The sequence below is a fragment of the Acidocella sp. KAb 2-4 genome (genome assembly GCF_020567705.1).
Taxonomy (GTDB): Bacteria; Pseudomonadota; Alphaproteobacteria; order Acetobacterales; family Acetobacteraceae; genus Acidocella.
The window spans coordinates 1-92,422 of sequence record NZ_JAJDJU010000012.1; the positions used below are offsets into that span (position 1 = coordinate 1).

At 64.8% G+C, this 92,422-nt stretch carries 85 protein-coding genes, 2 pseudogenes and 1 other annotated feature; of the genes and pseudogenes, 42 read left to right on the top strand and 45 right to left on the bottom strand.

The window, feature by feature from the left end; genetic code table 11:
- Positions 1 to 211: 211 nt before the first annotated feature.
- The gene (locus LI953_RS09340) at positions 212 to 919 is read right to left on the bottom strand and encodes a response regulator transcription factor (protein WP_227075806.1); all 708 of its coding nucleotides are present in this window, start codon (positions 917 to 919) and stop codon (positions 212 to 214) included.
- Positions 916 to 1,278 carry an ATP-binding protein gene (locus tag LI953_RS09345; protein WP_227075807.1) on the bottom strand — a complete coding sequence of 121 codons (363 nt, stop codon included), beginning with the start codon at positions 1,276 to 1,278 and terminating at the stop codon, positions 916 to 918. The genes LI953_RS09340 and LI953_RS09345 overlap by 4 nt, the downstream gene beginning before the upstream one ends.
- Positions 1,279 to 1,417: 139 nt before the next feature.
- On the opposite strand from LI953_RS09345, the gene LI953_RS09350 reads away from it, so the two are divergent.
- Positions 1,418 to 1,606 (top strand): hypothetical protein, encoded by a 189-nt coding sequence (locus LI953_RS09350; RefSeq protein ID WP_227075808.1) that lies wholly within the window; start codon positions 1,418 to 1,420, stop codon positions 1,604 to 1,606.
- Complete coding sequence (locus tag LI953_RS09355; protein WP_227075809.1) at positions 1,596 to 4,148, top strand: cation-translocating P-type ATPase; 2,553 nt, start codon at positions 1,596 to 1,598, stop codon at positions 4,146 to 4,148. Before LI953_RS09350 ends, LI953_RS09355 begins: the two co-directional genes overlap by 11 nt.
- A 266-nt stretch (positions 4,149 to 4,414) precedes the next feature.
- On the opposite strand, the gene LI953_RS09360 is transcribed toward LI953_RS09355, so the two are convergent.
- Genes LI953_RS09360 through kdpF form a run of 6 tightly spaced genes read right to left on the bottom strand, consistent with a single transcriptional unit; the run spans position 4,415 to position 12,117 of the window.
- On the bottom strand, positions 4,415 to 5,092 hold the full coding sequence (locus tag LI953_RS09360; protein ID WP_227075810.1) for a response regulator: 678 nt from the start codon (positions 5,090 to 5,092) through the stop codon (positions 4,415 to 4,417).
- Positions 5,089 to 7,704: a sensor histidine kinase KdpD gene (locus LI953_RS09365; protein ID WP_227075811.1), complete on the bottom strand. Its 2,616-nt coding sequence runs from the start codon at positions 7,702 to 7,704 to the stop codon at positions 5,089 to 5,091. The genes LI953_RS09360 and LI953_RS09365 overlap by 4 nt, the downstream gene beginning before the upstream one ends.
- A 6-nt stretch (positions 7,705 to 7,710) precedes the next feature.
- Positions 7,711 to 8,286, bottom strand: a complete 576-nt coding sequence (kdpC, locus tag LI953_RS09370; protein ID WP_255643133.1) for a potassium-transporting ATPase subunit KdpC — start codon at positions 8,284 to 8,286, stop codon at positions 7,711 to 7,713.
- A 10-nt stretch (positions 8,287 to 8,296) separates the two neighbouring features.
- A complete protein-coding gene (kdpB, locus tag LI953_RS09375) occupies positions 8,297 to 10,330 on the bottom strand; it encodes a potassium-transporting ATPase subunit KdpB (RefSeq protein ID WP_227075812.1) in 2,034 nt (677 codons plus the stop codon).
- 1 nt (position 10,331) lies between these two features.
- Positions 10,332 to 12,026 carry a potassium-transporting ATPase subunit KdpA gene (gene kdpA / locus LI953_RS09380; RefSeq protein ID WP_227075813.1) on the bottom strand — a complete coding sequence of 565 codons (1,695 nt, stop codon included), beginning with the start codon at positions 12,024 to 12,026 and terminating at the stop codon, positions 10,332 to 10,334.
- A 4-nt stretch (positions 12,027 to 12,030) separates the two neighbouring features.
- A complete protein-coding gene (gene kdpF, locus LI953_RS15590; protein ID WP_227075883.1) occupies positions 12,031 to 12,117 on the bottom strand; it encodes a K(+)-transporting ATPase subunit F in 87 nt (28 codons plus the stop codon).
- Positions 12,118 to 13,408: 1,291 nt separating this feature from the next.
- Between kdpF and LI953_RS09390 the strand changes: the two genes are divergently transcribed.
- The 3 genes and pseudogenes from LI953_RS09390 to LI953_RS09400 form a co-directional block, all read left to right on the top strand.
- The gene (locus LI953_RS09390; protein WP_227075814.1) at positions 13,409 to 14,578 is read left to right on the top strand and encodes an acyltransferase; all 1,170 of its coding nucleotides are present in this window, start codon (positions 13,409 to 13,411) and stop codon (positions 14,576 to 14,578) included.
- Positions 14,579 to 14,887: 309 nt separating this feature from the next.
- The gene (locus LI953_RS09395) at positions 14,888 to 16,486 is read left to right on the top strand and encodes a glycosyltransferase family 39 protein (protein WP_227075815.1); all 1,599 of its coding nucleotides are present in this window, start codon (positions 14,888 to 14,890) and stop codon (positions 16,484 to 16,486) included.
- A 63-nt stretch (positions 16,487 to 16,549) separates the two neighbouring features.
- Positions 16,550 to 16,792, top strand: a pseudogene (locus LI953_RS09400) (ISNCY family transposase); the annotation flags it as partial.
- A 124-nt stretch (positions 16,793 to 16,916) separates the two neighbouring features.
- Here the strand turns inward: LI953_RS09400 and LI953_RS09405 are convergent.
- The 8 genes from LI953_RS09405 to gtdA all read right to left on the bottom strand — a co-directional run bounded on the left by LI953_RS09405 (position 16,917) and on the right by gtdA (position 24,829).
- Entirely contained in the window at positions 16,917 to 17,471 is a 555-nt protein-coding gene (locus LI953_RS09405; RefSeq protein ID WP_227075816.1) for an SCO family protein, read from the bottom strand.
- Positions 17,471 to 19,096 (bottom strand): methyl-accepting chemotaxis protein, encoded by a 1,626-nt coding sequence (locus tag LI953_RS15535; RefSeq protein ID WP_304505187.1) that lies wholly within the window; start codon positions 19,094 to 19,096, stop codon positions 17,471 to 17,473. Before LI953_RS15535 ends, LI953_RS09405 begins: the two co-directional genes overlap by 1 nt.
- Entirely contained in the window at positions 19,089 to 19,427 is a 339-nt protein-coding gene (locus LI953_RS09415; protein ID WP_227075817.1) for a hypothetical protein, read from the bottom strand. The genes LI953_RS15535 and LI953_RS09415 overlap by 8 nt, the downstream gene beginning before the upstream one ends.
- A gap of 264 nt (positions 19,428 to 19,691) precedes the next feature.
- Complete coding sequence (locus LI953_RS09420) at positions 19,692 to 21,008, bottom strand: MFS transporter (protein WP_227075818.1); 1,317 nt, start codon at positions 21,006 to 21,008, stop codon at positions 19,692 to 19,694.
- Positions 21,009 to 21,147: 139 nt separating this feature from the next.
- Complete coding sequence (locus LI953_RS09425; RefSeq protein WP_227075819.1) at positions 21,148 to 22,353, bottom strand: 3-hydroxybenzoate 6-monooxygenase; 1,206 nt, start codon at positions 22,351 to 22,353, stop codon at positions 21,148 to 21,150.
- Between the two features lie 14 nt (positions 22,354 to 22,367).
- The gene (gene maiA, locus LI953_RS09430; protein ID WP_227075820.1) at positions 22,368 to 23,045 is read right to left on the bottom strand and encodes a maleylacetoacetate isomerase; all 678 of its coding nucleotides are present in this window, start codon (positions 23,043 to 23,045) and stop codon (positions 22,368 to 22,370) included.
- 24 nt (positions 23,046 to 23,069) lie between these two features.
- Entirely contained in the window at positions 23,070 to 23,768 is a 699-nt protein-coding gene (locus tag LI953_RS09435; protein WP_227075821.1) for a fumarylacetoacetate hydrolase family protein, read from the bottom strand.
- Positions 23,769 to 23,791: 23 nt separating this feature from the next.
- Entirely contained in the window at positions 23,792 to 24,829 is a 1,038-nt protein-coding gene (gtdA, locus tag LI953_RS09440) for a gentisate 1,2-dioxygenase (protein ID WP_227075822.1), read from the bottom strand.
- Positions 24,830 to 24,970: 141 nt separating this feature from the next.
- Between gtdA and LI953_RS09445 the strand changes: the two genes are divergently transcribed.
- Entirely contained in the window at positions 24,971 to 25,879 is a 909-nt protein-coding gene (locus tag LI953_RS09445; protein WP_227075823.1) for a LysR substrate-binding domain-containing protein, read from the top strand.
- 102 nt (positions 25,880 to 25,981) lie between these two features.
- Here LI953_RS09445 and LI953_RS09450 read toward each other — a convergent pair whose 3' ends face one another.
- The 8 genes from LI953_RS09450 to LI953_RS09485 all read right to left on the bottom strand — a co-directional run bounded on the left by LI953_RS09450 (position 25,982) and on the right by LI953_RS09485 (position 35,764).
- On the bottom strand, positions 25,982 to 27,250 hold the full coding sequence (locus tag LI953_RS09450) for a DUF4010 domain-containing protein (RefSeq protein ID WP_227075824.1): 1,269 nt from the start codon (positions 27,248 to 27,250) through the stop codon (positions 25,982 to 25,984).
- Between the two features lie 455 nt (positions 27,251 to 27,705).
- Positions 27,706 to 28,329 carry a histidine phosphatase family protein gene (locus LI953_RS09455; RefSeq protein ID WP_227075825.1) on the bottom strand — a complete coding sequence of 208 codons (624 nt, stop codon included), beginning with the start codon at positions 28,327 to 28,329 and terminating at the stop codon, positions 27,706 to 27,708.
- Complete coding sequence (locus tag LI953_RS09460; protein WP_227075826.1) at positions 28,330 to 29,145, bottom strand: hypothetical protein; 816 nt, start codon at positions 29,143 to 29,145, stop codon at positions 28,330 to 28,332.
- Complete coding sequence (locus LI953_RS09465) at positions 29,142 to 30,953, bottom strand: ABC transporter ATP-binding protein (RefSeq protein ID WP_227075827.1); 1,812 nt, start codon at positions 30,951 to 30,953, stop codon at positions 29,142 to 29,144. Before LI953_RS09465 ends, LI953_RS09460 begins: the two co-directional genes overlap by 4 nt.
- Positions 30,950 to 32,158 carry a glycosyltransferase family 4 protein gene (locus LI953_RS09470; RefSeq protein ID WP_227075828.1) on the bottom strand — a complete coding sequence of 403 codons (1,209 nt, stop codon included), beginning with the start codon at positions 32,156 to 32,158 and terminating at the stop codon, positions 30,950 to 30,952. Before LI953_RS09470 ends, LI953_RS09465 begins: the two co-directional genes overlap by 4 nt.
- Positions 32,155 to 33,465, bottom strand: a complete 1,311-nt coding sequence (locus tag LI953_RS09475) for a glycosyltransferase family 4 protein (protein ID WP_227075829.1) — start codon at positions 33,463 to 33,465, stop codon at positions 32,155 to 32,157. Before LI953_RS09475 ends, LI953_RS09470 begins: the two co-directional genes overlap by 4 nt.
- Positions 33,462 to 34,601: a glycosyltransferase family protein gene (locus LI953_RS09480; protein WP_227075830.1), complete on the bottom strand. Its 1,140-nt coding sequence runs from the start codon at positions 34,599 to 34,601 to the stop codon at positions 33,462 to 33,464. Before LI953_RS09480 ends, LI953_RS09475 begins: the two co-directional genes overlap by 4 nt.
- Positions 34,602 to 35,032: 431 nt before the next feature.
- Positions 35,033 to 35,764 carry a hypothetical protein gene (locus LI953_RS09485; RefSeq protein WP_227075831.1) on the bottom strand — a complete coding sequence of 244 codons (732 nt, stop codon included), beginning with the start codon at positions 35,762 to 35,764 and terminating at the stop codon, positions 35,033 to 35,035.
- Between the two features lie 161 nt (positions 35,765 to 35,925).
- Between LI953_RS09485 and LI953_RS09490 the strand changes: the two genes are divergently transcribed.
- Together LI953_RS09490 and LI953_RS09495 are read left to right on the top strand one after the other, a co-directional pair.
- Positions 35,926 to 36,720: a DUF6502 family protein gene (locus LI953_RS09490; protein ID WP_227075885.1), complete on the top strand. Its 795-nt coding sequence runs from the start codon at positions 35,926 to 35,928 to the stop codon at positions 36,718 to 36,720.
- On the top strand, positions 36,707 to 37,807 hold the full coding sequence (locus LI953_RS09495; RefSeq protein WP_227075832.1) for a DUF5666 domain-containing protein: 1,101 nt from the start codon (positions 36,707 to 36,709) through the stop codon (positions 37,805 to 37,807). Before LI953_RS09490 ends, LI953_RS09495 begins: the two co-directional genes overlap by 14 nt.
- 168 nt (positions 37,808 to 37,975) lie before the next feature.
- On the opposite strand, the gene LI953_RS09500 is transcribed toward LI953_RS09495, so the two are convergent.
- A complete protein-coding gene (locus tag LI953_RS09500; protein WP_227075833.1) occupies positions 37,976 to 39,553 on the bottom strand; it encodes an outer membrane beta-barrel protein in 1,578 nt (525 codons plus the stop codon).
- A 225-nt stretch (positions 39,554 to 39,778) separates the two neighbouring features.
- On the opposite strand from LI953_RS09500, the gene LI953_RS09505 reads away from it, so the two are divergent.
- Together LI953_RS09505 and LI953_RS09510 are read left to right on the top strand one after the other, a co-directional pair.
- Positions 39,779 to 40,303 (top strand): hypothetical protein, encoded by a 525-nt coding sequence (locus tag LI953_RS09505; protein WP_227075834.1) that lies wholly within the window; start codon positions 39,779 to 39,781, stop codon positions 40,301 to 40,303.
- 108 nt (positions 40,304 to 40,411) lie between these two features.
- Positions 40,412 to 40,603: a hypothetical protein gene (locus tag LI953_RS09510; RefSeq protein ID WP_227075889.1), complete on the top strand. Its 192-nt coding sequence runs from the start codon at positions 40,412 to 40,414 to the stop codon at positions 40,601 to 40,603.
- Positions 40,604 to 40,614: 11 nt separating this feature from the next.
- Here the strand turns inward: LI953_RS09510 and LI953_RS15455 are convergent, their stop codons facing one another.
- Entirely contained in the window at positions 40,615 to 40,743 is a 129-nt protein-coding gene (locus LI953_RS15455; RefSeq protein ID WP_255643139.1) for a hypothetical protein, read from the bottom strand.
- 99 nt (positions 40,744 to 40,842) lie between these two features.
- On the opposite strand from LI953_RS15455, the gene LI953_RS09515 reads away from it, so the two are divergent.
- The 3 genes from LI953_RS09515 (at position 40,843) to LI953_RS09530 (ending at position 44,645) form a co-directional block, all read left to right on the top strand.
- Positions 40,843 to 41,730, top strand: a complete 888-nt coding sequence (locus tag LI953_RS09515) for a hypothetical protein (RefSeq protein WP_227075835.1) — start codon at positions 40,843 to 40,845, stop codon at positions 41,728 to 41,730.
- Between the two features lie 80 nt (positions 41,731 to 41,810).
- Entirely contained in the window at positions 41,811 to 42,422 is a 612-nt protein-coding gene (locus LI953_RS09520; protein ID WP_227075836.1) for a glycine zipper family protein, read from the top strand.
- A gap of 601 nt (positions 42,423 to 43,023) precedes the next feature.
- Positions 43,024 to 43,079: a sequence feature (sul1 is cis-regulatory element that is thought to sense ions involved in sulfur or methionine metabolism; They are found in Alphaproteobacteria), on the top strand.
- A gap of 75 nt (positions 43,080 to 43,154) precedes the next feature.
- Positions 43,155 to 44,645 (top strand): SulP family inorganic anion transporter, encoded by a 1,491-nt coding sequence (locus LI953_RS09530; protein WP_227075886.1) that lies wholly within the window; start codon positions 43,155 to 43,157, stop codon positions 44,643 to 44,645.
- A 77-nt stretch (positions 44,646 to 44,722) separates the two neighbouring features.
- Here the strand turns inward: LI953_RS09530 and LI953_RS09535 are convergent, their stop codons facing one another.
- Positions 44,723 to 45,760, bottom strand: a complete 1,038-nt coding sequence (locus LI953_RS09535) for an aldo/keto reductase (RefSeq protein WP_227075837.1) — start codon at positions 45,758 to 45,760, stop codon at positions 44,723 to 44,725.
- Between the two features lie 280 nt (positions 45,761 to 46,040).
- A pseudogene (locus LI953_RS09540) lies at positions 46,041 to 47,140 on the bottom strand (IS3 family transposase); the annotation flags it as partial.
- A 182-nt stretch (positions 47,141 to 47,322) separates the two neighbouring features.
- Between LI953_RS09540 and LI953_RS09545 the strand changes: the two are divergent.
- From LI953_RS09545 to LI953_RS09575, 7 genes are all read left to right on the top strand, one after another.
- A complete protein-coding gene (locus tag LI953_RS09545; RefSeq protein WP_227075838.1) occupies positions 47,323 to 48,252 on the top strand; it encodes a glycerophosphodiester phosphodiesterase family protein in 930 nt (309 codons plus the stop codon).
- A gap of 200 nt (positions 48,253 to 48,452) precedes the next feature.
- Positions 48,453 to 49,820: a glutathione-disulfide reductase gene (gorA, locus tag LI953_RS09550; RefSeq protein WP_227075839.1), complete on the top strand. Its 1,368-nt coding sequence runs from the start codon at positions 48,453 to 48,455 to the stop codon at positions 49,818 to 49,820.
- A 60-nt stretch (positions 49,821 to 49,880) separates the two neighbouring features.
- On the top strand, positions 49,881 to 51,272 hold the full coding sequence (locus tag LI953_RS09555; RefSeq protein WP_227075840.1) for a class II 3-deoxy-7-phosphoheptulonate synthase: 1,392 nt from the start codon (positions 49,881 to 49,883) through the stop codon (positions 51,270 to 51,272).
- The gene (locus LI953_RS09560; RefSeq protein WP_227075841.1) at positions 51,269 to 52,402 is read left to right on the top strand and encodes a nicotinate phosphoribosyltransferase; all 1,134 of its coding nucleotides are present in this window, start codon (positions 51,269 to 51,271) and stop codon (positions 52,400 to 52,402) included. The genes LI953_RS09555 and LI953_RS09560 overlap by 4 nt, the downstream gene beginning before the upstream one ends.
- The gene (locus LI953_RS09565; protein ID WP_227075842.1) at positions 52,395 to 54,059 is read left to right on the top strand and encodes an NAD+ synthase; all 1,665 of its coding nucleotides are present in this window, start codon (positions 52,395 to 52,397) and stop codon (positions 54,057 to 54,059) included. The genes LI953_RS09560 and LI953_RS09565 overlap by 8 nt, the downstream gene beginning before the upstream one ends.
- A gap of 97 nt (positions 54,060 to 54,156) precedes the next feature.
- The gene (locus LI953_RS09570; RefSeq protein ID WP_227075843.1) at positions 54,157 to 56,874 is read left to right on the top strand and encodes a DEAD/DEAH box helicase; all 2,718 of its coding nucleotides are present in this window, start codon (positions 54,157 to 54,159) and stop codon (positions 56,872 to 56,874) included.
- Positions 56,874 to 57,677, top strand: a complete 804-nt coding sequence (locus LI953_RS09575; protein WP_227075844.1) for a sulfotransferase domain-containing protein — start codon at positions 56,874 to 56,876, stop codon at positions 57,675 to 57,677. The genes LI953_RS09570 and LI953_RS09575 overlap by 1 nt, the downstream gene beginning before the upstream one ends.
- Here the strand turns inward: LI953_RS09575 and trpS are convergent.
- The 3 genes from trpS to LI953_RS09590 are packed head-to-tail and all read right to left on the bottom strand — an operon-like array spanning position 57,674 to position 60,731.
- Positions 57,674 to 58,675 carry a tryptophan--tRNA ligase gene (gene trpS, locus LI953_RS09580; protein ID WP_227075845.1) on the bottom strand — a complete coding sequence of 334 codons (1,002 nt, stop codon included), beginning with the start codon at positions 58,673 to 58,675 and terminating at the stop codon, positions 57,674 to 57,676. The two genes, LI953_RS09575 and trpS, sit on opposite strands and share 4 nt — an antisense overlap.
- A gap of 32 nt (positions 58,676 to 58,707) precedes the next feature.
- The gene (murJ, locus tag LI953_RS09585) at positions 58,708 to 60,249 is read right to left on the bottom strand and encodes a murein biosynthesis integral membrane protein MurJ (protein ID WP_227075846.1); all 1,542 of its coding nucleotides are present in this window, start codon (positions 60,247 to 60,249) and stop codon (positions 58,708 to 58,710) included.
- A complete protein-coding gene (locus tag LI953_RS09590; RefSeq protein ID WP_227075847.1) occupies positions 60,246 to 60,731 on the bottom strand; it encodes a CHAP domain-containing protein in 486 nt (161 codons plus the stop codon). The genes murJ and LI953_RS09590 overlap by 4 nt, the downstream gene beginning before the upstream one ends.
- Before the next feature lie 80 nt (positions 60,732 to 60,811).
- Here LI953_RS09590 and LI953_RS09595 point away from each other — a divergent pair, with 80 nt between their 5' ends.
- From LI953_RS09595 to LI953_RS09605, 3 genes are all read left to right on the top strand, one after another.
- The gene (locus LI953_RS09595) at positions 60,812 to 61,273 is read left to right on the top strand and encodes a methylated-DNA--[protein]-cysteine S-methyltransferase (RefSeq protein ID WP_227075848.1); all 462 of its coding nucleotides are present in this window, start codon (positions 60,812 to 60,814) and stop codon (positions 61,271 to 61,273) included.
- Positions 61,270 to 62,241 (top strand): quinone oxidoreductase, encoded by a 972-nt coding sequence (locus LI953_RS09600; RefSeq protein ID WP_227075849.1) that lies wholly within the window; start codon positions 61,270 to 61,272, stop codon positions 62,239 to 62,241. Before LI953_RS09595 ends, LI953_RS09600 begins: the two co-directional genes overlap by 4 nt.
- Positions 62,242 to 62,315: 74 nt before the next feature.
- Entirely contained in the window at positions 62,316 to 62,843 is a 528-nt protein-coding gene (locus LI953_RS09605) for a phosphatase PAP2 family protein (protein WP_227075850.1), read from the top strand.
- Here the strand turns inward: LI953_RS09605 and rnhA are convergent.
- The gene (gene rnhA / locus LI953_RS09610; protein WP_227075851.1) at positions 62,840 to 63,301 is read right to left on the bottom strand and encodes a ribonuclease HI; all 462 of its coding nucleotides are present in this window, start codon (positions 63,299 to 63,301) and stop codon (positions 62,840 to 62,842) included. The genes LI953_RS09605 and rnhA overlap by 4 nt on opposite strands.
- Entirely contained in the window at positions 63,291 to 64,250 is a 960-nt protein-coding gene (locus tag LI953_RS09615; RefSeq protein WP_227075852.1) for a homoserine kinase, read from the bottom strand. Before LI953_RS09615 ends, rnhA begins: the two co-directional genes overlap by 11 nt.
- A 44-nt stretch (positions 64,251 to 64,294) precedes the next feature.
- Between LI953_RS09615 and LI953_RS09620 the strand changes: the two genes are divergently transcribed.
- The 3 genes from LI953_RS09620 to LI953_RS09630 all read left to right on the top strand — a co-directional run bounded on the left by LI953_RS09620 (position 64,295) and on the right by LI953_RS09630 (position 67,432).
- On the top strand, positions 64,295 to 64,873 hold the full coding sequence (locus LI953_RS09620) for a hypothetical protein (RefSeq protein WP_227075853.1): 579 nt from the start codon (positions 64,295 to 64,297) through the stop codon (positions 64,871 to 64,873).
- Positions 64,874 to 64,903: 30 nt separating this feature from the next.
- A complete protein-coding gene (locus LI953_RS09625; protein WP_227075854.1) occupies positions 64,904 to 66,826 on the top strand; it encodes a bifunctional 2',3'-cyclic-nucleotide 2'-phosphodiesterase/3'-nucleotidase in 1,923 nt (640 codons plus the stop codon).
- A 144-nt stretch (positions 66,827 to 66,970) separates the two neighbouring features.
- A complete protein-coding gene (locus tag LI953_RS09630; RefSeq protein ID WP_227075855.1) occupies positions 66,971 to 67,432 on the top strand; it encodes a DUF2147 domain-containing protein in 462 nt (153 codons plus the stop codon).
- On the opposite strand, the gene LI953_RS09635 is transcribed toward LI953_RS09630, so the two are convergent.
- From LI953_RS09635 to thiS, 3 genes are read right to left on the bottom strand one after another with little or no spacing between them, the layout of a single operon-like run.
- Positions 67,433 to 68,047, bottom strand: a complete 615-nt coding sequence (locus tag LI953_RS09635; RefSeq protein ID WP_227075856.1) for a VC0807 family protein — start codon at positions 68,045 to 68,047, stop codon at positions 67,433 to 67,435.
- A 5-nt stretch (positions 68,048 to 68,052) separates the two neighbouring features.
- Entirely contained in the window at positions 68,053 to 68,859 is an 807-nt protein-coding gene (locus LI953_RS09640; protein ID WP_227075857.1) for a thiazole synthase, read from the bottom strand.
- A 2-nt stretch (positions 68,860 to 68,861) separates the two neighbouring features.
- Positions 68,862 to 69,083 (bottom strand): sulfur carrier protein ThiS, encoded by a 222-nt coding sequence (gene thiS / locus LI953_RS15595; protein ID WP_227075858.1) that lies wholly within the window; start codon positions 69,081 to 69,083, stop codon positions 68,862 to 68,864.
- A gap of 92 nt (positions 69,084 to 69,175) precedes the next feature.
- Here thiS and aroQ point away from each other — a divergent pair, with 92 nt between their 5' ends.
- From aroQ to accC, 3 genes are read left to right on the top strand one after another with little or no spacing between them, the layout of a single operon-like run.
- Positions 69,176 to 69,631, top strand: coding sequence for a type II 3-dehydroquinate dehydratase (gene aroQ, locus LI953_RS09650; protein ID WP_227075859.1), 456 nt, complete (start codon positions 69,176 to 69,178; stop codon positions 69,629 to 69,631).
- Positions 69,628 to 70,092 carry an acetyl-CoA carboxylase biotin carboxyl carrier protein gene (gene accB / locus LI953_RS09655; protein WP_227075860.1) on the top strand — a complete coding sequence of 155 codons (465 nt, stop codon included), beginning with the start codon at positions 69,628 to 69,630 and terminating at the stop codon, positions 70,090 to 70,092. The genes aroQ and accB overlap by 4 nt, the downstream gene beginning before the upstream one ends.
- A gap of 1 nt (position 70,093) precedes the next feature.
- Entirely contained in the window at positions 70,094 to 71,431 is a 1,338-nt protein-coding gene (gene accC, locus LI953_RS09660; protein ID WP_227075861.1) for an acetyl-CoA carboxylase biotin carboxylase subunit, read from the top strand.
- Between the two features lie 67 nt (positions 71,432 to 71,498).
- On the opposite strand, the gene LI953_RS09665 is transcribed toward accC, so the two are convergent.
- The 3 genes from LI953_RS09665 to LI953_RS09675 are packed head-to-tail and all read right to left on the bottom strand — an operon-like array spanning position 71,499 to position 74,093.
- Positions 71,499 to 72,821, bottom strand: a complete 1,323-nt coding sequence (locus tag LI953_RS09665; protein ID WP_227075862.1) for an ATP-binding protein — start codon at positions 72,819 to 72,821, stop codon at positions 71,499 to 71,501.
- Positions 72,818 to 73,516, bottom strand: coding sequence for a response regulator transcription factor (locus LI953_RS09670; protein WP_227075863.1), 699 nt, complete (start codon positions 73,514 to 73,516; stop codon positions 72,818 to 72,820). Before LI953_RS09670 ends, LI953_RS09665 begins: the two co-directional genes overlap by 4 nt.
- Positions 73,517 to 73,520: 4 nt before the next feature.
- Positions 73,521 to 74,093 (bottom strand): MarR family winged helix-turn-helix transcriptional regulator, encoded by a 573-nt coding sequence (locus LI953_RS09675; RefSeq protein WP_227075864.1) that lies wholly within the window; start codon positions 74,091 to 74,093, stop codon positions 73,521 to 73,523.
- A 113-nt stretch (positions 74,094 to 74,206) separates the two neighbouring features.
- On the opposite strand from LI953_RS09675, the gene LI953_RS09680 reads away from it, so the two are divergent.
- Both LI953_RS09680 and LI953_RS09685 read left to right on the top strand, forming a co-directional pair.
- On the top strand, positions 74,207 to 75,109 hold the full coding sequence (locus LI953_RS09680) for a branched-chain amino acid aminotransferase (RefSeq protein WP_227075865.1): 903 nt from the start codon (positions 74,207 to 74,209) through the stop codon (positions 75,107 to 75,109).
- A 7-nt stretch (positions 75,110 to 75,116) separates the two neighbouring features.
- Positions 75,117 to 75,671, top strand: coding sequence for an acyltransferase family protein (locus LI953_RS09685; protein WP_227075866.1), 555 nt, complete (start codon positions 75,117 to 75,119; stop codon positions 75,669 to 75,671).
- 4 nt (positions 75,672 to 75,675) lie between these two features.
- On the opposite strand, the gene LI953_RS09690 is transcribed toward LI953_RS09685, so the two are convergent.
- The 3 genes from LI953_RS09690 to LI953_RS09700 are packed head-to-tail and all read right to left on the bottom strand — an operon-like array spanning position 75,676 to position 78,630.
- A complete protein-coding gene (locus tag LI953_RS09690; RefSeq protein WP_227075867.1) occupies positions 75,676 to 77,061 on the bottom strand; it encodes a glycosyltransferase family 39 protein in 1,386 nt (461 codons plus the stop codon).
- The gene (locus LI953_RS09695; protein WP_227075868.1) at positions 77,062 to 78,144 is read right to left on the bottom strand and encodes a glycosyltransferase family 2 protein; all 1,083 of its coding nucleotides are present in this window, start codon (positions 78,142 to 78,144) and stop codon (positions 77,062 to 77,064) included.
- Positions 78,145 to 78,150: 6 nt separating this feature from the next.
- Complete coding sequence (locus LI953_RS09700; protein WP_227075869.1) at positions 78,151 to 78,630, bottom strand: peroxiredoxin; 480 nt, start codon at positions 78,628 to 78,630, stop codon at positions 78,151 to 78,153.
- A gap of 115 nt (positions 78,631 to 78,745) precedes the next feature.
- Between LI953_RS09700 and LI953_RS09705 the strand changes: the two genes are divergently transcribed.
- Both LI953_RS09705 and rdgB read left to right on the top strand, forming a co-directional pair.
- The gene (locus LI953_RS09705) at positions 78,746 to 79,333 is read left to right on the top strand and encodes a YqgE/AlgH family protein (RefSeq protein ID WP_227075870.1); all 588 of its coding nucleotides are present in this window, start codon (positions 78,746 to 78,748) and stop codon (positions 79,331 to 79,333) included.
- A complete protein-coding gene (gene rdgB, locus LI953_RS09710; protein ID WP_227075871.1) occupies positions 79,330 to 79,905 on the top strand; it encodes an RdgB/HAM1 family non-canonical purine NTP pyrophosphatase in 576 nt (191 codons plus the stop codon). Before LI953_RS09705 ends, rdgB begins: the two co-directional genes overlap by 4 nt.
- 26 nt (positions 79,906 to 79,931) lie before the next feature.
- Here the strand turns inward: rdgB and gloB are convergent, their stop codons facing one another.
- Positions 79,932 to 80,657 (bottom strand): hydroxyacylglutathione hydrolase, encoded by a 726-nt coding sequence (gloB, locus tag LI953_RS09715; RefSeq protein WP_227075872.1) that lies wholly within the window; start codon positions 80,655 to 80,657, stop codon positions 79,932 to 79,934.
- A 40-nt stretch (positions 80,658 to 80,697) separates the two neighbouring features.
- On the opposite strand from gloB, the gene LI953_RS09720 reads away from it, so the two are divergent.
- The 9 genes from LI953_RS09720 (at position 80,698) to LI953_RS09760 (ending at position 89,900) form a co-directional block, all read left to right on the top strand.
- A complete protein-coding gene (locus LI953_RS09720; protein ID WP_227075873.1) occupies positions 80,698 to 81,411 on the top strand; it encodes a class I SAM-dependent methyltransferase in 714 nt (237 codons plus the stop codon).
- On the top strand, positions 81,408 to 82,169 hold the full coding sequence (locus LI953_RS09725) for an SDR family oxidoreductase (protein ID WP_370635783.1): 762 nt from the start codon (positions 81,408 to 81,410) through the stop codon (positions 82,167 to 82,169). The genes LI953_RS09720 and LI953_RS09725 overlap by 4 nt, the downstream gene beginning before the upstream one ends.
- Before the next feature lies 1 nt (position 82,170).
- Complete coding sequence (locus LI953_RS09730) at positions 82,171 to 82,941, top strand: hydroxypyruvate isomerase family protein (RefSeq protein ID WP_227075874.1); 771 nt, start codon at positions 82,171 to 82,173, stop codon at positions 82,939 to 82,941.
- Between the two features lie 129 nt (positions 82,942 to 83,070).
- A complete protein-coding gene (locus LI953_RS09735) occupies positions 83,071 to 83,256 on the top strand; it encodes a hypothetical protein (RefSeq protein WP_227075875.1) in 186 nt (61 codons plus the stop codon).
- A 126-nt stretch (positions 83,257 to 83,382) separates the two neighbouring features.
- On the top strand, positions 83,383 to 85,122 hold the full coding sequence (gene cydD, locus LI953_RS09740) for a thiol reductant ABC exporter subunit CydD (protein ID WP_227075876.1): 1,740 nt from the start codon (positions 83,383 to 83,385) through the stop codon (positions 85,120 to 85,122).
- Positions 85,110 to 86,783: a thiol reductant ABC exporter subunit CydC gene (cydC, locus tag LI953_RS09745; RefSeq protein ID WP_227075877.1), complete on the top strand. Its 1,674-nt coding sequence runs from the start codon at positions 85,110 to 85,112 to the stop codon at positions 86,781 to 86,783. The genes cydD and cydC overlap by 13 nt, the downstream gene beginning before the upstream one ends.
- A 123-nt stretch (positions 86,784 to 86,906) precedes the next feature.
- Positions 86,907 to 88,532, top strand: coding sequence for a cytochrome ubiquinol oxidase subunit I (locus tag LI953_RS09750; protein ID WP_227075878.1), 1,626 nt, complete (start codon positions 86,907 to 86,909; stop codon positions 88,530 to 88,532).
- Positions 88,533 to 88,558: 26 nt separating this feature from the next.
- The gene (cydB, locus tag LI953_RS09755; protein ID WP_227075879.1) at positions 88,559 to 89,695 is read left to right on the top strand and encodes a cytochrome d ubiquinol oxidase subunit II; all 1,137 of its coding nucleotides are present in this window, start codon (positions 88,559 to 88,561) and stop codon (positions 89,693 to 89,695) included.
- A gap of 13 nt (positions 89,696 to 89,708) precedes the next feature.
- Positions 89,709 to 89,900 (top strand): hypothetical protein, encoded by a 192-nt coding sequence (locus LI953_RS09760; protein ID WP_227075880.1) that lies wholly within the window; start codon positions 89,709 to 89,711, stop codon positions 89,898 to 89,900.
- A gap of 170 nt (positions 89,901 to 90,070) precedes the next feature.
- Here LI953_RS09760 and LI953_RS09765 read toward each other — a convergent pair whose 3' ends face one another.
- Both LI953_RS09765 and LI953_RS09770 read right to left on the bottom strand, forming a co-directional pair.
- Positions 90,071 to 91,771 (bottom strand): adenosylcobalamin-dependent ribonucleoside-diphosphate reductase, encoded by a 1,701-nt coding sequence (locus tag LI953_RS09765; protein ID WP_227075881.1) that lies wholly within the window; start codon positions 91,769 to 91,771, stop codon positions 90,071 to 90,073.
- Positions 91,768 to 92,422: hypothetical protein (locus LI953_RS09770; RefSeq protein ID WP_255643134.1), on the bottom strand; the 655-nt coding region annotated here is incomplete at its 5' end. The genes LI953_RS09770 and LI953_RS09765, both read right to left, overlap by 4 nt.

A 92,422-nucleotide genomic window follows, 5' to 3' on the forward strand; every position in this document is an offset into this window, starting at 1 on the left:
AGTTTGTCGACCGCGTCAAATACCGGTTCCCAGGCGCCACGGGGATCACCCTAAAAAATATTTCATCTTCGCCAATTAGCCTATCGGCTGTGACCATTTGACCAAGGGAAATTCCGGGAGGGGAGCGGTTCGGACAGTGCCGGCACCAAGAAAGCCGACGAAGGCCACGCCATTGGACAATCGCACGGCGGATTGAACGCCAAAATCCAGATCAGGCGTGCCGGTATGTCCTCTTCATTCGCGCGCTCTGCAATCTCCCATCCAGCCAAAACCATATTTCCCAAATTTGCTGTGGCCTCAGGGCGCGTTTAGCCCCCAGCTTACGATCCGCGTTCCATGCCCGGCGAGCCTTGAAGCCCAGATCAAACTCTGGTCCCCATAGGGCGGTCAGAAGCTGTCGGTGGGTCAGCACGCGGCCGCGGTTACGTGCCAGCAGAAGCAGGAGGGCGTGCTCTCTCTTTGTAAGCGGCAACACGATATTGCCGCGATGCGTGGCATTAGCCATGATGGTGAGGTTGGCCACGTGCAGTGTTTCGGATGGCGGTGCGGTAGCACCCGTGCGGCGCAAGGCTGTGCGGATACGCGCCAGCAGCTCGCCTAAGGCAAAGGGTTTTTCGACATAATCATCGGCACCGTTATCAAGCGCCGCAATCTTCTCGGCTTCACGGTCGCGGGCCGAGAGGATAATGACGGGCACAGGCGAGAAGGCGCGCAGACGGCGCAACACGTCTTGCCCGTCCATATCGGGCAGGCCAAGGTCCAACAACACTAAATCGGGGGCTTGGGCAGCGGCCTGGCGCAGCGCTTCGGCGGCATTATCCGCACGCAAAGGCTCGTAGCCCGCAGCGGTGAGGGCGGGAGCGAGGAAGCGGTGGATTTGCGGCTCATCGTCCACAACCAGGATACGGCCAGAGATCATGCGGCGGGAAGCTCCAAGATGATGATGGTGCCGGGCAGACCATCCGCCGGTAAATCCGGGCGCGGGCTTCGCGCCGAGATGCGCCCGCCCATGGCCTCTGTGAACGCCTTGGCGATGGCAAGGCCAAGCCCCGTGCCGGGCGCCACGCGGTCTCCCCGGCTGGCGCGGAAGAAGCTGTCGAACACCGCTTCCAACTCAGCCGGCGGTATGCCCACCCCCTCATCCGCCACACACAGCCGCACATTATTGCCCTGGCGTTGGGCGGAGATGCTGATGCGGCTGCCAGGCGGAGCATATTTTACCGCATTCTCCAGGAGATTCACCAACACCTGTTCCAGCAGCATGGGGTCGGCGCGCACATGGGTGGCATCGGCCGCGATGTTAAGGGCGGTGGAAAATGCCCCCGGCGTGCGGGCGATGGCGGAACAGTGAGATACGCCACAGAGCCTCCACCCTGCCGGGGTACATTTTATGGCGGGCAATTGCGCTATACCTATCGTGCAGGCCGACGCGACATCCCTGCCGCTGGTTCTGTCACTGCTATCGACCGTCGCGCTTAGTATCCTGTTTGGCCTATCTGCCGTGCTGCTGGCCACGCCGCTCGCCCTCTTCCTTCTGGTGGCGGTGGACCTGCTATACGTTGGTGGCGCAGCAAAAAGTGCGGAGGACTTGGTGAATGCCCGTTGATGCTTCAGAGCAAACCATACGACGTCAAGGTGTTTCAACCGCCGAAGCCGCGGCGCGGCTGGGGCGAGACGGCCCGAACGAGTTGCCCCAGGACCAGCGGCGGCGCCTGCCGCGTATCACTTGGGATGCGGTGCGTGAGCCGATGCTGCAGTTATTGCTGGCGGCGGGCTTCATCTACCTGCTTCTCGGCAACCTCGCCGAGGCGCTGATTCTGCTCGGTTTCGCCGTGCTCAATGTCGTCATGGTCGTGGTTCAGGAGACGCGCACGGAATCGGCGCTGGCGGCCTTGCGCGAATTGGCCAGCCCACAAGCCTTGGTCTGGCGTGACGGGAGCCAAAGGCGGATCGCCGCGCGGGACTTGGTGGTCGGTGATATTGTCTGCCTCGCCGAAGGCGAGCGTGTGCCGGCGGATTCCATGCTACTTGAGGCGACGAACCTGCAAGCGGATGAGGCGCTGCTGACCGGCGAATCCGTCCCGGTGCGCAAGCGGCCTGGCGCTGGACAAGCGGCGGAAGACCTGCCGGGCGGTGAGGATTCTCCCTTCGTCTGGGCGGGCAGCTTGATAACCAGCGGCACCGGCACCGCGAGGGTTACCGCCACGGGGCCGCGCACCGCCATCGGGCGGATCGGCAAGTCGCTGGGCAGCGTGGAAGCCGCGCCACCACCATTGCAAGTGCAGATGCGGAGTCTGGTCTGGCTGTTCGCAACTGCCGGCATCGGCTCTTCCTTGCTGCTGGCCGTGAGCTACGGCCTGCTACATGGCCAATGGCTGCAGGCGGTGCTGGCCGGCATCACCCTGGCCATGGCTACGCTGCCGGAGGAGTTTCCCCTCGTCCTCACCATCTTTCTGGTGCTTGGTGCTTGGCGCATGTCTCGTCAGCACGTGTTGGCCCGTCGCGCAGCCGCCATCGAGGCGCTGGGCACGGCCACACTGCTCTGCACCGACAAGACCGGCACGTTGACACAGAACCGCATGTCCGTGGCCCGGCTGGCGGTGGCGGGTGAAAGCTTGGCGGTAACGGAAACGACTGGTACGATACCGGAAGTATTCCATGAACTGGCCGAATTCTCGATCTTGGCCAGCCGTCCGGACCCGTTCGACCCAATGGAGCAGGCGTTCCACCGGCTGGGTAAGCAGGGGCTGGCCAACACGGAACACCTGCATGCAGACTGGGTATTGGAGCACGACTACCCGCTGACGCCGGACATGTTGGCCATGTCGCAGGTGTGGCGTGGGAGCGCAGGCGGTATTTATGTCATCGCGGCCAAAGGCGCGCCGGAGGCCGTTGCGGATCTTTGCCATCTGGATGATGCGGCGCTGGCAGCGCTCCGGCGAGACGTAATGGAAATGGCGTCGGCGGGCCTGCGCGTGCTGGCCGTGGCCAAGGGTGTCCATGCCGGGCCAGGCTGGCCCGAAAACCAGCACGATTTCAACTTTATTTTTCTGGGTTTGACCGGCCTTGCCGACCCATTGCGTCCCGGTGTGCCAGAGGCCGTCGCCGCCTGCCGTGGTGCGGGTATCGGCGTTGCCATGATCACCGGCGACCACCCCGTGACCGCACTGGCCATTGCTCGGCAGGCCGGCATTGATGCGGAACGCGTGCTGAGTGGGCAAGACATGGCCGCGATGGACGATCCCGGCTTGCAAAAAGTTATCTCAGACACGCGAGTCTTTGCGCGCATCATGCCAGAGCAGAAGCTGCGGCTGGTGCAGGCGTTCGCCGCCAATGGTGAGGTGGTGGCGATGACTGGCGACGGCGTCAACGATGCGCCCTCGCTCAAGGCGGCGCATATTGGCGTGGCCATGGGCGGGCGAGGTACGGACGTGGCGCGAGAGGCCGCCTCGCTGGTGCTGCTCGATGATGATTTCACCAGCCTCGTCGCGGCGATTCGGTTGGGGCGGCGGATCGACGCAAATCTGCGCAAGGCGTTTTCTTATATCCTCGCGGTGCATGTCCCTATTGCGGGCATGTCGCTGATCCCCGTGCTGCTTGGCTGGCCGCTTTTGCTGGGGCCGGTGCATGTCGTGTTCCTGGAGATGATCATCGATCCCGCCTCCTCGATCGTATTCGAGGCTGACGAGGCGAGTGTGGATATCATGTCGCGTCCACCGCGGTCACCCGGGATGCCTTTGTTCAGTCTCGGTCTGCTAGCGGGGGGGCTTTCGCAAGGCGTCACCGTGCTGGCCGCTTCTCTGCTGGTGTTCCTGCTGGGCACGCACACCGCCGGAGGCGAGAGCACGGGCCGCGCCATGGCGTTCATCGCGCTGGTGGTCGGAAATCTCGGGCTGGTGCTCAGCAATAAGATGTTGGATGGCCAGACTTTGGCCGCCTTAAGGCGGCCAAACAGGACGCTAATCGTCGTGAGCGTAGGGGCTGTTGGCGCACTCAGTCTCGCCCTCGCCGTGCCGGAACTGCGCCATTTGTTCGGCTTCTCGCCATTACCTTTGGGCGGTGTGGTCACTGCGATCATCGCCGGCTTGGCGAGTCTGGCAGTTAACGCGGCGGCCATTCGCGTGCAGCGACGCTTGTCCCGGTCCTGATCTGCCGCGGCTTCAACTTCTATTCGTCGTCCGCTTTGTCTGATGATTCCGGAGCAAGCCGCCCGCTGATTCCGAGATGATGTCACCCGGGGGAGCGGGAGGTGTGATGGCCTCTTCGCTGGCTGCATTCGGTTCGCCTCTTTGGCTTTTGCTGAGGAGGAGATTGATCCCAGCCCTCGCCTCGCTGGGCTGGCTGACCATGATCGGGATTGGCGGTCCTATTGCGGCCATCAAGGAGGGGTACTGGTCTCGTAGGGGATGAGGGGTCAGGCGTCGTCGAGAAGACGGTAGCCCACACCCGGCTCGGTGGTGATAAGTTTTGCGGCCTCCTCACCCAAATGCTTCCGGAGCTGACCGATATAGACACGCAAATATGCGACATCCTCGGTATGGGCCGGTCCCCATAGGGCGGTCAGAAGCTGTCGGTGGGTCAGCACGCGGCCGCGGTTACGTGCCAGCAGAAGCAGGAGGGCGTGCTCTCTCTTTGTAAGCGGCAACACGATATTGCCGCGATGCGTGGCATTAGCCATGATGGTGAGGTTGGCCACGTGCAGTGTTTCGGATGGCGGTGCGGTAGCACCCGTGCGGCGCAAGGCTGTGCGGATACGCGCCAGCAGCTCGCCTAAGGCAAAGGGTTTTTCGACATAATCATCGGCACCGTTATCAAGCGCCGCAATCTTCTCGGCTTCACGGTCGCGGGCCGAGAGGATAATGACGGGCACAGGCGAGAAGGCGCGCAGACGGCGCAACACGTCTTGCCCGTCCATATCGGGCAGGCCAAGGTCCAACAACACTAAATCGGGGGCTTGGGCAGCGGCCTGGCGCAGCGCTTCGGCGGCATTATCCGCACGCAAAGGCTCGTAGCCCGCAGCGGTGAGGGCGGGAGCGAGGAAGCGGTGGATTTGCGGCTCATCGTCCACAACCAGGATACGGCCAGAGATCATGCGGCGGGAAGCTCCAAGATGATGATGGTGCCGGGCAGACCATCCGCCGGTAAATCCGGGCGCGGGCTTCGCGCCGAGATGCGCCCGCCCATGGCCTCTGTGAACGCCTTGGCGATGGCAAGGCCAAGCCCCGTGCCGGGCGCCACGCGGTCTCCCCGGCTGGCGCGGAAGAAGCTGTCGAACACCGCTTCCAACTCAGCCGGCGGTATGCCCACCCCCTCATCCGCCACACACAGCCGCACATTATTGCCCTGGCGTTGGGCGGAGATGCTGATGCGGCTGCCGGGCGGAGCATATTTTACCGCATTCTCCAGGAGATTCACCAACACCTGTTCCAGCAGCATGGGGTCGGCACGCACATGGGTGGCATCGGGCGCGATGTTAAGGGCGGTGGAAAATGCCCCCGGCGTGCGGGCGATGGCGGCCTCGGTTAAGGCTTCCAGCGCCAGCCGCTCTCGCTTGATGTCCAGCGCGCCGGCTTCAACCCGCGCCATGTCGGTAATATTGGCGAGGAACTTGCCCATGCGGGCGGTGTCTTGCGTGATGGCGGCGAGCAGATCAGCGCGCGTGGCGGGGTCAAGCTGCTCGCCCATTGTAGAAAGCGTTTCGGCGGCGCCGCGTATGGCGGTGAGCGGGGTGCGCAGATCGTGGCTGAGTGAAGAGAGCAGGGCATTGCGAAGTTTTTGACTGTCCTCATGTGCTTCCGTGCGGGCCGTTTGCATGGCAAGCCGGGCCCGCTCCAAAGCCAGAGCGGTTTGGTCGGCCAATGTCGCCAGGGTTTGCACAATGGGCGCGGGCGGCGGCGCGGTGGCGCGGGCGCCGAGCACACCAGCCACAAGGCCATGGCTGTGGAGCGGCAAGAAGCGCCAGGGCACGGAAGGCAGGGTGGCGGTGCCTGTGCCGGTTTCCACATCGTGCGTAAGGCACCATTCGGCGGCGGCTTCGGCGGCTTCATCCAGTGCGGTGCCGGCGGGGCGGCTTGCTTCGGGCGTGAGCCGCCCGCTCTGGGCCAGTAATACGATACCCGCGCCGGTGATCGCGGCAGCCTCCTCGACGGCGGTGGCCATGACATCTGACAGCGTCACGGCGCGCGAGAGGCGCTGGCCGAATAGCGAGATACGCCGCAGTGCCTCCACCCGCGAGGCCGCGGTGGCGGCCTCCTGCCTGACGCGCCCAGCCAGCGTGCCCGTAACCAGCCCCACCAACAGGAATACGATAAGTGCCACCACATCACGCGGATCAGCCACGGAAAATGTATAAAGCGGCGGCAGGAAGAAGAAATTCCACAGAAAGAAGCCAATGATCGCGGTGAACAGGCCCGGGCCGCGCCCCTCGCGGCTGGCCGTGGCGGCGATAAGGCCGGTGAAGATAAGTCCCATGGCTTCCTGTGGCAGCACGCCCTTAAGCGCGGCGCCGCCGGTGGTGACGGCAGCCAGCAGGATCGCGGCCCAGAGATAAGGGCTCCAGTTGCGCCGTTGCGGAGTGGCAGGGCGAAGCGGGGCGGCGGCGGGCACGGGCACAAAATGCAGAGTAAAAGCCTGAGCCTGGCGGGTAAGCGCTTCGGAAAACCGCCGCCCTAGCCCGCGTCCGCGCCCGGTCCTGCCGACGACAATATGGGTGATGTTTTGCTCTGATGCGTAATCCAGCACGGCGCGGACCATGTCTGCGGCCGATTGCGTAACGACGCTGCCGCCAAGCTGAACAGTAAGGTCAAGCGCGGCCTGGACCTTGGCATTGTCCTCCGTGCGCTCGATATGGAAGCTGGTGAGCGGGGCGTGCAGGGCCTCGGCCAAGCGCGCAGCGTGGCGCACCACGTTGGCGGCGGCGTCATCCGCGCCGATGAGGGCCAGCACCTTTTCCGCCACGGGCCAGGGGCCGGGAATGGCGGAGGAGCGCATATAGCGGGTCACGTCCTTATCGATCCGCTGTGCCGCGCGGCGCAGCGCGATTTCACGCAAGGCGCCGAGATTGCCCTCGCGGAAGAACCCTTCCAGCGCGCGGGCGGCGACATCAGGGCGGTATACAAACCCTTCCTGCAACCGGGCGCGCAATTCGGCCGGCGGCAGGTCGATCAGCTCGATCTCATCCGCCATGTCCAGCACCGTGTCCGGCACTGTTTCCCCCACACGCACACCGGTTATGCGGGCAATCTGGTCGTTGAGGCTTTCCAGATGCTGGACATTCACGGTGGTCCATACATCGATGCCCGCCTCCAGAACATCCTGCACATCCTGCCAGCGTTTGGCGTGGCGCAAGCCTGGGGCATTGGTGTGGGCCAGCTCATCCACCAGCAGCAAGGCCGGGCGGCGCTTCAGCGCGGCCTCAAGGTCAAACTCCTCCAGCACCTGACCACGATAGGGCACGGTTAGGCGGGGGAGCTGCTCCAGCTCTCCAATGGCCTCCCGCGTGCCCGCGCGGCCATGGGTCTCTATCAGCCCCGCGACCACATCCATGCCTTTCTGGCGCTTGGCATGGGCGGCGGTGAGCATCTCCCAGGTTTTGCCAACGCCGGGAGCCGCGCCGAGGAAAATTTTCAGATGGCCGCGCCCGCTGCGCTGCGCCTCTGCGAGCAGCGCATCCGGGTCCGGGCGGCCATCATGCTGATTTGCCATGCGGCTTTATGAGACTGGCCGCTGGTCCAGCGCAAGGTTGAGTTTCAGTACGTTCACATGATCCGTGCCAATCATGCCAAGGAAGGCATGATGCGCCATGGCCTGCACCAGGGCGATGACCGTGCCGGCCGGAAGATGCCGTGCTTTGGCCACGGCGGGCGCTTGGCGGAGCGCATTTTCCAGCGAGATATCCGGGTCCAGCCCCGAGCCCGAGGCGGTAACGGCATCAGCCGGGACCGGACCAGGGCCATAGGCCTGCACATAGGCGGTCACGCGCTGCTGCACGCTGGCGAGAAGCGCCCTGCTAGTGGGCGCAAGGTTGGAGGCGCCGGATGTGGCTTGCGTATAGGGGGCGGGGCTGAGCGCCGAGGGGCGCGGAATAAAATATTGCACGCCGACGAAATTCTGCCCGATAAGTGCCGACCCAATGACTTGACCATCCTGCCTTACGAGTGAGCCATTGGCTTGCCAGGGCAGTACCGCCTGCATGGCGCCGGTAAAAATGCCGGGCAGGATAAGCCCTATGAGGAGGGTGAAAAGCACGACCAGGGAAAATGCCGGGCGGAGTTCGCGGAAGATCATGAAAGCACCGTTACGAGAAGATGTGGAACAGGCCGAGGACCATGTCGATGAGCTTGATGCCGACGAAAGGCGCGATAATGCCACCCAGCCCGTAAATAAGCAGATTGCGCTTGAGTAGAGCGGCGGCGCCAATGGCGCGGAATTTTACGCCACGTAGTGCCAGCGGCACAAGCACCACGATGATGAGCGCGTTAAAGATAACGGCGGAGAGAATGGCGCTCTCCGGCGTGTTGAGCTGCATGATGTTGAGCGCACCGAGCTGCGGATAAGTGGTGATGAAGATGGCCGGCAATATCGCGAAATATTTGGAGATATCGTTGGCGATGGAGAAGGTGGTGAGCGCGCCACGCGTGATCAGCAACTGTTTGCCAATTTCCACGATCTCAATCAACTTCGTCGGGTCGCTATCGAGATCAACCATATTGCCCGCCTCGCGCGCGGCCTGTGTGCCGGTTTGCATCGCCACGCCCACATCGGCCTGGGCCAGCGCGGGGGCGTCGTTCGTACCATCGCCGCACATGGCCACCAGCCGGCCTTCGCTTTGCACCTTTCTGATATAATCAAGCTTGTTCTGCGGATTGGCCTCGGCGATATAGTCATCCACACCGGCTTCCGCCGCGATGGTGGCGGCGGTGATGCGGTTATCGCCCGTGACCATGATGGTGCGGATGCCCATCGCACGCAGCGCGGCAAAACGTTCTTTTATGCCGGGCTTGACGATGTCTTTCAGCTCTATGGCGCCAAGTAGTTTGCCATCCGCGGTAACGGCAAGCGGCGTGGAGCCGGCACGGGCAATGCGGGCAATGCTTTCGGTAAAGGCAGGATCCGGCGCGACGCCAAGCGCGGCGAGGACCGAGTCCACAGCACCCTTGCGGTAGGATTTGCCACCCGTATCAATGCCCGACATGCGGGTATTGGCCGAGAAGGGAATGATGGCGGCATCATCCGGCGTAGCCAGGCTGATGCCGTAACGGTCCCGTGCGAAGGAGAGGATGGAACGGCCCTCCGGTGTATCGTCACCCAGGCTGGCCATGACACAGGCTTCCGCCAAAATGCGCTCATTCACGCTCGGTACGGGATAGAAGCCCGCGGCCATACGGTTGCCGAAGGTGATGGTGCCGGTCTTATCCAACAGCAATGCATCCACATCGCCCGCAGCCTCCACCGCGCGGCCAGAAGTGGCAACGACATTGAAGCGCACCAAGCGGTCCATGCCCGCAATGCCGATAGCCGAGAGCAGCCCGCCAATGGTGGTCGGGATGAGGCAGACCAGCAGCGCCGCCAACACGGGGATGGAAAAGCGTGTACCGGAATACTGGCCAAACCCGACCAGCGTGACCACGGCAATGACAAACACGATCGTGAGGCCCGCAAGCAAAATGTTAAGCGCGATCTCATTCGGCGTTTTGCGGCGTTCGGCGCCTTCCACCAGCGCGATCATGCGATCGAGAAAAGTGGCCCCCGCATCGGCGGTGATACGCACCACCAGCCAGTCGGACACCAGATGCGTGCCGCCGGTAACGGCGGAGCGGTCGCCCCCGGCCTCGCGCACCACGGGAGCGGATTCGCCCGTTACCGCGCTCTCATTCACGCTGGCCACGCCTTCTATCACCTCGCCATCCGAGGGGATGAGGTCGCCCGCTTCCACCAACACCACATCGTCGCATCTCAGGTCCGGCGCTGGGGTAGGTATGAATATCGCGCGGTCATGCGGGTCCATTAGCAATTTCGCCATCGTGTCGGACCGGGCGCGGCGAAGGCTCTCGGCACGGGCGCGACCACGGCCTTCCGCCACGGCCTCGGCAAAAGTGGCGAAGATGACGGTGAGCCACAACCAGATGGCGATGGTGATGGAGAACCCCGCCGGGCGGTGGGTGAGCAGCGCCTCGATACCCGTGGCGGCCACCAGGGCGGCAACGATTTCCGTTACAAAAATGACCGGATTTCGGGCCAGCGTGACCGGGTTCAGCTTTGCGAGTGACTCCAGCATGGCGCGGCGGATAATGCCGGCATCGAACAGGGATATGGTTTCAGCTTTTGACATTTCAGAAGCTCTTTCCAGCGTAAAGGAGAAAATGCTCGGCGATTGGCCCGAGCGTGTCAGCCGGCATGAATTGCAACCCGCCCAGGATGATGATGACGCCGATGAGCAGGAAGGTGAAAAGCGTGCCCGTGGTGGGGAAAGTTCCCGCGCTTTCCGCCAGCTTTGGCTTGGCGGCAAGAGATCCGGCAATGGCGAGAACAGGCACCATGAAGGCGAAACGGCCGAACAGCATAGCGGCGCCCAGCCCGTAATCCAGCAGCGGCGTATCCGCCGAGAGGCCCGCAAAGGCGGAGCCGTTATTCTCGGTGGCTGATGTCCAGCCATAAAGCATTTCCGAGAGACCGTGCGGGCCGCCATTCGCAAGCGAGGCAATACCCGAAGGCGTAACCAGCGAGAAACCAGCACCTACCAGGATGAAGAAGGTAAGGATGAGCACACCCAGCATGGCGAGCTTGATCTCTTTGGCCTGCACCTTCTTGCCCAAATATTCCGGCGTGCGCCCCACCATCAGGCCCGCGACAAACACGGAGAGTAGCGCAAAGACGATGATGGTGTAGAAGCCCGAACCCACGCCACCCGGCGTAACCTCACCAAGCTGCATCAGGAATAGCGGCACGGCGCCGCCTAGGGGCGTATAACTGTCAGTAAAGCTGTCCACCGCACCGGTGGAGGTGCCGGTGGCGGAGACATTGAAGGTCGTGCTTGCAGGAATTCCGAAGCGTATCTCCTTGCCTTCCCAATTACCGCTAGCCTGCACACCCGCGGCAATCTGCTGCGGGTTACCCGCCGCCTCCGCCGCGTAGGCGCCCACGCAACCAAGCACGAGGATGATGGCCATGGCGGCCATCAACGTGCGTCCCTGCGGCTTGTCCTTCACCATGTGGCCAAAGGCGATCGGCAACGCGAAACCAATGACGAGCAGCAGCCAGTTTTCAAGTAAATTCGTCCAGGCGTTAGGATTCTCGAACGGATGCGCGGAGTTGGCATTGAAGAATCCCCCGCCATTGGTACCGAATTCCTTGATGGCCTCTTGGAACGCGACTGGCCCAATGGCCAACGGCTGCGCGCCCGATTGCAACGTGTGCAGCTGCACGGCCTGTGCGAAGGTTTGTGGCGCGCCCGCCATCACCAACAACGTGGCGGCAATCAGCGCTCCAGGGATAAGCAGATACAGCGTGATGCGCGTGAGGTCGGTGTAGAAATTGCCAAGCGTCTTCAACCCGCTGCCGGTAAAGGCGCGCATAACGGCCGCTGCGGCAGCAATACCAGCAGCGGCGGAGAGGAACATATGCACGCACAGGCCCAGCATCTGCGCGCCATTAGAAATCTGTTGCTCCGGTACATAAGCCTGCCAGTTTGTGTTTGTGGTGAAGCTGGCCGCCGTGTTGAAAGCCAGGCGCGGGGACATGCCCGCGATATGCAGCGGGTTAAAGGGCAGATAATATTGCAGCCGTAAAATGGCGTAGAGCATCCCGAAATGGATGACGCTGAGCAGCAATAGGGCGATGGCATAGGATTGCCAGCCCATTTGGCGCCCCGCGTCAATGCCGGCTAGGCGGTAGAAGCACATTTCCACCTGGCGCAACCAAACTATTCGGCCTTCGAAAATGGCGGCCATATAGCGGCCAAGCGGAAAGGCAGCACCCAGCACAAGCGCGAAAAGCAGGGCGATATAGAGGAGACCATGTATTGTCATGGGATTAGAAATCCTCAGGCCGCAGCAAGGCCAAAACGAGATAAACGAGAAGCAGAACGGAAATCACGCCACCGGCGATGAGATCGGGCATCACACGCGCTCGCAGGCCGGAACGTAGAGAAGCAGCAGAACGAAAATGATAGCACCCGCAGATATGGAAACGAGATCACCCATGACAGGCTCCTTTCAGCCTGTTGGTGTGCGCCCGGCCGCATAAAATTCATATGTGAAACATCTATCCACTGTATAAAGGCGGCATAAAGTTTGGTGGCTTCTGGACAACGAGGGAGAGTAATTGTTGCCCTTAATAATGGTGGCAACAACTTGCGGCTGCTAGGCCGGTAGCTACGACCGCTCACGGGAGAGGTCCCCGCGGCTGGGAAAGACCATAAAGAGCACGAGGTGGCTGCTGTCCCGCAGTTGAGTCGGGAAAGCTGCCAATCCGCAAAAGCCTCGGGGAAAAAGCAGTCCCCCGACCAGAAATAGCCTATGCTTTTAGCGCCACATGCTGCGCATACGCGCGGCGACATCGACCCATGGGCGCCGACTCTCAGTCTGCCCGTGTGCGGTTACGCCCCTCCCAGCTCGCGTTTCTGGGAGTCGTTTTTGATTGCCTTCTCCGCAACCAAGTGGACGCCGCCTTCGCAGAATATGCCAGGATGGCCCCGGCGACCGTGTTGCTGGCCTGCACGCTGCGATCAACCAGAAGTTTCCCGCTGTTCAATCACCTCAGCCACTTCAACGGCCATCTCCCTCGCCACGCCCTTCTCCAACAAGCCAAGTGCGATTGACCGCAGTCAATGAAAGCTCAATATTATTTACTTATCAAAGCTCTGATTTACCGCGAAATTACCCACGATATACCGCGTGGGAGAGTTGAAAAACGCGGTTAGCGTGGCAGATGGTTGAAGTGAACAGCACCCACGACGGAAGCTGACTGAGGACCACATTTCGCTTTTCCGGGGGCGCGCCGGACACGCCAACCCCAGAATATGGCGATGGCCAGCCGCCTCGGGCTTGCCGCTGCGGCGGCCATGTAAGCTCGCATGCGCATATTCCACCGCCCGGCGGATCTACCCACCACCGGGTATCAACCTCCTATTCGTGATGAATGGAAGGTACCCGCCGTGCGCACCCGCTCAGCGCGGCTCCGTGTCGCAACCCACCACACGCCGCGCCCGCCGCGCCCTGGCCTGCGGGGTCACCAACGCAAGCGTCCCACCTCCGCCAGGGTGTGGCCGGGCACCAACTGGGCCGCGCCATTTTTGGTCCGGACCGAAAGACATACACACCGTATCTTCGCACCCAAAAAGATGACTTCTCATCACACCTACATTTCAGTTAGTGCAATAATAAGCTAGCCCTCCTTACGCAATCCTCAAATGGGTGACGTTGTGACAATACGATCCATTGCCACAAGGATTGAAGAGACTTCCGGCCACGCTTCTGGTTTCGATTACATGCGCCTTGCGTTAGCGAGCGCAATTCTGTTGATTCATACGGCTTTAGTTTGCCACGGCCTGCCGGCTGACGAAGCAATTTATACAGGGCCTGCACGACCTCTGGCGCGGCTCATCTTACCGGCTTTCTTTGCTTTGAGCGGTTTTCTCGTTGCTGGCAGCCTCCAGCGCTCAAGAACCCCCGTCATGTTCCTCGGGTTACGTGCGCTGCGAATCATTCCCGGCCTTGCCGGGCTCACTGTCTTTAGTGCCTTCATCCTCGGCCCATTGGTCACTGATCTGCCTCTCCGAGATTATTTCGGTAGCGCCGCGCTGCGTCATTACCTACTCACCGCAATCGGGGATGTACAATTCTATTTACCAGGGACATTCCAGGACAATCCGCTGCCTGAAGTTGTAAACGGGCAGCTTTGGACAATCCCGTTCGAACTATATTCTTATATCGTAATTTCTGTGCTGGCGCTGCTAGGTCTCCACCGCTATCACATACTCGCACCACTATCCGTGGTCACACTTACTTTAGTCTATCTCTTTGTCACGCTGGCACGACATCATTGGGTCGTGATGTTCGTCCCTGGCTCAATCAATGGCGCGCTGCTCATCGCCACCTCGCTGGCGGGCGTCAGCCTGTATCTATATCGTGATCTGGTGCCGTGGAGTTTCTCTCTGTTCCTCGGCGCGTTTTTGCTTGCTTGCGTTAGCGTCTCGTACTTGCCATTTGGAGACTTTTTAGCTCCTTTCCCCGCTGCCTACGCCACGATTTATCTTGGCTTACTAAATCCAGACCGGAGATTTCTGCATGGTGCTGATTATTCGTATGGTGTATATCTGTATGGGTTCAGTGTACAGCAGGCCATGGTCCACGCCCTTACCATTGCCCACGAAGAGATAATGATCGCGACACTCAGCGTGCCGATGGTTTTATGTATAGCCGGATTATCCTGGTATCTGATTGAGAAACCAGCACATAAGTTGCGACATATTCTGAAAAAAATTGAATATATCTGGCTTTTTTCTAAAGCCTCATATCCCATACAAGGCACTGCTCTGTTGCGTCCACCCGACGATCCATCCTTTCAACGACGAGATTGAGCCAGTTATGACATCAATATAATTACATGCGCCCCCTAAAGGAGATGATTTTACTGCAATAACCGAATATGAACATCGAGTCGGATTATCGAATACGCAGGCCAAACAGCAGAAATTTTTGCGATCACCCTATCGAGGACAAGCTGAAGCATGCACAGTTCGACCCCCTCACGCCGCTTGTATGCCAAAGGCGCTTTCTTCATCAAAATCTGGCTAAATAAATCAATCGCAAGGCAAACAATCTTCCATCACTGAAAGCTTAACCATCAAGATCATTCACGGCAATCTCGTTATTGCGGAGATGTGTCCATGGTGCAGGTTGCGGCAGGCGGCAAAAGTTCCGTCATAGAGGGGTCGGTTAACCCCAATCTTATACCCCTCTGGGCGTATGACTTTACGGTCATGGCCCTTTTTCTGTTGACGGCATTCATAACAAGACTGCCAACCTTCCTGCGCAGCGTAATGGATTGGGATGAGAGTCTTTACTTTTTGATGGCGCAACAATGGTTCGCTGGCCACCTTCCATATACAACCCTATGGGACAATAAGCCTATTGGCATCTATACGATATTTTTAGCTTTTCAATGGATTTTCGGACGTAACGTGCTTTCAATACGAATCGCGACTGTCATCTTCGTGGCCGTCACAGCGTTCATCGTTTTTAAGCTGGTGCAAGTAATAGGCGCACGCGAACGGCACGGAGTTAATAAGGCTGCTCTAGCTGCGGGAGTGGCCTATCTCATTTGCTCCGTAAGCAATGACGGACTGGCCGCGAATACAGAATTATTCATGATTGCCTTCACATGCAGCGCGGCGTGGTGCGCGTTGTCAATCAAGTTCTGTGCACAGCGCCCCGCACTGAAAGGGTTTTGCACCGGGTTGCTGTTAGGAATTGCCTTCATGACTAAATATGTCATGGTGTTTGAAGTACCCGCAGTGGTATTCGGCTTGCTATTTGTAAGCCTCGTTGTACCAAAAAAAGCAATAAGGCGTACATGCCTTGCAGGCTTCGCCGGCGGCGCAATCCCTTTGCTGCTTACCGCGCTTTCATACCTGCACGCGGGTGAGTTTCATAACTGGGCCAATGCTAGCATTCTAGCAAATTTCCGGCGCGAAGGGGTGGCATTTCAACCGCTCACCACCGCACTCCTTGTGCGCCTGGCAAAATGGCTGCCGCTTTACACCGCCGCTCTGGTGGTCTTCGTCAGCACGCTTCGCCGACCTCAGCCGGATTTCCCGATGTTCCTCACCCTTTGGTTATTGGGGGGCGCATTGGGGGTAATCTCAGCCAAATCATTCTACTCTCATTATTTCTTGCAACTTTTACCGCCGTTATGCGTTAGTCTTGGTTGGGTGTTACTGCGGGATTTTTCTGCATTGTGTAACTGGCCAACTATTGCGGGAATATTGTTCATCCCCATAGCCAGCGCGCTGATCACGCTGGGCATTGCACTCGCTCCGGTAATGACAATCCAAGACGGAGCGCGGTTCCATCAAGACACACCGGCGTTAATCGCCGCTGATCTTATCAACACACCTCAAGAAACAGGTCTGAAACTCTATGTCTTCGATTATGAACCGATAATCTACGCACTCGCCGACACTAAGCTGCCAACAAGATATGCCTATCCTGCCTTCGTTACCACCTGTATTTTATCGCATATCGCGAAAGTACAACCACAGAGTGAGTTGAGACACATCCTTTCGAAGTTACCACAATTCATCGTGATGGGACGCAAGCCGGTAACAGACTTGCCTGTTGACCCGGCAGTATACGCAGATATGCGCAACGCGCTCACAGCCCGCTACGTTACATGGAAGCACTATGGCGACGCGACCGTGTACCAACTACGTCCCGCCCCACTGGCGCCACTGCCGCCAGAAGTTTCGGGTGGTTGCAAGAACTAGGAGCGTGTCACGGCATTCATTACAGCGTCCTTTGGCCGAGGCTGCTGGGCGCTGGGGGTAAGCGCGCTCGGGCGCAGCGTTTCGATCAGGGCGTTCGACGATTGGGATGATCCGGCACCGGGCCATATCGCGGCCGACCTGGTGTCGCACAATGGGCCTATGGCGAAGGGAAGCTTTGAATAGACATTAACGCTGAGCGACATCGCGACCGGCGGGACCGAGTGTGCGCCGCTGTTGGTGCGCTAGCAGGCGGCGCTTGTCGCCGTGCTCGCCGAGTTGCGCGAGCTGATGCCGTTTACGCTGTTGGCCGCTCCGCACTTGGCTTGGGCGCCCGATCGCTGAAGCCGGTTTCCACACGGCCGGCCGCTTGGCGTGTGACCGGCCTACCGGCCGGCACACCATGCTCACCCTCGCTTCTCGCACGGGGCGTTCACGGTGCCGCTTGAGCAGCTCGCGAGGCATGGTAGCGCCCGAGCGCCTGCCGCAGCGCCGCCATCGATTCCCCGTCGGGCAACACCCCAGCCAGCCCACCTTGCGGCCCCAGCACATAGATCAGCGCGCTGTGCCGCAACGGTCCGGCGGGGCCTTGCGGCCAGCGCGCATAAACGTGGAACGCCGCCACCGCCGCGCTCACCTGCGCCGCGCTGCCACCCAACCCCTCGATGCGCGGCGAAAATAGCGCGGCGTAGCGTGACACAGTTTGCGGGCTGTCATGCGCGGGGTCGAGCGTGATAAATACTGCGGCAAAGCTCTCGCCGCCAGGGTCAACAGCGCTCATCGCCTGGGCGAGGCGGTAGAGCGTGGCGGGGCATATATCAGGGCAGCGCGTATAGCCGAAGAATACCAGCAGATAGCGCCCGCGGAATTGCGCCGGCGTCACCACCTGCCCGGCCCCGTTACGGAGCGAAAAGCTGAACTCGGGCACCGCCGCCCGGGCGAGCCCAGGCCATAAGGCCGCGCCCAGCACCGCCCGACGGCGGAGCATCAGGCGCCCTCCAGTTCCGGGGCGCGCGCCGGCCGATGCGGGGAGGCAGTCGCGCGGATGGCTGCGCCTTCCACCTCAAAACGCCGGCCCAGCGTCATCATCTGCTCAGCCTCGGCCAGCAGGCTGGTGGCTGCCGCGCTGGTCTGCTCGACCATGGCGGCATTGTGCTGGGTTACACGGTCCATCTCCGCAACAGTGTCGTTCACCTGGGTCAGCGACGCCGATTGCTGCCGCGCCGTATCGCTGACAGCGCGCACCACGCTGTCGATCTCTTCAACCTGCGCGGCCAGCTTCGACAGCACCTCCCCGGTCCGGCCGACGCAATCCACGCCCGCCCTCACCTGGGTTTCGGAGGTCGCGATCAAACCACGGATTTCCTTGGCCGCATCCGCCGTACGTTGCGCCAGCGCGCGCACTTCCGTAGCGACCACGGCGAAGCCGCGCCCCGCATCACCCGCGCGCGCCGCTTCCACCCCCGCGTTCAGTGCCAGCAGATTGGTTTGGAAGGCGATGTCGTTGATCACGCCGATGATCCGCGCGATCTGCTGAGAGGAGCCGTTGATCCGGTCCATCGCCTCCACGGCCTCGCGCACCACGGCGCCGGAGGTTTCGGTAATATGCCGCGCGGCGCCGACCACGTTGCGCGCCCGGGTCATATCGTCCACGGTGCTCCGTAGCGCCGCGGTCACTTCACCCAGCGCGGCGGAGGTCTCCTCCAGCGAGGCCGCCTGATGCTCGGTCCGCCGCGCCAGATCCTCGACCGCTCCAGAGATCTCCGCGGCGCCGTTCTGCACCGCGCCCGCGCTGGACAACAAAATGCGGATGGCGTCGCGCAACTGCCTGACGGCGGCGTTGAAATCCTCGCGCAACACGTCGTACTCAGCCCCGAAACTCTCGTTCAGACTCTGGTTCAGCACGCCATCGGCCAGGTGGGAGAGCGCGGCGGCAAGCGCGTTGACCACCCTTTGCAGCCGCTTGGCGCCCTGCTCCTTGGCCCGCATGGCCGCGGCCTGCTCTGCCTCGCGGGCGGCACGTTCGGTCTGGGCATCACGCTGCGCCATCTCGGCCTGCCGGGTTGCCGCCATCGCCTGGTCAAGATGCCGCCCGGCCTCCCGGAACAGCCGCACCACCGCATCCGCCATCCACACCAGCGCCATCGCCTCGGCCACCAGAATGACGGCGTGCAGCAGCACGCGCGAGAGATCCGCGCCATCGGGGAAGACCAGCGTGGGGGCAAGATAGTTGAGCGACAAGTGATGCACCGCCACCACGGCGGCGCCGAGGACGACGACGTCGCGGTCGCAATACGCCGCCAGCATGGCGAGCGCCGCGAAGTAATACATGTGCAGATCAATCTGCATCACACTGCCGCGCGCCGCGGCCACCATGACCGAGACCAGGGCCACGAAGGCGACCGCGATCGTCAGCCGCGACGATTTGCCGCGCGGCGCCAGCGCCCAGGCGGCATGCGCCGCCGCGGCGAGCAACGCGCCAAGCAGCAGCGGCGTCACCCAGCCCGCCCTAGCGACGTAACCGGTAACGCCCGCCAGCGCGGCGTTGAGCCACAGCCACGCCACCATCAGGCGGCTGACGCTGGCACGCAAATCCTCAAGCTTCTCATTCATTTTGCACCTCCTGAACGGACACGGCGCCGCAACCACCCAGATGGCGCGGATCGAGGACCGTCCACGCGCCCGTGGCGCCCGGTGGCACGCCTCCCGGCTGCGGGGCGAGAATGACAATGTCTGGAAACAGGCCGAAGCGGATCACCTGGCCCGCGGGCGCCGCCGCCATGAACACGCGCGCCGCGCTCCACCACGGCGGAAACAGCAGCGCCACAACATTGCTGCCCGGGGTGGGTTGCAGCGCGAGCCACGCGCAAGCCAGCGCCGAGACCAGCATCAGCCCCAGCGGCGGCAGCCAGACAGACCAGCGAGGAGCGGCAGAACCAATCATTCCAGCGCCAGCATTACCGCCTTGGCGTTTACAGCTGTTTAATCAGGCGGCGGATTTAAGGACTTCGCCCGCCGACGCCCCGCGGCGAGCGCCGCTGGCACGGAGATGGGGATGAGCCGCATCGTCGCTCCAGACCGGCTAGAGGGGGGCGTGGCGAGTTGCCCGGAGTCTGTCACCAGCCCGGCGCTCACACGCTCTGGTCGGCCTCGACCAGAGCGCGGCATTCCTTGCCGGCCTCCTGCACCATCACCGGGGACATGATCGTCAGCGCCCCCGCATCGCGCGGTACTTGCCAAAGATCATCATGATCGCGCCCCCGATGAGGGCCGGGAATCCCACAACGACGAACATGGCCGACATAGGCAGCTTCATGGCGATCAACGCGCCGCCGCTCATCGAGCCCACGACCGAGCCAATACGCCCGACGCCGTTGGCCCAGCTGACGCCGGTGGCGCGGCAATCCGTCGGGTAAAAACTCGCGGCCAGCGCGTTGGCGCCCACCTGAGAGCCGGAGATGCAGAACCCAGCCAGAAGCACGACGGCGGCAAGGGCCAAAATCGACGTAGTCAAGCTTCCGATTGCCGCGATAAAGATCGCCGCGGTGGCATAACAAGCCGCCAGCACATATTGCGGGTTAAACCGATCCATCAGCCAGCCGAGGGCGATTGCGCCCAAGGTACCACCAACCTGGAACATCGCGGTAATCAGCGATGCGGTCGCCAGCGTGGTTCCGGTGCTTTTAATCAGGGTCGGCAACCAGCTCGACAGCAGGTAGATGACCAGCAGGCTGCAGAAAAACGCCAGCCACAGCAGCAATGTGCCAACAACAAGTTCCGGTTTGAACAGATACCCAACGGGCAATCCATGTGCCGTGCCTTCACTCACCACAAACCGCGCGTTTGTGTAGTCCTCGTTTGCATTGATGCGCCGCAGGATGTTGGCGACGCGGGCTGCGGCCCTCTCCCGGAGGACCAGGAAGCGTGCCGATTCCGGCAGAAACCGGATCAGGAATGGCACCAGCGAGATCGGCAGAATGCCGCCAAGCAACAACACAGACCGCCAACCAAAGGCGCCGACCATATGCGCCGAGGCGATGCCGCCCAGCGCGGAACCAATGGTAAAGCCACAAAACATTCCCGTCACGAGAAACAGTCGATGCCTCTCTGGACAATATTCCGATGTCAGCGTGATCGCATTCGGCATCGCACCGCCGATGCCAACGCCGGTAAGAAAACGGAGCAGGACGAGCGGCATCAGCGATGGCGCTTGCGCTGCCACGAGACTGGCCACGCCAAAAAACAGCACACAGGTGATCAACGAAATTTTGCGGCCAAACCGGTCAGACACCGGACCGAACACAAACGCCCCCGCCATCAGGCCCAGCAAGCCCGCGCCAAATAGCGGCGCCATTTCCGGCACCGAGAGCCCCCACTCTTGACGGATCGCCGGCGCCAGAAAGCCGATAGAGGCGGTATCGAACCCGTCAATGGCGACGATTAAAAAGCAAAGGCTCGCGACCACGATTTGAAATATTGTCAAACCATGCCGGTCTATGACCTCGGATACATTGACGGTTCTCATATTTCCTCACTTTTTATGATGTTTAATTATTTCAGGTGATCCAGCTCCACCCGCGCAGGCGCGAGTAGCCCCATCTCACAATGAGGGTCTTTCGGCGGGCAAAGACGGTATGGTCAGAACAGGCTTGCCAGCGCCGCCGTCAAACCACGTCGCTCAGCGCATCCTCGGCACGCCAGCCATATAGCCATTGGAGCGCATCGTAGAATTGTTCGCGCGTGCGGCCCACCCACAGGGCGTTGCGGACCAAGCGCTCGACCCCCTTGGCATGATAGATGCGCCCCATCTCCCGCGCAGAAAAAAGAACACGCGCGGACCGTGGAATGCGCACGCGTTCATAAATCTTGAACGCCTCCACAAAATCATTCCCGGTGACGCGCAACGCCTCGCCCAATACGACCGCGTCTTCAAGCGCCTGGCACGCGCCCTGCGCCAGATATTGCGTCATCGGATGAGCGGCGTCACCCAGGATCGTGGTGCGGCCAAAGCTCCACTGCTCCACCGGGTCACGGTCGGCGGTCGCCCAGCGGCGCCAGGAAGACGGACGATCCAGCATCTGGCGCGGCACCGGATGGACGCCGTCAAAATAGGAGAGCACTTCCTCCTTGCTGCCATCTGTAACGCCCCACTCCTCCTTTTGGCGGCTATGGAAGGTCACGACAAGATTATACTGCCGACCGCCGCGCAGCGGGTAATGCACCAGATGGCAGTGCGGCCCAGCCCAGACGACAGGCGAGTTGATCTGCAATTCCTTCGGCATGTTCTCCGTTTCGACCACGGCACGGTAAACGACATGGCCGGTCACCCTCGCCTCATCGCCAATCAACGCCGCGCGGACAACGGATTTCACTCCATCAGCGCCGATCAAAGCGTCAGCCGTGAAGCGCTCCCCGCGCTGATCGATAACGGTGACACTATTGGTCTCCTGCTCAAGCCATTGCACATGCGTGCTGGTCCGAAACTTGATCAGAGGATTGTTCAGCACCGCTTCAAAAATGGACAGATGAATATCCGCGCGATGAATCACACCATACGGATTACCAAAGCGCTTCTGATAGGCCTCTCCCGTTTCAACACGCACAATCTGCTTGGCATCCACCGCATCCATCAGCGTCAGCGACTCCGTGAATACCGTCCGGCTGCGTGCGGCCTCGCCAGCACCGAGCGCATCCAGCGCGTTAAACGCGTTGGCACCCAACTGGATACCGGCGCCGATCTCGCCGATCTTGTCGGCCTGTTCAAGAAGCAGAACTTCGATATTTTGCTGCGCGACCGCCAGTGCGGCCGCCAAGCCACCTATACCACCGCCGACGATGATCACACGGCGCTTGGACGCGTTGTTGCTCATGCTTGGACCTTATTTTATTTGTGAGACGCGATGGGAGGAGCCGGGGGAACGTAATCCGGCTGATTTTTGGGGTCTGCTTTGATGAAAGCAGGATGGGTGACTGCGTGCTTGACCACCGCGCTCGCGCGGGGGTAGGTGGCCATATCACAGCCCATACGCAGAGCATTTCCGAATTGTGGAATGAGGCAGCAATCCGCGAGGGTCGGTTGCGCGCCAAAGCACCAAGGCCCGCCATAAGCTTCGCCCGCCCGGACGAGCAGACGCTCCACCCCGGCCATGCCTTCGGCGATCCAATGCGCGTACCACTCATCCTTTTGCGCGGGGGAGATGTTCAGCTTGTCCTGCAGATATTTGAGGACGCGCAGATTATTGACCGGATGAATGTCGCAGGCGATCAGATCGCTCAACTCGAGCACCCTGGCCCGCAATTCCAGTTCTTGCGGGATCAGGCGCGGCAGTGGATATTTGCCGTCCAGCCAATCAATAATCGCCAATGACTGGCCCAGCTGGAAACGCCCCTCAACAATCGCGGGCACCGACGCCGAGTGATTCACCTTAGCCACATAGGCGGCATCGCGATGCTCGCCCACGCGGATATTGACCCCGTGAAACTCCGGCTCCAGACCTTTCAGCGCAAGCGCGATGCGCACGCGCCAAGAGGTTGAGCTGTTGAAAAAGCTATAAATATCCACGGGGCATATCCTCGGCTAGGCTGGTCAGACGATCTTGACGTGCAACTCGCCAAGGCGCTCCACGCCCACGGCGATGAGGTCGCCTTTTTTAACCGCGCCGACACCTTCCGGCGTGCCGGTGAAGATCACATCGCCCGGCTCCAGCCGGAAGAAGCGCGACAAATACGCAACGGTCTCGGCAACCGACCAGATCAGATGCGTGATATCGCTCTTCTGCTTGCTCGCATCGTTGACGGTCAGCCAGATGCCGCCTTGCTCAAAATGACCGACAGCGCTGGCCGGATGAACCGGCCCAATCGGGGCCGAGCGATCGAACGCCTTGCCGATCTCCCAGGGGCGCCCCATTTCCCGCATCTTCATTTGTAAATCACGACGGGTCATGTCGAGCCCCACCGCATATCCCCACACATGGTCGAGCGCCTGCTCCAACGGAATATTGGCGCCGCTTTTGCCGATCACCGCGACCAGCTCAGCCTCATAGTGGTAATTGCTGGTTTCCGCCGGATATTCCAGCTCCAGCGTCTCGCCATACCCTACCGGCACCACGGCATTATCCGGCTTGCAGAAGAAGAAAGGCGGCTCGCGGTCCGGGTCGAAGCCCATCTCGCGCGCATGCGCGGCGTAATTGCGGCCAACGCAATACACGCGGCGCACAGGAAACAAGTCAGCGGCGCCAGCGACTGAAAGCGTAACCGGCGCCTCGGGCGGAAAAACGTAAGACATATATCAAAATCCTTGGTTTGGAATCAGAGACGCTCTTCGCGCAGCAAATCCAGCGCGGCGAGCACGGGGCGGTTGGAGTAACTGAACAGTACCGCGTCTTCATCGGTCGAAAACTGCACGTTCTGCCAGACGGGAGCGACGAAGATGTCGCGGGACTCAAAGGCGAAATCCCGGTCGCCAATGCGCACCGTCCCCGTCCCCTCAACCACGCTGAACACGGTGGCGTCGGTGGTGCGATACAGGCGCCCACGGAAGCCTTTTGGAAGCAGCTGCAAGAACGTCGCCATCGTCGCCATCGGGGCGCCGCCATTCCCCGGGTTCACATAGCGAAGCTTCACACCATCCCAGGCATCCAACGGGCTGGTGCGCGCCAATACATCGAGCGCCTCACGGCTGCGCGCATAAGGATAGCTGAAGATCGGCGAATTATGCCCCTTCTGCGCATAGCTCACCGGCAGCATGTTATAGCCATAATTCGCGAAATTATTGCCTTCCGGACGGCTGATCGGCTGCGTGTCCTCCGGGTAGGTTTCCGCGAAGCCCGCGTCGAGCTGCTGCACCAGCGGAATATCCAGCCCGTCGAGCCACACAACCGGCTCGCCGTCTTCCGGGTTCCCGTGGTCGTGCCATGTCCAGGACGGGGTGATGATAAAATCACCCGGGTGCATCGTGGTCCGTTCGCCGTTCACCGCGGTCCATGCACCCGTCCCTTCAACGATAAAGCGCAAAGCGGACTGGGTATGGCGATGGCTCGGCGCGATCTCGCCGGGCAGGATCAATTGCAGCCCCGCATAGAGATTGGAGGTAATGCTGGACTTGCCCGGCAAACCAGGGTTTTCGAGGACCAGCACGCGCCGGATGGCTTCGGCGGCGCTGATCACGCGGCCCGATTCCATGATCAGGTCACGCAGCTGCGCGTATTTCCAAATCGCCGCCACCGATTGCGGGCGTGGCGCGGTGGGCACCAGGTTGTGCAGCGACTCCCACAGGGGCGACAAGTTCCGCTCCGCGATCTTGCCATAATAGACCTCGCGCGCGGCGCTCTGCATACTCACGGTCATGTTCCGTCTCCTGGTTTCCGGCCCGGCCGCTCATGGCGGGGGCTATTTGCCGAGGCTTTTAAGCCTGGACGTCATTCCGTAGAAATCGTATTTTTGTCTTAGGTATACGGTTTCTGATATACCACGGAAGGCGGCAAACAGATGGACTGGACCCAACGGATCAGGCTGCGGCACCTGCAAATGCTGCTTTCCATCGCCGAGACAGGCAATCTCAGCCAGTCCGCCGAAGCCATGAACACGACCCAGCCCGCCCTGTCGAAATGGCTCAAGGACCTGGAGGATGACCTCCAATTACCCCTGTTTGAGCGCCACGCGCGCGGTCTGCGGCCCACGCCCCATGGCCAGGCGATGATCGAGCATGCCAAGCGCATCGGCAGCCATCTGGATAGCGCACGCGATGACATGCGGGCATTGCGCGAGGGCGGGAGCGGCATGGTCACCATCGGCACGTCCGGCGTATCCGCCTCCGACCTGGTGCCGCTCGCGATCGCCAGGCTGGTGGAGCAAATGCCGCGCGCCCAGGTGCGGGTGCACGAGGACACCATGAACCGCCTGATTCCGCAGCTTCAACATGGCGAGGTGGACATCATCGTGGGGCGCGCCGTTGTCTCGCCGGCGGCGGATGACTTCAAAGCCGAAACCCTGTACCGCGACCCGGTTGATTTTGTCGCGGGCCACGCGCACCCCCTGGCGATGCGTCAATCGCTCACCTGGGAGGACATGCTGTCTTACCCCTGGATCGTCTGGCCCGAAGGCACGCCCACGAGAGACGCGCTCAACAACGCGCTCGCCGAAGCCAGGCTCAGCCTGCCGCGCTTCAGCGTCGAGTCCAACTCCTCCATCCTGAACATCACTTTGCTGCAAAACTCGCATTTACTCGGCACGGCCTCGCATCGCGCGGCCTCGCGTTTTCAGGAGATGAACCTGCTGCGCATTCTGCCGATGCCCCTAGGCAGCGACGCAACCGTCACCATGTATTGGCGCAGCAACAACGAAAGTCGCAACGCGGTAACCATGGCCTTGGAGTGCCTGCGTCGCTGCGCAAATTAACGCCGCAACGGTATCGAACAAAATACACTGGGCAGGTGAGACAGCAAATTCAGCATTTTAACTCGCAGATTGAGGATTTCGCCGGTATCGCCGTGGCCAGCCTCACCCCAGAACTAGCGCCGTCACCCAGGCTGCGGCCACTGGCGCCACCACTCCCGGTATAATCCGCAGCAGGAAGCCCTGCCCCCCCATTCCACGCGCCATAGCCAGTTTCGAGACCGTATTGCTCGTCACCGCCATGAGGATCGGCAGAACCGCCTCGCTCGGCGCCATTTTTGCGCCCGCCACCAGAGAGGCGATCGAGATGGCCGGCGAATGCGCATCGGCAAATCCCGCCACAAGCGCCCCCACCATCACCCCTGCCTCGCCCGCCCAAGCCCGCAACGCCGCTGAGCCCAGCAGCATCACCGCGATCAGCGCTGCCAGCCCGAGCGCGGCGCCGAGGTTGAAGGCCCGCCCCGGCTCCGCCGCGGTCGCTTTGGCTCCCCCGCGCAGCGCAAAGGCCAAAGCGTACAGAGCGGCAACAACCGCACCCGCCGCCAGAGCCGGCGCCAGCAACAGCAGCGTGGCGCGGGAAAGTGCTGCCAGCAGCACCGAGAGCTGTATGAAGGTCGCCACCGTTGAGAACACCGCCCCCGCCACGGCGGCATTCATGCTGGCCGGCGTCTGTTTCGCCAGTGCCGCCATCGCACCGATCGCCGCGGTGCTAGATACGAAGCCCGACGCCAGCCCTGTCACTGGCAGCCCAAAACGGGTGCCCATCGCGCGCGTCGCCACATGGCCGCATGCGCCGATTGCCATCATCAAAATCACGAGAAACCAGAGGCTATGAAGATTCAACGCCGCGAAGGGGCCGATATAACGGTCCGGCAATTGCGGCCAAACAATCAGCGTCGCCGCCGCGAAAATCAACCCGTCCGTTACTTCCGTCGCTGTGAGGATGCGCGTGGCAAACCCGTGCAACGGCGCCTTGGCAGCGAACAACACCGCCACCGCCATGCCAAGCGCGGCGGCCAGACCGGTGTCGGACATTGCGAGTGCGCCAAGAAGCGGTGTCACCAGTAACCCGACCTCGGTTGTCAGTCCTGGATCGTCGCCGCGGTCCCGCCAATAGGACAAACCCGCCAGCACCACCACGCCGAGCATGACAAGCGCCAACAGACCACCGCCGAGATGGCCCGCTAAAGCGCCGAGCAGCGCCACCAGCGCGAACGTCCGTATCCCCGCTGCCCGGCGACCGGCGCCCGAGCCCTTACTGCGCTCACGCTCCAACCCAATCAATAACCCGATGCCAAGCACCACGATAAATCTAAACCAGGGAGTAGAAGCCATCAAACCGTCCATACTGCTGCACTTGGCCCCATCGACCATTTCAAAAAATCCACGACGCCGCGTAGCGAAACCCTGTATGCCTTATCATATCCAGGTCAGCGTGCGGAGTAGATCGCAGAGGGAGATGCCCTGTGTGTTGCGTGGAGTCGCAACATGCCGAACCGCTTACTCCCGCCCCCGTTGATTAGCGGATCCACCCGATGCCGCCGCTGGATCACGGCCGAGGCACTCCACGCAGGCCAAGATCGGGTCGGGCGGTTGCGGCTGGGACCGATCGATAAGGCCGCAGATTATGCCGAACGCCGCGTCCTTAGTTGCCGGATCGGCCAGGGCTGATACGTGATAAAAAATTCAATCCGCCAGAGGTGCGACACACGAATAGTATATTGCACGGGGCAAGATTGTTTTAGTCACTGCGACCTCGATCTCCCCCGCAGCGAGGCATAACTTGGAAATGAATTTAACAAAGCCACGACAAGTTACGACAACCGGTATCAGCGCAACTCCTCGTGATAGCCCGCTCTAGAAATCTGTGTCCGGTGTTCGTGCAGCCAAATCAGACTGCCGGTATGGATGTGTACAGCCCGGAAAAGAGTTAAAGGCTGTTCGGTTTGGGTAAGCCAAGCAAGACGGATCCATGCGGAATGCGTCACCAGCAGAATCGTCTCAGTTGCTTCAATCTGTTGCCAGCGGATCAGGCTTTCAGCCACGCGGCGCTGGGCGGCCGCAAGCGATTCACCACCAGGAAATGTGAAATCTGCAGGAGCGCGTTTCCATTGTCTGACCTGTTCTGGCCAAGCGACTTTAATTTCAGCCTGGGTTTTTCCCTCCCAGCCGCCGTAATCGAGTTCCATCAGGCTGTCATCAATCTCCGGCGCGGGCAGGGCGCAGCGCGCCGCCAGACAGGCCGCCGTCTGCCGCGCGCGGCGCAGCGGGCTGCTGATGATCCGGCTCACCCCCAGCCCGGCGGCGTACTCCGCCAGCCGCGCGGCCTCCGCGTGGCCTTGCGGGCAGAGTTCCGGGTCCGACCGTCCCTGATAGCGTCCCTCCTCGCTCCAGATTGTAGCGCCATGACGTATGAGCCCGAGGCGAGGCGAAGGACAGTCAGGGTGGGGCATTTAATATTTCACAGCAATGCCGAAATCGAAGCGGTTGCCGGCATGAATTCCCTTACCCGCGACATTTGTTTCGTACATGAAGAATGGGCGGAAGCGCCGGGTCAGCCGGTATTCAACGCCCACCCCCAGGCGCAGAAGGTTGTAAATTTCGCCCTGCGCGCCGGGCGGCAGGCTGCGCGCGCTTTGCGGCGTATCGACGAAGAAGACCGAACCCATGAAGGTCAGGCGCGGCGTGGCGCGGGCGGAGAGGTCCAGTTCGGTCCGCAGCTGCACGGCCTTGCCGTCCAGAAACACGCGCGGCCCGGCCAGCAGCGTGGCGCTGACGCGGTGATAATGAAGCCCGGCCTCGAAATCCGGCTCCAAGGCCCAGCGCCCGGTGCCCTGGGCGGGGGCGGGCTTGGTCTGCCCGGCCGGAAGCACCACGTTGAGCGTGAGGGCATCGGCAAAGAAAGCGGTCTGGGTCAGGCCGTAGGCAAGCCCGATTTCCTCATCCTGCAACCCGCTGCTGGAGGCGCTTTGCCCGTGGCGTGAGGTCTGGATATTGCCCCAGCGCAGATCATAAGTGAGCGCCAGCCCATCCCCCAGCCCCGTGATGCCGGTAAGGCGCAGCTGGGTGATGGATTGCTTGGAGGCCGGGACCGTGCTGGTGGTGAAGCCGGTGCTGGGGAAGCTGGTGTCACCCGAGAAAAGCCGCACCGCGGGCTTGGCGGTGCCATGCCCGGCGGCCGGTATCCATGGGTCGGCCTGAGCCGTTCCCAGGCCCAGCCCGCCCAGCAGCGCGCCCAGCAGCGCGCCGGTGTGCAGGGGGCATCTCACTGATTGGCCGCCTGCGGCAGGCCGGCGCCGTGCGCGCCGTGCAACATGGTCCATAGCTGGGCGTAAGCTCCTTGGCGTTTCATGAGGTCTCGATGCGGGCCGCGCTCGGTGATCCGGCCTTGTTCGAGCAGCAGAATTTCGTCGGCCTGGATAATGGTGCTGAGCCGATGGGCGATGATGAGGACGGCGCGCTGGCGGCAAAGCCGGGCGATGGCGGCGCTGAGCTGGCGCTCCGTGGCGGCGTCCAGGCTGCTGGTCGGCTCATCCAGGATCACCACCGGCGCCGTGCTCAGCAAGGCGCGGGCAATCGCGACACATTGGCGCTGCCCGCCGGAAAGCCCGCCGCCGCGCTCCGCCACCATCGTGTCGATGCCCTCCGGCAGGCGGTCCAGCAGGGGTTGCAGCCCGGCGTCGCGCGCCGCGCCCAAGGCGTCCTCGCGCCCGGCCCCCAAGCGGCCATAGGCGATGTTTTCCCAGATTGTCGCCTGGAATAAGGCCGGCTCCTGCGGCACCAGCGCCACTTGCTGGCGGACATATGAGAGCGGCAGCGCCCGGCTATCGACGCCATCGAACAGCACCGCGCCAGAGCTGGGGTCGTGAAAGCGCGGCACCAGGCTGACGATGGTGGTTTTGCCCGAGCCGGTGGCCCCGGCCAGCGCCACCATGCGCCCGGCCATGAGGTCAAAAGAGATATCGCGCAGCACATTCTGGCCCGGCTGGTAGCCGAACCCCACCTGCCGCAGGCTGATGCGCCGCACGGGATGCGGCGGGGCCAAAACCCCCTCAGGCTCGGTTAGCGGGCTCTGCTCGGCCAGGCATTCGCCGATCCGCTCCATGGCGATGAGCGCCCGGCTGGAGACGCGGCCGGTTTTGGCCAGTTGCCGTGCCGGCGTGGCAAAGCCGCGCAAATACGCGAGGAAGACCAGCAATTCACCGGCGGAGAGGCGGCCATCGAGCACCCGCAGGGCGCCATACCAGGTGATCAGCGCCGTGGCGCCGGTAATGGCCAGCCCCATCGCCGCGCCGAATTGCGCCTGCACCCGGTTGGCCGCCTGCCCGGCCCGCAGGCTTTTATCCGCCTGGGCGGAGAAGCGCTCCTCCTCATGGGTTTCACGGCTGAACGCCTGGACCACTTGCACGCAGGCCAGAATTTCCTGGGCAATCCCGTTCAGCGCGCCGTCATGCTGGCGGACCTGGCGAACGGCATGGCGCAGCTTGCTGCTGAAGATGATGGTGATGATCAGCAAAGGCGGCGCGGCGGCCAGGGTGAGCAGCGCATAGCGCCAATCCAGCAGCAGCAGCACCGCCGCCATGCCCAGCACCGTCACGGCATGCGGCAGCAGGTCGATCCCCAGCGAAGAGATGAAATCCTGCAATTGCTTGACATCTTCGCTCATCCGCAAATTTAGGTCGCCACTGCGGCGGTTGCGGTGGAAGGCCAGCGGCAGGCGTTGCAAATGCGCGAAAAGGTTGAAGCGGATGGCGAACATCACGCGCTGCCCGGCATTCAGCAGCACCCGGTTGCCGGCATAAACCAGCAGGGCATCCAACCCACCCAGCGCCAGCATGCCCAGCGCCAGCTCGTCCAGCAGCAAGACGCGGTGGCGGAGCGGAGACGCCAATAACGGGGCCAGCCAACGTTCCAGAGGGTGCTGGAAGATCACATTGTCAATGATCGCCTTCATGGGCCAGGGCAGCGCCAGCAGCACCAGCGCCCGCAGGGACATCAGGCAGCTCCCGGCTCCCAGGGTGGGCCATTCGCGCCGCAAATACCCCAGCAGCCACCAGCGTTGCGGGGTGGGGTTCATGCCGGATAGGGGCAGCGCGCCAGGTTGAGGATGCGTGCGACCACGCGCTCCCACCCCCATTGCTGCGCCTCCTGCCTGGCCTGCGCCCCCATGGCGGCGCAGGTTTCTGCATCCGCGGATAATTCCGCGAGGCCAGCCGTGCAGGCGGCCAGATCGCCAGGCGGAAACAGCAGCCCGCTGCGCCGGTGGTGGATCATCTGGCTGATGGCCCCCGTGTCCGGTGCCAGAACCGGGCGCGCGGCGGCCATGGACTCGGCGATCTTGAGCGGGGAAAAATAGAAATCCGCCTGTGGCAGATAGGGCGCCACGGTGAAATCCATGGCGGAAAGCCAGGCGGGCACTTCCGCATGCGGCGCCCGGCCGGGTAGCAAGACGCGCGCGCTCAACCCCAGCGCCGCCGCCCGCGCCGCGACCTCCTCATGCTCCGGGCCTTCACCGATGGCCGCTAGGTACAGGCTGGGATTCTTGCCCGCGATGGCGGCGAAGGCCTCCAGCAAAAACGGCACGCCATGCCAGGGTTTGAAGCTGCCGATGAAACCCGCCAGCCGCGCCTGCGCGGGCAGGCCAAGGCGGTGGCGCAAGGCCGCACGGGTTTCGCTGTTTTGCGCATAGGCGGCGAGATCCACCCCATTGGGCACCACATGAACATGCTGGCGCTGGCCCAGAACCTCGCCGACATGGTGGGCCACGGCCTCGGAGACCGCGATGATGGCGTCCGCATGCTGGTAGGAATTATGTTCGATCGCCCGCGCCGCATCTTCCTGGACCAACCCCCGGAACCGCTTTTGCTCCTCCACCAGCGGCGCGTTCACCTCCAGCAACCGGGGGATGCCTAGCCGCGCCGCGATGGCGGCACCCGCGCCATGAAACAGGGCATGGCGCTCATAGATCATGTCCGGCACGAAACCGCTGGCCGCCAGCGCGCCCAGCACATGGGCGGGGGCGGCATGGTCGGCGGCCAGCTTCACCTCCTCGCGGTCCAGCAGCTTGTCCGCCGCGGCCGGGTTGGCCGCGCGCGGCTTGGGGCATGGCGGCAGGATCAGCGCCGGCGGCGGCGGATTGCCCGTGCCCAGCGTGCTGCACGCCAGCGCCACATCATGCCCCAGGCGGTGCGCCGCGGTGATGAAGGAGCGGACATGCACCGAGGCGCCTTTATCGCCGCAAACCGGAATGCCGTGATCGAAATTGAGATAAAGCAGCTTCATGACGCGATGGCGCGGGGCAGCGCGTCCTCTTCCGCGGTGCAGGCCAGTCCGCCTTGCGCCCCGCAATCCTGGCAGCCGATGAGCTGGTGCAGCGCCCGCGTGGTGATCCAGAGATCGAACTCGCGTTCCAGGAGCGCGCGCCCATTGGCGGCCAGGCGCGCCGCCAATTCACGATCCTGCAAGAGCCGCTTGATGGCGCCCGCCAGGGCGGCGGCATTACGGGGAGGAACGAGCAGCCCCGTCTCCTCATGCCGGACCATTTCGGGAATGCCCGAGACATCGCTGGCGATCACCGGCACGCCGCAGGCCATCGCCTCGGCGATCACATTGGGAATGCCGTCGCGGTCGCCATTTTCCTCGATGCGCGGCGCCAGCGCGAAAAGATCCGCCTGGCCGTAGAGTGAAACCAGCTCCGCATGGGTCATCGAGCCCGCCAGCGTGACGGTGTCGCGCAGGCCGGATGATTCGATCTGCGCGGCCAGCGCCGCCTTCAACGGCCCAGCGCCGACGATGCGAAGATGAAACGGAATGTTCGCCTCGCGCAGGATGGCGCAGGCGGCGATCAGATCATCAAACCCCTTCTTGGGCACCAGCCGGCCCACGGAGAGGATCAGCGGCGGCTGGCGGCCCGCCCCGGCACTGCCGGGCGAGGCGGCGCCAAACGTATTCAGATCGATGCCGTGATAGATCAGCCGGATCGCCGCGCCGGGGCTGACCCCCTCAAGATAGCGCGCATTGTAGCGTGTGCAGGTGGCGACAAACCGCGCGGCGCGCGCGCGGCGGGCGATGATCCGCCGCGGGGTGAGGTAAAGATCCTTCGCGTGCGCCGTGAAGCTGAAGGGCAACCCCGTCATCAGGCTGGCAAATTGCGCGACGGAGGTTGGCGTATTCGCGAAATGCGCATGAATATGCACGATGGCATTGCGGCGGCATTCATCCGCCACGAATCCGGCGCGAGCAAAATGCTTCCACACCGCCAGCGGCGCGCGGCTGGTCGCGGACCACATGCACGCCCGCGCCAGCGCGCCGGCATAGCGGCCTGGCGCGGCCAGGGCGGCGGCGCCATGGGCGCGGGCCAGCCGGGCGAGCTTGGCGCCCAGGTGGGGCGGCAGAACATGCACGGAGGCTTCCACCTCCGCCACCATCGGGTGGTGTGGCGGCGGTTCGGGAGGCAGCAGGGAAAATATGTGCAATTCCGCCCCCAGCCGTTCCATCGCCCGGATCTCATTGAGGATGAAGGTTTCGGACAGGCGCGGATAGCGCTTCATGATGTAGGCCACAGGGCCGGGGGACGGCAGCAGGCTCATGCCACGGAAACCCCATGCAGTGTGGGCGCGGCCAGAATTTCGGCGACGCGTTCGGCGCCGCCGAGGTCGAGCCGCGCCCAGTTGGCTGCCGGCGGAGCGTGTAATACCTCTGGAATCAATGCCGCAAGGCGGGTGGTTAAATTCTCGTCCGGCTCCACCATCCTCGCGAGGCCGAGCGCGGCCATCTGCCGGGCACGTAAGAGCTGTTCCGCGCGTGGGGCCGCGCGCGGAACAAGAATTGCGGCACGGCGCAGCGCTATGAGCTCCGCCGTCGTATTGTATCCGGCCATGGAGACCACCAACGCCGCCGCCTTGAGGCTGGGCAGCAGATTGGTCGTGTATGTAACAAGTTCCACGTCGGCCCGGGCTTGCGCGAGTTGGGCCAGCCGATCGCGTTCAGCGCTGGGCATCAGTGGACCGGTTACGACGACCGAGTGAAACGCAGCCTCACCTGGAGGCGGCAGACCGCACAGATAAGCCTGCATCAGCGCAAACCCATCGCCGCCACCCCCCGCGGTCACGAGCACGACCGGGCGACCGGCGGCGCGCGAGACATCCCAGCACGGCTCCGCCGCCCGCCCCAGGGCAGGGGCGACGACATGCCCGCAATAGCGCAATCGGGCGGCGATGGCGGGGCTCAGTCCATAACCCTCCGCCACATCGAATAATGAACGGCTGCCATAGACCAGGATATCATCATAAGCCTCCTCCAACAAAGCCTGGATGCTTTGCTCGGCCCACAAGGCGCGCACGGTGGCGGGGCTATCCAGAATGTCACGCAGCCCCAGCACGACCCTGGTTTGCGGCAATTCCTGTCGGATCAAGGCCAGGGTCGAGAGCAGCTCCCCATTCATGCCCGCCGGTGCATGGTCCACCAGAAAGATATCCGGCTGGTCGCGCAGTACGAGCTTAAGGATCAGCGCCTCGCGATAGCCCTTGACCATGCCGAACAGCTTGCCCGGCTCGCGCGATTCATAGCGTTCGGCGCCGGTTTTCACCACCGGCGGCAAAGACTGCACTTCCAGCGCCGCCGGCATGTCCCAGATCTCGGCAACTGGGGAGCCGGTGAGCAGCAGCACGGAGAACGCGCCCTCGGCCGCCAGGAGGCGATGGGCAATCGCCAGATTGCGGCGCAAATGCCCGAGTCCGAACGTATCGTGAGAATAAAGAAACACCCTGCGCATCCTCGTTCCGCAAATCTGCGCGGAGTGGTGGGGACGAGGAGCGTGCTGAGGCGCGGAAGCAAGGTGAAGATGTTGCATGTGATGCCTGCTCGACAGGGATGGCCCCAATATTGTGGAACAAACTCCCACGGTCAAATGAAAAAATGACGTCATTTTGCTGCAGATGACATTCAAAATGCTGTGTAAAATTTTATACTAAATTGATTTTTAATGCTTTTTATGCGCAACAGCCAAAGAATTAGCTGTTTCCCTGAGCACAACCAAAAGTTTGCGGAAGAAACTCCCACAAATTATGGACGAAAAGTCAGATTTGGGCTAATGCTTCGCTTATGGAGTTTGACCGGTCAGTTCCTGCAGCCCCGGCGAAACTGCTGGCGGGCGAATTAAAAACGGACCGCGGCGCCGATGCCGGCGCCATAATCCGTGCTACTGAACGTGAAGCCGTGCAAGCCGAAGGCCAGGATGGACCAGCGCTGGTTCACCGGCCTCGTGTAAGCCAAAAACATGGTTTCGGTTGGCGGCTGGTGATGATGCCCAGTGCCGCGCCGTTCGAATTCCAGGGTGACAAACCCTACCCGCCCAAAGCTGTAGCTGAACCCTGCGGACACGAGAAATGTATCGCGCCAACGATAGCCATGGCTGGAGTGAACAACCCGGTAGCCCGCCCGGGCAATTGGGTAAAAATGCTGCCAATGCCAAAGGAGGCTGGTGCCGGCCTCATAGTCGGTGGTGCCGGTGCCCAGCCCGCGCGATCGCGCGTCTGTGGGCAATTTGATCAACACATAAGGCGACATTTCCGGGCGGAGCCTGGCAGGACGATCCAGCGAGACACTGCCTTCCAGCCAGATATCGCCAACCCCTACGCGAGTGCCGTAGGCTTTGGGGATGGCGTAGATGGCGCCGGCACTCAGAACGCCAGGGCCGGTGACCGCCAGGAGCGGCGCGGAGATGCTCACGCGCCAGTTTTTGGCATGGTAGGTCAGGGTCAGCGGCAGCTCATAAGCCCTGATCTGAGAGCCATTATTATTATGTGCGGTGAAGAAAGACGGCATAACCAAAAGAGTGGTATAGCCCGCCGCTGCGGCCGGCGCGGGTATGGCCAGGGAGCCGGCCAAAGCCGCGGCGCATCCCACCACTGCACGGCTCGGAAGGCCCATCACGTTTCTCCAGCCATCCCCTTGATCGCGTGGGATAAGTTACCGCATTTAGCGGTGCGCGCCAAGATCAGCGGGAGTTCCCGGCTTTGACTCCCGTATTCGCCTTGACGCTACGCCGCTTGCTACGGCCGATGGTTGCCGCGCTCATGAATCGTGGAATCGGGTATATTGCCCTGCGGGATCTGCTGAAGCGGGTCTATATTGAGGAGGCTCTGCGCCGCCATGCCGATGCCGCGCAAACCACAGATAGTGCGCTGAGCTTGGTGACGGGCATCAACCGCCGCGAAGTAAAACGCTTGCGGGCGGAAGTTCAATCACCCGCCTTGGAACACGAGACAGGCATCATGACCGGGGTGAACATGGCCGCCCGCGTGGTCGCAACCTGGAGCGCTTCGCCAGATTTCAGAGATGTGACCGGGGCGCCGCGCACTTTGGCAGTGCATGGCGCGGAAGGTGAGGATTTCGACACGCTCCTCCGCGCCGCGAAAGTGGACGTGCGCGCCCGCACCGTCATGAGTGAACTGGAACGGGCGGGTGTCGTTGAGATACAGCAGGATGGACGCTTGCGCTTGCTACGAGCGTCCTACACCCCAGCCGAGCCCGAAGAAAAAATGCTCTTCCTGGCGGCAAATGTCGGCGACCATCTGCGTGCAGCATTCAGCAACATCGAATGTACGACGCCATCTTTTATCGAGCGTGCGCTATTCCACAACAGCATTTCGGCGAGTTGGCTGGAAGCAATGCGCCCACATCTTCGTCGTATGGCCGAGCAGTTTCTACGTGATGCGAATGAAGCGCTGCTGAAAGAGAGTGTGGCGGGTACCGACGCTTTTCCTATAGCCCACAGCGAGGCGCAAAAGCGTATGCGGCTTGGTGTTTATTATTACGAAACGGACGCCGATGATGCACCTTGAGCGCCTGGTTTTAACGATCCTGTGCTTACTGCTCGCTGAACGCGCTTTGGCCCAGAGCAGCGAAACCGGAGGAATCGGCGGAACCGGAATTGGCCAGGAAACCGGCGGGATTGGTGGTACGGGCGTGGATTCCCAGCCTGGCGGGATTGGTGGCACGGGAATTACCCGTCGGGGCAAACCAGTGTTGAGCTATGGGCCAATTCAGGCGTTTGGCAGCGTCTTTGTGAATGGCCGAGAATATATGTTCGACAACCACACGCTGGTCCGCGTGGATGGTCACGCGGCAACCATCGCGAACTTGTCGGTCGGTAATATCGCCCGCATCCAGGGCGTGATAACCGGCGCCAAGCGCGGTTATGCCGAAAGCATCAACATTATACATCCCGTAATTGGCCCGGTTACCGCGATTTCGGATGGCGGGCTTCAGGCGGTGATCCTCGGGCAAAAGATGGAGGCAACGAAGGGGCCGATTTTTGCCGGGTTTAAGCCAGGGCAGATGGTTGCAGTTTCGGCGCAACTACGCGCCAACGGCACCTGGGCCGCCGATAATGCCGAGCCCGTCTCAGGGGCTACCGCCCAGTTGCTTGGCCCAGTTGCCGCCCATAATGGCCGGATGACGGTCGCGGGAACGCCTGTCACGCTGGAGCCAGGACTTACCCCGCCTGCCATGGGTAGCCAAGCCCTTGTGACCGGCGCGGCGGCGGAAAACGGATTGGTGGCACATCGCATTGTTCCAGGTCCATCTTTAGTTGCCCCCCCAGGCACGCGGGTTGAGGTGTCCGACTATTTTAAGGGCGACGATGGCAAAGTGCGGGCGCCAGACGGTCTGGAGGTGCAAAATCTGCCGGGCGGCGACAAGCTGAACGGTCTCGAACCGGTGGACGTGAGCGGCGATCTGGTGGCCCCAGATGTTGTTGATATCAATGCACAGCAAGATGACGCGCTGAGCCAAACGCCCGACCTGTCCGCGCCCGAGCCAGCCGAAGATACCGAGCAGGAACTGACGCCAGATGGGCTGACCCCTGATGAGCTGACGCCTGAACTCCCCGGTGAACCACCCGAAAACCCTGATTTAGACGACAAATAAACAGAATCCTGTCAGAGCGTCGCGGTCAGACCATCCCCACGCGACCATAATGCAACCGCTTCCACGTCGGACAGAAACGCCTCACGATGCGCCGTCTCGCGCAAAACATTCAAACCCAATGCCTACAAAACATTAGCTTGTTCAGCGCTTCCTTAAGCACAAAACGGCTTAAAACGCCGACCCCACCAGCAGAAATACTTCGTGGCGGCTGAAATTTATTGCTGAATCACCAGAAACTCTCTGGGTGTATCGGTAATCAGCACCGATATAAGTGTAATCAGACAGATAATAGCGCAGACCCGCCGACATATCCGCCTCATTATCCCAGCGAGTGGATTGACGAAAATCAGCGCGCGCGAAAGCTAGACGCACAACACCCGTAAGATCTGGAAGAATGACTTGCTCAACTCGTCCACCGACGACCGAATAAACATAACCCGGACTACCCGCCAGCGTCGTTTCCTCAATTGAACGATCAAGGAATACAACAGCAGTCGTGTTATTCGTCGCATTCCAACGGATGTCGGCGTCAGCTGCCGGAGTCGTGATGGGCTTAAAACGCGAATCAGCATAATATCGCCCCATGATACCGACTGAGGCTTCCCCCACCAGCGCTGGCGTCAAGCGAAATTTTGCGCCGACGCTTACGCGATAACCATCTGAGTTACGATAATAACCGACATAAGTTGGCGGCAGCGCGAAATCATCCGGCGTATGATCGTACCTGCGAATATCGGCCAATCCTTCAAAAAACGGACGAAACGCGGGATTGGCGTTATCGCTGACCGAGATTCCTGCCGTATAGCGATTATGGTTACGATCGTGATTATTGATCTCACCGTTTAGCCCGAGCACATTAGCATAGGTAATGCGCTGAAGAGCACCGCCGACGCGGACATTAAAAACACCAAAACGATGCACGAGGCCAGCATAGCTATTCAATTCCCAATAGCGTGTGGGGGTTAGCCCTTCCACAGCGTCAGGCGACGATCTATCTTCATGCTCCATCAACGCGAGACCGCCAAGGATGATGCGGGTTGTTGGATTGACATCAATCCGCCCTTCAATCCTTGTATGCCAGTCTGCGGTATTTTCATTACCGTACTTCAAATAACCAGTGAGATCCGCGCCAGCATCGGCATAAAGCGCATTATGATCCCAGTTTGAACGGATGACGAGGCTGGGTGAAATGGAACCCACACCATCCGATACTGTGCCGGTACGGGTAGCATATATGTTGCTATCATAAAATGCTCCCGCCTGGACTTGCGGATAGAAGATTAGTGATCCAACTTCGAACCCACGCTCCCCCACTTGGGGCGTCTGGACGGGGGCATTGCCTATGGTATGCGGTTCCGGTGCAGGCGTGATGCGGATATCCGTCGCCACGAAGGTCGCAATTTCGATACTGACCGCTCTACGCACGGCTTCACGCTGCGCGGGTGGAGCCGCAGCGATGATCTTGTCAGAAATTTCTTGATAAACCGGGAGATTGGCGCCAACAAAATCGGGTACCGGTGTAGCTGCCGCACGGGCCAGAGCCGCAGCTGAGTCGGGCGTGGCGGCCAAGCCGGGATTTGCTGCGAGAAGCTGATCAAGCCCCTCTAGCAGGGCCCAAGGTCCATTTTGTACATCGCGAGCAAGTTGCGCGTCGGTCGATGATTGCGCCAATGCATGGCCTGCGGGAGATAAGCCGATAAGCACGGCGACGGCCACGCGTGAGAGACAATAGTACTGACGGCCCATGCTCCCTTACCTTCATCCTGTTCACAAAAATATCAAAAATTATTTTTTGAAGGTCGCCATGATCCAAATCAACCAGTTTTACCATGCCGCGCCCTCCAAACACGACATAACCGTATTTCTTATTTTTAATAGAAAATCTTGATTCTTATCAAACGATATTTTTATGTTTTCTCCCACAATGAAGATACTGGGTGAAACCCAAACATCATAGGGTAGGTTTTCTTCGTGCGAAAAAGCATCGACTATTCCCTGCGATTTAGTCTTACCTGCGCATTGGCGGTCTGCCTGGCGGCGCATCCGGTGAGCGCGGCTGAAAATGGTACGCCTTACAACAGGCCAATGGTCGGGAATGACAGCCGAACCGCGCCTCATGGCCCGTGGTGCGGGGGCTACAAATTAGGTAATTTGACACAGCAGGAGCGCTTAAATGGCATCAATCTCGACCGTTTGCGCGCCGCCCAAATGGAGCTGGCTCCTGGCTTCGCGCCAGAAACGGTGAAGACCGGGCTTTACCTTCTCGCTGATTATCAGGAGGAGCTGGAAAAGCGACGGCCTGATGCCGTTTTGGCCGCCAATTATCTAGCGTTGGCAAGTACGGTACCAATCACGGCTGCCCGCTACCGCGACGTGAACGCGCTGCTCTGTGTCAGCACCACACAAAGCCTGGCCGCATCGATCCAGAAAATGGCCGAGGCATTCAGGAAGCAGGATAATACGGCATTGCCACCAAATGAAGGATCCCAGCCGTGAACGCGACCAAGGATAAAACAAATACCCAACCGACCAGACGCTTGCTTCTTACTCTGCTCTGCGGCGGCGGCGCCCTCATCAGCCTGCCACGCGCCTCATGGGCGGAGGATGCTGGCGGAGGTGGCGGTGGAGCAGGCGGCGGCCACGGCGGTGGCGGTGGCGGTGAAAGCGGCGGAGGTGGCGGCGGCGAAGGCGGTGGCGGCCACGGCGGCGGAGGTGAAAGCGGTGGCGGCCACGGGGCAGGCAAAACCCCCGCTCAACGCGCGGTTCGCCACCGTCAACGCACCGGGCGCACATTAGGCGGTGGCGAGTCACATGGCGGCGAGACCGGCGGCAATCACGGCGGCAACGAGGGCGGCGGTACTGAACCAGAGCCCCTGCCGGAAGGATCTACAACTGGCCCGATCGGCGGTGAAAGCGGCGGCGAACACTTCATTCACGAAGGCCAAGGCGACTGGGGCGCGGATAATAAAGTGCTCCGGAGCAACTAAGGCGGAACTTAGACAACTATAAACAGTAAAAAGGAAAGTATAACGATCATGAACGCGGAAAAACTAATCAAAGCCGGGCTGCACAAGGCTCTTCTGGGAACGGTCGCGCTGAGTGTCGGTGTGGCCACACCGCTGCTGTCAGGAGGCCGCATTTCACTCGTGAGTGTGGCCCACGCCCAAACTCAAAGTGGCGGAGGAGGCGGAAGCATGGGGGCGAATGGTTCGGGCCACGCACCAGGCACCTCCGGCCAGTCAATGGGCCAAGGCGGCTCGACTGGAATGAACGGTCATTATGGACAAGGCGGATCAACCGGCACTGAAACGGGCGATGAAGGCACAAGCCCCGATAAACAAGGCCCGCGTTACGGCGGCGGCGAGAATAGCCGCCAGCCCGCAGCTGGCACGAGCGGCGGACGGCCCGCATGGGCAAAAGAAGGGATCCCATCGGTGGAACTCGGCCGGCTCAGCGTGGCTCGCGCCCCCGCGCATGTTCTTGATCATGCTTTCTCGGAAACTGTGACCAATTGGGCCACCATGGGCACCACGGTCATGGAACTGACCGCCGATGGCCAGGAAACTCTAACCATGACCGTAGCGCAGTTCTACTCGCTGCCGGCGGACCAGTTCGCTTACATCGTCAAAACGTACTATAGTTCAATCGTCCGCATCGACTCACCGCTTGAAAATCTGAGTCTGCTGAAGAGTTTTGCGCTTACCAATGTCTCACCTCTGACTGGCGTCACTCCCGCCAGCCGTGATGACATGATCGCAATCTATCTCGGATCAGCCTCGGATAAAACCATTCCTATTACGGTTGATACGGTCACGGCGGTGAACACCATCCTTGGCTTACCCGCGCTCACGCCTGAGGAAACCGCCGACATCCAGGCCAAGGCGGAAGACGTGCGACTAGCCATCCTGAGTGGCCATGGATAACTAGCCATAACCGGCCTTACATCTGCCCGTCACCACTGGTGGCGGGCGGATGTCACGGTCATGAAGGGGGAAATTGTCCCATGATCAAACAACAATGGACCACGGGCACACTCGCGTTACTTCTGCTTTCCAGTTGCGCCGTGAAGCCTCCAAGCAGTCCGTCAATCGCCGTGCTACCTGGTCAAGGCAAAACATACGCCGCGTTCCAACAAGATGATTATGAGTGCCGTGCGGCGGCCGCCCAAAGCATTGGCTATTCCAACGCCGGGCAAGCGGCCAACCAAGCGGCCGTCGGCAGCACTGTAACAGGCACGGTGGTTGGAGCGGCGGCGGGAGCCGTTTTGGGCGCGGCGGCAGGTAATGCCGGCGCAGGTGCAGCGATTGGGGCGGGTACCGGTCTCGTGGTCGGCAGCGCCGCAGGCGCCTCGACTGCCTCCATGACGGCAACCGAGTTGCAACATCAATATGATGTGACTTACGCCCAATGTATGGCGGCAAAAGGCAATAATGTTCCTCCCTTGCCGTCAGCCGCCACGGCAGCTTATCCTTCTCCGACTACCGGATACTATCCCTACGTTGCTTATCCGCCACTCTACGCATTTTATCCGGGCTACGGTTACCTCTACCCCAATGTGTCGATCATATATGGGTGGGGATGGGATGGCTGGCATCACCATGGGTGGCGACCCTAACACTATAATTGCATTTTCTGATGAACTCTGAACCCGTGGCAGCCATGATTCGAGATTTGGCGAGTGGTTGCGTTCTGTGTTGACGACGCACAGGAACTCTCGATGGTATCGCTCGGGGATTTGAAACGGCGCATGCGTTGTTTATTTGCGCGTGCTCGTGTTGCGGCATCCGCTGGCAATTGTCTCTACGCAATTCTTCGCGGCGAGCGGCGCAAGGTCGGCTAGATGCGTGCCAAGGCAACGGGTGATCCTGGTCCGAGGCGGCTGCAAGCGCCGCTTGGGTGGAGGAGGTAGGGCGCCGATCGCTTGTGTGATGTCGTGCTTGGCATTCACTTTGTCGTCCGCGCTGATGCCGATCGGTTCGCTGGCATGGCGATCACAACGTAAAGAGCAACATGACCGCGGGTACGGGCACGGGTAAGGATATTATCAAGGCGAGACCCTATAGGGCACTCGGCGCACCGTCAGCGCCCATACGCGCCAAGCGCCACCGAGATGCCAAGACGCACTAATTGCCGTGCCCGCCCGTCCCAAATGCGTGCCTGGCGATCTCTCATGTTGCATTGCAGAAATTACGAAGCTATAGGGCGTTTCATCTTGCCTGGGACCCGGTGAAAATCCGGGCGGCTCTTCCGGCCGCCAATCCGCCGGATCACCTTACCTGACACGAAAACTTGCCCATTACGGCCCCTGACGAGCGGGCCAAGCAACATCGTGCGCCAAGTCATGGATATGACACGCTCAATCGCAAAGAAAACCTCTTACCTCCAAAACTGGCTGCTTAACCCACGGATCGAGGTTTTGGCCGGTATTGTCGTGGCCCTGGCCCTAATCCCCGAAGCCATCGGCTTTTCGGTCGTCGCTGGGGTTCCGCCTGAGATGGGGCTCTACGGCTCGGTCATCATTGCCTGCGTCATTGCCGTCTCAGGCGGCCGGCCCGCCATGATCTCCGCCGCAACCGCCTCGACCGCCGTGCTTATGGGGCCGATTGTCCATGCGCATGGCGTGAGTTACCTGTTCGCCGCCACCATATTAATGGGTGTTTTTCAAATCGCCGCAGGGCTGTTGAAGCTTGGCCGGTTGATGCGCTTCGTTTCCCGCTCGGTTCTCACGGGGTTCGTCAACGCCCTGGCGATATTGATCTTTCTCGCTCAGCTGCCTCAGCTCGTTCATGTTCCTCCCGTCACTTATGGGTTGATCGCCCTCGGCCTGGCGATCATCTACAGCCTCCCATATCTGACGAAAGCGGTTCCCTCGCCGCTGGTGGCGATTGCCGTTCTGACCGTAATCTGTGCCATATCCGGCATTCATGTGCGGACCATTGCCGATCTCGGCGAATTGCCGTCCACGCTACCGGTCTTCTCCCTTCCGCATGTTCCGCTGACTTTTGAAACCCTCCATGTCATTGCGCCGGTAGCGCTGACGCTGGCCGCTGTCGGGCTTCTCGAAACCATGCTGACAGCAAAGATTATTGACGATTTCACCGATACGGCCAGCGGCAAAAGCCGGGAGTGCATCGGCCAGGGCCTGGCGAATATGATTTCGCCACTTTTCGGCGGCATGGGCGGATGCGCGATGATCGGCCAGTCGGTCATCAACGTGTCATCAGGCGCGCGCGGACGTCTCTCCACACTGGTTGCCGGCGCATTCCTGCTCGTCCTGCTCGTGATGCTGCACCGGCTGCTCGCCATTGTCCCCGTGGCGGCGCTGACCGCTGTGATGATCATGGTCTCGATCAACACCTTCTCTTGGACATCTCTCACCAAATTGCGCACGGTTCCGTGGCAGTCCAGCGTGGTGATGGCAGCCACCGTGACCACGGTGGTCGCGACCAGCGACCTCGCCAAGGGTGTGCTCGTGGGCGTTCTTCTTTCGGGCATCTTCTTCGCGGGTAAGGTGTCACGCCTGCTCCGTGTCACCTCGCGGCTTTCGGATAATGGCCGGTTGCGCGAGTATTTCGTCAAAGGCCAGGTCTTCTTCGCGTCGGCGGAGAAGCTGGTGGAAGAGATCGACGTGACGGAACCATTGGACAGGATCGTCGTGGATGTTACGGAGGCGCATTTTTGGGATATCTCGGCCATCGGCGCCGCTGATCAAATCGTGATCAAGGCGCGGCGCCACGGGCGGGACGTGAAGTTTGTGGGGCTTAACGCCGCCAGCGCGACGATGATGGAACTGCACGGGACCCACCAAAAAGAGGGCGGCGCCATTTCCCTTCATTGATGAATTTCTCAGCTCAAGCGCCGCGTTCACAAAATGCGAGACGGCGGAAAGCACATCAACGCCCAGGCGACGGTGTTTTATCCCCCCTGCCCCCGCCGCAGGCTCACCCGCGGCGCGTCCGGGTTACGCACGGGGAGCACACCAGCCACCGCACGCGGCACATAAGGCGCCTCCAGCGCGGCAATTTCCTCCGGTGATAGCACGACCTCCAGCGCCCCCAGCGCGTCGATGAGGTGAGAGGGTTTGGTGACGCCGATGATCGGCGCCGCGACCTCGGGTTTTTGCAGCACCCAGGCCAGAGCCACCTGGGCGCGCTTCAGCTCCTTCGCCGCGGCGATTCGGGCGACCTCCGCCACCACCCGCCGGTCCTGCTGCTCGGTATCGGCGTAAATGACCCTCATGAAGGCATCATTTGCCGAGCGCGTGGTGGTCTCCGCCCAGTCGCGGGTCAGCTTGCCGCGGGCCAACGGGCTCCAGGGAAGCACCCCCACCCCCATATCCGCGCAGAGCGGCAGCATCTCGCGCTCCTCCTCCCGGTAGATCAGATTCACCTGGTTCTGCATGGAGATGAACTTTGTCCAGCCATGCATCTGCGCAGTATATTGCGCCTTGGCGAATTGCCATGCGAACATCGAGGAGGCGCCGATATAGCGCACCTTGCCGGCCTTCACGATGTCGTGCAGCGCCTCCATCGTTTCCTCGATGGGCGTGGTCTCGTCCCAGCGGTGGATCTGGTAGAGATCGAGATACTCCATCCCCAGCCGGCGCAAACTGTCATCCACGGCCATGAAGAGCGATTTGCGGGAGAGGCCGCCGGTATTAGGCGCGTTCCGCCAGGGAAAGAAGGCTTTCGAGGCCACCACGATTTCATCCCGGCGGGCGAAATCGGCCAGCGCCCGGCCGAGGATCTCTTCCGAAGAACCATTGGAATACATATTGGCCGTGTCGAAAAAATTGATGCCAGCTTCCAGCGCCTGACGGATGATGGCACGGCTTGCCTCCTCGTCCAGCGTCCAGCCGCCATGCGGGCCGCGGCCAGCCTCGCCAAAACTCATGCAACCGAGGCAGAGGCGGGAAATTTTCAGTCCGGTTGGGCCGAGATTGCGGTATTCCATGGCGCTGGGTCCCTCTTGTTCCACCCGCAACATAGGCGGCTGGCGCTGGTGAGGATAGAGGAGAGATGGCAGGGCAGAGGCGTATCTCAGGCCGCGGAGATTTGCCTCTTTACACGTTTCCCCGCTCACAGAAGAAAACGAGTTGGTGACTATATGTACGGGTGGCGATACGACCGGCTTCGCCAGCCCCGCCGGCCTTCGTCTCGAAGGCTAATCTACGCCAATTCGCCGCAAATATCTCTTTCGGATGAAAAAAGCCTATCCGGTCGTCCTCCAAGATGAGGCAAGTCAGCCTGCGCCGTGGATTGTAGAAACGCTCGATATAGTCGAACACATCGGCCCTGGCCCGGTCGCGGGTGCGGTAGGTCTTGGCGGCGGTGCGCTCGGTTTTGAGCGAGGAGAAGAAGCTCTCCATTGCCGAATTGTCCCAGACATTGCCGGCCCGGCTCATTGAGCAGGTGATGCCATTGTCTGCCAGCAGACGCTGAAATTGCTCGCTGGTATATTGCGAGCCCTGGTCAGAGTGATGCAGAAGCGCGTCGGCTTTGCCTCGCCGCCGTACCGCCATCATCAGGGCATCCATGACCAGGGCTGCATCGCGTTCCGCCTTCATTGACCAGCCAACGATGCGCCGGGAGAAAAGGTCCAGAACCGCGGCCACATACAGCCATCCTTCGGCGGTCCAGATATAGGTGAAGTCAGCCAGCCATTTCTGGTTTGGCCGGCTCGCCGCGAAATCTCGATCAAGGATGTTATCGGCAATCACCGCGCGTTCGCCATCGTTCTTGGGTTTGGCACGCCGCTTCGGGCGCGCCCGATAGCCATTCTCGCGCATCAGCCGCTCAACCCGGTGCAGGCCGCAGGCCAGGCCCTCTTCGAGCACATCACGCCACACACGGCGCGCGCTATAAGTCCGGTCGCTGGCCTTGAAGCTGGTGCGGATGGCGGCACCGAGCTTCTCGTCATGAATGGCCCGTTCACAAGCTGGTCGGTTGAGCCAAGCATGGAAGCCGGAACGCGATACCTCAAGAGCATTGCATAGCCAGCTGACCGGCCAGATATGCCGGTTCTTCGCGATGAAGGCGAACTTCATATCGATTCTCTCGCAAAGAATGCCGCGGCCTTTTTTAGGATGTCACGCTCCGCCTTGAGCTTGGCGACCTCCTTCTTGAGGGCCGCGATCTCAACCATGTCGGCCCGCTGCTGGCCATGGCCAGGGAACGCCGTCGCAGGCGCCGCCGCCAATTCACGCATCCAGCGCCGTAACACGCTCTCCGCCAGATCCAGGTCACGGGCAGCCTGGGCAACCGATACGCCCCGCTCCGTAACCAGCTTTACAACCTCGGTTTTGAACTCAGCTCCATACTTCCGTCTCGTCATGTCTGCTCTCCGGTTCCTGCGTCACGATCTTATCCTCGTGTCCACCAAACCGGCAGCAGCTCATTTGAAGCCACACGCGATCCGCCCGCGATCCCGCAAAGCTACTATTATTAACGTACGGTTATGTGTGCGTATCCAATCCCTCTGATATCGTCTTCGGCGAAAGGCGGCGGATTTGAAACATGATCGCGGTTTTTGGGCATCGTGGCGCCTGCGGGCTGGCCCCGGAGAACACACTGACAGGGTTTCGTTTAGCGGCGCGCTTGGGTTTAACGGGCGTTGAGTTCGATGTCGGCATGACCGCGGATAATATTCCGGTCGTCCACCACGATATCCGTCTCAATCAAGACATCGCCCGTGACAAAAGCGGCGCTTATGTCGGCGAGGATGCACCGTTGATCCGCGCCCTCACGTATCGGCAATTATCCACCTATGATGTCGGAAGGCCACGTCGCGGCTCGGTTTACGCCAGCCGGCACCTAACGCAGCAGGCGCTGGATGGCGCGCGGATCCCGACGCTGGCCGAGGCTGTCGCCGCCTGCACGTCGCTTGATCTGCTCATCGAGATCAAAACCGCTCCCGACCGGCCTGACACGACCCACACACCCATGGAATTGGTTGCGCAGGTCTCGCGCGTTTTATGTACCTTGGAGGCCACCGACAAATCCATGCTGTTCGCATTTGACTGGCGGGTTTTAGCGGTGGCGGCGCGGCATATCCCCTCTTTGCGGCGCGGCTGCCTGACCGATGCGCAGACCGTGCGCGATGCCCATCTGTGGTTCGGCGATACCCGCCTCGCAGCGCACCAGCCACAAAAACCGGGCAGCGTGCCGCGCACCGTGGCGAGTACGGGGGCCGTTATATGGGCGCCCGAACAGACGACGCTGAATGAAGCCGAGATGATCGAGGCCCGGCGCCTGGGCCTTGCCGTGATTCCGTGGACAGTGAATGAGCCCAACGACATGGAGCGCATGATCGAGCTTGGTGTGGATGGGATAATCTCAGATGTTCCGGACCAGATCAAAAACCTGCTCGCCGCCCGCAACCTTACGCTGGCGGCGCCCGGTTATATCTCGCGCCTTAAGCCGCGAAGGCCGGTTGACCCTAAATAAGCGCCGCTGGCGCACGAGCGAGCGGCGAGATCAGTCATTCCGGCCAACAACAACTGGGCCAGGCGCGGCATTCAATCCCTGCCAATTCCTGGTACGGACGGCATCAAGGTCAGGCAAAGCTTGATCGTGAAACACGCCCCAGGGCTGGTAAGCCGCCGCCGCCGTGCTACGTAAACGGCAGAAATTGGGAATTGAGACACATGCATTTCGACCTTTTCGTCATTGGCGGCGGCTCGGCTGGGGTTCGCTGCGCGCGCATCGCGGCGGGGCATGGCGCCCGGGTCGGCGTGGCGGAGAGCCGCTTCTGGGGCGGCACCTGCGTCAATATCGGCTGCGTGCCCAAGAAATTCCTGGTCATGGCCGCCGAATACGGCGCCATCGCCGAGGATGCGCGCGGCTTCGGCTGGGATGTCGAGACCCGCGCGCATGACTGGTCCGCCCTGCTCGCCGCCAAGGATCAGGAAATCGCTCGCCTCAACGGCATTTACCGCCGCCTGCTCGACAATGCCGGCGCCACCATCTTCGACGCCCGCGCCAGCTTCATCGACGCCCATACCCTCGATGTCGGCGGCCAGCGCGTCACGGCGGACAAGATCGTGATCGCCACCGGCGGCCACCCCACGGGGCTGGATATTCCCGGCGCCGAGCACGCCATCGTCTCGGACGACGCCTTCTTCCTGCCCGAGATGCCCAAGCGCGTCGCCATCGTCGGCAGCGGCTATATCGCGGTGGAATTCGCCGGGGTGTTCGCGGGGCTGGGCGCCGAGACGCACCTGATCTACCGCCAGCCCCTGCCGCTGCGCGGGTTCGACGAGGATATCCGCGCCGCCCTGGCCGGCACCCTGGCGGGCAACGGCGTCACCCTGCATCCGGGCACGCTGCCCAGCGCCATCACCCTCAGCGGCGGCGCCAAGCAGGTCGCGCTGTCCAATGGCGAGACGCTCGCGGTCGATCTGGTGTTTTTCGCCACCGGGCGCGCGGCCAATACGCGCGGGCTCAACCTGGCGGATGCCGGGGTGCATACCGGCCCGCGCGGCGAGGTGCTGGTCGATTCCGCCTTCTGCACCTCGGTGCCGCATATCTACGCGCTGGGCGATGTCACCGACCGGTTGAACCTGACCCCGGTGGCCACCGCGCAGGGCCACGCGCTGGCCGACACGCTGTTCGGCAACCGCCCGCGCGGCGTGAATCTCGACAACGTGCCGACGGCGGTGTTCTCCATTCCGCCCATCGCCACGGTGGGGCTGACCGAGGAGGAAGCCGCGAAGCGGGGGGAGGTCACAATCTTCCTCTCCCGCTTCACGCCCATGCGCCACACCCTCACTGGGCGCGAACGCAAGACACTTATGAAGATGGTGGTGGACCGGGCCACAGACAAGGTGCTGGGCGCGCATATGTTGGGCGAGGACGCGCCCGAGATCATACAGGGCCTGGCCGTGGCCATCACCGCCGGAGCGACCAAGGCCGATTTCGACCGCACCATCGGCATCCACCCCACCGCGGCCGAGGAATTCGTGACCATGCGCACACAGACCAGGGTTGCCGGCCCCGGCCTTGGCGGCGAGTAGCCTTGCCCTACATTTCACGCTTATAAGGGGCGGAAACAGGACCGCCCCCCGGGAGAGACCATGGATACGATCACCCCAGCCCCGCTTGCTTCCGGCTGGACACCGCATAGCTGGCGCAACTGCCCGATCCGCCAGGTGCCGAGCTACCCCGACCCGGCCCGGCTGGCGGCGATGGAGGCGCGCATCGCCAAATTTCCGCCGCTGGTCTTCGCCGGCGAGGCGCGGAACCTGAAGGCGCAGCTCGCCCAGGCGGCGCAGGGCAAGGCGTTCGTGCTGCAAGGCGGCGATTGCGCCGAGAGCTTCGGCGACTTCACCGCCAATGTCATCCGCGACACATTCCGCGTGCTGCTGCAGATGGCGGTGGTGCTCACCTTTGGCGGCGGCGTGCCGGTGGTCAAACTCGGGCGCATGGCCGGGCAATTCGCCAAGCCCCGCTCGTCCGACACCGAGACCATGGGTGATGTCACCCTGCCCTCTTACCGCGGCGACATCATCAACGGCCCGGAATTCACCGCCCAGGCCCGCATCCCCGACCCCACGCGCATGGAGTTTGGCTATTTCCAGTCGGCCGGCACGCTCAACCTGCTGCGCGCCTTCGCCTCTGGCGGCTATGCCGATCTGCACCAGGTGCATCGCTGGAACCTCGATTTCGTGCAGAACTCGCCGCTCGCCGCGCGCTATGCCGACCTCGCCACGCGCATCGACGAGACGCTGCGCTTCATGGCCGCCTGCGGCCTGACCAGCAGCGCCACGCCGCAAATCCGCGAGACCGATTTCTACACCAGCCACGAGGCGCTGCTGCTGCCGTATGAGGAAGCGCTCACCCGCATCGACTCAACCACCGGCGAACACTACGCCTGCTCGGCGCATTTCCTGTGGATCGGCGACCGCACCCGCCAGCTCGAGGGCGCGCATGTCGAGTTCATGCGCGGCATCCGCAACCCGATCGGCATGAAGGTCGGCCCGAGCATGGAGGCGGACGATCTGCTGCGGATCATGGACGTGCTCGACCCGCAGAACGAGCCGGGGCGCCTGACGCTGATCACCCGCATGGGCGCTGACAAGGTGGAGCAGAAGCTGCCGCCGCTGCTGCGCGCGGTGAAGCGCGCCGGGCGCAGCCCGGTCTGGCTGTGCGACGCCATGCATGGCAACGGCATCACCACCGCCGCCAAGATCAAGACCCGCCGCTTCGACGCCATCGTCAGCGAGCTGAAGGGCTTCTTCGACGCGCATGAGGCCGAGGGCACCGTGGCCGGCGGCGCGCATCTGGAGATGACCGGGCAGGATGTCACCGAGTGCGTCGGCGGCGCGCGCGGCCTCTCGGAGGAAGATCTGGGCGAGCGCTACGAAACCTTCTGCGACCCCCGGCTGAACGCCGAGCAATCACTGGAAGTCGCGTTCTTCCTGGCTGAGGAGCTGAAATCCCGCCGCGGCGCGAGACTCCCGGCGTGACACCCGCCCCCCTGGGCGATGCCGACATCGCCGCGCGTACGGATTCCTACTTCAACCGCACGCGCGAGATCGTCACCCGCTTCGGCGATGCGCGCGTCACCTACGCCATCTTCCTGCGCCGCCCGGTGGTCTCCGCCCCGGCCCTGCTGCTGGACTGGCTGCAGGCGGTGGCCCGCGCCCGGCATGAGCATTTCGACATCGAGCTGATGCACAAAGAGGGCGCCTGGGTCGGCGCGGGCGAGCCGCTGGTTTATGTCACCGGCAGTTTCGCGGCCCTGGCCGACCTTGAGACCATCGCCCTGCAAAAAATCGGCGCCGCCTGTGTCGCCGCGCATAACGCCTTCCAGATGGCCGCGGCGCTGCCCCAGGCCGCGTTTCTGGCCATGGAGGCGCGCCATTGCGCCGGGGCCGAGATGCAGGAGATCATGGCCTATGCCTGCGCCGTCGGCTCGCGCGCCGCGCAGGAAGAGGGCGCGCGCGGCTTCGTCGGCAACGCCAATGACTGGACGGCGCATTATTTCGGCGCCGCGCATGGCTACGGCACCATGCCGCACGCCCTCATCGGCTATGCCGGCTCCACCCTGCGCGCGGCGCAGATGTTCGTGGAAACCTATCCGGACGAGCCGCTCACCGTGCTGGTCGATTATTTCGGCCGCGAGATCACCGACACGCTGGAAGTCTGCAACGCCTTCCCTCATCTGGCGCAGACCGGGCGGCTCTCGGTGCGGCTCGACACCCATGGCGGGCGCTATCTCGAAGGGCTGGACCCGCAGGAGAGCTACGCCGTGCTGGAGCGCAACGCCCCCGGCGCGCTGCGCCGCTACCGCAGCCAGCGCGAGCTCGGCTACCTGATCGGCACCGGCGTCTCCGCCGCCGCCATCTGGAAGATGCGCGAGGCGCTAAACCTCGCCGGCTTCCCGGCGGTGCGCATCGTCGCCTCCTCGGGCTTCGGCGTCGAGAAATGTTCGGTCATGGCCGACGCCAAGGCGCCGATCGACGTGGTTGGCACCGGCAGCTTCATCCCCGAAACTTGGTCCGAGACCTACGCCACGGCCGACATCGTGGCCTATGACGGCAAGCCCTTGGTGAAGCTGGGGCGCGAATTCCTGCTGCGCACCACCCATGGCTGACACGCTCACCCTCGCCATCGCCCAGATCAACCTGCATGTCGGCGCCATCGACAAAAATGTCGCCGCCATCCGGGCCGCGCGCGCCCAGGCCGCGGCGCTGGGGGCCGATCTCGTCGTCACCCCGGAACTCTCCATCTCCGGCTACCCGCCGGAGGATCTGGTGCTCAAGCCCGCCTTCGTCGCCGCCTGCGAGGATGCGGCGGCGGAGCTGGCGCAGGACACCGCCGATGGCGGCCCGGCGCTGATCATCGGCACGCCCTGGCGCAATGGCGACAAGCTGCACAACGCCGCCTTCCTGCTCGAAGCCGGGCGGATCAGCGCCCGCCGCGCCAAGGTGGAACTGCCCAATTACGGGGTGTTCGACGAAAAACGCGTGTTCGACGCCGGCGCGGCGGAGGGTCCGGTGGCGTTCCACGGCTTCCGCCTCGGGCTGATGATCTGCGAGGATTGGTGGCTGCCCAACGTCTCCGCCTGCCTGGCCGGGGCCGGGGCCGAGTTGCTGCTCTCGGTCAACGGCTCGCCCTTCGAGGACGGCAAGCAGGAGCGGCGCATCCGCCTCGCCGCCGAGCGCGTGGCCGAAACCGGGCTGCCCTATGTCTTCGCCGCCATGGTCGGCGGCCAGGATGAAGTGGTGTTCGACGGCGCCTCCTTCGTGCTCAACGCCGATAGCAGCCTCGCCGCGCAGCTGCCGCAATTCGCCGAGGCGGTAACGCTGACGCGCTGGATGCGCACGCCCGGCGGCCTCGCCTGCGCGCCGCAACCGCCGCCGCCCGCGCCCGACCGGCTGGGGCTGATCTATCAGGCGATGATGCTCGGCCTGCGCGACTATGTGAACAAAAACGGCTTTCCCGGCGTGGTGCTCGGCCTCTCCGGCGGCATCGACTCCGCGATCTCCGCCGCCGTCGCCGCCGACGCGCTGGGGCCCGAGCGCGTGCGCGCGGTGATGCTGCCCAGCCCCTACACCTCGGCCGAAAGCCTGGAAGACGCCGCCGCCTGCGCGCGGATGCTCGGCATCCCCTACGAGACCATCCCCATCAGCGGGGCGATGGAAGCGTTCGGCGCCGCCCTGGCCCCGGCCTTCGCCGGGCGCGCGCCCGACATCACCGAGGAGAACATCCAGGCCCGCACGCGCGGGCTGATCCTGATGGCGATCTCCAACAAATTCGGCCCGATGCTGCTCACCACCGGCAATAAGTCCGAGATGTCGGTGGGCTACGCCACGCTCTACGGCGATATGTGCGGCGGCTATTCGGTGCTCAAGGATATTTACAAAACCACGGTGTTCGCGCTGTGCCGCTGGCGCAACGCCAACCACCCGGCGGGCGCCCTCACCCGGCCCGGCCCGGCCATGCCCGAGCGCGTGATCACCAAGCCGCCCAGCGCCGAGCTGCGCCCCAACCAGACCGACCAGGATTCGCTGCCGCCCTATGAGGTGCTGGACGCGATCCTCGCGCATCTGATCGAGGGCGAACATTCGGTCGACGACATCGTCGCCGACGGCTTCGAGCGCGCCACCGTGCTGCGCGTGGTGCGCCTGCTCGACCGCGCCGAATATAAGCGCCGCCAGGCCCCGCCGGGGGTCAAGATCACCTCCCGCGCCTTCGGCCGCGACCGCCGCTATCCCCTGACGAACGGGTTCACCAGCCTCGTCAAATAAACAGCCCTTAGGCTCTGGCCTTTTGTGGCGAACCCGGTATTAAGCCCTTTTGGCCCGGCCGCGCGCCGGGCGCCTAACCTGGGAGCAGTAGTATCCGATGCCGGTGACGTTTTCCGCCGAGGATTTTGACCGCGTCTTCGATTCTTCGGTGATCCGCCGCGCGCAGAGCCTCATCGCCCTGGGCTTCGTCAAGGATGTCTCGCTGCAAGGCGACACCATCGACGCCTTGGTTGAAGACATGGACGGCACCAAGCGCACCTGCTCGATGACCCCGGAGAAAAAGGGCAGCCGCATCTCCTTCGCCGAGCGCGAATGCTCTTGCGGCGAGCGCGGCTGCCGCCACCTGGCCGCCACCGCGCTGGCGGCGCTGGCCAAATTCCCGCAGCTGCGCAAACAGGCGCCCAAGCAGCTCATCGACACCATCATCCCCGCGCGCGAGCGCCCGCCGGCGCCGGCCGCCGCCCCGCGCATCCGCGCCACCGGGCGCCGCCCCAAGGCCGCCAATCTGCTGCTGCCCGCCATGCCCGAGGCCCCTGAGCCCGGCGCCACCATCCTGGATCGCCAAGCCACCCCGGTGCTGCGCCTGCGCCGGGTGCACGGGCCAGATGAGTTCAACCGCCAGCGCATGATCGACGTGCTGACGCTCGATTTCGACTATGGCGGCGTGCGCGTGGACGGCGCGGATGAAAACCCCTTCATCCGCATCAAATCCGCCGGGCAGATCGCCTTCATCCGCCGCGAGATCGCCGCAGAGGCCGAGGCGCTAGATCAGCTCCGCCCCGACGGCTTCGTGCAGATGCGCGTGGCCGACGGCAAATCCGCCCGCGGCCAGCGCGTGCTGGTGTTCCGTGGCCAGGAATCAGCGGCCAAATGGCACCATTTCGTCGCCGTGCGCGTGCCCGAGCTCACCGCGCTCGGCTGGCTCAGCCATATCGACGCCAATTTCGGCCCGCAGCTGGCCGAGAATGTCGGCAATCTCGATGTGAAGGTGGAGGACGGCGAGGCCGGCACCTTCAGCCTGGAATTCGGCGTCGAGGTGGATGGCGAGCGCATCCCGCTGCTGCCGATCCTGGAAAACCTGCTCAACAAGGGCGGCATCGACGCCGCGCAGATCGTCGAGGGCGAGATCATCACCAGCCTGGAGGATGGGCGGGTGGTCAAGCTCCCGGCCGACCGCATCCGCCGCCTGCTGGCGGTGATGGGCGATCTCATCGAATCCGCCGGGCGCACCACCGAGAAATCGCTGGTGTTGCCCGTGGGAGCCGCCGCCACGGTGCTGGAGCTGGAGGATGTGCTCACCACCTCCTGGCAGAACGCGGCGGATATCGAGGCTTATGTCGAGCGCTTCCGGGGCGAGCCAGATATCATCCCGGTCGAGATCCCGCCCGAATTCAAGGCCGCGCTGCGCCCCTACCAGCAGCACGGCGTGGACTGGCTGCAACATCTCGCCTCCTACGGGCTGGGCGGCTTCCTGGCCGATGACATGGGCCTGGGCAAAACGGCGCAGACCATCGCCAATATCTGCGTGGAATACGCCGCCGGGCGGCTCACCGCCCCCGCACTCATCGTCGTGCCCACCTCGCTCGTCGCCAACTGGACCGCCGAGCTGGCCAAATTCGCACCGCATCTGAAGGTGGTGGTGCTGCACGGGCTGGAGCGGCACGAAAAGCGCGAGCGGCTGGACGATGTGAATGTCGTCGTCACCACCTACACGGTGCTGACCCGCGATATCGAGGAGATGAAGCCCCTGCCCTGGCATCTGGTGGTGCTGGACGAGGCGCAGGCCATCAAATCGCCCGAGGCGCGCGCCACCCGCGCGGTCTGCCAGCTCAAGACCACCAACAAGATCTGCCTCTCCGGCACCCCGATCGAGAACAATCTCGACGAGCTATGGTCGCAATTCGCCTTCCTCATGCCCGGCCTGCTGGGCGACCGCCGCGGCTTCACCAAGCGCTTCCGCACGCCGATCGAGAAAAACGGCGACCCGGTGGTGCGCGCGCAGCTGGTCAACCGCATCCAGCCCTTCATCCTGCGCCGCACCAAGCAGGAGGTGGCGACCGAGCTGCCGCCCAAGCACACCATCCTGCGCCGCATCACCCTGGCCCCCGACCAGCGCGAACTCTACGAGACCATCCGCGGCACGCTGTATGAGACGGTGAAGGAACAGATGGCCGAGCGCACCCTGGCGCAAAGCCGCGTCATCGTGCTCGACGCGCTGCTCAAGCTGCGCCAAGCCTGCTGCGACCCGCGTTTGGTACGCATCGGCAACTCCACCGGTGTGGAGAGCTCGGCCAAGCTCGACGATCTGATGGAGATGCTGAACGAGCTGATCCCCGAGGGGCGGCGGATCCTGGTGTTCTCGCAGTTCACCTCGATGCTCGACCTGATCAAGCCGCGCCTCGACGAAGCCGGCATCCGGTTCGTGGAGCTGCGCGGCGACACGCGTGACCGCGCCACCCCGGTGCAGCGCTTCGAGGCGGGTGAGGTGCCGGTGTTCCTGATCTCGCTGAAGGCGGGCGGGCGCGGGCTCAACCTGACCTCGGCGGATACCGTGATCCATTACGACCCGTGGTGGAACCCGGCGGTGGAAGCCCAGGCCTCCGACCGCGCGCACCGCATTGGCCAGACCAAATCGGTGTTCGTCTACAAGCTCATCGCCACCGAGACGGTGGAGGAGCGCATCCTGGAGCTGCAACAGCGCAAGGCGGAGCTGGCGAGCATCGCCTTCCAGGAGGGCGGCGGCATGGCCTTCAACGCCGAGGATATCGACTTCCTGTTCGGCGCCGACGCCCCGGCGGAGGCCGCGGCGGCGTAGTGGGCAAGATCGTCTGGATCGCCTCCTACCCCAAATCGGGCAATACCTGGGTCCGGGCCTTTCTGCACAACTACCTGGCGCCGCAGGCCGCGCCGCGCCGCATCAACGCGCTGGAGGAAGTCTCGGTAACAGAATGCGCCGCCGCCCTCTACCACGCCCCCGGCGCCACGCCGCCCCCCGAACAGGTGCAGGCGCTGCGCCCTGCGGTGCATGAGCGCCTGACCCGGCTGCGCCCCGGCCCGGTTTTCGTGAAGACGCATAACGCCAACCTCGCCCTGCATGGCGTGCCGCTCTGCACCCCGGCGCACACGGCGGGCGCGCTCTACATGGTGCGCGACCCGCGCGATATCGCCCTCTCTTTCGCCGCCTATACCGGGCGCGATATGGATGAGATCATCGCCTTCATGGAAAATCCCGGTGCGGCCAATGCCAGCGACGGCGCGCAGGTGCTCGAACTGCTCTCAGATTGGAGCGCGCATGTGCGCTCCTGGGTGGCGGCGCCGAACCGGCTGCTCACGCGCTATGAAGACCTGCTGGCCGCGCCTGAGCGCTATTTCGCGCGCATCATCCGCTTTCTTGGCGCCAGCGAGGTGGACGCCCAGCGCCTCACTCGCGCCATCGAGTTCAGCAGCTTCAAGAGCCTTTCGGCGCAGGAGGCTGCCGAGGGCTACCGCGCGGGCGGCAAGGGTAAATTCTTCCGCCAAGGCCAAGCCGGGCAATGGCGCGAGTGCCTAACCCCCGTCCAGGCCCAGCGCATCACCGCCGCGCATGGCGAGGTGATGCGCGAACTCGGGTATCTTTAGCGCGGCAAAAACCCGACCAGCCGCTCCGCCTCCGCCACGATCGGCTCCGCGATCGCCTCGGCCTTGCGCGCGCCCTCGCGCAGCATGTGGTCGAGCGACGTCGGGTCGTTGAGATATTCGCGCGTGCGGTGGCCAATCGGCTCGACATGCGCGATCAGCGCCTCGGCCAGCTGCTCCTTGAACGGCCCGAATCCCGCCCCGGCGAAGCGATGCAGCACCTCGCTCACCTTATGCCCGGTGATGGCGGCATAGATGCCGACGAGGTTGCGCGCCTCGGGCCGGGCGTCGAGATCATGCACATGTTCGGGCAGCGGCTCCGGGTCGGTCTTGGCCTTGCGGATCTTCTGCGCGATCACATCCGCCGTGTCGGTCATGTTGATGCGCGACATGTCGGACGGGTCCGATTTGCTCATCTTCTTGGTGCCGTCGCGCAGGCTCATCACGCGCGCGCTCTCCTTCAGCACCAGCGGCTCGACGCGCGGGAAGAACGCCACGCCGAAATCATGGTTGAATTTCTCGGCGATGTCGTTGGCCAGCTCGATATGCTGGAGCTGGTCGTCGCCCACCGGCACGCGCGTGGCGTGATAGGCGTGGATGTCGGCGGCCATCAGATTGGGGTAGGTGAACAGCCCGGTGGAGACTTCCTCCTGGTTCTTGCCCGCCTTGTCCTTGAACTGGGTCATCCGCTTGAGCCAGCCCATGCGCGCCACGCAGTTGAAGATCCAGGCCAGCCGCGCATGCGCGCTCACCGCCGATTGATGGAACAGGATGCTGCGCTCGGTGTCGATGCCGCAGGCCAGCAGCAGCGCCGCCATCTGGCGGGTCTGCTCGCGCAGGCCCGCCGGGTCCTGCCAGGTGGTGATCGCGTGCAGATCGACGAGGCAATAGATGCACTCGTCCTCCCCCTGCTGCAGCGCCACCCAGTTGCGCAGGGCGCCGAGATAATTGCCAAGGGTCGCGATGCCGGTCGGCTGAATGCCGGAGAATATGCGTGCCATGGCGCCCGGTTTCGCCGCCTTTTCGGCTGCGGTCAACCGGCGGCGCGGGCGCGGCGGCGGCGCAGGATGCGCAGCACCTCGTCCAGCGCGAATGCCCGCAGCAGAATCCCCGGCCCGAAATAAAACACCGCCCCCACCGCCACCAGAAGCAAAAACTCGGGGATATTGCTCTTGCCCGCGGGCAGCAGCCGCTCGGCGCCATAAATCGCCACCGCCATCACCGCCCCGCTGAGCAGAATGCGCGGCACGCGCTGGCGCGAGAGCGCATCCAGCGTGAAATGCCCACGCCGGCGCAGCAACACCAGCAGCAGCGCGGCGTTGAAGGCGGAGGACAGCGTGGTCGCCAGCGCCGGGCCAACCGCCTTGAGCGGATGCATGAACACAAGGTTGAGGCACAAATTGAGCGCCACGGCGGCGATGCCGATCTTCAGCGGCGCCATCGTGTCGCCGCGCGCGTAGAAGCCGGGGGTGAACACCTTGACCAGCGCGAACACCGGCAGCCCGAGCGCGAAGGCCGCCAGCGAATGCCCGGCCAGGATCGCGTTATGCTCGGTGAACGCCCCGCGCACGAACAGCACATCCATCACCGCCTTGCCCGCCACCGCCAGTCCCACCGCCGCGGGCAGGGTGAGCATCAGCACCGATTCCAGCGCCCGGTTCATCGCGGTGCTGGCCTCGCCCTCTTCGCCCAGGGCGATATGGCGCGTCACCATCGGCAGCAGCGCGGTGCCCGCGGCGGTGCCGATCACACCCAGCGGCAGCTGGTTCACGCGGTCGGCGTAATACAGGATGGAGACCGACCCGGCGGGCAGCAGGGTGCCGATGATGATGTCGATGGAAACATTGAGCTGCGTCACCCCCGCCCCCAGCAGCGCCGGCCCCATGCGCCGGAACAGCGACCGGATGCGCGGCGAGAAGCGCAGCCGGGGCATGGTGAAGCGCATCCCCGCCCGGCGGATCGCCCACACCACCAGCCCCAGCTGCGCGATGCCCGAGACAGTGATACCCCAGGCCAGCGCGAAGCCCGGATTGGCGGTATAAGGCGCCAGCCCCAGCATCGCGGCGATGGCGAACACGTTGAACAGCACCGGCGCCGCCGCCGCCGCGGCAAAGCGGCTCATGGCGTTGAGCACGCCCGAAAACAGCGCGGTGAGGCAGACGAAGAACAGATAGGGGAACATGATGCGCGTGAGCGCCACGGCCAGGGCGAATTTGCCGCCATTGCCCGCGAAGCCCGGCGCCAGCACATACAGCACCCAGGGCATGAAGATCTCGCCCAGGATCGTCAGCCCGCCCAGCCACAGCGCCATCACCGCCGTCGTCTCCTCGGCGAAGCTGGTGGCGGCCTCGAGGCCCTCCTGGTGCATGATGGCGGAGATGCTGGGCACGAAGGCGGCGTTGAACGCGCCCTCGCCAAACAGGCGGCGGAACAGGTTGGGCAGGCGCAGCGCCACGAAGAAGGCATCGGCCACCGGCCCGGTGCCAAGCACGGCGGCGATCAGGATATCCCTGGCGAAGCCGAGAACGCGGCTCGCCATCGTCCAGGCCCCAACGGTAAACGCGCCGCGTATCATGGCCGTGCCTTAGTCGATTCATCGGGCCGGATAAACCCGTAGGTCGGATAAACCCGCGCCCCCAGGGCATGCGCCGGCTCATACCATACGCGCACCGCCGTCCAGTCATTGCAAGGCGACACATCCACCACGGGCTGGTCCCGCTCGATCCGGTGCGGCAGCCAGTTGGCCTGGGTGACGCGGATCTCCCGCGCATCCTCGACCGCCGTCACCACCGCCAGATGCCCCACCCGCATGCCGCCATGCGGGGCGAACACCAGCACCGCGCCGGGGCTCGGCGCCTGGCTGCGCGGATACACGCCCGCCGCCTCGTCCCACCATTGATAAGCGTCACCGCTGAGGTCGATGCCCGAGACCGCGCGCGCATAGGGCACGCAGCTCAGCCGCGTCGGCGCGCCGAAATGGCTGGGCGAGACGAGGCGCGGCCCGGCGCAGGCGGCCAGAGCGAGGCAGGGCAGCAGGGCAAGGCGCAAGCGCGGCATCGGGCCGAATCTGGCGCAGGACGCCGCCGCGCCGCAAGCCCCGCTTGATCCGGCCCCGGCCTGAGACTAGCCTGCGCCCCATGCCCGCGCTTTCCATGCATTCCCCGGTCGGGGATCTCACGCTGTTCGCGGAGGATGACGCCATTGTCGCGCTCGAATGGGGCTGGGGTAGCCATCAGGACCCCTCGCCCCTGCTGATCCGCGCCAAGGCGGCGCTCGACGCGTATTTCGACGAGGACGCCCCCCTCCCCGCCGATCTCCCGCTCAACCCGCACGGCACCGCCTATCGCCAGAAGGTGTGGGCGGCGCTGCGGCAGATCCCGCTCGGCGAAACCCGCAGCTACGGCCAAATCGCCGCCCTCGCCGGCGGCTCCGCCCGCGCGGTGGGCGGCGCCAACGCCACCAACCCCATCCCCATCCTCATCCCGTGCCACCGCGTGCTGGGCAGCGCCGGGCTGGGCGGCTATTCCGGCGGCGATGGCCTCGCCACGAAACGCTACCTGCTCGATCTCGAACACCGCATCAGGGCCAGACACCGATGACCAAAGCCATCCGCATCCACTCCACCGGCGGCCCGGACGTGCTCAAATGGGAGCAGATCTCGACCCCCAACCCCGGCCCGCATGAAGCGCTGATCCGCCACGAGGCGGTCGGGCTCAATTTCATCGACGTGTATTTCCGCAACGGCCTCTACAAAACCGCCCTGCCCGCCACCATCGGCATGGAAGGCGCTGGCGTGGTCGAGGCGGTGGGCGAGGCGGTAAGCCATGTCGCCCCCGGCGACCGCGTGGCCTATGCCGGCGGCCCGCTCGGCGCCTATGCCACACACCGCGTGATCCCGGCCGACCGGCTGGTGAAGCTGCCCGAGGGCATTTCCAGCCAGACCGCCGCGGCGATGATGCTGCAAGGCATGACCGCGCAATTCCTCCTGCACCGCACCTTCAAGGTACAGAAGGGGCAGACCATCCTGGTGCATGCGGCGGCGGGCGGGGTCGGGCTGATCATGTGCCAATGGGCCGCGCATTTGGGGGCGGAGGTGATCGGCGTGGTCTCCACCGAGGCCAAGGCCGAGCTGGCCCGCGCCAACGGCGCCGCGCATGTCATCATCGGCCACGCCAATCTGGCGGCCGAGGTCAAGCGCATCACCGGCGGCGCCATGGTGCCGGTGGTGTATGACGGCGTCGGCAAGGACACGTTCAACGCCAGCCTGGATTGTCTGGCGCCATTCGGGCTGATGGTCTCGTTCGGCAACGCCTCCGGCCCGGTGCCGCCCGTCGATATCTCCATCCTCAACGCCAAGGGCAGCTTGTATCTCACCCGCCCCGGCTTCGCCACCTATACCGCCAACCCGGCCGACCTCAACGCCGCGGCCCAGGGCTTGTTCGCGGCCGTGCTGTCGGGCGCGATCAAGATCCAGGTCAACCAGACCTTCCCGCTGGCCGAGGCCGCCGCCGCCCATGCGGCGCTGGAAGCCCGCCAGACCACCGGCAGCTCGGTGCTGCTGCCCTGAGACCCGGCCTGCCGCTGCCCCTCGCCGCCTTTTGGGCGGCGCTGCTCTTCGCTAGCCTGCTCGGCATCCTCTGGGTGGACCAGCCCGTAGCCCTGCTCGGCGCCCCGCGCGGCCCGCTGCATTGGGTGTTTTCGGGGTTGGCCTCGCCCTCACTGCTGGCGCTGCCGGGGGCGGGGCTGTTCCTGCTCTGGGCGCTGGCGCAAAACTTGCGCGGGGTGGGGCGGCTGCATCCGCTCGGGCTGCGCCTCAGCCTCGCCGTGCTCGCCGCCACCGCCGCCAAGGATGAGCTGAAATGGCTCTTCGGCCGCCCCTGGCCGGAAGCCTGGCTCAAATACGGCATCTACGCCTTCCACCCCTTCGCCACAGGCGGGCTGTATGGCGGCTTCCCCTCGGGCCATACCGCCTATGTCTCGGCGCCGCTCGGGGTGCTGTGGGCGCTGCGCCCGGCGGGGCGGGCGCTTTACGCCGCCATCATCCTGGCGGTGATGCTCGGGCTGGTCGGCGCCGATTACCATTTCGTGTCCGACGTGCTGGGCGGGCTGCTCACCGGCACGTTCTGCGCCTGGGGCACGCTCGCCCTGCTCGGGCCGGAACGGGGCTAACCCGCCCGCACCAGGTTTTCGCGCGCGGCGGTGGCCAGGGCGTCGGCGCGCTCGTTCATCACATCGCCCGAATGCCCGCGCACCCAACGCCAGTCGATCTCATGCGGTTTCGCCGCCGCCAGCACGCGCTGCCATAAATCCATGTTCTTCACCGGGTCGCCGGTGGAGCTGCGCCAGTTCTTGCGCACCCAGCCAGTATGCCAGCGGGTGATGCCGTTCTTCAGATATTCGCTGTCGGTATGCAGCACCACCTTGCACGGGCGGGTCAGGGCGGCGAGCGCCTCCGCCGCGGCGGTCAGCTCCATGCGGTTATTCGTGGTCTCGCCCTCGGCGCCCGAGAGTTCCTTCAGCGCGCCCTTGTATTTCAGGATCGCGCCCCAGCCCCCCGGCCCCGGATTCGGCTTGCAGCCGCCATCGGTCCAGATCTCGACGAGCGCCCCGGCGGTTTCAGAGTCCATAGGCCGAGGCATCCCTGGCGGCGAGGTGGAAGCGTAGGCGCCGGTAATAATCCAGCGGGTCCTTGGGCGTGACCATCGCGCCTTCCGGGGTGTTCAGCCAGTCATACAGCCGGGTGAGCAGAAAGCGCATCGCCGCGCCCTGGGCCAGCACCGGCAGCGCCGCCTGCTCGGCGCCCGAGAGCGCGCGATGCGCCATATAGCCGCGCAGCAGCGCACGCGATTTGGTGATGTTGAACGAGAAATCGCGCTCGAAGCACCAGGCGTTGAGGCAGACCGCGACATCGTAGGCGTAGAGATCGGTGCAGGCGAAATAGAAATCGATCAGCCCGGAAATCTCGCCATTCAGGAAGAACACGTTATCGGGGAACAGATCGGCATGGATATGCCCCACCGGCAGATCGCGCGGCCAGGCGGCGGTGATGCCGGCCAGCCAGGCGCTCAGCTCGCCGCCCAGCCCGGCCTGCACGCTATCGGCCTGCGGCAGGCATTTCTGCAAGAGCGGCTCCCAGCTATCGGGGCCAAGCCCGTTGCGGCGGGTGGGCGCGAAGCCCTGCCCGGCCAGATGCAGCTTGGCCAGCGCCGCGCCCAGCGGCTCGCAATGCTCCACCAAAATCCGGCGCGGCCACACGCCGGGCAGGAAGGTGGTGATGGCGGCGATCTTCCCGGCCAGCGGGTTGAGGTTCTGGCCGTCACGCGCGCGCACCGGCAGCGGGCAGGAGAGGCCCTGCGCCGCCAGATGCTCCATCAGCCCCAGGAACCACGGCAGGTCCTCCGGGTTCACCCGCTTCTCATACAAGGTGAGGATGAAATCGCCCCCAGTGGTCTTCAGCGCGTAATTGCTGTTCTCCACGCCCTCGGCGATGCCGCGGAAGGCGAGCAGCGTGCCGATCTCGTAGCGCGCCAGGAACTCCATCAGCGCTTCGTCGGTGACTTCCGTATAAACTGCCATGCGCGTAGATGACCGGGCGGGAAAATTCTGGCAAGGGAGGGGGCATGAAAGATTTCCGCCTGCGCACCCTGACCGCCTTGTTCAGCCTCGCCGCGCTCTCCGGTTGCGGCGGCCACCCCAAACCCGAGGCCGGCGCCAGCCCCGCCGCGCCCCCCGCCGCCCCGGCCGGAAGCAAGCTCTACTGCCCGCAAGTGGCGGTGCTGCAACAGGCGCAGACGCTCTCCACCTTCCTGCCCGACCGCTCGGATGTCGCCGCCGCGCTCACCACCGCCACCATCACCGGCATCTCCGGCGCGTGCGTGGCCGAGAAGCACGGCCAGGCCCTGCTGATCACCGTCAAGGCTGGGTTCGAGGCCGATAACGGCCCGGCCAATCACGGCGCCCCGCTCAGCCTGCCCTGGTTCGCCGCCATCACCCGCGATGACAGCATCCTCTCCAAATCCACCTACCAGATCCCGCTGAAATTCGACGGCAATGCCAGCCTCGCCTATGCCACCAGCCAGCCCGTGAAGATCGAGGTGCCGAACGTGCCGGATTCGGCCAATCTGCAAATCCTGGTCGGGTTCACGATGACCCCGGACCAGCTCGCCTACGCCGCCGCCCACCCCACCGCCGCGCCGTAACGCCCGGCCCGGCCCGCCGGAGGAGCCAGCATGCGCCCCGATCTCAGCCGCCGCGCGCTGCTGCAAGCCGCCGCCCTGCTGCCCGCCGCCCCGGCGCTGGCGGCGGACGGCCCGGTGATCAAGCTGCGCCTGCTGGAAACCTCCGACCTGCACAGCTTCGTCGAGGATTACGATTATTTCCGCGACCAGCCGGATGAAAGCGTCGGCCTGACCAAAATCGCCACCCTGGCCGCCGCCGCGCGGGCCGGGGCGCGCAATTCGATGCTGTTCGACAATGGCGACATCATCCAGGGCAACCCGCTGGCCGATTACGTCGCCCAGCCCGGCAATTTCCCCGCCGATGGCATCCACCCCACCATCCGCGCCATGAACACCATGGGCTACGACGCCGCCACGCTCGGCAACCACGAATTCAATTACGGGCTGGACCTGCTGCGCAAATCCCTGGCCGGGGCCAATTTCCCCTTCTGCTCGGCCAATTACCTGCATGAGGACGGCACGCCCTGCCTGCCGCCCACCCTGCTGCTCACCCGCCGCTTCACCGCCGAGGATGGCAGCCGGCACACGCTGAAAATCGGCGTGATCGGCTTCCTGCCGCCGCAGATCACGCATTGGGACCGCGACCATCTGGCCGGGCAGGCCCGCTCGCGCGACATCGTGGAGGCCGCCGCCGCCTACCTGCCCGCCCTGCGCGCCGAGGCCGATCTCGTCATCGCCCTCAGCCATTCCGGCATCTCCGCCGCCCCGCGCCAGGGCGGCGAGGAAAACGCCAGCCTCCACCTCGCCACCGTGCCGGGCATCGATGTCATCTTCACCGGACATTCGCACCGCACCTTCCCCGGCCCCGATTACGCCGGGCTGGACGGGGTGGACGCCACACTGGGCACGCTGCACGGCATCCCTGCGGTGATGCCCGGCTTCTGGGGCGGCGAGCTGGGGCAGATCGACCTCACCCTAACCCAGGCGGGCGGCAAATGGGTGGTCAGCGATTTCACCTGCGCCACCCTGCCCATCGCCGAGCGCCAGGACCATACGGTGACCTCGCTCGCCGCCAACAACGCAGCCGTGGACAAGGCCGTGGCCCCCGAGCACCAGAAAACCCTGGCCTGGATCCGCGAGCCGATCGGCCAGCTGGCGCAGCCGGTGAATTCCTATCTGGCGCTGGTCAACGGGGCGGACAGCTCACTCGCCTTGGTCAACGCCGCCCAGCTCTGGTACGCCACGCCGCTGCTGCCCGCCGCGCTGCGCGGCCTGCCGGTGCTCTCCGCCGCCGCCCCATTCAAGGAGGGCTATCAATCCCCCGAGAATTACGTCGATCTCCCGGCAGGCGGCATCGCCATCAAGGATGTCGCCGATCTCTACAGCTACCCCAACACCGTGGCCGCGGTGCGGGTGAACGGCGCCGCCCTGCGCGAATGGCTGGAGCGTTCAGCCGGGATCTTCAGCCGCATCGACCCCGCCAACCCGGCCCCACAGGCCCTGCTGCGCCCGCGCGTGCCCTCTTATATTTTCGACGTGATGGCCGGGGGCGTGACCTATGAGATCGACCTCACCCAACCCGCCCGCTATGGCGCGCATGGTCTGGCGCATCCCGCGGCGCGGCGGATCGTCAATCTGCGCTACCAGGGCGAGATGGTCACGGATGACCAGGTTTTCGTGGTCGTCACCAATAATTACCGCGCCGAGAGCGGCGGCATCGTGCGCGACCCCGCCGATATTGTGCTGCACGCGCCGGACAAAACCCAGGACGTGCTGGTCCGCTACATCCTGGCGCAATCGCCGCTGCGCGTGGCCACGCCGGAAATCTGGCGCTTCGCCCCGCTCGGCGCCCCGGTCACCGCCATCTTCGAGAGCGCGCCGGAAGCCGCCAAGGCGCTGCTGGCGCTGGGCAATATCAGCCTGCAAGGCGATGCGGGCGATGGCTATGCCAGCTACGCGATGCAGCTAAGCTGACCCCAGGCTGCGGCATTTTTGCCACAGCTACCGCAAATTTGCATAGCTGCTCTGTTTTTAACTGGCCTATATGCGGGGTCCGCTGGTAACAAGGAGATCGACGGAATGCAAAACAATCGGCACCGTCTGGGAGACAACAACTTTTTGCGCCCCTGGCTTTTCGCCTTGTGGCTGATCGGCGGCCCTGCCCTGGCGCAGGCCGCCGGTAATTCCCAACCCTTTCCCCCGGGCAACTGGCTCACCGAAAATAACGGCACCGTGGTCGCCATCGCCCCGTGCGGCGGCGATATCTGCGGGCGCATCGCGGGCATCGTGCTCGACCACCCGACCGACCCGGCGCCGATGGACTGGCGCGGCCAGCCGCAATGCGGCGACCTCATCATCAAGGCCGCCCCCGCCCCCACCACCGACGGCACGCGCAAATGGGCCGGCACCGTCACCGACCCGCGCAACGGCAATGTCTATCAGGCGACCGTGGTGCTCGACGATGCGGGCAATGTGCGGCTACACGGCTATGTCGGCCTGCCGCTGCTGGGGGTAACGCAAATCTGGCATCCCTATGCCGGGGCGCTCGGCCCCAATTGCCAGATGCCGCCGCCGGGCTGATCAGCCTTTGCCGATGATCGCCCGCGCCGCCGGGTTACGCGCGATATAGCCAAAGCTGGCCAGCATCAGCCCGCCGAACATGCACGCCGAAACCACCGGCGAGACCAGCAGATAGCGCGGGATCGGCCAGATCCAGGCCAGCCAGCACATGGCGGCGGTCTGCCCCACCAGCCCGACGCCCCACACCCAGGTGAGCCAACGGAACGCCTCCGGCACGCCGGGCTGCTCCCAAATCGCCTCATACGCCGCCAGCCCGCCCGCGCTGTTGCGCGCGATGGCGGCGCGGGCGAGGTAGAAGATCAGCGGCCGCCTCAGCCCCAGCGAGGCCAGAAAGCCCAGCCCCACCGCGCCGGTGACCAGCGCGTCGCGGATCTGGATCAGCCGCGCCGAACCGCCCAGCGCCGTCGCGCCCACGGTGAGCAGAATACTCCCCGCCACCACGGCGGAGATCGCGTCCATCCGCTTGCTGCGGACCAGCTCGGCCACGCTCCAGGCCAGCGGCGGCACGGCGGAGGCGATCAGCGCCCGCGTGTCGCCATAAGCGGCGTCCAGCCCCTCATAGACGAGATAAGGCGCGATGAAATTGGCGACGACTTCAGGGGCGGCGTTGAGCACCCGCCTCAGCGGATTAGCCCCGTCATCGGGCTGGAGGCGCTGGCATAGCCCTTGCGCGGGATGCGCCCGGCGCGGAAGGCCAGCCGCCCGGCCTGCACGCCATGGCTCATCGCGCGCGCCATCAGCACCGGGTCATCGGCCAGGGCGATGGCGGAATTCACCAGCACCGCGTCGCAGCCCAGCTCCATGGCGAAGGCAGCGTCCCACGCCGTGCCGACCCCGGCATCGACCAGCACGGGCACCTTCACCGCCTCGATGATGCTCTGGATCATCAGCGGGTTTTGCACCCCCAGCCCGGAGCCGATCGGCGCCCCCAGCGGCATGATCGCGACGCAGCCCATATCCTCCAGCTTCTTCGCCGCCACCGGGTCGTCGGCGCAGTACACCATCACCTCGAACCCGTCCTTGATCAGCGCCTTGGCGGCCAGCAGCGTGGCCTCCATGTCCGGGTAGAGCAGCGGCGGCGGGCCGAGCACTTCCAGCTTCACCAGATTCCAACCCCCCGCCTCGCGCGCCAGGCGCAGCGTGCGCACGGCCTCGTCGGCAGTGAAGCAGCCGGCGGTGTTGGGCAGATAGGTATAGCGCGCCGGGCTCACGTAATCCTGCAACATCGGGGCGTTGCGGTCCGAGAGGTTCACCCGGCGCACGGCCACCGTCACCATCTCGGCGCCCGAGGCCTCGATCGCCGCGGCGGTGGTTTCCAGGTCTTTATACTTGCCGGTGCCGACCACCAGGCGCGAGGAAAATTTGCGCCCGGCGACAATCCAGGAATCGTCGCCCGTCACCGCGTCACCCTGCACGATGCCATCCATGCTCAACCACCCCCCACGAAATGCACGATCTCGATCGCGTCGCGCGCCGCCAGAGGCGTGGCCTCGTAGAGCGAGCGCGGCACGATCTCCAGGTTGCGCTCCACCGCCACCTTGCGGCGGTCCAGCTCCATCAGCGCCAGCAGCCCGGCCAGGGTGGTGCCTTGCGGCACGCTCATCGCCTCGCCATTCACGGTCAGGGCCAGCATTTCAACCGTATCGTTCATGTTCCGCATTATCGGGCCGCCCCCCAAACCCCGCAAGGGGCGCTTAAATATTTGTCCGGCTCGATTCCTCTATGCTAGCGGGTTTGCCCATCATGGCCGCACCACTCATCCTGGTCCTCAACGGACCCAACCTGAACATGCTCGGCACGCGCGAGCCGGAGATCTACGGCTCCGCCACGCTCGACGATCTGGAGACCCTGTGCGCGGAAACCGCCGAGGGGCTGGGCCTGGCGATCGAATGCCGGCAAACCAATCTGGAGGGCGAGCTAATCAGCTGGGTGCAGGAAGCGCGCGAGCGCGCCGCCGGGCTGATCATCAACCCCGCCGGATATTCGCACACCTCGGTGGCGCTGATGGACGCGCTGCTGGCGGTGGACATCCCGGTGATCGAGGTGCATCTGTCCAATATCCACAAGCGCGAATCCTTCCGCCACCACTCGTATGTGTCGCGCGCCGCGACTGGGGTGATTTGCGGTCTGGGATTTGCGGGTTATAGGCTGGCGCTGATTGCCCTGTCCGACATTCTGGAAGAAGAAGACGACCAATGAGCCTTTCATTCGACCCCAAGACCCTGGCCGAACTCGCCGCGCTGCTGAACGAGACCGGCCTCTCTGAGATCGAACTGGCCGAAGGCGACCGCAAGGTGCGGCTGGCCCGCGCCATCACCCAGGTAACCATGCCGATCGCCGCCCCCGCCGCGCTGGCCGCCGCCCCGGCCCCGGCCGCCGCCGCCGCCGCAGCCCCCGTGGCCGCGCCGGCCGATCTCTCCAAGCATCCCGGCGTGGTCAAGAGCCCGATGGTCGGCGTCGCCTATCTCTCCGCCGAACCCGGCGCCGCGCCTTATGTGACGGTCGGCCAAAATATCGAGGCCGGGGCCACCCTGCTGCTGGTGGAGGCGATGAAGACCTTCAACCAGATCAAGGCCCCGCGCGCGGGCGTGGTCAAGCAGATCCTCGTCGCCACCGGCGCGCCGGTGGAGTTCGACGAACCGCTGATGATCATCGAATAAGATGTTCAAGAAAATCCTCATCGCCAATCGCGGCGAAATCGCGCTGCGCGTGCTGCGCGCCTGCCGCGAGCTGGGCATCGCCTCGGTCGCGGTGCATTCCACCGCCGATGCCGACGCCATGCATGTGCGCCTCGCCGATGAGAGCGTGTGCATCGGCCCGCCCTTGGCGCGCGATTCCTACCTCAACATGCCCGCCATCATCTCCGCCGCGCTCATCACCGGGGCCGAGGCGATCCATCCGGGCTACGGCTTCCTCTCCGAAAACGCCGCCTTCGCCGAGATGGTGGAGGCGCATAACCTCGTGTTCATCGGCCCCACCGCGCAGCATATCCGCATGATGGGCGACAAGATCACCGCCAAGAGCACGATGGCCGATCTCGGCGTGCCGCTGGTGCCCGGCTCGGTGGGCGAGCTGGCCTCGCTGGAGGAAGCCCGCTCGGTGGCGGATAAGATCATGTACCCGGTGCTGATCAAAGCCGCGGCGGGCGGCGGCGGGCGCGGCATGAAGGTGGCGCGCGCGGCCGACGAGCTGGAGGCCGCCTGGCGCGAGGCCCGCGCCGAAGCCGGCGCCGCCTTCGGCAACAACGCCGTCTACATGGAAAAGTATCTCGACAAGCCCCGGCATATCGAGCTGCAGATCCTGGCCGACAACCATGGCGAGGTGGTGCATATCGGCGAGCGTGACTGCTCGCTCCAGCGCCGCCACCAGAAGGTGCTGGAGGAAGCCGGCTCGCCGGTGATCTCGGCCGCGCAGCGCGACGAGCTGGGCCGTACCGTCACCACCGCGCTCAAGCGCATCGGCTACCGCAACGCCGGCACGCTGGAATTCCTGTACCAGGACGGGCAGTTCGCCTTCATCGAGATGAACACCCGCCTGCAGGTCGAGCACCCGATCTCCGAGATGATCTCGGGCATCGATCTGGTGCGTGAGCAGATCCGCATCGCCGCCGGCGAGAAGCTAGGCTACACGCAGGACGACGTGGTGCTTTCTGGCCATGCCATCGAGTGCCGCATCACCGCCGAAGACCCGGAAAGCTTCGCCCCCTCGCCGGGCCGCGTGGAGGTGTTCCACCCGCCGGGCGGGCTAGGCGTGCGCGTCGATTCCGGCCTCTATGCCGGGTACCGCGTGCCGCCGCACTACGACAGCCTGATCGCCAAGCTGATCACCTACGGCAGGACGCGCGAAGAGGCGATCGCCCGCATGAAGCGCGCCCTGCGCGAATTCGTGATCACCGGCATCAAGACCACCATCCCGCTGCACCAGCGCATCCTGGAAGCCCCGGATTTCGTCGCCGGGGATTACACCATCCACTGGCTGGAACGCTTCGTCGCCGGGTAAGTCCGGGGCGAAGCAAATGACCAAAGGGGGCGCTGCCCCCTGCGGCACTCACCTCACCCAGAGGGGCTCACACCGGCAGCTCAATCGCGGCGCGCAGGCCGCCGCCGGGGCGGTCGAGCAGGCGGATGGCGCCGCCATGGGCGATGACGATATCATTGGCGATGGCGAGGCCGAGGCCGGTGCCGGCTGGGTCGTCGCTCTCAAAGGGTTTGAGCAGCGTCTCGCGCTTGGCGGCGGGGATGCCCGGGCCGTCATCATCGATCAGGATTTGCAAGCTGCGCGGGCCAGTCAACCCGGCACTTACCCATATCTGGCTGCCATGGCGGCGGGCATTGTCGATCAGGTTGGTCAGCGCCCGGCGCAGCGCCTCGGGGCGGATGGTGGCGGCCAGACGTTCGGGGGTGGTGAGGCTCACCTGCCCCCCGGCGCGGCGGGCGGCAGCGCAGATCTCCTCAAGCAGCGGCGCGATCTCGGTCAGCACCGGCTGCTCGCCGCCCTCGCCGCGGGCGAAGTTGAGATAAATGCCGATCAGCCGCTCCATATCCTCGATATCGCCAGTCATGTCGGCGAGGTCCTGCGGCGGGATTTGCGGCTGCATGGCCAGGGCGAGGCGCAGCCGGGTGAGCGGGGTGCGCAGATCATGCGACACCCCGGCCAGCATGGTGGTGCGCTGGGCCAAAAAGCGGCGCACCCGGTCCTGCATGCGGTTGAAGGCGGCGGCGGCGCGGCGCACCTCGGTCGCGCCCTCGGGGCGGATCGGCCCGGTATCGCGCCCCATGCCGAAATCCTCGGCGGCGGCGGCGAGGCGGCGGATCGCCCGCACCTGCGTGCGCAAAAATAGCGCCGCCACCCCCAGCAGCAGCGACGAGGTGCCCACCACCCACACCAGAAACACATAATAAGTGCCAATATACAGGCGCTTGCGCGGCACCTGGATGCCGAGCACGCCGTCGGGCATCTGCACGTTGATGACGATGATACCGGGCACCTCGTTCCAGGCGACGTTGAACGGCCGGCTCAGCCCCTGCGCCAGGGCGTGGGCGAGGTCGGTATCGACCGGGCCGGGCGCGTCGGGCGGCGGCAGGTGGCGCAGCACCTCGCCGGGCAAAAACCGGGTCTGGAACTGGAAATAGCGGTCGGTTTCCTGGATCGTCACCCCGCGCGCGGCCGGGTCGCGGTCGATCTCGCCAACCATGAAGGCGACCTCGCCCGCCACTCCGCCCGCCAGCCGGCGCGACAGCACGTCGAGATGATTGCCGTAGAAAATTTGCAGCGCCACGCCCTGCACCAGCACCAGCGGGATCAGCACGATCAGCAGCGAGCGCCCGAACAACCCGCGCGGCAGCAGCTTGCGGGCGACGCGCTCGGCGCCGAAACCGTCGAACTTCACGGCCCCGGCTTCAGCGCATAGCCCTTGCCGCGCACCGTGTGCAGAAAGCGCGGTTCGCGCGGGTCGGGCTCGATCTTGCGGCGCAGCCGGGTGACCTGCACGTCGATCGCGCGTTCATTCACATCGTCCAGCCCCAGCGCCGCGGCCAACGCCTCGCGCGAGAGCGTCTCATGCGGGCGCGCGGCCAGGGCGGCGAGCAGCGCCAGCTCCGCCCCGGTGAGCCGCACACGGGTCTGGCCCGCCACCAGTTCGCCGCGCTCGGGGTCGAACACCGCCTGGCCGAGCTGCACCGGGCCGAGCGGGACGCTGGCGGCGGGCTGGGCGCGGCGCAGCATGGCGCGGATGCGCGCCACCAGCACGCGCGGGTCGAACGGCTTGCCGAGATAATCATCGGCCCCCGCCTCAAAGCCGGCGACGATGTCCTCCGGCGTGTCGCGCGCGGTGAGCAGCAGGATCGGCATGTCCGGGGCGCGCTCGGCGCGCAGGCCGCTGGTCAGCTCCAGCCCGCTCTCGCCGGGCATCATCACATCCAGCACCATCAGGTCGAAATCGAGGAAGCGCAGCTTGTCGCGCGCCTCGGCGGCGGAACCAGCCTGGGTCACGCGGAAGCCCTGCTCGGCGAGGAAACGCGCGGCGAGCTGGCTCAGCCGCGCATCGTCATCGACCAGCAGGATATGCGGGGCGTCGCCGCTCATGCAATCAGCCGGCGCTCCGCTGCCCCTTGCCGCGGGTCTCCTGGCCGTCGATGCAATCGCGGCCCTGGGCGTTCATCAGCCCGCGCAGCACGCGCTTGAAGCCTTCCACCGCCGGGCCGCCCGCCTCGCGATACGCCGTCACCAGCCGCTCGCGCTGGGCCTCGAATAGTTTGCGCTCCAGCGCCGCGCCTTTGTCGGTCAGCGTCAGCAGGCGCTGGCGCCGGTCCTGGCTGCCGGGCGTCTGCGCCACGTAGCCTTCCTGGATGAGCGGGCCGAGCACGCGCGTCAGGCTCTGCTTGGTGATGCCGAGGATGCCAAGCAGATCACCCACGGTCAGCCCTGGGCGGCGGCCGATCCAGTGCAGGCAGCGGTGATGCGCGCGGCCATAGCCGAGCTCGGCGAGCAGCGCGTCGGGCGCCTCGTTGAGGTCGCGCATCGCGAAAAAGATCATATCCTGCGCGAGGCGGAGTTCATCCTCGCGCAAAAACAGCAGCCCCGCCCCGGCAGCGGTGTGCCCGGTGCCGGGCAGGGTTTCGCGTTTCGAGGCCGGGAAGGGTTGAGCGGACGGGTCTGGCATGGCAATTTCGTATTCTTGAGAGAGGTACGCCTTGCCTGTGCAGGGCAGCGCGTCTGACTGATATACTATTTCATACTGTCCTGTTACAGTAGCGCAAACGGAGAGTTTTGACCATGGCGCTGGTTCCTTTTGACGATCGTGACGGTTTCATCTGGTGGGATGGCAAGCTGATCCCCTGGCGTGAGGCCAAGCTGCACGTCCTCAGCCATGGGCTGCACTACGCTTCTGCCGTATTTGAGGGCGAGCGCTCCTATGGCGGCAACATCTTCCGGCTGGACGCGCATACCGACCGGCTGATCCAATCGGGCCATATTCTCGGCTTCGAGATCCCCTTCACCCACGCGCAGATCAACCAAGCCTGCAAAGACGTGCTGAAGGCCAATAACCTGACCGACGCCTATCTGCGCCCGGTGGCGTGGCGCGGCTCGGAGATGCTGGCGGTTTCCGCGCAGCAGACCAAGATCCATCTGGCCGTGGCGTGCTGGGAGTGGCCGAACCTGTTCGGCGCCGACCGCATGAAGGGCGTGCGCCTGGGCATCGCCGATTGGCGCCGCCCGCACCCCAAGACCGCGCCCACCGCCGCCAAGGCTTCGGCGCTCTACGCCATCGGCACGCTGTCCAAGCACGCGGCCGAGGCCGAGGGCTTCAACGATGCGCTGATGTACACCTGGGACGGCTTCGTGGCCGAGGTCACCGGGGCCAACATCTTCTTCGTCGCCGACGGCAAGCTGCACACCCCGACGCCGGATTGCTTCCTCGACGGCATCACCCGCAAGACCGTGATCGCCCTGGCCAAGGCCCGCGGCATCGAGGTTATCGAGCGGCACATGAAGCCCGAGGAAATGGCGAATTTCGGGGAAGCCTTCGTCACCGGCACCGCCGCCGAGGTGACCCCGGTGCGCCAAATTGGCACACTGCATTTCGAGCCGAGCCAGATCACCGAGACGCTGAAATCCGATTACGAGGCGCTGGTGATGATGAGCCCGGACGAGGTGGAGAAGCGCGCCGCCGCGTAAGCGCCGGATGACCGCCCAAGCCGCGCCGGCCCGGCCGGGCGCTGAGACAGCGTCTGGCGGCAAGCTGGTGCCGCTCGAGGCCATGCGCGGCACCGCCGCCGCCGTGGTGGTGCTGTATCACGTCATCCTCGCCTTCACCGCCAAGGGGGTGACGAGCCAGCCCGCAACCGGCCATGCCGGGCTTGATTTGCTGCTGCAATTCCTGCTCGGGCTGGTCAATGGCAGCGCCGCCGTGGCGGTGTTCTTCGTGCTCTCCGGCTTCCTGGTCAGCCTGCCCTTCGCGCGCAGCCGCAATCCGGCGCGCATCGCCGCCTCGGTGCTCAAGCGCTGGCCGCGCCTCGCCGGGCTGACCATGCTCGGCTGCCTGCTCTCCGTCGGGGCGCTCACCTTCCTGGCGCTGCACGCGGCGCTGGGCCAGGTGCTGGCCACGGTGCTGGCGGCGCTGCTCAGCATCGGGCTGGCGGTGGCCGGGGCGGTGCCGCTATTCCGGGTCGATCAAGCCTGGACCAAGCTGGTCAACCGCGCCGCCGCGCCGCTGCAACCGGCCAAGGCCCGCGCCTGACGGCTCAGGGCCGGGGCAACAAAATGCCCGGCGCCTGCGGCGTGAGGCGGCATAGCCGGTAGGTTTGCACGGGCTCGCCGCTGCGTTTGCGGGTGAGCGTGCCGGTCTGGTCGCAGCGCACCCAGGACCGATGCGTCACCAGGATGCCGGTCTCGCCCTGCACCCCGGCCTGCGGCCAGTCGAAATAGCGCCAGCGGGGCTCGAACCCCACCACGCGCAGCCCTGGCGGGGCGTAATAGGCCAGCGCCGCGGCGGTGGCGTAATCATCGGCGGTAACGAAATCGGGGTGCAGGGCGGCCAGTTCGGCACCCAGCTGCGGCCAGCCCGCCATTTGCAGGGCCGAGGTGTCGAGCCGCGCCGGGACCGGCAGCGGCGCCGCCCAAGCCTGCACATAGACCAGCGCGGTGAGGCCAAAGCCCAGCCCCAGCGACGGCGCCCGCCAGCGCCCCAGCACCGCCTGCGGCAGCGCGCCAATGGCGAGGCAGGCGGCCGGATACACCACCGCCACCCAATTGCCCTCGACCCGTTGCGAGAGCACATGTTCAAGGAATACCGCCCCCGGCAGCAGCGCCAGCCAGAGCAGCAGCCGCGCCGCCAGGCTGGCCTCGCGGCGCAGCCCCCACAGCCCGCGCACCGCCAGCACCGCGATGCCCGGCGTGAACAGCAGGAACTGGCTGCCCAGCAGATCGCCCAGAAAGCCGAGCGCCCGGCCCGGGCGGAACCCCGCCTCGCGCCCGCCCTGCTTGGCGTAACTCACCCAGCCATGCGCGGCGTTCCAGGCGATATCCGGCGCGAACACGAGCAGCGCCAGCGCCGCCCCCAGCCAGGGCCAGGGCGTGCGCAGCCAGGCCCGCCCGCTCCGCCCAGCCAGCGCCCAGCCGAACACCGCCAGGAGGAACAGCAGCCCAGTATATTTGGAGGCCAGCATCAGCCCCGCCGCCAGCCCCGCCGCCAACCACCAGCCCGCCTTGCCGTCCGCCACCAGCCGCGCCATGGCCCAGAGGCCGGCGATCCAGAAGAATATCAGCGGCGTGTCGGGCGTCATCAACACCGCCCCGGCGCCGAGCAGCAGCGTGGCGTTGAGCATCGCGGCGGCGGTCAGCCCGGCGCCACGGCCGGGGAACAGCCGCTCCGCCGCGTCCCAGGCCAGCAGTGAGCCGGCGAAGGTGGAGAGCGGGCCAAGCAGCCTGATGCCCAGCGGCGACGGCCCGAGCAGCGCCGTGCCCGCGCGGATCCACAGCGCCACCATCGGCGGATGGTCGAAATAGCCGGGCTGCAGATGCGTGGACCAGAGGAAGTAATAGGCTTCGTCGGGCACCAGCGGCAGGCTGGCGGCCAGCGCTAGGCGCAGGGCGGTGAGCGCCAGCAGCGCCGCGAGGGCGAGCCGCATTTACCGCACGCGCCAGACCAGCGTGGCGGAGACGGCGTAATTCCACACCACGCCCACCGCCGCCCCGGCCGCGCCGGAGAACAGCCCGTGCCCGTTCTCGGCATAGAGCGCCTTGGCGATGCCGATATTGGCATAGGCGCCCAGGCTGCACACGGCCAGGAACAGCACCAGCCCGCGCCACGCCCGCGCACCCTTTAGCCGCTGCGCGCGGTAGGTAAGCTGGTTGTTGAGCTCGAAATTGGCGACCATGGCGATGATCGTGCCGATGGTCTGCGCGGTGCCGAACCCGGCCCCGGCCATCATCGCCAGTTGCAGCACCAAAATATTGACCAGCACGCCGAAGCCGCCGACCAGGGCGAAGGAAATGAAGCGCAGCGGCACCGTCCCGCGCAGCGCCTTGTCGAGCAGCATGCCGGCGAATTGCGCCAGCACCAGCACGTCCAGCTTGCTCTCGCCCGCCTGGCGGGGGCGGAATTTATACGGGATCTCGGCCACGTTGAGCCGCCGGGGCGAGGCCATGATGAGATCGAGCAAAATCTTGAAGCCCTGGCCGGAGAGCCGCGCCGCGAGCTGCTCGAACAAATCGCGCCGGAGCAGGAAGAAGCCGCTCATCGGGTCGGTGATGCCGGTATGCGTCACCGCCTGGGCCAGCTTGATGCCGGTTTCCGACAGCCACACCCGCAGCGGCGAGGCCAGCCCGGCGGCATCCCCGCCGGCGACATGCCGGCTGCCCACCGCCATATCCGCGCCGCCCTGCACGGCGGCCAGCATCGGCGGCAGGCGGGTTTCGTCATGCTGCATGTCGCCATCGATCACCGCGACATACGCGCCGGAGGCCGACAGCGCCCCCTCGATCACCGCCGAGGACAGGCCGCGCCGCCCAATGCGGCGGATGCAGCGCACGCGCGGATCATCCTTGGCCAGGGCGCGCACGGCGGCGGCGGTGCCGTCCGGGCTGTCGTCATCGACGAACACGACCTCCCAGTCGATGCCATCGAGCGCGCTGCCGAGCGCCGCCACCATCGGCGCCACATTGGCGCGCTCATTATAGCACGGCACGATGACCGTGAGGGTGCGGGACACGGCGGGTTAAAGCGCTTCGAGCACCGCCTCGGCGCGGCTGACCTCGAAGCCGCCCGGCTCCTCGACGAACAGCTTGGTGACCACGCCATCCTCGGCCACCAGGGCGAAGCGCTGGCTGCGCACGCCCATGCCGCGCGCCACCAGGTCCAGCTCCAGCCCCAGCGCCTTGGTGAAGGCGGCGGAGCCATCGGCCAGGAAGGTGATAGCCTCGCCCGCCTTCTGGTCCTTGGCCCAGGCGCCGAGCACGAAGGCGTCGTTCACCGCCATGCACACGATGCGGTCCACGCCCTTGGCCTTGATCTCGGCCGCGTGCTTGACGAAGCCCGGCACATGCTTGGCCGAGCAGGTGGGGGTGAAGGCGCCGGGCACGGCGAACAGCACGACCTTGCCGTGGCCCAGCAGCTCGCCCGTATCGGCCTCGCGCGGCCCCTCGGCGGTGGCCACCATGAGCTTCATGGCCGGAATCTTGTCGCCTGTCTTGATCATGCTGTCTGTCTTTCCCTGCGGCGGATGACGCTACGTATACGAACTGCCGGGGCGCGTGAAGAGAGCGCCCGCGGCGGGGCTGGCCCTGGTCTGAGGCGCAGAATATATTGGCGCAATGGCGGACGCAAAACATTCCCGGGCGGACACACCCGATTGGCTGACAGGGCAGCTCCTCATCGCGATGCCCGCGATGGAGGACCCGCGCTTCGTGCAGAGCGTGATCTATGTCTGCTCGCATAATGGCGAGGGGGCGATGGGCGTGGTGCTCAACCGCCCGCTGCGCGCGCCGAAATTCAGCGACCTGATGCACCAGCTCGGGGTCGAGCCCAGCCCGCCGCAGCGCGAGCTGGCGCTGGGCACGGGCGGGCCGGTGGATGAAACCCGCGGCTTCGTGCTGCACAGCGCCGATTGGCTCTGCGACACCAGCCTGCGCGTGGACGCAGACCGCGCCCTCAGCGCCAGCCTGGATATCCTGCAAGCGGTGGCGGCGGGCGGCGGCCCGGCCCAGGCGCGGTTGCTGCTCGGCTATGCCGGCTGGGGCGCCGGGCAGCTGGATGCCGAGATGCGCCAGAATGTGTGGCTCAGCACCACCGCCGACGACGCGCTGATCTTCGACACCGCCTACACCACCAAATGGCAGCGCGCCTTGGGCAAGCTGGGCATCGATCCGGGCATGCTCTCCGGCGCGGCGGGGCGGGCATGAGACAGCTCGTCATCGCCACCCATAATCCGGGTAAGCTCAAGGAATTCCGCCCGCTGCTGGCGCCGCTGGGCTATGCCCTCACCTCCGCCGGCGAGCTCAGCCTGCCCGAGCCGGAGGAAACCGCCGGCACCTTCCCCGGCAATGCGCGGATCAAGGCGCTGGCGGCGGCGCAAGCCTCCGGCCTGCCCGCCCTGGCCGATGATTCCGGGCTCTCGGTGGCCGCGCTCGGCGGCGGGCCGGGCGTGTATTCGGCGCGCTACGCGGCGGGCGATTACCCCGGCGCCTTCGCGCGCCTCATCGCCGCCTGCGCCGCAGCCGATGAATGGCGCGCGCGCTTCACCTGCGCGCTCTGCCTGGCGCAGCCCGACGGCGCCACCGCCACCTATATCGGCCTCGCCCATGGGCGCATCGCCCCGGCGCCGGAGGGGGTGGGCGGCTTCGGCTACGACCCGGTCTTCATCCCCGATGGTTACACGCAGACCTACGCAGCGCTGGGGGCGGCGGTGAAGGATGCCATCAGCCACCGCGCCCAGGCGATCGCACAGCTTTTGGCAGCATTGTCTGCGCGTTAGTTAAATTAACCACAAAGCGGTTAATCTCAGAAATTATCCTTGGCGGCGCGGATGCGGGCGAATTCCTCGACCGTGGCGGCGCGCAGGAACGGGTTGGTCGCGCGCTCCTGCCCCAAGGTCACCGGCAAAGTCGGCTGGCCCTTTGCGCGCAGCGCCGTCACCTCGGCCGCGCGGGCGACGAGCGCGGCGTTGTGCGGCTCCACGGTGAGCGCGAATTTGGCGTTGGACGCGGTGTATTCATGCGCGCAACAGACCAGCGTGGCATCCGGCAGCTCGGCGAATTTGGCGAGCGAGGCGAACATCTGCGCCGGGGTGCCCTCGAACAGCCGCCCGCAGCCGAGGCTGAACAGCGTGTCGCCGGGCAGCAGGATGCCACCATCGGCGATGTAATAGGCGATATGCCCGAGCGTGTGTCCCGGCACCTCGATCACGCGCAGCTTGGCCGCGCCGAAATCGACCAGCGAGCCCTCATGCACCGCGATATCCAGCTTCGGCAGGCGCTGCGCGTCGGCGCCATTGCCGACGACCTTGGCGCCGTAGCGGGCCACCAGCCCCTCCACCCCGCCGATATGGTCGCCATGGTGGTGGGTGAGAAAGATGAAATCCAGCCCCAGCCCCGCCGCTTCCAGCGCCGCGATGGCGGGTTCGGCCTCGGCGGGGTCGACGATGGCGGTGACCCCGGCCACCTCCTCGCGCAGCAGCCACGCATAATTGTCGGAAAGCATCGGAATCGCTTGTGCCGTCACTGCCATGTCTGTCGCTCCTTACGTTGTCCCGCGCTATATAAGGGCAATGGCGATCGATGCGCGAGATGCGGCCGGATTTTACACCACCCAGCTGGGCCGGCTGACCGCCGGGCTGCTGCGGCGCAAGCTGGGCGCGATCTGGCCCGATTGCGCCGGCCAGGCGGTGCTCGGGCTGGGCTTCGCCGGGCCGTATCTGGAGCCCTGGCGGGAGGCGGCCGGGCGCTGTATCGCGCTCTCGCCCCGGCATATGGGCGTGGCGCCCTGGCCCGCCGGGCGCGGCTCGCTGGCCTGCCTGGCCGAGGAGGACGCGCTGCCCTTCCCCGACCTGATGTTCGACCGCATCCTGCTCGTGCACGGGCTGGAACAGGCGGATAACGCGCGGCGCACGCTGCGCGAGGCGTGGCGGGTGCTGAAGGATGACGGGCGGCTGATCGTGGTGGCGCCGAACCGGCGCGGTCTGTGGGCGCATGCCGAGAGCACGCCCTTCGGCCATGGCCAGCCTTATTCCGAGGGCCAGCTCGCCCGGCTGCTGACGGGGCTATTTTTCCATGTGGAGACGCAAACCCCGGCGCTGTTCGCCCCGCCCTGCGGCTGGCCGCCGCTGCTGCGCGGTTTCGGGCTGTGCGAGCGGGCCGGGCGGCTGCTGGCGCCGCGCTTCTCGGGGTTGGTAATCGCCGAGGCGACCAAGGCGCTGCACGGCGCGGTGCCCGCCCGCCAGCGCGCCAGCGGGCGGCGCGTGCTGGTGGATGCCGGGCGGTGAACGACAGGAAGAATGCGGGAATGACAAAGGTGGCGGTGATCACCGGCGGGGGCAGCGGCATTGGCCGCGCCGCCGGGCGCAAGTTGGCGGCGGCGGGCTGGCGCGTGGTGCTGGCCGGGCGGCGGCAAGCGGCGCTGGACGAGGCGGCGGCGGCGCATCCCGGCCTCATCCCCCTGGTGGCCGACGTGACCGACGAGGCGGCGGTGCAGCGCCTGTTCGACGAGACCGTGAAACGCTGCGGCCGGGTGGATCTGCTGTTCAACAATGCCGGGATGTTTCCGCCCGCCGCGCCGGTGCCGGATGTGGCGCTGGCCGATTTCACCGCCGCGCTGGCGGTGAACGTGACCGGCATGTTTCTATGCGCGCGCGCCGCCTTCCGGGTGATGCAGGCGCAATCGCCCCAGGGCGGGCGGATCATCAATAACGGCTCGATCTCGGCCCAGGTGCCGCGCCCGCAGGCGGTGGCCTATACCGTCTCCAAGCACGCGGTGACCGGGCTGACGCGCGCGCTCGCGCTGGAGGGGCGGGCCCATAACATCGCCTGCGGGCAGATTGATATCGGCAATGCCGCGACCGAGCTGACCGCCGGGATTGCGCGCGGCTCGATGCAGGCGGATGGGCGGATGGCGCCGGAGCCGATGATGGATGTGGAGGACGCCGCCGCCTCGGTGCTGCACATGGCGGGGCTGCCGCTCGCGGCCAATGTGCAATTCATGACGGTGATGGCCACGGCCATGCCGTTCATCGGGAGGGGTTAGGATGCTACGCTTTTCCGCCAATGTCTCGACGCTGTTCACCGCCCTGCCGGTGGCCGCGCGCTTCGCCGCCGCCGCCCGCGCCGGGTTCACCGGGGTGGAGATGCAGTTTCCCTACGAGCTGCCCGCCGCCACCTTGGCCGAGGCAGCGCGGGCGGCGGGGCTGGACTGGGTGCTGATCAACGCCCCGGCCGGGGATTTCACGGCCGGGGCGCGCGGCTTCGCCTGCCTGCCGGGCGGCGAGGAGGCGTTTTGGCACAGCCTGCGCCAGGCCGCCGATTACGCCGCCGTGCTCGGCTGCCCGCGCGTGCATTGCCTGGCCGGCAACCTGCCCGCGGACGAGGCGCCCGAGCGCTGCTGGGACGTGCTGGTGGAAAATCTGCGCCAGGGCGCCGCAATGCTGGCCGCGCGCGGCATGCAATTGCTGGTGGAGCCGCTGAACCGGACCGACAACCCGCGCTTCATCCTCGACGGCTACGCCGATGCCGACGCGCTGCTGACCGCCGTGGGGGCGGACAACCTGGCCTTGCTTTACGACGTGTATCACGCCCGCGCCGCTGGCGAGGACTGGCTGGGCGGGCTGGAGCGGCGGATCGGGCGGATCGGGCATATCCAGTTCTCCGATTATCCGGGCCGGGGCGCGCCGGGCACGGGCGAGCTGGATCTGGCGCGGCTGTTCCGCGCCATCCGCCATCTGCCCTATGCGGGCTGGACCGGGGCGGAATTCTTCTCGCCCAGCCCCGGCGCGGCGGCGCTGGACTGGCTGGCGGATTAACGCGGCGGCCGTGATCCGCGGCGGTTTGGCAACAATAACCGCGAAATCCGCCCATCCGGCGGGGTAGACCTCGATTTTTAAGATGATTTTTGAACAGACTGCCGTAATGTGGAGGCTGGAACCAGCACCATGTTTGATCTGTTGCGAAAATTTATCCAGGACCGCAGCGCCAAGCAACTCGGCACAACCCCAGTGCCGGGAGAGAGCGATATGTATGCGCCGCCCGGTGAAGCGCATGAGAAATCCGGGCTGGTGCCACCGCTGCTGATCGCGCTGATCCTGAGCCTGCTGCTGCTGGCGCGGCTCAGCCACTAAAATCCCCGCATCGTTACCGCCCGCGCCCGCCCTGGCGGAGGGGGCTGGCGCTTGTCCTCACGGCGCTTGCCGGTTAGTGCCAGAGGCGCGCGGCGTGCCGCGCCGGACTGGGAGCGTTGAGCAGGCATGAGCGACCGAATCGATCCGCGGCTGATGCGAGAAGGGCGGCGCACGCGCGGCGCGCTCAGGGCCAGCATCGGGCTGGGCCTCGTCTCCGGCTGGCTGATCATCGCCCAGGCCGTGCTGCTGGCGCAGATCGTCAACCGCATCTCCTTCCACCATGCGCAGCTGAGCGCGGTGTCGCCCTTCCTGTGGGGGCTGGCCGGGCTGTTTGTGCTGCGCGCCGGGCTCACCTGGGCGGCCGAGATCACCGCCTTCCGCGCCGCCGCCGAGATCAAGACCGGGCTGCGCGCCGAGCTGCTGGCGCGGCTCTTCGCGCGCGGGCCGGTGGGCGCGGCGGATGAGGCGAGCGCCGATGTCGCCGCCACCATGCTGGAGGGCATCGAGGCGCTGGAGCCGTATTTCTCGCGCTACATGCCGCAGATGGCGCTGTGCGTGGCGGTGCCGCTGGCGATCCTGGCGCTGGTCTTCCCGCTCGATCTGTATTCCGGGCTGATTCTGCTCGTCTCCGGGCCGCTGGTGCCGGTGTTCATGGTGTTCGTCGGCTACCGGGCGGAAGCGATCAACCAGCGGCAATGGGAAAAACTGCTGCTGATGAGCACGCATTTCCTCGACATGCTGCAAGGGCTGACGACGCTGAAGCTGTTCGGCCGGGCGCGCGACGAGATCGAGATCGTGGCGCGCATCACCGATGATTACCGGCGCACCACCATGGCCGGGCTGCGGGTGGCGTTTCTCACCTCGGCGGTGCTGGAATTCTTCGCCTCGGTGGCGATCGCGCTGGTCGCGGTGCTGTTTGGCGCGCGGCTGCTGCATGCGCGCATCGATTTCTACCCGGCCTTTCTGGTGCTGCTGCTGGCGCCGGAATATTTCGTGCCGCTGCGCGGGCTCTCGGTGCATTACCATGCACGGATGACCGCGATCGCCGCCGCGAAACGGATTTTCGCGCTGCTCGACGCGCCGGTAGCGGCGCCGGGCGAGGCCCCCGTGCCCGCGGGGGAGCTGGCGATCGCCTGCGACGGGCTTGGTTTCGCCTATGCCGGAGGCAAGGTGATCGACGGGCTGAGCGCGCTATTTCCGGCCGGGGCAATCACCGCCATCGTCGGCGAGAGCGGGGCGGGCAAGACCACGCTGGCACGGCTGCTGCTCGGCTTCATCCGCCCGCAAGCGGGGGAGATCCGGGTGAACGGCGCGGATCTCGCGCAGATCGCGCCGGAGGAATGGTGGAAGGCTCTGGCCTGGGTGCCGCAAAATCCGCGCCTGTTCGCGGGCAGCATCGCGGATAATCTGCGCCTCGGCGCGCCGGGCGCCGATGAGGCGGCGCTGCGCGCGGCGGCGGCGCGGGCCAAGGCGCTGGACTTCATCGAGGCGCTGCCGGGCGGGTTTAACGCCGATGTCGGCGAGGCCGGGGCAAAACTCTCGGGCGGGCAGATCCAGCGCCTGGCGCTGGCGCGGGCGTATTTGAAGAACCCGCGCTTGCTGATCCTGGACGAGGCGACCGCCAATCTCGACATGGAGAGCGAGGCGCTGGTGCTGGGCGCGATCGCGGAAGTCGCGCGCGGACGCACCGTGATCGTGATCGCGCACCGGCTGGCGATGGCGGCGCGGGCCGACCAGGTGCTGGTGCTGCAGGATGGGCGGGTGGCGCAGGCCGGGCCGCCGCAAACCCTGGCGGCGCAGCCGGGGCCGTACCGCGAACTGCTGCGCGCCTATGAGGGCGAGGAGGCGCTGCCATGCGCGAATTGATCCGTCTGCATCGGCTGTTCAAGCCGCACCGGGGCTGGATGCGCGGCGGGCTGGCGCTCGCCTGCGTCACCATCCTCGCCAATTTCTGGCTGATGACGCTCTCGGGCTGGTTCCTCGCCGCCACGGCGGTCACCGGCCTCGCCAGCTACGCGGTGCAGAACACGTTCAATTTCTTCACCCCGGCGGCGTCGGTGCGGTTTTTCGCGACGCTGCGGGTGGCCTCGCGCTATGGCGAGCGCCTGGCCACGCATGAGGCGACCTTCCGCCTGCTCGCGGATCTGCGGGTGTGGTTTTACACCGTGCTGGAGCCGCTGGCCCCGGCGGCTTTGCAGGGCTATCGCAGCGCCGATCTGCTGTCGCGCATCGTCGCGGATATCGACACGCTGAACCTGTTTTACCTGCGCGTCTATGTGCCGCTGCTGGCGGCGGCGGTGACGATTCTGGCGATGGTGCTGTTTTTCGCCGTGTTCTCCTGGCCCGCGGCGCTGGTGCTGGCGGCGGGGCTGCTGCTCACCGGGCTGGGCGTGCCGAGCGCCACCGGGCTGGCCGGGCGCCGGGCCGGGGCCGAGACGGTGCGCCTCTCCGCCGCGCTGCGCGCCGAATATGTGGACGCGGTGCAGGGCATGGGCGAGCTGCTGACCTATGGCGCCGCCCCGGCGCTGCAGGCGCGGGCCGCGGCGTTGCAGGCGGAGCTGATCGCGGCCCAGGGCCAGATGGCGCGCGTCACCGGGCTGGGCGCGGCGGCCGCCAGCCTCGCCACCAATTTCACCCTGCTCGGCGTGGTGATCGCGGGCGGCGCCAAGGTGGCGGCGCTACGCCTCGCCGCGCCCGACCTCGCGCTGCTGGCGCTGGGCTGCATGGCGGCGTTCGAGGCGGTGGCCCCGCTACCCGCCTCGTTCCAATATCTCGGGCAGATCGCCAGCGCGGCGCGGCGGATTTTCGCCCTGGCCGACACCAAACCCGCCGTGGCGCCGCCCGCCGCCCCCGCCCCGGCGCCGCAAGGCTACGCGCTGGCGCTGGAAAATGTGTCATTACGGTACACTCCGGAGTCGCCCTGGGCGCTGCGCCACTTCACCTTGCGCGTGCCGCAGGGCCGGCGCGTGGGCATCACCGGCGCCACCGGCGCGGGCAAAACGACGCTGATCAACCTGCTGTTGCGCTTCCATGAATTCCAGGAGGGCGAGGCGCGCTTCGGCGGGCATGATCTGCGCGCCTATGGCAGCGCCGATCTCGCGCATCACATCACTGTGATCTCCCAGCGCAGCTATCTGTTCCACACCACGATCCGCGACAACCTGCTGCTGGCCAAGGCCGACGCCGATGAGGCGGCGCTGTGGCACGCGCTGGAGGTGGCGCAGCTCGCCGGTTTCGTGCGCGCGCAGGCGGATGGGCTGGATACGCTGGTCGGCGAGGCCGGAATCAAGCTTTCTGGCGGCCAGGCGCGGCGTGTGGCGCTGGCCCGCGCGGTGCTGAAGGACACGCCCTGGCTGGTGCTGGACGAACCCACGGAAGGGCTGGATGCCGCCACGGAGCGGGAATTCCTCGCCGATCTCGCCCCGCTGCTGGCGGGCAAGACGGTACTCTACATCACCCACCGCCCGGCCGGGCTGGCGCTGATGGACGAGGTGCATGCGCTTCGCTCGGGGCAGATCGCCGCCTGAGGCAGGAATTGTCTGGCCCGCAACGGGGCCGGATTGATCTATATCAACTACACCTTAAGCGAAAAGCTTCTATAGGCGGAGCGGCTTAAAAAAGGCTTTTTTACACAGCTGGAGCTCACGCGTATGTCGTTAATCGATCCCAGTGTCGTCGAGTTATCGCGACTTCAATTCGCGCTAACCGCGCTTTACCACTTCATCTTCGTGCCACTCACGCTCGGGATGACCTTCCTGATCGCCTCCATGGAGACGGTGTATGTGATCACCGGCAAGGAGATCTACAAAGAGATGACCCATTTCTGGGCCAAGCTCTTTGGCATCAACTTCGCCATCGGTGTCGCCACCGGCCTGACCATGGAGTTCGAGTTCGGCACCAACTGGTCGATGTACTCGCATTTCGTGGGCGACGTGTTCGGCACGCCGCTGGCGATTGAGGGGCTGATGGCCTTCTTCATGGAGTCGACCTTCATCGGCCTGATGTTCTTCGGCTGGGACCGCCTCTCGCGCCCCGCGCATCTGGCGGTGACTTGGCTGACCGCGCTGGGCTCCAACCTCTCGGCACTGTGGATTCTGATCGCCAACGGCTTCATGCAGAACCCGCAGGGCGCGTCGTTCGACCCCGACACCATGCGCATGCAGTTCACCTCCTTCCTGAACCTGGTGTTCAGCCAGGACGCGCAGGCCAAATTCGTGCACACCTCGATCGCGGGCTTCGTCACCGGCGCGCTGTTCGTGATGGGCATTTCCTCCTTCTACATCCTCACCAACCGGCATAAGGCGCTGGCGGCCCGCTCGTTCCGCATGGCGGCGCTGTTCGGCGTCATCTCCTCGATGGCGGTGGTGACCCTGGGTGACGCGCTTGGCCGCCTGGACTACCTCGTGCAGCCGACCAAGATCGCGGCCATCGAGGGCCTGTGGCAGGATTCCAACGCCCACAGCTCGGCCGCGGCCGCGCCCTGGCTGGTGTTCGCCCTGCCAGATGACGCCAAGCAGACCAATTATGCCGAAATCGGCGTGCCCTATGTGCTGACCCCGCTGATCACGCACTCCGAGAACACCGCCGTGCCCGGCCTGATCTCGCTGGAGCAGCAGGCTGGCCCGCGCATCCTGAACGGCATCAAGGCGCTCAATGCCCTGCAGCAATACGGGCAGGACCATGACGCCGCCGCGCTGGCGACGTTCAAGCAGTATGAGAACGATATGGGCTATGGCTTCCTGGCCCAGAAGAACGCGCCGAACCAGGATCTGACCCAGATCACCCCGGCCAACCAGGACGCCATCGTGGCGCAGACCGAGAAGGATACGATCCCGAACGTGTTCGTCACCTTCTGGTCGTTCCGCATCATGATGTTCCTGGGCTTCTACTTCGTGATCCTGTTCGCCTTCGCCTCGTATTACAGCCTGCGTAACGAGCTGGAGAAGCACCCGCTGCTGCTGAAGGCGGCGCTGTGGTCGATCCCGCTGCCGGTGATGGCCTGCGAGTTTGGCTGGATCACCGCCGAGGCTGGCCGTCAGCCCTGGTCCGTCTATGGCTGGCTGCCGACCTTCCAATCGGCGTCGAGCCATCCGGTCGGGTACATGGTGTTCTCGCTCATCGGCTTCGCGCTGCTCTACAGCGCCTTCATCGCCGCCGAGCTGTACCTGATGTTCAAATTCGCCCGCCTTGGCCCGCAGCACCATGCGGAACCGTCCGTGGGCGGCACCGCCACGATGTTCGGCAAGCCGCAGCTGGCCGATAAGTCCTGGCAATAACGCCGCGCCACTCAGGAGAAGTTTAAATGGAACTCTACGTTGTTCTCAAAGTCATCTGGGCGGTGCTGCTAGGCGTGCTGCTCACCGGGCTCGCCGTGATGGTGGGCATGGATATGGGCGTGGGCACGCTGCTGCGCTTTGTCGGCAAGACCGACAAGGAGCGCCGCGTGGCGCTGAACATCATCGGCCCGCACTGGGACGGTAACCAGGTGTGGTTCATCCTGGGCGGTGGCGCGATCTTCGCCGCCTTCCCCACCCTCTACGCCACCTCGTTCTCGGTGTTCTACGTCGTCATGATCCTGCTGCTGTTCAGCATGATCATGCGCCCCGTGGCCTTCGAATACCGCTCCAAGGCGGGTAATTCCTGGCGCGCCACCTGGGACTGGGCCTTCCTGATCTCCGGCGCCGTGCCGATGATCGTGTATGGCGCGGCCTTCGGCAACGTGATGGAGGGTGTCGGCTTCCACTACAGCTGGACCGGGCAGTATTTCCAGGATGAGTCGTTTCTCGGCTATCTGCTCAACCCGTTCGCGCTGATCTGCGGCGTAATGTCGCTTAGCCTCTCCATCGCGCAGGGCGGCACCATGCTGATGCTGCGCGGCGAGGAGCCGATCTTCGGGCGCGCCCGCAGCGCGGCCATCGGCGGCGCCCTGGTGGCGGCGGTGCTGTTCGCCATTGGTGGGGTGTGGGTCGCGCACATGAACGGCTTCGCCTTCACCGCGCCGGTGGACCCGAACATGCCGGCCTCGCCGCTCACCGGCCAGACCGTGGCCGTGCAGGCCGGGGCCTGGATGCACAACTACCAGAGCTACCCCATCCTGTGGGCGCTGCCGGCGCTGGGCTTTGTCGGCATGCTGGGCAACCTGCTGATGAACGCCGCGCGCAAGCCGGCGGTGGCTTGGTGGGCCGGGGCGCTCGCCTGGGTGGGCGTGATCTTCACGGTCGGGGCCAGCATGTTCCCCTTCCTGATGCCCTCCACCACCAATCCGAACCAGAGCCTGACCGTGTGGAACTCGATCGGCTCGCAGTACAGCCTCGGCTGGATGCTGCTGTTCGCCCTGGTCTTCACCCCGGCGATCATCGCCTACACCTCGTGGTGCTTCTATGTGATGCGCGGCAAGGTGAAGGTTGAGTCGATCACCGACGACTCGCACAGCTATTAAGGAGGTCCGATCAATGGGCAAGCTTTTCAAAATTGTCGGGCTGGCGCTGACGCTGGCGCTGGGCGTGTTCCTGGCGGTGGTCGCGGGCGATTACGGCCCCTGGTACTTCGCCTGGCTGGTGGGCACGACCATGATCGTGCTCATCGCCGCCGCCGGCGCGGTGATGTTCGACACGCAGGAAACCAACTCCAACGGTAAGGTGTAACCATGCTGGGCGATCTCGAAGGCCTGATCATCTTCATCCCCTTCCTCTATTTGGGCCTCACTGCGGTGGCGTATCTCATCACCCGCAAGATGTTCCCGTAAGACCAGGGGCATAAGCGCACATGGCCCGCGGCGGAGCGTATCCGCCGCGGGTTTTTTATTGCCCGGCGTTCAGCCGCGCGCGCTCAGCACGCCGCGCTCGGGCAAATCCCGGAACACGGTGCAGCCCTTCAGCCCCAGCGCGTGGGCCTGGCGGTACACCCCGGCGAAATCCGCGAACCCGGCGTCGGCGGGCAGGTTGATGGTCTTGGCAATGGATTGATCGACATGCGCCTGCAGCGCCGCCTGCATGCCCAGATGCGCCGCGGCCGGCAGCGCCGCCGCGGTGGTGAAGGCCGGGGGCAGCCCGCCGCCGCGCGCCGCGCGCCAGAGCCGCACCGCATGGTCGGTGACCAGCACGCGCTGCGGGGCGCCGAGCGGGCCGAGGATGGTGCGCTCGGCCTCGGCGGCGAAAACCGGCTCGATACCCGAGGAGACATTGCCCGCGAGCAGGCTGATGGTGCCGGTGGGGGCGATGGCCAGCAAATGGCTGTTGCGGATACCATGCGCTGCGATAGCGTCACGGATCTCGGCGGGCAGGGCGCGGATAAACGGGGCGGCGAGATAGGCATCGCGGGCAAAGGCGGGGAAGGCGCCCTTCTCCGCCGCCAGCGCCGCCGAGACGCGGTAGGCGGCGTGGCAGATCTCGCGCATCACCTCCCCGGCCCAGGCACGCGCGGCCTCGGCCCCGTAATCCAGCCCCAGCATGATCAGCGCGTTGGCGAGGCCGGTGACGCCCAGCCCCACCCGGCGCTTGGCCCGCAGCTCCGCCGCCTGGGCGGGCAGCGGGGCGTGGGTCACGTCCAGCACGTTATCCAGCATGCGGATGGCGGTGGGCACGGCGGCGAGCAGAGCGGCGCGGTCCAGCCGCGCCTGGGGGGTGAAAGGGTCGCGGATGAAGGCGGCGAGGTTGAGCGAGCCGAGATCGCAGCCGCCATAATGCGGCAGCGGCACCTCGCCGCACGGATTCACGGCGCTGATCTCCTCGCAATAGGCGAGGTTGTTCATGCGGTTGATCTGGTCGATGAACAGCGCCCCCGGCTCGCCCGTGGCAAAGCTGGCGCGCAGCATGCGCTCCCACAGCGATGCCGCATCCACCACGCGCTCCAGCCGGTGCGGCGGCGCGGCGGGGAAGCGCAGGGTCCAGGGCGCGGCGGCGTCCACGGCGCGGATAAAATCGTCGGTGACCAGGACCGAGAGGTTGAAATGGCTGAGCACGCCCGGTTGCTGCTTGGCGGCGATGAAGGCTTCGAGATCCGGATGGTCACAGCGCAGAACCGCCATCATCGCGCCGCGCCGCGCGCCAGTGGATTGGATGGTGGCGCACATCGCGTCCCACACCGCCATGAAGGAGACGGGGCCGGAGGCGACATTGCCGGCGATGCTCGCCGCCATGCCGCGCGGGCGCAGGGTGGAGAAATCATAGCCGACGCCGCCGCCCTCCTGCATCGTCACCGCGCCCTCCTGCAAGGCGCGGAAGATGCCTGGGATGGAATCCTCGATGCCGCCCATGACGAAGCAGTTGAGCAGGGTGACCCGGCGCGGCGTGCCCGCCCCGGCGAGAATCCGGCCGCCGGGGAGGAAGCGGAAATCGCGCAGCGCGGCGAGGAAGCGCGTTGCCCATTCTCCTCGCTCGCGCGGCTCGGCCTGGGCCAGCGCGGTGGCGACACGGCGCCACGTCGCCCCGACATCAGGCTCGGCGCTGCCGCCATGGCGGTAACGCTGCGCCCAGATCAGGCGCGCGATGTCGGTCTCCAGCCCGGCGGCGCTCATGGTGGGGGCTCCGCGGAATCGAACACCACCAGATACATGCCCGGATAGGCGAAGGGATCGGCATCTGGCGGCAGCACGGCGGCCACCGCGCGGTCATCCACCGCGTTGTGCAGGTAATCGGCGTCGAGCACGGCATGGCGGTCGAGGAACACATTCATCATCGCGGAGACGCGCACGCAGCCCTTGGAATCGGGGCGGCCGAGGCGAGGCTCTAGCACGTCGGGGTCGGTGGCGTGCACCAGCAGGCGGATCTCGCCGGTCTGGCCATCATCCAGCCAGCCCTCGGCGGCGGTCTGCCAGCCGAAATCCCACACCCGGCGGCCTTTGATGCCCAGCCCGCGGATATGGTTCTCGTTATAGGTGCCCTCAGCCCGGTAATCGAGAATGCCGGTGGTGTGCGGGAATACGCCGGTGGGGGTGATGAAGAAGCCATAGCGCCCGGCGCGGCCGGTGGAGACCTTGCCGCCGCCGATCACCGCCCACGGCCCGGCGGGGCTGGCGAAGATCACGCGCAATTGCTGCACCGCCGGGTTGCGGTCCACGGCGAGGACGAGCTGCGGCTGCGCGAGGCGGTAGGGCGAGGCGGCGAGGGTGGCGCGGGTGCGGGCGATCCAGCCAGCATCCTCGGCCGGGCTGGGGGCGATGTCGCCC

Excerpts from the sequence above, each read along its gene's own strand:
- LI953_RS09340 (WP_227075806.1), bottom strand. The coding sequence starts at position 919 with ATGATCTCTGGCCGTATCCTGGTTGTGGACGATGAGCCGCAAATCCAC.
- LI953_RS09355 (WP_227075809.1), top strand. The coding sequence starts at position 1,596 with ATGCCCGTTGATGCTTCAGAGCAAACCATACGACGTCAAGGTGTTTCA.
- LI953_RS09360 (WP_227075810.1), bottom strand. The coding sequence starts at position 5,092 with ATGATCTCTGGCCGTATCCTGGTTGTGGACGATGAGCCGCAAATCCAC.
- LI953_RS09365 (WP_227075811.1), bottom strand. The coding sequence starts at position 7,704 with ATGGCAAATCAGCATGATGGCCGCCCGGACCCGGATGCGCTGCTCGCA.
- kdpC (WP_255643133.1), bottom strand. The coding sequence starts at position 8,286 with ATGATCTTCCGCGAACTCCGCCCGGCATTTTCCCTGGTCGTGCTTTTC.
- kdpB (WP_227075812.1), bottom strand. The coding sequence starts at position 10,330 with ATGTCAAAAGCTGAAACCATATCCCTGTTCGATGCCGGCATTATCCGC.
- kdpA (WP_227075813.1), bottom strand. The coding sequence starts at position 12,026 with ATGACAATACATGGTCTCCTCTATATCGCCCTGCTTTTCGCGCTTGTG.
- kdpF (WP_227075883.1), bottom strand. The coding sequence starts at position 12,117 with ATGCCCGATCTCATCGCCGGTGGCGTGATTTCCGTTCTGCTTCTCGTT.
- LI953_RS09390 (WP_227075814.1), top strand. The coding sequence starts at position 13,409 with ATGGGTGACGTTGTGACAATACGATCCATTGCCACAAGGATTGAAGAG.
- LI953_RS09395 (WP_227075815.1), top strand. The coding sequence starts at position 14,888 with ATGGTGCAGGTTGCGGCAGGCGGCAAAAGTTCCGTCATAGAGGGGTCG.
- LI953_RS09405 (WP_227075816.1), bottom strand. The coding sequence starts at position 17,471 with ATGCTCCGCCGTCGGGCGGTGCTGGGCGCGGCCTTATGGCCTGGGCTC.
- LI953_RS15535 (WP_304505187.1), bottom strand. The coding sequence starts at position 19,096 with ATGAATGAGAAGCTTGAGGATTTGCGTGCCAGCGTCAGCCGCCTGATG.
- LI953_RS09415 (WP_227075817.1), bottom strand. The coding sequence starts at position 19,427 with ATGATTGGTTCTGCCGCTCCTCGCTGGTCTGTCTGGCTGCCGCCGCTG.
- LI953_RS09420 (WP_227075818.1), bottom strand. The coding sequence starts at position 21,008 with ATGAGAACCGTCAATGTATCCGAGGTCATAGACCGGCATGGTTTGACA.
- LI953_RS09425 (WP_227075819.1), bottom strand. The coding sequence starts at position 22,353 with ATGAGCAACAACGCGTCCAAGCGCCGTGTGATCATCGTCGGCGGTGGT.
- LI953_RS09435 (WP_227075821.1), bottom strand. The coding sequence starts at position 23,768 with ATGTCTTACGTTTTTCCGCCCGAGGCGCCGGTTACGCTTTCAGTCGCT.
- gtdA (WP_227075822.1), bottom strand. The coding sequence starts at position 24,829 with ATGACCGTGAGTATGCAGAGCGCCGCGCGCGAGGTCTATTATGGCAAG.
- LI953_RS09445 (WP_227075823.1), top strand. The coding sequence starts at position 24,971 with ATGGACTGGACCCAACGGATCAGGCTGCGGCACCTGCAAATGCTGCTT.
- LI953_RS09450 (WP_227075824.1), bottom strand. The coding sequence starts at position 27,250 with ATGGTCGATGGGGCCAAGTGCAGCAGTATGGACGGTTTGATGGCTTCT.
- LI953_RS09455 (WP_227075825.1), bottom strand. The coding sequence starts at position 28,329 with ATGCCCCACCCTGACTGTCCTTCGCCTCGCCTCGGGCTCATACGTCAT.
- LI953_RS09465 (WP_227075827.1), bottom strand. The coding sequence starts at position 30,953 with ATGAACCCCACCCCGCAACGCTGGTGGCTGCTGGGGTATTTGCGGCGC.
- LI953_RS09470 (WP_227075828.1), bottom strand. The coding sequence starts at position 32,158 with ATGAAGCTGCTTTATCTCAATTTCGATCACGGCATTCCGGTTTGCGGC.
- LI953_RS09475 (WP_227075829.1), bottom strand. The coding sequence starts at position 33,465 with ATGAGCCTGCTGCCGTCCCCCGGCCCTGTGGCCTACATCATGAAGCGC.
- LI953_RS09495 (WP_227075832.1), top strand. The coding sequence starts at position 36,707 with ATGATGCACCTTGAGCGCCTGGTTTTAACGATCCTGTGCTTACTGCTC.
- LI953_RS09500 (WP_227075833.1), bottom strand. The coding sequence starts at position 39,553 with ATGGGCCGTCAGTACTATTGTCTCTCACGCGTGGCCGTCGCCGTGCTT.
- LI953_RS09510 (WP_227075889.1), top strand. The coding sequence starts at position 40,412 with ATGCTGGCGGAGGTGGCGGTGGAGCAGGCGGCGGCCACGGCGGTGGCG.
- LI953_RS09515 (WP_227075835.1), top strand. The coding sequence starts at position 40,843 with ATGAACGCGGAAAAACTAATCAAAGCCGGGCTGCACAAGGCTCTTCTG.
- LI953_RS09520 (WP_227075836.1), top strand. The coding sequence starts at position 41,811 with ATGATCAAACAACAATGGACCACGGGCACACTCGCGTTACTTCTGCTT.
- LI953_RS09530 (WP_227075886.1), top strand. The coding sequence starts at position 43,155 with ATGACACGCTCAATCGCAAAGAAAACCTCTTACCTCCAAAACTGGCTG.
- LI953_RS09535 (WP_227075837.1), bottom strand. The coding sequence starts at position 45,760 with ATGGAATACCGCAATCTCGGCCCAACCGGACTGAAAATTTCCCGCCTC.
- LI953_RS09545 (WP_227075838.1), top strand. The coding sequence starts at position 47,323 with ATGATCGCGGTTTTTGGGCATCGTGGCGCCTGCGGGCTGGCCCCGGAG.
- gorA (WP_227075839.1), top strand. The coding sequence starts at position 48,453 with ATGCATTTCGACCTTTTCGTCATTGGCGGCGGCTCGGCTGGGGTTCGC.
- LI953_RS09555 (WP_227075840.1), top strand. The coding sequence starts at position 49,881 with ATGGATACGATCACCCCAGCCCCGCTTGCTTCCGGCTGGACACCGCAT.
- LI953_RS09565 (WP_227075842.1), top strand. The coding sequence starts at position 52,395 with ATGGCTGACACGCTCACCCTCGCCATCGCCCAGATCAACCTGCATGTC.
- LI953_RS09570 (WP_227075843.1), top strand. The coding sequence starts at position 54,157 with ATGCCGGTGACGTTTTCCGCCGAGGATTTTGACCGCGTCTTCGATTCT.
- trpS (WP_227075845.1), bottom strand. The coding sequence starts at position 58,675 with ATGGCACGCATATTCTCCGGCATTCAGCCGACCGGCATCGCGACCCTT.
- murJ (WP_227075846.1), bottom strand. The coding sequence starts at position 60,249 with ATGATACGCGGCGCGTTTACCGTTGGGGCCTGGACGATGGCGAGCCGC.
- LI953_RS09590 (WP_227075847.1), bottom strand. The coding sequence starts at position 60,731 with ATGCCGCGCTTGCGCCTTGCCCTGCTGCCCTGCCTCGCTCTGGCCGCC.
- LI953_RS09595 (WP_227075848.1), top strand. The coding sequence starts at position 60,812 with ATGCCCGCGCTTTCCATGCATTCCCCGGTCGGGGATCTCACGCTGTTC.
- LI953_RS09600 (WP_227075849.1), top strand. The coding sequence starts at position 61,270 with ATGACCAAAGCCATCCGCATCCACTCCACCGGCGGCCCGGACGTGCTC.
- rnhA (WP_227075851.1), bottom strand. The coding sequence starts at position 63,301 with ATGGACTCTGAAACCGCCGGGGCGCTCGTCGAGATCTGGACCGATGGC.
- LI953_RS09615 (WP_227075852.1), bottom strand. The coding sequence starts at position 64,250 with ATGGCAGTTTATACGGAAGTCACCGACGAAGCGCTGATGGAGTTCCTG.
- LI953_RS09620 (WP_227075853.1), top strand. The coding sequence starts at position 64,295 with ATGAAAGATTTCCGCCTGCGCACCCTGACCGCCTTGTTCAGCCTCGCC.
- LI953_RS09625 (WP_227075854.1), top strand. The coding sequence starts at position 64,904 with ATGCGCCCCGATCTCAGCCGCCGCGCGCTGCTGCAAGCCGCCGCCCTG.
- LI953_RS09640 (WP_227075857.1), bottom strand. The coding sequence starts at position 68,859 with ATGGATGGCATCGTGCAGGGTGACGCGGTGACGGGCGACGATTCCTGG.
- thiS (WP_227075858.1), bottom strand. The coding sequence starts at position 69,083 with ATGAACGATACGGTTGAAATGCTGGCCCTGACCGTGAATGGCGAGGCG.
- aroQ (WP_227075859.1), top strand. The coding sequence starts at position 69,176 with ATGGCCGCACCACTCATCCTGGTCCTCAACGGACCCAACCTGAACATG.
- accB (WP_227075860.1), top strand. The coding sequence starts at position 69,628 with ATGAGCCTTTCATTCGACCCCAAGACCCTGGCCGAACTCGCCGCGCTG.
- accC (WP_227075861.1), top strand. The coding sequence starts at position 70,094 with ATGTTCAAGAAAATCCTCATCGCCAATCGCGGCGAAATCGCGCTGCGC.
- LI953_RS09670 (WP_227075863.1), bottom strand. The coding sequence starts at position 73,516 with ATGAGCGGCGACGCCCCGCATATCCTGCTGGTCGATGACGATGCGCGG.
- LI953_RS09675 (WP_227075864.1), bottom strand. The coding sequence starts at position 74,093 with ATGCCAGACCCGTCCGCTCAACCCTTCCCGGCCTCGAAACGCGAAACC.
- LI953_RS09680 (WP_227075865.1), top strand. The coding sequence starts at position 74,207 with ATGGCGCTGGTTCCTTTTGACGATCGTGACGGTTTCATCTGGTGGGAT.
- LI953_RS09685 (WP_227075866.1), top strand. The coding sequence starts at position 75,117 with ATGACCGCCCAAGCCGCGCCGGCCCGGCCGGGCGCTGAGACAGCGTCT.
- LI953_RS09690 (WP_227075867.1), bottom strand. The coding sequence starts at position 77,061 with ATGCGGCTCGCCCTCGCGGCGCTGCTGGCGCTCACCGCCCTGCGCCTA.
- LI953_RS09700 (WP_227075869.1), bottom strand. The coding sequence starts at position 78,630 with ATGATCAAGACAGGCGACAAGATTCCGGCCATGAAGCTCATGGTGGCC.
- LI953_RS09705 (WP_227075870.1), top strand. The coding sequence starts at position 78,746 with ATGGCGGACGCAAAACATTCCCGGGCGGACACACCCGATTGGCTGACA.
- rdgB (WP_227075871.1), top strand. The coding sequence starts at position 79,330 with ATGAGACAGCTCGTCATCGCCACCCATAATCCGGGTAAGCTCAAGGAA.
- gloB (WP_227075872.1), bottom strand. The coding sequence starts at position 80,657 with ATGGCAGTGACGGCACAAGCGATTCCGATGCTTTCCGACAATTATGCG.
- LI953_RS09720 (WP_227075873.1), top strand. The coding sequence starts at position 80,698 with ATGGCGATCGATGCGCGAGATGCGGCCGGATTTTACACCACCCAGCTG.
- LI953_RS09730 (WP_227075874.1), top strand. The coding sequence starts at position 82,171 with ATGCTACGCTTTTCCGCCAATGTCTCGACGCTGTTCACCGCCCTGCCG.
- LI953_RS09735 (WP_227075875.1), top strand. The coding sequence starts at position 83,071 with ATGTTTGATCTGTTGCGAAAATTTATCCAGGACCGCAGCGCCAAGCAA.
- cydD (WP_227075876.1), top strand. The coding sequence starts at position 83,383 with ATGAGCGACCGAATCGATCCGCGGCTGATGCGAGAAGGGCGGCGCACG.
- cydC (WP_227075877.1), top strand. The coding sequence starts at position 85,110 with ATGCGCGAATTGATCCGTCTGCATCGGCTGTTCAAGCCGCACCGGGGC.
- LI953_RS09750 (WP_227075878.1), top strand. The coding sequence starts at position 86,907 with ATGTCGTTAATCGATCCCAGTGTCGTCGAGTTATCGCGACTTCAATTC.
- cydB (WP_227075879.1), top strand. The coding sequence starts at position 88,559 with ATGGAACTCTACGTTGTTCTCAAAGTCATCTGGGCGGTGCTGCTAGGC.
- LI953_RS09760 (WP_227075880.1), top strand. The coding sequence starts at position 89,709 with ATGGGCAAGCTTTTCAAAATTGTCGGGCTGGCGCTGACGCTGGCGCTG.
- LI953_RS09765 (WP_227075881.1), bottom strand. The coding sequence starts at position 91,771 with ATGAGCGCCGCCGGGCTGGAGACCGACATCGCGCGCCTGATCTGGGCG.